Raw genomic sequence first — 115,343 nt, forward strand, 5'->3', positions numbered from 1 at the left:
CTCACCACAGCCGGCATCTACGCGATCACCGCCAGCGGACTGACGCTGACCTACGTGACAACGGGCGTGTTCAACGTCGCCCACGGCGCGACCGGCATGATCGCCGCGTTCGCCTACTGGCAGCTGCGCGTCGGCTGGGGCTGGCCCACGCCGGTCGCGCTGCTGCTGTGCGTCTGCGTGCTGGCCCCGGCGCTCGGCATCCTGATCGAGCGCCTCGTCATGCGGCGCCTGGACGGGACCTCACCGACGACGCGGCTGATGGCGACGGTCGCGCTGCTCGTCAGCCTGCTCAGCGCCGCGCAGTGGATCTGGGATCCGTCCGACTTCCGTGCCCTGAGCGAACTGTTCCCCGGCTCCGGCTTCACCGTGGCGGGTGTCGCGGTGCCCTACGACGACGTGCTCGTCCTCGGGCTCGCGGCGCTGGTCGCCGCCGGGCTGTGGGCGCTGCTGCACTTCACCCGGGTCGGGGTCGCGATGCGGGCGGTGGTGGACGACCGGACGCTCACCGTCCTCAACGGCGCCCGCCCGACGGCGACGTCCCGCCTCGCCTGGGCCGTCGGCACCTCGCTGGCGGCGCTGGCCGGGATCCTGGTCGCGCCGAAGCTGACGCTGTCCGCCATCCCGCTCACGCTGCTGATCGTCAACGCGTACGCGGCGGCGGTGATCGGCGGGCTGCGCAGCCTCCCGCTGACGTTCGTCGGGGCGCTCGTCGTCGGGCTGGCCAACGACTACGGCATCGGCTACCTACCGAAGATCCACACCGGCGCCCAGTACCTGACCGGCCTGGTCGCGATCATCCCGGTGGTGGTGCTGGCGCTGGCGCTGCTGGTGCTGCCGTCGTCCCGGCCGCGTGGCCGCCCGGCCGCCCGGATCCGGGAGATCACCCCGTCGCCGAGCTGGCCCGCGGCCGGGCTGCTGGTCGCCGGCACCCTGCTCGGGGCGGCCATCGCGGTCACCACCGTCACCGAGGCGGACCTGTTCTCCTCGACGCAGATGTGGGGGCTGGGCATCGTCGGGCTGTCGGTGGTGCCGCTGGTCGGCTACGCCGGTCAGACGTCGCTGTGCCAGCTCTCCTTCGCCGGGATCGGCGCGGTCGTCGTGGCGCACGCCGGCGCGGACGGCAACCCCCTCTCGCTGCTGCTCGCCGCGGCCGTGACGGCGCTGGTCGGCGCGCTGGTGTCGCTGCCCGCGCTGCGGCTGTCCGCCATCTTCCTGGCGCTGCTCACCGGCGCGTTCGCCGTCGCGCTCGACGGCTGGATCTTCCAGCTGCCGGCGTTCACCGTGTTCGGGCACCGGTTCGACCTGTTCGACGCCGGGTCGCTCACGTTCACCCGGTTCCACGCCTTCGGCGTCGACACCGCGGGCACCCGGCCCTACTTCGTCTTCGGCGCCGTCGTGTTCTGCCTGGTCATCCTCGGCCTGGTCGCGCTGCGCCGCAGCGATCTGGGGCAGCGCCTCATCGCGCGCAAGGAGAGCCCGACCGCCTGCGCGACCATCGGCGTCAACCTGCGCACGACGAACCTCGCCGTGTTCACGCTGTCCGCGGCCATCGCCGGGCTCGGCGGCGGCATCTACGCGGCCGGGCTGCAGTCGGCGACCCCGGAGACGTTCACGTTCGTCACCGGCCTGACCGTGCTGCTGATCGTGGTGGTGGCGGGGGTCAGCTCGCTCGGCAGTGGTCTCGCGGTGGCCCTGCTGCTGGGGACCTCCAGCCTGTCGAACGCCTTCGGTGGTGACGCGACGAGGATCACCGCGACCGCGGTCGGGCTGTCCGCGATCGCGCTGGCCGCGAACCCGAACGGGCTGATCCCGGGCTTCCTGCGGCCCGCGTTCGCCCCGGTCGCCCGGGCCCCGGGCGTCGCGGTCGCCGGGCTCGGGGTGCTGGTCCTGCTCTGGGCGGCCCGTCTGGTGGACCTCATCGACGGCTACTCACTCGTGCTCGGCGTCCTGCTGCTGGCGGCGGCGGTGCCGGTGCTCGCCGCGATGGTCGCCGGCAGCCGGCTCGCCGCCCGCCAGGACGGGCCGTCGTCCGGCACCGGCGGACTGCCGGACGGCGGCCTGTCCGAACCGCTGGAGTGGCTCGGCCTGCGGGGGCAGGTGGGGCGGGCGGACATCGCGGCCGTCGACCGGGCGCTCGGCCTGCCGGAGGTGGCCCATGCCCGCCCCTGAGACCAGCCCCACCCCTGAGACCAGCCCCACCTCCGACTCCAGCCCCGCCTCTGACGTCAGCCCCACCTCTGACGCCAGCCCCGGCCCCGCGGCTTCGTCCAGCCCCGCCCTTGAGGTGCTCTCCGTTCTCGAGGTCGACGGCATCACCGTCCGCTACGGGGCACACGTGATCCTGGGCGGGATCAGCCTGGCGGTGCCCGCCGGGCGGGTGACCGGCCTGATCGGTCCCAACGGGGCGGGCAAGACGACGTTGTTCAACGTCATCACCGGTCTCCTGACACCGACGGGCGGCAGCGTCCGGCTCGGCGGGCACCAGCTCGCCGGCCTCGCCCCGCACGAGCGGGCCCGCCTGGGCATGGCCCGCACCTTCCAGCAGCTGGAGCTGTTCGGGCAGCTCACCGTCCTGGAGAACGTGCTGATCGCGGTGCGCATGCGCGAACGATGGACCAGAAGCCGCAGGCACAGCGCCCGGCTCGGCGGCCGGCACAGCGCCGACGGCGCGGGCCGCCCCGCCGGCGCGCGCCCCGCCGGGGGGCGGGCCGAGGCGGCGGCGATCGTCGCCCGGGTCGGGCTCACCGCGGTCGCGGACGAACGTGCCGACTCCCTGCCCACCGGGCTGGGGCGGCTGGTCGAGCTGGCCCGGGCCCTCGCGATCCGTCCGTCGGTGCTGCTGCTGGACGAACCGGCGTCGGGGCAGGACGGCCAGGAGACCGCGAGGTTCGCGGCGCTGCTGCGGGAGCTGGCCGCCGACGGCATGGCCATCCTGCTCGTCGAGCACGACATGGACCTGGTGATGGATGTGTGCGAACACCTCTACGTCCTCGACTTCGGGGAGCTGATGGTGGCCGGCAGCCCGGCGCAGGTGCGGTCCGACCCACGGGTGCGCACCGCCTACCTCGGTGACACCGGATCGGACCAGCTCGTCCGGGAACCTCGGTGAGCGCCGCCCGGTCGCAGCCGCCGCTGCTGACGCTGCGCGGCGTCGAGGCCGGCTACGGCGCCATCACGGTGCTGCACGGCATCGATCTCGAGGTCGCGGCCGGCGAGGTGCTCGCCGTGCTCGGGCCCAACGGGGCGGGCAAGAGCACCACGCTGCGGGTGGCCGCCGGGCTGCATCGTCCGTCCGCGGGCGATCTGCTGCTCGACGGGCGGCCGGTGACCGGCGCGGACCCGGTCGCGCTCGCCCGCAGCGGCCTGTGCCTGATCCCGGAGGGGCGCGGGATCTTCCCCACGCTCACCGTCGGGGAGAACCTGCGGATGGTGACCTACCGGGGGGTTTCCCGGGCGGAGGTCGAGCACCGGGCGTTCACCGCGTTCCCCCGGCTCGCGCAGCGGCGGCGCCAGCGTGCCGGCACCATGTCCGGCGGCGAGCAGCAGATGCTCGCGATGGCCCGCGCGATCGCCGGCGACCCCGCCGTCCTGCTGCTGGACGAGCTGTCCATGGGGCTGGCGCCGCGCATCGTCGGGGAGCTCTACGACAAGGTCCGCGAGATCGCCGCGACCGGCGTGACCATCGTCGCCGTCGAGCAGTTCGCGGCGGCGGTGCTCGGGGTCGCGACCACCGCCGTGGTGTTGGCGGACGGACGGATCGTGCTCGCCGGCGCACCGGACGACATCCGAGGCGAGCTGCAGGGCGTGTACCTGGGCGGGCCAGACCACCGCGACGACGTGTTGACGGAGAGGGCATGAGCGCCGAGACGACCACGAGCACGAGCACCGCCGCGAACACCATGAACACCGCGGCCACCCCGACGAGCACCGCTTCTGCGACAGACCCGTCGGACCGGTCCGACCGGTCCGACCGGTTCCGCGCCGAGCTCACCCGGCTGCGCATCCGCGACCCGCGGACCCGCCTCGACGCCCAGCTGCTGCGCCTCGGCGTGGTCCTGATGGCGCTCGGGATCCTCCTCGCGATCTTCGGCTACACCATCTCGCACGCGACCACGAACCCGTTGCAGCAGCGGGACGCCCTCAACATCTCGCTGATCGGCGTCTGCGTGACGGTCACCGGGACGGCGCTCTTCCTGCGCTACTCGCTGACCGGCTTCCTGCGCTTCTGGCTGGCCCGCATCCTGTTCGAACAGCGGGAGCAGCACGAGCAGCGGGAGCTGCAGGCCGGTCTCGCCGAGCGGGGCGGGGCGGGCTGAGATGCACCTCGCGTACACACCCGAACAGGAGAAGCTGCGCGCCGAGCTGCGTGACTACTACGCCGAGCTGATCGACGCCGACACCCGGGCCGCCCTCGACGCCGACCTCACCGGGCCGGTGATGCGCCGGCTCGTCCGCCGGATGGGTGCCGACGGCTGGCTCGGTCTCGGCTGGCCCGCCCGCTACGGCGGGCGCGGGCTCGGCCATGTCGAGCAGTTCATCTTCTTCGACGAGTCGCTGCGGGCCCGGGCACCGGTGCCGATGCTGACGATCAACACCATCGGGCCGACGCTGATGCAGTTCGGCACGGACGCGCAGCGGGAACGGTTCCTGCCCGCGATCCTCGCCGGCACGGTCCATTTCTGCGTCGGCTACAGCGAGCCGGAGGCCGGCACCGACCTGGCGTCGCTGCGCACCACCGCCGTCCGCGACGGCGACAGCTACGTCATCAGCGGGTCGAAGCTGTGGACGAGCTACGCCCAGACCGCCGACTTCTGCTGGCTGGCGGTCCGGACGAACCCGCATGTGCGCAAGCACCGCGGGATCTCGATCCTGATCGTGCCGATGGACACCCCCGGCATCACCGTCAGCCCGCTGTCGCTGCTCGGCGAGCACGAGATCGCCGCCGTGCACTACGACCAGGTGCGGGTGCCGGCGGCGAACCTCGTCGGCGGCGAGGACAACGGCTGGACGGTCATCACCAACCAGCTCAACCACGAGCGGGTGACGCTCGCGAGCCCCGGCATGGTCGACAGCGCGCTGACGGACGTCCGGCGCTGGGCCGCGAGCACCCTGCTGCCCGACGGCCGCCGTGTCATCGACCAGGAGTGGGTGCGGGCGAACCTGGCCCACGCCTACGCCGGGTTCTCCGTGCTGCGCCTGCTCAACTGGAAGGTCGCCGCCGACGGCGAGCGCGGCGTGCTGGACGTCGCCGACGCCAGCGGCATCAAGGTCTTCGGCACCGAGCACTACCTCGACGCCCTCACGCTGCTCATGGAGATCGTCGGCGAGCCCGGCTACCTGCGGGCCTCGTCACCCGGCGCCGTGCTCGCCGGCCGGCTGGAGTCGCTCTACCGCGGCCTGGTGATCCTCACCTTCGGCGGTGGCGTGAACGAGCTGCAGCGGGACCTGATCGCCCAGTTCGGCCTCGGGCTTCCCGTCACCCGCTGACGCGTACCGACGCGCGTCGACTCCGCTGACACCGCTGACTCCGCTGACGCCGCTGACACCGCTGACTCCCGCCGACGTCCGGAAGGACCATGACCGTGGACTTCACCCTGAGCGAGCCGGAGCTGGCGGTCGACGAGCTCGCCGGCCGCCTGTTCGGCGACCACACCTCCCCGGAGCGGCTGCGGGCCGCCGAGGAGGGCGCCGATCCCCCCTTCGACCGCGACCTGTGGACCGCGCTCGCCGACGCCGGCCTGCTCGGAACCGCTGTTCCGGAGGAGGCGGGCGGTCTCGGCCTCGGTCTGGTCGCGCTCGCCCGGCTGCTGGAGCACGCCGGCCGGACGGCGGCGCCGGTCCCCGCCCTGGCCACCCTCGGATACGCCGTGCCCCCGATCGTCCGCTTCGGGACACCGGCCCTGCGGGACGCCCTGCTGCCCGGGGTGCTCGACGGCTCCACCGTGCTGACGGCGGCGCTGGCCGAGCCGCTCGGCGACCCACGCCGCCCGGCGACGACCGCCCGCACCGAGGCCAGCGGCGCGGGGGCCGAGGGCAGCGGCGGCCCGGGCGGCGGCGGCGCGGGGGCCGGCTCGGGCGGAGGCTGGGTGCTCTCCGGGACGAAGACCTGCGTCCCGGCCGGCATGATCGCCGACGCGATCCTGGTGTCGGCGACGACCGAGACCGGCGCCGGGCTGTTCCTCGTCGACCCGGCTGCCCCCGGCGTGACCCGGCGGGCACAGCGGACGATCGCCTGGGCCGTCGAGGCCGAGCTGGAGCTCACCGACGTCCGGGTGGCGCCCGCCGCGGCGGTCGGCCCACCCGACACCAGCGCGCTCGACTGGACCCTCGCCCGGGCGACGACCGCGAGCTGCGCGGTGATGGCCGGCGTCGTCGACGAGGCGCTGCGCCTCACCTCGCTGCACACCCGCACCCGCGAGCAGTTCGGACATCCGATCGCGGGCTTCCAGGCGGTGCGCCAGCGCCTCGCCGACGGGTTCATCGACGCCCGGGCCATCCGGTGGACGGCCGCGGAGGCGCTGTGGCGGCTCGACGAGGGACTGCCCGCGGCGAAGGAGGTCGCCGTCGCGAAGCTCGTCGCGGCGAGCGGCGGGCGGCGGGTCACCCGGGCCGCGCAGCATCTGCACGGCGCGACCGGCGTCGACCGCGCCTACCCGGTGCACCGCTGCTACGTGCTGGCCAAGCAGCTGGAGCTCGCCCTGGGCGGGGTCAGCCGCCAGGCCGCCGCGCTCGGCGCGCTGCTCGCCGACGAGCCCCTGCCAGCCTGACCGGCCCGGCGCACAGCCCGAGCGCACCCGCGCAGCCCCACCTCCGTCGATGTCGATTGGTGCGAAGACATGTTCCTGGACTACACGCCGGAACAGCTGGCGCTGCGCCGGCGGCTGCGGGCGTACTTCGCCGAGCTGCTCACCCCCGCCGACCGCGCCGACCTGGCGTCCCCGGCTCTGTCCCCGGCCCCGGCCACGGCCACGACCACGGCCACAGCCCTGGCCACGTCCCCGGCGACCGCGAGCGTGACGTTCCGCCGGATCGTCCGCCGGCTCGGCGCGGACGGCTGGCTGGGCCTCGGGTGGCCGGTCGAGTACGGCGGCCAGGGCCGGCCCGCGACCGACCAGTACGTCATGTTCGACGAGGTGCAGCGGGCCGGCGTCCCGTTCCCGTTCGTCACCGTGAACACGGTCGGGCCGACGCTGATGCGGTTCGGATCGGATCAGCAGAAGGAGCGGTACCTGCCCGCCATCCTGGCCGGTGAGTCCGTCTTCGCGATCGGCTACAGCGAACCGGAGGCGGGCACCGACCTCGCCTCGCTGCGGACGTCCGCCCGGCTGGAAGGCGACGAGTGGGTGGTGCGCGGCGGGAAGGTCTTCACCTCGGGTGCCAACCACGCCGACCACATCTGGCTGGCCGCCCGGACCGACCCGGACCTGCCCCGCCACCGGGGCATCTCCATCCTCCTCGTGCCGACCGCGCAACCGGGCTTCCGATGGACGCCGATCATGACCGTGGGCGGTGTGATGACGACGGCGACCTACTACGACGACGTGCGCGTCCCGGCGGCGAACCTGGTCGGTGAACGGGGCGGCGGCTGGCGCATGATCACCACCCAGCTCAACCACGAGCGGGTCGGCCTCGCCGCGCTCGGCGGCCACGCCTGGCGCATGTGGGGCGAGGTGCGCCGCTGGGCGCTGGCCACCCCCGACCCCACCCCCGCCGCCGGCGCGCCCGCGGGCGCGCGCATCGCCGACCGGCCGTGGGTGCGCGCCGACCTGGCGCGGTGCTTCGCCCGGCTCGAGGTGATGAAGCTGCTCAACTGGCAGATGGCCACCACGATCGCGACCGGTGAGCTGCGCCCCGCCGACTCAAGCACCGTGAAGTTCTACGGCACCGAGACGCACGTCGAGGTCTACCGGCTGCTGCTGGGAATCCTCGGCGCCGGCGCCTGGCTGCGCACCGGCTCCCCCGGCGCCCTGCTGGCCGGCGAGATCGAACGCGCCGCGCGGGCCGCGCAGATCAACACCTTCGGCGGAGGAGTGAACGAGGTGCAACGGGAGATCGTCGCGAGCGCCGGGCTCGGCATGGCCCGCCGGGCCAGGTGACGCCGCGATGGACCTGACCTTCGACGAAAGCCAGGACGCGCTGCGCGAGCTCGCGGCGGAACTGTTCGCCAAGCGGTCCCCGGTCGCCCGGGTGGCGGCGGTCGAGGCGACCGAGGAGCGCGTCGACCGTGACCTGTGGGCCGATCTCGGCGCCGCCGGCCTGCTCGGGGTGGCCCTGCCCGAGGAGCTGGGCGGCGCCGGCCTCGGCCTGGTCGAGGCCGCCATCGTCTGCGTCGAACAGGGCCGCGTCGTCGCCCCCGTCCCCCTGCTCTGGACGATCGCCGCTGCCCGCGTGCTCGCGCACGCAGCCCCGACCCCGGGCCCGGCTGCGGTCGCTGCGGCGTCCGGCCCGAACTCCACCCAGCCCCTCGGTTCCGCGGAACCGCAACGCCACTCCGGCTCCGCGGAACCGGCCCAGCCCGGCGGTTCCGCGGAACCGGAGCGCCCGGCCTGGGCGGAGGACATCCTGGCGCTGCTGCGCAGGGTGGTCGCCGGCGAGGTGATGCTGACCTGCGCACCGGAGCAGGTCGCCGCACCGCTGCGGGTGACCGCGACCGGCCCCGCCGCCGGTCGGGTGAGCGGACGGATCGCCGGGGTGCCGTACGCCCATGTCGCCGAACGCATCCTGCTGCCCATCGGCGCCGACGGGTGGCTTCTCGACCCGTCGAGCCCCGGCTGCGCTGTGCGATCGGGTCCGTCCACCAGCGGTGAGCTGCACGGTGAGTTGGAGCTCACCGACGTGCCCGCGCTGCGCCTGCCCGGCGCTGCCACCGACCTGCGGGCGCATCTGCTGGTGTTGCTCGCCGCCCTCGCCGCCGGGGTGACAGCGGCGGCGCTGCAAATGGCCGCGGAGCACACCTCGACCCGCACCCAGTTCGGCCGCCCGCTGTCGACGTTCCAGGGCGTGGCGCTCAAGGCCGCCGACGCCTACGTCGACACCGTCGGCATCTCCGCCACCGCCATGCAGGCCGCCTGGCGCCTCGACCAGGGCCTGGACGCCACCGCCGAGATCCTCACCGCGGCCTGGTGGGCCGCCGAGGCCGGCCAGCACTGCGTCCACCTCACCCAGCATCTGCACGGCGGCCTCGGCGCCGACATCTCCTACCCCGTCCACCGCTACTTCCTCTGGGGCAAACAGATCGAGCTGCTCACCGGCGGCGCCTCAGCCCTGCTGAGCGAACTCGGCGATGCCCTCGTACACCTGGAAAACCCCGGCGACGCCTGCTGAACCGACTTTCCCCCAGAGAGTGGTTGCCAGACGGCCCTGCTGTTCCCAGACCTGACGCTGATCAGGTCCACCTTGTCCGCCAACGCGACCAGCGCACCCCTGAGCGCTGGCCCAGGGCAGTGACGTGGGCCTTGCTGCCGGACACGGTCCGCGGCCAGCCCTAACGGCTCAGAGCACCGGCGTGGGCGGTGACAGCGGAAATCACCTGGTCGGGAGTCGCCCCGCGCAGCAGTTTCAAGTCGATAAGCATATCGCATTTCAGTGCCGGGTGGTACCAAATTCCAAAGTAGTAGCGCAACGAATAGGAGTCTCGTACAACCCATTTCAGAAGTCCGCGACGCACCCATCCCAGGTGCCGGTTCCGGAGCGCCCATCCTGCGGTCGGCCAGACCGCCAGCACCTCGCGCTTCCCCAGCCTGACGACGCTCACGCTCACCAGATCCTGCCACGCAATATCATAACGTCGTCCACCCGCCCTGACGTGCAGGCCGTCGGGTGCCATGGACAGTTCCAGCCGGGAACTACCATAACAAAATTGCCACAACCCGGACACAAGCGGAATAATTGTGAGAATTGCCCATAAGGTGCCGCCGACGATGTTGCCGACAACATCATCGGTGGCCATGGGCTCATGCCGAGCCACCGAAACCGCAACATTTACCAGCCCTATCACAAACAGGACTAACAGCGGTATGGCGATGCCGAGCAGCAGGGAGCCAGCCAGGAACATTTTTCGGCGATTTCCCGGAAAAACATAGGTTTCGACTTCGGCTTCCCGAGCGACTTCGGTATCGGGAGGCGCGATCCGAGGACGGTGGGTCGGTACCCGTGCGGCGACCTCGGTCTCACGTGCCGAGACCAGTCGGGTGATGTCCTCCGGCCAGACAACCGGCCCTGAGGGCAGGCGGTCCACGAACATCCGAAGCAGCGCATCGGGGGCTGGCCGCTCCGCCGGATTCTTCACCAGGCATTGGCGAAGAAGATCGCCGGGCGCTGTGGGCACCCCCGTCAGATCCGGCTCGCCGTGTACAACCCGGAACAGCAGCGCCGCCGGATCGCCCGAGCCGAACGGGCCACGCCGGGTCGCGGCGAAAACGAGTACCGCGGCGAAGGAGAAAACGTCGCTCTGGGGACCGGCGTGAGCGCCCGCCGCCTGCTCTGGGGACATGTACGCAGGAGTCCCAAGAACACCACCAACCCGAGTCAGTGACGTCTGCTCCATCGCCCGCGCGATGCCGAAATCAATGACACGCGGCCCGTCACTGGCGAGCAGAACATTACTCGGCTTCAGATCGCGGTGCACAATGCCGACCCGGTGGATGGCAATAATTGCCTCCAACATGCCGGCAGCCAGCCGGCAGAGCACGGCCTCCGGTAATGTTCCATACCTGACGATGGCCTCATGCAGGGAGGGACCGGGAACATACAAGGTGGCCAACCAGGGCATGACACCCGTGAGATCAAAGTCAACCACTGGAGCGGTGAACGCCCCGCTGACAAGACTGGCCGCCTCCACCTCCCGTTGGAAACGATGACGGAATTGGCCGTCGCTCGCCAGATCCGGTCGCACCACCTTGACCGCGATGAGTCGACCCGAAGGTGAACTGGCCAGGTAGACGCGCCCCATCCCGCCCTCACCGATACGGGCCCGCAGAGTGTACGGACCGATCGTCGAGGGGTCTCCGGACTCAAGTGGTTGCATATAGACAAAAGATGATCATCATGGTACTCCGATGTAGACAGGGACCCATCCCCTACGAGGTGGGTGGCTAGAAGTCGGCGTCAACTGGCCACATAGAATATCTCCCAAACCCGAGCCAGAAGCTCCTGGATCCGACCTGTACGTCGGGTTTCCTCACGGCATCAAGACACGCCTACGTCATCGGGCTCGCCGAGCGCCTCGACATCAGGCAACTGGCGACCACCGACCGCCGTCGCTTCCTGGCTGCGACCCGGCGTCACAGCCCCGGCTTCGAACTGCTACCCGTCTGACACCCACATTGCGGTGGCCTTCCCAGCGCGGTGTGCGCGGTGGGGCGGCGCTGGGCGACAAGCACGCGCGGCGGCTCGCCGGCGTAACGCACGACCTCGCGGGTGAGGTGGCTCTGGTCGGCATAGCCGTGCCGGGCCGCGACCTGGGCGAGCGGGAACCGCCTGAGGTCAGCCGCCGCGTGTTCGAACCGGACCACGGCCGCGGCGGCCTTGGGCGTCAGTCCGACCTGCTCGCGGAAGCGGGCGGCGGCGTGCCGCCCGCTCCAGCCGGTGCTCTCGATGAGCTGGCCGATCCGGGCCTGCCCTTCGGACGCCTGGATCCGCTCCCACATCCATGTCACGAACGGCTCCGGTTCGCGTTCGACCACGGCGAGCCGTAGCAGTGCGTCTTCGGCGAGGGCGAGCCGCTCGTCCCATGACCCCGCCACGGCGAGCCTCTCGGGCAGCGATCCCGCGAGTGTCGGCGAGGCGTCGCCCAACGGCAGGACGCGGCCGGCGAGGTCGCGTCCGGGCAGGCCGAGGAGCCGGTACGCGCCGAGCGGGGTCAGATAGACCTGCACACATCGCTGGCTGTTCTCGAAGCGAGTCGTCGCATGCCCCCGCATGAAGCCGGCCACGAAGGAGCCATGCCGGCCGACGCCCTCGCCGTCGGACAGGGCGACCACCTCGAGCGGGTCGCCGAAGGACAGCACCAGCGGCAGCAGGCTCCCGGCCGGCTGCCGGCGCTCGACCGGGCGGTCAGCGCGTTGCTGGTAGCCGACGATTCCCGCGACCAGCCCGGCGAGGGCGGGGTGCGCGGGACGCCGGACGAGCTCGGGCGCTGTTGCCGCCATAAGGCGAGTATCGGCGGTCAGTTTTCTTCAAGCCATCACCGGCCCTGCCACGGCAGCATCACCGCTGATGCGCCAACCCCAGGCACAGCACGGCTCCGGTGACCACAACGGCGGCGCGGCATGCCGACCTCGGCGGTCGCCGCATCGAGAGTGTGTGAACGATCGAGGATGGGAGAGATGACATGCGCGGGCTGGCAGCTGTCGAGTTCCTCAGCGTCGACGGTGTGATGCAGGGTCTCGGTTCTCCCGACGAGGACCGGGATGGTGGATTCGAGCACGGCGGCTGGGGTGTTCCGTATGGAGAGGTGCTGCACGAGGTGATCGATCCGGCTGGGCTCGGCGGGACCTCGGCGTACCTCTTCGGGCGCCGGACCTACGAGAAGATGGCCGCGTTCTGGCCTTTCCAGCCGAACGACAACCCCATGGCTGCGGCTCTGAACGCCACACCCAAGTACGTCGCGACCAGGACGCTGAGCGCTCCGCTTGGCTGGAAGGGGGCCGAGCCACTCGAAGATGATCTGGTCACCGCCGTGACCCGGCTGAAGAACACCGCGGACCGCGGGGACATCGTGGTACTTGGCAGTGGGGCCGTGGTTCGGCAGCTGATGGAGGCCGATCTCGTCGACGAACTGCGGCTGTTCGTGCACCCGCTGCTGCTCGGGACGGGGAAGCGGCTGTTCGGAGGCCTGCCGGCACCACGGCCACTCCGGCTCATCGGAAGCGGCATCACAAGCAGGGGAACGGCCGCTCTCACCTACACCGTCGAGGGCCGCCGCACCGCCACCACGAGTGCATAGGCCCTCCAGAGCGGTCGAGGCCGAGGCCGCCATCTGAAGAGCAAGCGCTTGGTGGGGCATAATCCCGGCATGGCTCGAAGTTCAGTGTCGTCGCCCGACCAGCCAGCTCGCCGCCCGCGCCAGAGTGCGGCGGTGCCGGCGGGCGACGCCGGGCCCGCGCCAGCGGAGGGCGGCCGGCGCAACGCTGCGGGTCGGCGAGCTGGCGGTGGCCGGGCCGCCGGGTCGGGCGAGTCGGAGCGCCGCGCGGCGATCGTCGGGCTGGCCGCCGACCTGTTCGCCGAGCGCGGCTACCGGGCCACCACGGTACGCGAGATCGCCGACGCGGCCGGGATGCTTTCCGGCAGCCTGTACCACCATTTCGACTCCAAGGAGTCGATCATCGACGAGCTGCTGTCCAGCTACCTGGACGATCTGCACCGCGAATACGAGGCCATCGTCGAGCGGGGCGGGACGGCCATCGACCAGATCGACGGTCTCGTGCGGGCCGCGTTCTCCTCGGTGGCCCGGCACCGCGCCGCGGTCACCGTCTTCCAGAACGAGCGGGTGCACCTCATCCAGCTTCCGCGCTTCGCCTATCTGACCGCCGCCGAGCAGTCGACCCAACGGCTGTGGATGAAGGTGCTGCGCGACGGCATCGCGGCCGGCCAGCTGCGCGCCGACCTGGACCCGAAGATCACCTACCGGCTCCTGCGCGACTCGGTCTGGGTGTCCGTCCGGTGGTACTCCCCCAGCGGGCGGCTGTCACCCGACCAGCTCGCCGACCACTTCCTGCGCATGCTCCTGGACGGAATCCGCCCGCACGGCCCGGCCACCGACGCAGACGACCTACCGCCCACCACTCCCTGACGCCCCCGGCGCCCAGCTCATCCCAAGAGTGGCGCATTCTCGTCGTTCCAGAGCCCGTAGCAGAATCCTGAGACGCGGCGGATCCGGGCCACCAGCCTGGGCGTGGCGGAGCCGCGCCGATGGAACGCCAACCCCACCCGCACGCCCACGCATCGAGGGTCCCGCACCGCCGCGCAGCGCCAGCAATTCGCCTTAATAGGGACGAAAGGGGCGTGGTCCCCGCCTGACAACTCGCAAGAGTGAAGGATTTTGGTCGTTGGAGAGCCTGTCGCAAATTGAGGTGTCACTACCCGGGTGATCATGTTTTGTCCGGGATGATCGGGTTTATGGCGCGTGGGTACCGGCCGGTCCGGCGGGATCAGTTGTTCCTGCTCCCGCCGGACATGACCGACTGGCTCCCGGACGATCATCTGGTGTGGTTCCTGCTGGATCTGGTCGCCGAGCTCGATACGTCGGGGTTGCACGCCCGGTACCGCACGGGTGGGGTCGGGCGGGCGGCGTACGACCCGGACATGCTCCTTGCTCTGGTCGTCTACGCCTGGTCGCAGCAGGTCCGCTCGTCCCGGCGGATCCAACGGCTGTGCGAGGTCGATGTCGCGTTCCGGCTGATCTGCGCCGGTGACCTCCCGCACCATGCCACGATCTCCCGGTTCGTCGCGGGCTGCCAGGACACGGTGGCCGGGCTGTTCACCCAGGTGTTGGCGTTGTGCGCACGAGCGGGACTGGTCCGCCTCGGCCTCGTCGCGCTGGACGGCACGAAGATCGAGGCGAACGCGTCGCTGGGAGCGAACCGGACCCGGACCGGGATCGACCGGGAACTCGCCCGCCTCGCGGAGAACATCGTGGCCGAACAGGTCGCCACCGACACCGCGGAGGACACCCTGTTCGCCGACCGGGTCGGGGACGAACTCCCCACCGAGCTCACCGACCGGACCAGCCGCCGGGCCCGGCTACGGGCCGCGCTCGACCACCTCGACCGGCGCGACGGACCCGACGACGAGGACGAACCCCCCGCACCCCGACCGGAGGTGATCGCCACCGGCCGCCGGGGCGCCGGGCGGCCCGGCGCCGGCGTCGACCGGGTCACCGAGGCGCGGGCGGTCCACGCTCGGGTCCTGGCCGAGGTCCGCGCCCACCACGACCAGGCCACCGCCCGGCGGGAAGCGAGAACCGCGGCAGGGCGGCGGGCCGGCCGCCGGCCGGTCCCACCCGAGGAACACCACCGGGTCCGCGCCGCCGCCGCCGTTCTCGCCGCCGCCGAGGCCGCCGCCGCACGTGCGGAGAAACCCCAGGCCGACCGGCCGGCCCGACACGTCAACGTCACCGATCCGGACAGCCGGGTCATGCCGACCCGGCGCGGGTGGATCCAGGGCTACAACGCCCAGCTCGTGGCCTGCTCCGGTCAGGTCATCCTCGCCGCCGACGTCACCGACCAGACCAACGACGTCGCCCAGTACCTCCCGATGGCCGACGCCGCCCAGACCGCCACCGCGGCCCTGCCCGTGAGCCTGACCCGCGGCCGGCCGAGGGGTATCGGGCTGATCGTCGCGGACAGTGGCTACTGGTCCCCGCGGGCCGCGACCCATCCCGGACCCGACCGGCTGATCGCGACCGCCAGCCGACGCACCCTGACCCGCCAGCCGATCCCGGACGGGCCACCCGACATCGACGCCACCACCCGGGAACAGATGACCCGCAGGCTCCTCACTCCCGACGGGCGTGAGAGCTACAAGCAGCGCGGCGCGACCATCGAACCCGTCAACGGACAGATCAAGGACGTCACCGGGCTCCGCCGGTTCCGTCGCCGCGGCATGGCCGCGGTCCGCGCGGAACTCGTCCTGACCTGCACCATCCACAACCTGCTCAAACTCCACCGCGCCACCGGCCCCCGCCCAGCCACCAGCTAAGCGGGGCCCGGCCTCGGCCGGCGGCAGGTCACCAGACCCGCACACCCAACGATCACCCGAATCCCCGCCACCAATTTGCTACAGGCTCTGGAACGACAGAAATCCTTCACTCTTGCGGCTCGCCAAACCGAGGCCTCAGGCCACCGGGTTCTCAGCGGTCCGGCCGCGTTGACGATGGAGCGCGAGCCCCCACTCACCAACTAACGATCTTGGCCGCGTCAATCCGGGACAGGCTCTCCCGTGACCAGAATCCTTCACGCTTCAGCTCGACCCCTCGACCGTCTGCACGCCCCGACAAGAAGCCGCAGGTCAGGGGCAGCCCGGCGGAATAATTCCACGACCAGCATTCGACTACACCGTGATCAAGATCACAAATCATTGCCCCCAAATGCTGGCGACGCAATCCTTGGCGCTGGTTCAGCCATCTCTGCACCGGAGCGGAAGTGAGAGCCGGATGAAACGCGCCATGCGCTATTTCGTCGTTGTCGTCGGAGCTATGGCGGTAGCGCTGTCGGCGGGGTGCGGCGGCGACGGCGCGACGGTCACCGCAGCCGGTGGGACGACTAGCGCAGCCAGTACCGCTGTGACGGCCACCGCGCCCAGCGCAGGGGTTACCGCAGCCAGTACGGTACCGCCGGCCGGAAACACCGACCCTTTGTGCACCAGGGTCGACGTGCCGGCTGAGCTGCTCAGAATTCGTGCGGGCAAGCGCGAGTTGGCGACGGCGCCGCCGCCGAAGCTTTCGGCCACATCCGAGCCACAGACGACGAACAGCGGCGACTACGCCTACGCCTCACTCCCCATAGACCTCAGCGGGCCGGGGCGGTACACGCTCAGGTTCGGCCCGGTCGACGACTTCTTTGATGTGCCAAGGATAATACCGATGGTCGCCTTCCAGCAGGCAGACGACTTCACCGGCCAAGTAAGTCATGCGGGCGGCCTTGCGATGGTCACCGATCCCGACGGTAAGCGTTACCTGAAAACCGACGTGGAGATCAAGGAAGTCCGGCCATGCACGTCATTTGTAATGTTCATTTCATAGTTGCCGGTAACGGATCTCCGGGACGCGGCTGGTCGGTTCGGTCATCCGTGTACTCGGGTTCAGCCAGCGGCGGCCGTGAGCGCGGGCAGGACCTTGTCGGTGTAGAGGTGCAGGCTCTCCCAGCCGTCGGCAGGTGGCAGGCCGCCGACGAGCGGATGCAGGACCATCGTGTCCATCGGCCCGGCCGCCTGTGCGCGTTCGACGCACTCAGCCGGGGTCAGCACCTCGTAGACGCCCTCGGCGCGCAGCTCGTCGACGGTGTCGGCGTGTGAGCGGACCGCCGAGGTCTGGCCGGGCTGCTGCCAGGAGGCGTAGGCGCGGGCCTCGTGCAGGAAATGGTGGCCGAGCCGCGCCCAGGCCCGGTCGGGGTCGTCGGCGAGGAACGTCAGCCGGGTCCTCTCCGGCGGCATGATGACGAAGCCGGACGTCCCGTGCGCGGCGAGCTGCTCGGTGTAGTAGGCGGCGAGCGCGGGGTCGTTCTTCGGCATGCAGAACGGCAGGCCGAGGCGGGCGGCCCGGCGTGCCGACACCGGCTTCCCGCCGCCGACCCACACCAGCGCGGAGGGGGCGCGCCGCGGCACCGGGGTAAGCCGCACCTGCCGGCCCTCATGCTCGAACGGCTCGCCCGACCAGACGGCGAGCAGGGTTTCCAGGGCTTCGTCGAGCGCCCGGCCGCGGGCCTTCCAGTCCCGGCCCAGCGCTGTGTACTCCTCCGGCCGGTATCCGAGACCGGCGACGATGGTGAGCCGCCCACCGCTGGCGAGGTCGAGCACCGCGAGCTCTTCGGCGAGCCGTGGCGGGTCGTACAGCGGCACCAGCAGCGCCTGGATGATCACCCGCAGCCGGGACGTCGCGCCCAGGATCATCGCCGCGTTCAGCAGCGGCGCGGGGCTCCAGCCGTCACCGGATGCATGATGTTCCTCCAGGCTCACCAGGTCGATGCCGTGCGCGTCGGCATGGCGGGCCATCTCGATGCCCGCGGAGTAGGCGGCGGAAAGGGCGGCCGGGTCCAGGCCGGGCACGGCGAAGTTGAAACGCAGCACGGTGAGCACGCCGACTCCTCTCGGATGATCCGTCTCGGGTCAGCGGCCGGTGTAGACGGGGGGACGGCGTTCGGAGAAGGCGCGGGTGCCCTCCTTGGCGTCCTCGGTGGCGAAGACGGGCAGGCCGATCTCCAGCTCGCGGGCCAGCGCCTCCGTCTCGGGCAGCCCCTCGGTCTCCCGCACCGAGCGCTTCACCGCCTGCACGGCCAGCGGGGCGTTGGCGGCGATGCGCTCGGCGACCCGCAGGGCTTCGTCGAGGGCCTTGCCATCCGGGACGACCCGGCTGATCAGGCCGATGTCGGCGGCCTCGGCGGCGGTGATCGTCTCGCCGGTGAGCAGCAGCTCCATCGCCCGCGCGTAGGGGATCTGCCGGCGCAGCCGGACCGTCGACCCGCCGAGCGGGAAAAGCCCGCGGGTGACCTCGACGACGCCGAACGTGGCGCTCTCGGCGGCGATCCGGACGTCCGTCGCCTGCAGGATCTCCGTGCCGCCGGCGACGGCGGGCCCCTCGACCGCGGCGATCAGCGGCTTGGCCAGCTGCTTCGAGCGCAGCAGGGCGCGCCAGGCGATGCCGGTGTCCTCCCGGAAGCGTTTCGCGGCTCCGTCGGCACTCACCGCGTTGTTCATCGCCTTCAGATCGGCGCCGGCGCAGAACACCCCGCCGGCTCCGGTGAGGACGGCGACGCGGACCGCCGGGTCGGCGTCGATCATCTCCCAGGCGTCGGCAAGACCCACGATCATGGATGGTGACAGGGCGTTGCGTGCCTCGGGCCGGTTCATCGTCACCACGACGACGGGGCCCGAGCGCTCGACCACAAGATGTTCGCTCATCATGTCCTCCACGGTTCGTCTGCCACGGTGGAGCGCGCTGCCGCCGACCGGCCCCACGGCGCGGCCCCAGGCTAGAACACGTACTAGTTTCTGTCGCCCACCATCACGAGAGTCCCTGGTGAGCAGGGTGTTGCGGGATCCGTCCCGGTTGCCCGGTTCGTCGTCCACGGTCGAAGGCGGCACGCTAACGTCGAAGATCTGACGGGTAGTCAGGTCCGTCGGAGTCGTGCAAGTGGAAGGGGAACAGGCGTGCCCGAGACAGTCACCCCGCTGGCCGGCGTCCGCATCATCGAGTGCTCGATGCTCGGGCCCGCCGCCGTCACCACCGCGCTGGCCGACCTCGGCGCCGAGGTCATCAAGGTCGAGCCGCCCCAGGGCGACTACGTGCGGTCGATGACCTGGCCGATCGTCGACGGGACGTCCCTCATGCACCTGCATGTGAACCGGGGGAAGCGCGGGATCGTGCTGGACCTGCGCACCCCCGGCGGGCACGCGGTGTTCCTCGACCTCGTCCGCGGGGCCGACGCGGTGGTGGAGGCGATGCGCCCGGGTGGGCTCGCCCGCCGCGGCCTCGGCTTCGACGCACTGCGGGCGGTGAACCCGGCGATCGTCCTGCTGACGATCTCCGGCTATGGCCTGACCGGCCCGTACAAGGACTACCCAAGCCACGGAGTCGCGTACGACACCTGGGCCGGAGTGGTAACCCCCGTCGTCGACGACGACGGTTTCACCGCCATTCCCGAGCACGTCTCGCTCGGTATCAACGCCGGCCCGCTCTACGGTTCGCTGGGCGTTCTCGCGGGCATTCTGGCCGCCCGGTCCACCGGTGTCGGGCGGTGGCTGGAGGTCGCCCAGTCCGACGCGGCGGCCGCCGTGGACTGGCTGCGCTCGGAAACCCACCGGGCCTACGAACGCCCGGCGGACGAGGTGACCGGAAACGCCTCCGACGGCGGGCGCCGCCGCCTTCCCGGCACCGCCGGAATGGCCGAGGGCGTCCGTTACAACATCTACGCGACCAGCGACGGCCACATTCTCTTCATGGCGTCGGAACGGGAGTTCTGGAAGAACTTCTGCGTCGGGGTGGGCCGCGCCGACCTGTTCGACCGCTATCCCGGGGAGCGTTACGCCGACCACGCCGCCGGGAACACCGCCCTGCGCCGGGAGCTGCGGGCCGTCTTCCTGACCCGCACCAGCGCGGAATGGATCGCCTTCGGCGGGCGGGTGAACACCCCGATCGCCCCGGTAAACACCCCCCGCACGCTCGCGGACGACCCCCAGTTCGCCGACCGGCTGCCCTGGATTCCCAAGGAAAGCCTCGGCGCCGACCAGCTGCCGATTCCCATCAGGATCGTCGACGGCGACCTTCCGCACCCGGCCCGCGCGCCGCGGGTCGGCGAGCACACGGCCGAGGTGCTGCGCGACGTCCTCGGCTACGACGACGCGCGGATCGACCGTCTGCGGGCCGAGGGCGCGCTCGGCCGTGGCGGCGCTCGGGACGACACCCCGAACCGCCAGCACACCCCGAACCCCGAGGGCGCACCGAACCCGTAGACCGCGCAGGACGGGCAGGCTCGCTCGCCCCGCTGAGCCGCGGCGGGGCGAGCGAGCCTGGCACGGCTCAGCCGGCGGCGGCGGTCGATGCGTCGTCACCCGGTTGCGTCGTCGCCGAGCTGCGCCGCCCGCTGACGGGTGGTGCTGTGCACCGGGTCCCGGTCGAAGATCGGCAGGACGTGCCGGCCGAACACCTCGACGGCCTCGCAGGCCACCTCGACCGGCATCGTCGTCGACAGCATGCCGAAGGTGAGCTGGTCGGCGCCGATGTCGGCGTAGGTGCGCACCGCCCGCTCACACTCTTCCGGGTCACCGATGACGATGTGGCCGGCCCCGATCGCGAGGTCGAGCAGCTCGACGGTCGGCTCGGGCAGCACCTGCGGCCAGTCGGGAATGTAGGCCGGCTTCGGGAAGGTGTCGAGGTACCGGTACACGAGGCTGTTCTGGTAGCTCATCGTGATGTCGGTGGCGATCTCCCGGGCCCGGGCGCCGTCCTCCAGGCAGAGCATCTGGCTGGTGACCATGACGTTGTTGTTGACGTACCCGCCGACCGGCTCGGCCTTCTCGATGTTCTTCTTGTAGATCTCGATGAGCGGGGCCAGCTGGTCGGGGGTTCCGTGCGCGAAACAGAGCACACCGAGCCCCATCCGCGCGGCCTTCTCGAACGTCCCGGGATTTCCCGCCGCCACCCACATCGGCGGATGCGGGCGGGTGTGCGGCTTCGGCAGGACGTTCCGTGCCGGCATCGAGAAGAACTCGCCGTCGTGTTCGTACTCGCCGTCCGCCCACATCTTCGGCAGCTCGGCGACGACCTCGTCGAACATCTTCTTGGTCAGGTCCGGGTCGGTGATCCCGAAACCGCGCTGCTCGGTGGTGGACGAGCCACGCCCCATACCAAGCTCGAAACGCCCGCCGGAGAGATGGTCGAGCATCGCGGCCCGCTCGGCGATGCGGGCCGGGTGGTTCACCGGCGGCGTGATGTTGAAGATGCCGCTGCCGATGTGGATGCGTTCGGTGACCCCGGCGAGGTAGGCCAGAAAGCTCTCGTTCGCCGACAGGTGCGAGTACTCGTCGAGGAAATGGTGCTCGGTGGCCCAGGTGTACTTGAATCCGGCCCGGTCCGCGGCCCTGGTCCAGGTGACCTCGTCCATCAGCCGGTTGTGCTCCGCGCCCAGCGGGTCGCGTTCCGACAGCCGGCGCGGCAGGTAGAGCGAGTTGAAGATCCCGAATTCCATGGCCGGACCACCTCTCACCGTTCGACTGACGGCCGCGGCGCGACGCGCGCGGCCCACCCGGCGCGGCCCAGCCCAAGCGGCCGACCCGAGCCCCGCCGATCTGACGCCCCGTCCGGAAATCGCGGCTCGGCAGCGACAATATCTAGAACGTGTTCTAGACTCTAGCGACTGGAACCGTGGGTGCAAGAGTCACCGGACGTCGCCCCCAGGCGAGTCATCCCTGACCTACCGTCAGGTACAGGCCGGGCGTCCGGATGCTTCTCACCGGGGGCGGAAGGATGGTCATGAGCGCTCTGGAGACGACCGCCGCGCGCACCGGGTCGCTGTTCATCGGCGGCGACCTCGTGCCGGGCGCGGCGGGGCGCTACCCGGTGATCGACCCGGCCAGTGAGGAGCTGGTCGGCGAGGCACCACAGGCCTCGCCCGAGCAGGCCCGCGAGGCCGCCGCCGCGGCCCGCGCCGCCTGGCGCTCCTGGTCGCAGACCACCCCCGAGCGGCGCGCGGAGCTGCTCGGGCGGATCGCGGACCTGCTGATCACGCACAACGACGAGCTGGTCGGGCTGGTCCAGGCGGAGACCGGCGCGACCGCACGGGTCGCACAGACCATGCAGGTGCCGGTGGCCGTCGACCGCTTCCGCCGCTACGCCAAGGAGGCTCTCGACCCGGTTACCGTGCCACTGCCCCCACAGCCGATGCCCGCCACCCCGCTCGCACCTGGCGGCCTGATCGGCGCGGTCGCCGTACGCCAGCCCGTCGGCGTCGTCGCCTGCATCACCCCGTACAACTTCCCGCTGGTCAGCCTGGCGGGGAAGGTCGCGCCCGCGCTCGCCATGGGCAACACCGTCGTGGTCAAGCCGGCGCCGCAGGATCCGCTGCAGATCCTGCTCTTCGCCGAGATCGTCGCGGAGGCCGGGGTGCCGCCCGGCGTGGTCAACGTCGTCACCGGGTCCGCCCCGTCGATCGGCGCGGCGCTGGTCGACTCCCCCGACGTCGACATGATCAGCTTCACCGGGAGCACCCAGGTCGGGCAGGCCATCGCCGCGGCCGCCGGGCGTGACATGAAGCGGGTGCTGATGGAGCTCGGCGGGAAGGGCGCCGCCATCGTCTTCGACGACGCCGACCTCGACGCGGCGGTCGGTGGCATCGGCTCGACCTGGAGCTTCCACTCCGGGCAGATCTGCACCGCGCCGACCCGCGTGCTGGTCCAGCGCGGCGTGCGCGACGCCCTCGTCGACCGGCTCACCGCCTACGCCGGCGCCTGCCGGGTCGGCGACCCGCGCGCCGCGGGCACCGTCGTCGGCCCGGTCATCTCCGCGGCCCACCGGGACCGGGTCGAGGCGATGATCGAGAAAGGTGTGGCCGAAGGCGCGACCCTGGCGGTCGGTGGCCACCGGCCGGCGTCCGACACCGGCTTCTACGTCGCGCCGACACTGTTCACCGACGTCACGCCCGGGATGTCGATCGCCCGCGAGGAGTTCTTCGCGCCGGTGGTCGTCCTCATGACGTTCACCGACGAGGACGAGGCCGTCGAGATCGCGAACGACAGCCCGTTCGGTCTGAGCGACTACGTCTGGACCGCGGACACCGGGCGCGGCTACCGCGTCGCCCGCCGGCTGCGCTCCGGCAGCGTCGGGATCAACACCGTGCAGCGCAACCACGAGACGCCGTTCGGTGGTTTCAGGCACAGCGGCGTCGGGCGCGACTGCGGCACCTTCGCGATGCACGCCTACAGCGAGTTACAGAGCATCGTCTGGTCAAGCTGAAGCTGAGGAGCGACGAGCATGGGTGATCTGCTGCGTGGCATCGTCTGGGACGGTTCCGCCTACCACGTGGTCGACGACCTCGAGGTGCGCCCACCCGGGCCCGGCGAGGTCGAGGTGCGGATGACCGCCGCCGGCCTGTGCCACAGCGACCTGGCGGTCGTGCGGGGGACGATCCCCTTCCCGACCCCGGTCGTTCTCGGCCACGAGGGCGCCGGCGTCGTCTCGGCACTGGGGCCCGGGGTGACGGGGGCGACGGGGCTTGCGGAGGGTGACGTGGTCGCGCTCACCACCCTCGGCAACTGCGGTGCCTGCGAGCACTGCGACGCCGGCCAGCCGACGATGTGCCGCTCCACCTTCGGCCGCCGGCCGCAGCCGTTCACCTGGCGCGGCGCGCCCACCTACAACTTCGCGAACACGTCCTGTTTCGCCGAGCGGGTCGTCGTCGCGGCGAACCAGTGCGTGCCGGTTCCCGACGACGTCCCCGCCGCGTCGGCGGCGCTGCTCGGCTGCGGGGTGCTGACCGGCGTCGGCGCCGTGCTCAACCGCGCCCAGGTGCGGCCCGGGTCGACGGTCGCCGTCATCGGTGTCGGCGGCATCGGCCTGAACGTGATCCAGGGCGCGGCGCTCGCCGGCGCGACCCGCGTCGTCGCCGTCGACACCAACCCGGCGAAGGCCGACCTGGCGTACCGGTTCGGGGCGACCGACTTCGTCGACCCGTCCGGCCGGGACACCGCCGGCGCCGTCCGCGACCTGCTGCCCGCCGACAGCACCGGGGTGGACTACTCCTTCGAATGCGTCGGGCACCCGGCGCTGGCCCGGGCCGCCGTCGACATGCTCGGCTGGCACGGCACCGCCGTTCTGCTCGGGGTGCCGGCGGAGGCCGCCGAGCTGTCCGTCCCCATCACCGACCTGTACCTCGACAAGTCGGTGCTGGGCTGCCGGTACGGCTCGTCCCGCCCGCAGCGGGACGTCCGCACCTACCTGGGCCTGTACCGCGGCGGTCGCCTCCTGCTCGACGAGCTGGTGACCCGCACCTACCCGCTCGACGCCGTCGGCCAGGCGATGGTCGACCTGGAAGCCGGCGACCTGGCCCGCGGCGTGCTCACCTTCTGACCTTCGGCGATGGAGCGAGGACGTCCCCCAGAGCAAGTAGCACGCTGTAGCACCGAGTGCTACCATAGGCGCCATGGGCAGTCTGGAGATCACCCAACGAGATCTGCGGTCGAGATCGCGGGAGATCATGGATGCCGTCGAGCACGGCGAGTCCTTTACCGTCACCCGGGATGGTCGTCAGATCGGCCAGCTGGTGCCCATTCGACGGAGGCGCAGGTTCATTTCCCGGCAGGAGTTCGCCGCAATGTCACGTAACGCCCCCGGCACGGATCTGGACGCCTTCCGCGCGGACCAGGACGCGGTGGTCGACCACGAGGCCGCCGGTGGCTACGAACACTGAGAACTTCCGGCAGGGCCTGCTCGACACCAACATTCTGATCCTGCGTCGCTGGATAGATCCCGCCGAGCTTCCCGACGAGATGGCGATCAGCGCCGTGACGCTTGCCGAGTTGTCCGCGGGGCCGCATCAGGTCCGGCGCAACGACGAACAGGACCTGTACGACGAGCACGAGGAACGCGCGCGGCGGATGGAAACCCTTCAGCGCGCCGAGAACGAGTTCGACCCGATACCGTTCGATGCCGAGGCCGCCCGTGTCTACGGCCGTCTGTCGGCAGCCGTCGTCGTTGCTGGACGCAAACCACGCCGCCGCGTCGCGGATCTCATGATCGCCGCTACGGCGATCACGGAGAGCCTGCCCCTGTTCACCACGAATCCGGGCGACTACGTCGGCCTGGAAAAACTCATGGACGTGGTCCCGGTCACGAGGCCGTCGGTGCTCCGTAACTAGCCTGCGGTTCCGAACGACCGGTAGGGCAGCGTTGGTTCGCCGTCGGAGTCGAGTGTCGTCAGCAGGGCGCCTCGGGAGCAGGCCGCCGGCACAAGCGGGTTGGCCGAGCCGTCGCACTGGAAGGTGAGTCCTGGTGCCGCCGGTAGCGGGAGCTTCGGCGCCGACTTGATCTTCTCTGTGATCCGGGCAGGGGTGATGTCGCCGCTGATCCCGTCGAGTGCCCGGCTCAGCGCGGTCATCGTGAAGTAGATGGTCGGCCCCATCGAGTTGCTCAGGTCGATGTCGGTCTCGTCGTAGGCAGCCACGATCGCTCGCCACTGGCTCATGTCGATGTTCTCGGTGTCGCCGACCGCGAACGGTGTGGAGGTGTAGACCCCGTCGAAGGCATCGCCGAGCGCCTTCCGCGAGCTGTCGGAGACGCACTGGCTGACGACGCCGATCGGGCCGGTGAAGCTCGCGGCGCGCAGCCCGTTGAACGCCGAGATGCAGAACGTGTCGCTGCCGATGATGTGCACCTCGGTCGGTTCGCCCGCCGCGATCCTCGCCATCTGCGGTGTCATGTCCGCCTGGTCGGGCGGGATCCTGACCACCTGCAGGTCAAGCCCGGCATCGCCGAAGACCTGGTCGCCGACGGCGTCGTAGAACCCGGTGACGACCGGGACATCGATCGCGACGACCGTGACCTTCCCGACCTTGTTCTCCTTGGCGACTGTGATCGGCAACGTGCCGAGCCCGGCGATCAGGTCTCCGAGGACGAACGTCGAGTCGGGGTCGAGGATGACGGACTGCTCGGTGGTTCCATACAGGAAGACTGGTATGCCGGCGTCATGCAGCGACTGCCACATGGTGCCGATGGCCGTCGTCTCGCCGGCCACCGTGATCACGACGTCCTGCTGGATGAACTCGGTCGCGCAGTCGGTCGCTTTCGCCGGGTCGGCCAGTGACTCGCAGGTGACGAGTTCGATCGGCCTGCCACCGATGCCGCCGGCGTGCACATTGAGGAACTTCGCCATCGCCTTGGCGGAGTCGATCTGGATCGTGTTGTCGAACGCGGGGGTCGCACCGAGCAGCCTCGAAAAGGTGCAGCACCGAGACAGTGAGGCATCGCCAGCGACAACCGATGAATAGCACGGTAATTCCGGTTTCCCGAAGATGGCCCGGCGTCGCCAGGGGTCGCCCGGATGTACTCGCCGACGGAACGGCGCGCACTTTGATGAGAAGATCGCCTGGTGTGGAACGAGCTTCCCCGGAACGCAACAGTGCCCTAAATCGTGACGATCCTCAGGAGGTCCTCCAGGCCGACGAGGTCGGCGGCGTTGCGGGTGTAGATGCTGGCTCCGTGGGCGTGGGCGGTGGCCGCGATCAGCAGGTCCATGGTGCGTGCGCGTGGCTGGCGCCCGACTTCGACGATGCGGGCGGCGAGACGCCCGTAGCTGTCGGCGACGGCATCGTCAACAGGCAGTGGGTCGAACCGTCGTTGGATCGCGCTGAGGCGGGCGAGCCGGGTCGCGCGGGCCTGGGGCGTCCTGGCGACGAGGATGCCGAACTGTAGTTCGGCAATGCTGACGACACTGACCGCCAACTCGCCGGGAATGGGGGTGACGTCCGTGGCGACCAGGACGCTGGTGTCGAGGATGCCTCGATTCATCGACCTTCCCAGGGATCCGTGAGGGAACCGTCGACGAGGTCGCGGTCCTGCGGCCAGTCAGTGTCCTCCGCCTGCGCGAAGAGATCCGCCAGATCGCCCCAGCGCCGCCACACACGCGGACTCACCGGGCCGAGGACGGCTGCTGGCCGGCCGGCCACGGTGATGGTGAGCCGTTCACCGGCCTGAGCACGGCGTACCAGATCGCTGGCGTTCTGCCGAACCTCTCGAAGCCCTATCTCGTCCACCCCCCGAGAGTAGCACTTGTGCTACCTGACCCTGGGCGGTTCAGCCGCGATCGGCACGGTCGCTGTGTCGCGGCCGGAGCGCAGCAGGGTCCCCGGGGTGGCGCCGGTGGTTGTCCCGTCCCGGACGATCTCGACGCCGTTGACCAGCACGTGGGCGACGCCGATCGAGCCGGCGGTGAGGCGGGCCGCGCCGCCGGGGAGGTCGTCGACCAGGGCGGCGTGCTCGGCGTCGACGGTGGCCGGGTCGAAGACGGTGATGTCGGCGTGGCAGCCCGGTGCGAGCCGGCCCCGGTCGCGCAGGCCGAACAGGGCCGCCGGCTCGCCGGTCATCATCGCGACGGCCGCCTCCAGGCCGACGAGGCGGCGCCCGCGCAGGCAGTCGCCGAGGAACCTGGTCGGGTAGGGCGCGCCGGCCATCCGGTCCAGGTGCGCACCGGCGTCCGAGCCGCCGAGCAGGACGTCCGGGTGTGCCCAGGTGTCGCGCCGCAGTGCCCACGAGTCGGGGTCGTTGTCGGTCGGCATCGGCCACAGGACCGTCCGCAGGTCGTCGGCGGCGGCGATCTCGACGAGGGCCGCGAAGGGGTCGAGGTCGCGTTCGGTGGCGATGTCGCCGACGACGCGGCCGGTCAGGCCGGCGTTGGCCCGTGAATAGGTGTCGCCGATGACGTAGCGGCGGAAGTCCGCGAGCCGGCGCAGGACACCGGCCTCCGGGGCGCGGGCCCGTTCCAGCAGGCGGGCGCGCACCGCCGGGTCGCGCAGCGCGGCGATCCGCTCGGGGATCGGCAGGCCGAGGACGTCCCCCCAGCCGGGGATGAGGTGCAGCGCGCAGAAGGTGCGCAGGCTCATGTTCATCGGCACCAGCGTCGGCATGGTCAGTGCGACGACCCGGCCGCCGAGCTCGCGGGCCCGCGCGGACGCGGCCAACTGGCGCGGGACCCGGTCGGGGGCGGCCGCGTCGATGGTCAGCACGTTCCAGTTGAGCGGCCGGCCGGCCGCCGCGCTCATCCGCGCGAGCAGGTCGATCTCGTCGTCGTCGAAGGTGTTCAGGCAGCCGGGGACGATCCCCTCCAGGAAGGTGCCCTCGTGCTCGCCGACGGCCGCGCACAGCGCGAGCGTCTCCTCGTGGGACGCCCAGCGGGAGGCGACCGGCCGGCCGTCGCCGTCGACATGCGTCGAGGAAAGCGTGGTGGACAGGCCCAGCGCTCCGGCGGCGAGCGCGTCGTGCAGCACCGCGGTCATCGCGGCGACCTCGCCCGCGGTCGCCGCCCGGCCGACCGCCTCGGCACCCAGCACGTAGGAGCGCAGCGCGCAGTGGCCGACGAGGAACCCGGCGTTGACGCCGATCCGCCCGTCGAGGGTGTCGAGGTACTCGGCGAACGTCTCCCAGCTCCAGTCGACGCCGGTCTCCAGCGCGGCCAGCGGCATCCCCTCGACGCGGGCCATCATCCGGCGCAGGTAGTCGGCGCCGCCGGGACGCAGCGGGGCGAGGGTGAACCCGCAGTTGCCGCCGATCACCGTGGTGACCCCGTGCACGTTCGACGGGGTGGCGTACGGATCCCAGAGCAGCTGCGCGTCATAGTGCGTGTGGACATCGACGAAGCCCGGCGCGACGACGAGCCCGTCAGCCTGGATTCGCACCCGGGCCTGGGTGGGCTCACCGGGTGGGGTGACGGCCGCGATCCGGCCGTCCTTGATCGCGACGTCGGCGTGCCGACCCGGCGCGCCGGTGCCGTCCACGACGAGACCACCGGTGATCAGCGTGTCGAACATGGCACTACCCCCGGGCGCCCGGCGCGTCGGCGCTCGGCAGGTCGGGGGCGGCGGCCCAGCGACCGTCCGGGGTGAGGCCGAGCATGCGGATCGCGTTGCCGCGGACGATCTTCTCGATGGTCTCCATCGGCAGGTGCTTCATCTGGCGTTCGGCGACGGCCCGGGTGTCGGGCCAGGTGCTGTCCGAATGCGGGTAGTCGCTTTCGTAGGTGACGGTGTCGGCGCCGATCTCGTCCAGGCTGAGCAGGCCGTGCGGGTCGTCGAAGAAACAGCCGTACACGTGCCGGCGGTACAGCTCGCTCGGAGGCACGGTCACGGTCTCCCCCAGCCCGCCCCAGCCGCGGTTCTCCCGCCAGACGACGTCGGCGCGGTGCAGGATGTACGGAATCCAGCCGATGGAGCCTTCCGAGTAGGCGATCGTGAGCTCCGGGAAGCGCTCGAACGTGCCCGACAGCAGCCAGTCGACGAGGGAATAGCACGAGTTCGCGAACGTCAGGGTGGAGCCGACCGCGGGCGGGGCGTCCGCCGAGGTCGAGGGCATCTTCGACGACGACCCGATGTGCATGTTGATGGTCGTCCCGGTCTCCGCGCAGGCGGCGAAGAACGGATCCCAGTAATGGTCGCGGTCGTGGATGGAGGGCAGGCCGAGAAACGGTGGGATCTCGCTGAAGCAGACGGCACGCACGCCCCGGGCGGCATTGCGGCGGACTTCGGCGGCGGCGAGCCCGGCGTCCCACAGCGGGACGATCGCGAGCGGGATCAGCCGGCCGGCCGCCGCGCCGCACCATTCCTCGACCATCCAGTCGTTGTAGGCGCGTACGCACAGCAGGGCCAGCTCCCGGTCGGCGGCCTCGGTGAAGGTCTGGCCGCAGAAACGCGGGAAGGTGGGGAAGCACAGTGACGACTCGATGTGGTTGACGTCCATGTCGGCGAGCCGGTCGGCGACCATGAAGGCACCCGGGCGCATCTGGTCGTAGCGCACCAGGCGCAGGTCGACCTCGTCGCGGTCGAAGCCGACCGCGGCGTCGAGGCGCATCAGCGGGCGGCACAGGTCCTCGTAGCGCCACCAGGCGACGTCCGGGCCGCTGCCCGGCGCGCCCATGGTCACCGTCAGCCGGCCGCCCACGAAGGTGACCTCGCCCTTCGGGGCGTGGACCACCCGGGGGCCGACGTCGCGGTACCGCGCCGGCAGCCGGCTGCTCCACACGTCGGGTGGCTCGACGACGTGATCGTCTACCGAGACAATCTTCGGGAAGTCGTGCATGGGGGCAGGGTAGCTCCGTTTCTGACGATCCGTCAGGTGTACGGGGCGACCCGCTCTCTCAGTACATGCAACCAGTGCCGGCATTTGCGCCACAGCCAGCGATCCGAGCCCTGAGATGGCGTCAGAAACCTCTCGGAAACCTCTATCGCCAGAAGAGAACGTGTTCTAGTCTGTCGGTCTGTCGGCGCGCCCGGTGCAACGAGCGCGTTTCGCCGCCTCACACGCCCCGCCGAGTCGCCGCGGCCTGCCTCCCCGCGGCCGCCGGCCGCCGGCTGACTGGCCGACGTGCGGGCGTCAAGGGAGAGGACATCCCCCGATGAGACCCCACCCCCGCCGTCGCAGAAGCCGCTTAGCATCCGCGCTGACGATCGCCATCGCCGTCAGCGTTGCCCTGACGGCGTGCACCCGGTCCGCCGACGAACGTGAGACGGGGGGATCCGAGCCCGCCGCGACGGCGGCTGGCGCATCGCCGGCAGCCGCCGCGGCCGGCGACTTCGGCGACCTGCGGGGCGTGTGCGGCCCCGGCCCCGCGAGCGGCGGCGGGGGCAGTAGCGGCGGCGGGGCCGCGGGCGGTGCGAGCGTTCGCGGGGTCACCGACTCGGAGATCACGATCGGCACCACCGCCGATGTGGGCAGCAACATCACCCCCGGCCTGGGCCAGGAGTTCTTCGACGTGGGCGACGCGTTCGTCGCCTGGTGCAACAAGGCCGGTGGCATCAACGGCCGGAAGCTCAGGCTCATCAAGCACGACGCGAAACTGTCCGAAGCCGCCGCGCAGATGATCCAGGCCTGTCAGACCGACTTCATGATTGTCGGCGGCGGCATGGTCGGTGACGCCGCCGCGGTCGGGCCGCGGGTCGACTGCGGGCTCGGTCAGATCTCCGGCTACACCGTCTCCCCGGAGGCCATCAGGGCTCCGCTTCAGGTCGTGCCGATTCCGGCGCCGTTCGACCAGTACCCGATCGGCGCCTACCGGCAGCTCGTGAAGCGCTATCCCGACGCGGCCGACCATCTCGGTGTGGCCGGAAACAACCTCGCGACGCTGCGCCCGCAGGGCCTGCGGCTGCAGGAGGCCCTCACCACCAACGGTTTCAAGGTGAGCTCCTACCAGGAATGGCCCCCGCTGGTGGCGAACTACCGGCCGTACATGGAGGAGATGCGGGCCAAGGGGACCCGGGGGCTGGAGGCGATCGCCCTGCAGGACCTCACCGCGCCGCTGACCGCGATCAACAACATCGGGTGGAAGCCGGACTTCGTCGTCATCGCGCACCAGCTGTACGACCCGGGCACGATCAAGGCGGTGACCACGGCGAACTTCTCCAACGTCTACCTCACGCTCGACCACGTTCCGTTCGAGCTCGCCGACACCGTGCCCGCGGTGAAGGAAGCCGTGACGATTCTGCGGGACACCCACCCGGAGGCGAAGCTCACCGACTTCACCGCCATCGGCTTCAACGCCTGGCTGCTGTGGGCGAAGGCGGCGACCGAATGCGGGGCGGACCTGACCAGCGCCTGCGTGCTGGAGAAGGCCGGCGCGACGAAGCAGTGGTCGGCCGGCGGCCTCTATCCCGCACACGACATCGCCCCCGGCGGGAAGGGTGATCTCAGCACCTGCGTCCTGCTCATGAAGGTCACCCCCGACGGTTTCGTCTACGACCGCGAGCTCACCCAGCCGAACAACGGCATCTTCAACTGCGATCCGTCCAATGTGGCAAGGCTGACGAACACCTTCGAATAGCGGTCCGAATCCGCTCCGCTCCGACCCTGATCCGATCCCGATCCGTCCCGACGATCCGCCACCCGAATCGAATTCCATCCGCCAGGAACGTCGAAAGGGATGCTGTGAGCACCGGGGTCAACTTCGCGGACATGATCGAGCTCATCGCGGACACGGTGCCGGGCCGGCCGGCCATCGTCGCCGGATCGTCCCGACTGACCTACGCCGAGCTGGACGCCCGTGCCGACCGCGCCGCGCGGCTGCTGCGGGACGCCGGGGTCCAGCCCGGCGAGCACGTCGGCATCTACGCGGTGAACCGGATCGAATGGGTCGAGGCGATGATCGGCTGCCTCAAGCTGCGGGCCACCCCGGTGAACATCAACTACCGGTATGTCGCGGCGGAGCTGCGGTATCTGATCGACAACGCCGACCTGCGCACGATCGTCGTCGAACGGCGCTACCTGCCCACCCTCGCCACGGCACTGGCGGACGCCTCACCGGTCCGCGCCGTCGTCGTCCTCGAGGACGGGTCCCCGCTCCCGGCCGACGTCCAGGTCGACGCCCAGGTCGACGGCGGGAGCGGTGCCGAGGCCCGGACCGGCGGCGCGGCCGGGAGTCAGGCGACGTCGTGGCGAACGGTCGGGTTCGAGGATCCGACAGCCGATCCGGCGACCGATCCGCGACCGGTTCGGATCCCCCGCGACGGCGATGATCACTACATCATCTACACGGGCGGTACGACGGGACTACCCAAGGGGGTGGTGTGGCGGTCCGCCGACCTGTTCCGGGCGGCGATCGCCCGCCCCCTGCCGGACGGCCGGATCCCGACCGGCATCACCGACTTCGTCGAGCACGCGGCGAACCCGCCGCTGAACTACTTCACCCTGGCACCGCTCATGCACGGGGCCGCCCAGCTCGGCGTGCTCATCGCGATCGCCACCGCGGGCACCACCGTGCTGTGGACGGGCCGCAGCTTCGACGCGCCCGCGATCTGGGATCTCGCCGCCGCCGAGCGGGCGACGTCGATGACCGTGGTCGGCGACGCGATGGCGCTCCCGCTGGTCGACGCGCTGGAGGCACGGCCCGGCGGTTGGGATCTCTCCGGGCTGTTCGCGCTGGCCAACAGTGGTGCGCCGCTGTCCAGCGGGATCCGGGCCCGGCTGGCGCGGCTGCTGCCGAACGTCCTCATCATCGACTCGTACGGCGCCACCGAGCTCGGGCACAGCGGCGCCGAGGAGGGTGGGCCGGCACGGTTCCGGCTCAGCGGTGACACCGCCGTCCTCGACGAGCGCCTCGTCCCGATCAGCCCTGGGGCGGGCACGGTCGGCCGGATCGCGCGGCGCGGGGCGATCCCGCTCGGCTACTACCAGGACCCGGAGAAGACCGCCGCCGTGTTCCAGACCGACGCCGACGGGGTGCGCTGGGCGGTGCCGGGCGACCTCGCCACCGTCGACGCGGACGGCACGGTCCGATTACTCGGCCGCGGCAGCACCGTGGTGAACTCCGGCGGCGAGAAGATCTTCCCCGAGGAGGTCGAGGACGCGCTGAAGACGCATCCCGACCTCGTCGACGCGGTGGTGGTCGGGGTCCCGGACGCCCGCTTCGGCGAGCGGGTCGTCGCCCTCGCCGTCCTGCGCGCCGGTCGGGCGCCCGACTCCGCGGCGCTCATCGCGCACTGCCGAGGCCTCGTCGCCGGTTTCAAGGTGCCGCGGGAGATTCACACCGTGACCGCCATCAGGCGTAGCCCGGCCGGAAAGGTCGACATCCCCTGGGCCCGCGCCCGCGCCGCCGACCTGTCCGGCTCCGCGGAACCACCCGGTACCACCGACTTCGCCGGCTCCGCGGAAGCGCCCGACGTCACCGACCCATCCGGTTCCGCGGAACCGCCCCGCGTCATCGACCTGCCCGGCGCCCCGGAACCACCCGACGCCACCGAACCTTCCGGTTCCGCGGAACCGCCTGGTTCCGCGGAACCGCCTGGCGTCGTCCCTGCTGCCGGCCGGAGCCCGGCGGGCGTGACTGGCGATGCGGCGGCCAAGGGGTCCGCGGACGCGGGGTCCGCGGCCGACGCGGCGGGGCGGGAACGGGCGTCGTTCCTGCCCGATCTGCTCATCGCGGCGCTCGAACGCGGCCGCGACCTTCCGGCGGTGCATCTCGACGGCCGGGTGCTGACCGGGGCCGAGGTGCGCGACGAGACGAGCCGGTACGCGCAGGCGTACGCGAAGCTCGGCCTGGGCATCGGCAGCCCGACCGCGATGATCTCGGCGAACCGCCCCGAGGTGCTCTTCACCATGGGCGCGAACATGCTGACCGGATGCCGGTCGTCCGCCCTGCATCCACTCGGCTCCGTGGATGATCACGCCTACATCCTCGCCGACGCCGAGATCGAGACGCTCGTGTTCGACCCGGCCTTCGCCCGCCGTGCGACGGAGCTGGCGCGGCGGGTGCCGTCCCTGGTGAACCTGCTGTCACTCGGCCCGGCGGAGGTGGGCACGGACCTGACCGCGCTGGCCGCCGGGTTCGCCCCGCGCCCGCTGGTCGCGCCCCGGGTGGGGCCCGAGGACGTCTCCGGCATCACCTACACGGGCGGTACGACGGGACGTCCCAAAGGGGTGATGTCGACGTACCGTGGCGCGGCCACGATGACCCAGATCCAGCTCGCCGAATGGGAGTGGCCGGCCGAGACCCGCTTCCTCGTCTGCACACCGCTGTCGCACGCGGGCGCCGCGTTCTTCGTGCCGGTGCTGCTGCGGGGCGGGTCGCTGGTCGTGCTCCCCCGGTTCGACCCCGCCGCGGTGCTCGACGCGATCGAGAAGTACCGCATCACCGCGACGATGCTCGTGCCGACGATGCTCTACCACCTGCTCGACCACCCGAAGCTGGCGGCGGCGGACACATCGAGCCTGCAGACCGTCTTCTACGGGGCCTCGGCGATGAGCCCGACCCGGCTGGCGGAGGCCATCGAGCGGTTCGGGCCGGTCTTCTTCCAGTTCTACGGGCAGAGCGAATGCCCGATGACGATCAGCGTGCTGCGCCGCGGGGAGCACGACGTCAACCGCCCCGACCGGCTGGCCAGCTGCGGGCGTCCGGTGCCGTGGGTGCGGGTGGCGCTGCTCGACGACGACGGCGCCGAGGTGGCCGACGGTGAGCCCGGGGAGGTCTGCGTCCGCGGGCCGCTGCTGTCCGCCGGCTACTGGCGCCGCCCGGACCAGACGGCGGAGCTGTTCGAGCACGGCTGGCTGCACACCGGGGACATCGCGCGCCGCGACGCCGACGGCTTCCTGACCATCGTGGACCGCAAGAAGGACATGGTCGTCACCGGCGGGTTCAACATCTTCCCGAAGGAGGTCGAGGACGTCCTGTGCTCGCACCCGGCGATCGCGGCGGCGGCCGTCATCGGCGTCCCGGACGACACCTGGGGGGAGGCGGTGAAGGCGGTGGTGACCCTGCGCCCCGGCGCCGAGGTCTCCGCCGCCGAACTGACCGCGCTCGTCCGGGAACGAAAGGGCCCGCATCACGCCCCGAAGAGCGTGGACGTCGTCGACCAGCTGCCGATGAGCCCGGTCGGCAAACCGGACAAGAAGGCCCTGCGCGCCCGCTACTGGTCCGACGGCGAACGCCGGGTCCACTGAAGGCCGCTTCCCCAAAAGATCATCTGGCGTGGAAGGGCAGCGGGCGGATCCGCATCCGATCACGCAGAAGCGTGACGACCGCGCCCGCCGCGAGATCGTCCTCCACATGCGGAAGATTGGCGAGCAACAGATCCGCCTGCTGGTCAGGCGTCAGATCGCTGCCGCGCTGTCGCTGAGCAAGAAGTGAGGATCTTGGCTGCTGGAACAGCCGAAATCCTCACTTCTTGCGGATCGCCAGCGCCCGTTTGCGCCTATTGGCGGGAATTTCTGGCGCTGTGCGGGCGTGCGGGATCCCCGGGTGAGCAGCCGCGCCGTGAACGGGGTCCGGTCGCGTCGAGGCCTGGGAAGGGTGATCCGCCGCGGGACCATTCGCGGCGGATCACCGTATTTTTTACGATTTTCCGGCGCGGCGGTGGCGGGCGGCGCCGGTTTGGAAGTGGGGGTAGGACGCGGAGGGTCAGGAGGCGGAGGGTCAGGAGGCGGACGGAGTCAGGAGGCAGGGGTGTCGGCGAGGGCGGCGGTGACCTCCCGCGCGGTGGCGAGCAGCTGGCGGGCCTGCGCCCGCGGCCCGGTGTGCCAGCCCGAGTCACGGCCGATCACGCTCAGCACCAGCACCACGCTCCCGTCCGCGTCGAAGACCGGAGCCGACAGCGTCTCCACCGCCTCGCGCGGCCCGGCGGCGCGTCCGGCGCCCTCGCCCCGGGACGAGCCGTTCGACGTCTCCCCCGCGGACCCCTCCCACGCGGACCCCTCCCATGCGGACGCCTCCGCGGCGGGTTCCTCCCAGTCGGGTGCCTCCCAGCCGGGTGGCAGGGCCCGGATCAGGTCCCGGGCCTCGGTCTGCGCCCGGTCGGTGAAATCGGTGCGCATCAGCGCGCGCAGCAGCGAGACGTGCCAGCCCGGCCCGCGCCCGACCGCGTAGCCGTGCCGGCGCACCGACGCGAGGGTCGCATTCAGCGCCTCGGACGCACCGGGCCGCGCCCCGCTGCCGATCTGCGCACACCAGGCACGCTGGACGTTCTCCGGAGCCCAGGCGACGAAGGCGGTGCCCAGCGGCGGCAGGAACGGAATCCGCTGACCGACCCGGGTCGGCAGCGCGTGGGAACGCGTGCCGCCCGCGTTGGCGACGAGGACCAGCTCCTGGCCGACCGCCGCGCTGGCGACGCATTCGGCGCCGAGGGCGTCGGCGAGCGCTTCCATGTGCGGGCGGGCGATGTCCGCGCAGCGCAGCTGTACCGCGAGGTCGCCTTCCCAGGCCGCCAGCGACGGCGACGCGAAACGGCCGTAGCCGCCCTGGAAGAAGACCAGCGGAGCGATCTCACGGCCCACGTCGAGATGACGCACCCGGCCGATCACGATCCAGTGGTCGCCGGCCGAGTGCACCGCTTCGATCTCGCAGTCGATGAACGCGACGACCCCGTCGAGCAGCGGCGAGCCCGAAGGTGCCCGCTGCCAGGAGAGATTCGCGAACTTGTCGCCGCCGCGGGCCGCGAACGCCCGGCACACCGCCTCCTGATCGCTGCCGAGGACGTTCACGCAGAACCGGCCCGAGGCCTGGATCCGCGGCCAGGACGTCGAGGACCTGTCCGGGAAGAACGCCACCAGCGGTGGATCGAGGGACGCGGAGGTGAAGGAGCCGACGGCCATCCCCACCGGCTGCCCGTCCGCGGCCATCCCGGTGACGACGGCGACCCCGGTGGGGAAGGTGCCGAGCACCCGCCGGAACCAGGCCGCGTCCGCCGCCGGGTTCGGGGTACCGGGTCGGGGGTTCGGGGTGGTGCTCATGCGGTCACCAGCCGCCGGCCGAGCTGGAAGGTGGCGCGCAGGCCCTCGCCCCACACGCAGCTGTCGGGCGCCACCGGCAGGCCGAGGCCGCGCAGCTCGTCCGCGAGCGGGCCCTCCCCCAGTTCGAGGGACACCTCGGACGGATCTACGGCGTCCGAGCCGATCTCCATCTCGGCCGCTGTCGCGTACGGGTGGCCGTCGAGGTACGAGTAGCTCTCCACGGCGAGCACCACCGGTGGACCGAGCGGTGCGGGGCGCCGGGCAAACCCGAGTGTGAGGGCCGGCAGGCCGGCCGGGCTGCTCACCCGGAAGGTGAACCCGCCGTCGTCGTATCCGGCGGATATCGTCTCGACCGTCTTCGGGAATCCCATCACCCGGTTGCCGGCCTCGCAGGTGAAGGGCTGGTTGACCGGCATCCGGTAGATGAACGATCCGACCGTTTCGTCGCCGGCGCCGGCCGGCCGGCTCAGAAAGCCGACGTTGAGCTCGTTGTAGTCGCCCCATGGATTGCGCCGGAAATCGCACGCGGCGATGACAAGGCAGCCCACACCGGGCGCCGTCTCCACCAGTTCGAAAGAACTTCCCGGCAAAAGGGCCGCGGCCTGCCGCGCCGGGACCGAATACGTCAGCGTGGCGGCGTTGAACTCCTCCACCCGCATCGGGAAGGTGATCTCAGCCCCGTCAATCGTGCCCCAGAGATGTGTCGCCGCCATCGCACCGGTTCCCCTTTCGTGCCGTGTGCCAGGACGTCATGCAGCCTGCGGAACGGGTGGGATCGGTCAGCTGCCGGCCCATTCCGCCGGCATGTTCACGGTCTGGTACTCGATGTAGGCCGCGAGGCCTTCCGGCCCGAGCTCACGGCCCAGCCCCGAATCCTTGAAGCCGCCGAACGGCGCGCAGTTCTCGAGCATGAAGGTGTTGACGTTGAAGGTCCCCGTCCGCACCTGGCGGGCGACGCCGAGGCCGGTGTCGTGATCCGCCGTCCAGACGGATCCGGACAGCCCGTAGTTCGAGTCGTTCGCGAGGCGCACCGCGTCGTCCACGCCGTCGTACTCGATCACGGAGAGCACCGGGCCGAAGATCTCCTCCTGGGCGATCCGCATCCCGTTGTCGACGCCGACGAAGAGGGTCGGCTCCACGTACCATCCGCGGTCGAGGCCGGCCGGGCGCCCGCCGCCCACCGCGACCTTGGCGCCCTCGGCGACCCCGGCGGCCAGGTACTCCTCGACGCGCCCGCGCTGCCGGGCGCTCACCAGCGGCCCGACCTGCGTCTCCTCGTCGAGTGGCGCGCCGACCTTCACTCCCTCGACGCCGGCGACCAGTGCTTCCACCACCTCGTCGTAGCGGTCGCGCGGGGCGAGGACGCGGGTCTGCGCGACGCACGCCTGGCCGCTGTTCATCAGGCCCGCGCCGAGCAGGGCCGGAACGGCCGCCGCCAGGTCCACGTCGGGCAGCAGGATCGCGGCCGACTTGCCCCCGAGCTCAAGGGTCACCCGGCGCAGCCGCTGCCCGCACAGGGATGCGATGTGCCGGCCCACCGCCGTACTGCCGGTGAAGCTGACCTTGTCGACACCGGGATGGGTGACGAGATACTCGCCGGCCACACGGTCGGCCGGCACGATGTTCACCACGCCCGGGGGAAGGCCGACCTCCTCCAGCACCTCGCCGAGAAGTCGGGCCGACAGCGCGGCCTCCTGAGCGGGTTTCAGCACGACGGTGCAGCCGGCGACGATCGCGGGCGCGAGCTTGAGCATGGTGGCGTAGACGGGGACGTTCCAGGGAACGATGGCGGCGATCACACCGACCGGAGTTCGACGCACCACGGACGGCCCGAGCAGCCCGGCCCGGGTCTCCTCCCAGGCGGTGTTTCTGCCGAGTTCCGCGTAGTAGTCGGCGACCATGGTGGCGGCCAGTACCTGGCCCAGGCGCGAGAAGGTGATGGGCGCGCCTATCTCGTTGCTGATCGTGCGGGCGAACTCCTCGGAGCGGGCGCTGATCTCCGCCGAGATCCGGGCGAGGAAATCGGCCCGGGCCGCACCGTCGGTGTTCTTCCAGGGGCCGCTGTCGAATGCCGTGCGGGCGGCGGCCACGGCCGCGTCGATATCGGCGCGGGCGACCGACGGAATCCGGCCTATCACGTCTTCCGACGCGGGGCTGATGACGTCGACGAAGCCCTCCCCCGCCGACGGGACCCACTTTCCCGCGATGAACAGGCGGTTGTCGGAACCAATGTCGGAACCCATGAGACCGGCCTCCTCGCTCAGTCCTGCGACGCGCGCCCGCCCGTCTGGTCGGCCGGCGGACACCCCGACAGACTAGAACAGGTTCTCATTCGCGTACAGGGCACCCGAACCGTTTCCTCACACCCCTTCAGGAAACGGTTCGGGCGACTGAGGCGCCCACGGCCGCGACCGTGGCCGTGGGCGTGGGCGTGAGCGACCGGCTACGAGCTACGGGAGGAGGGCCGGCCAGTCGTCACCGGTGGGCAGCGGGTGGCGGAACAGCCTGGCGGCGTTGCCACCGGCGATCAGCACGGCCTCGTGCCGCGGCAGGTCCGCGAAGCGCTTGCGCAGCAGGTCCTGCGAGTTCGGCCAGGTCGAGTCGGCGTGCGGGAAGTCCGTCTCGAACAGGATGTGGTCGATCCCGATCATGTGCCGCTGGTCGAGGGTGCCGGGGTCGTCCAGCATGCAGAAGTAGAAGTTGCGGCGCAGTACCTCACTCGGCGTCAGGTCATACGTCCACGGTGTGCCGCCACCGCCGGAGTGCTCCACCACGTAGTCGAGGCGGTTGATGGCCATCGGCACCCACCCGATGCCGCCCTCGCTCAATGCGATCTTGAGGTTCGGGTACAGCGCCGGGATACCCGCCCACACCCAGTCGATGGCCGCGCAGTACGCGCCGGCCGGGAACAGCGACGTCTGCACGTTCAGCCCGCCACCGGGCGAGCCCTGCAGGACGAAGCCGCTCGCCCCGCAGTGCAGCGAGATGACCGTGTCGGTCTCCTCGCACGCCTTGAAGAACGGCTCCCAGTGCGCGTGGTTCGTGATCGGCGGCAGCTTGAGCAGGTGCGGGGACTCCAGGAACGACACCGACGTGAAGCCGAGCTCGGCGTTGCGCCGGATCTCCTCGGCGGCGATCTTCGGATCCTTCAGCCAGGGCAGCTGCATCGGGATGAAGCGCTCCGGGTACGCGCCGTGCCACTCCTCGATCATCCAGCTGTTCCAGGCCCGGATCGCGGCGAGCCCGACCTCGGTGTCGTTGTTCATCGACAGCACCCGGCCGGTGAAACCCCACGCCCCGGACGGGAAGCACAGCGACGCCCAGATGCCGTCGAGATCCATGTCCTTGACCCGGGCATGGACGTCCCACGCCGACCGGCGCATCTCGTCGAAGTTCAGCGGGTCGAGAGTCCACTGCGACTTCGGGCGCCCGGCGACGACGCTCATCCCGTTGTCGCGGTAGAGCCGGTCGCGGTAGAGCCAGGCCTCCGAGCCGTCGGGGGTCGTGATCACCTGGGGTGCCCACTCACGCAGCTTCGCCGGGAACCGCCCGACGAAGACGTCGGCCGGCTCGGTGAGGTGATCATCGACGGAGACGATCGAGTAGCTGCGCTCCTGCGGTTCGGGGTCCCCAAGCAGCTGCCAGTTCGGCCTCGGCATCGTGAGCTCCTGGTTCTCGCCGTCGTCACGTCAGCGGTGCAGCGGCGTCAGCAGTAGTACGTAAACGCTCACTTTTGATCCTAGCCGCTCCATCACGTCCCGGACGACCGGTTCCGCCTTCGCCACACCCGAGCCGCCCACCAGCGGCAGCCAGCGCCGACGGTTCGCGCGCTCGCCACACCCCGCCTGATCCGTCAGATCGCGGCACTCGCGCCGAAGCGGCTCCAGTGCCGCAGACACTCCACCACCACCGCACGAGGGCTACCGACCGTGGAGATCCGCCAGTCGCAGTCCGCCAACGTCCGCGCGAGCCCCCAGTTCTCCTCGATCTCGTCCCGGACCGCCTGCGCGGCGGGATCGAAGGCGCTGGACCGGCGCGCGATCCTGGCCCACCTCTGCGCGGTCGGAAGCAACAGACCGATCGCGAGCACCGGTGGAAGCTCCCTGCGCAGGTAGGCCAGCTCCGCAGGCAGGCGCGGCCCCACGATCACGCTGGGCCCGCGCCTGCGTACCTCGTCGATGGCACGACGTACGAAATGGGTCTCGTCCCCCGAGCCGATCACCTGCCGGGCGTGGTCCAGAGGGCTGCGGCCGGCCTGGACCGCGCCGCTGCGCACGACGTCCCCCACCTCAACCAGGGCTCGCCCGGTGAGCTCCGCGAGCACGTTGGCCGTGGTCGACTTGCCCACGCCGGATCGGCCGACCAGCACGACCGTCACTCGAGCCGGAACAGCGCCGTCCGCCAACGCACCTGGCCGTTGGCTCTCATCGGCGCGTTCAGCTCTCGTAGTCATCCACACCGTCGCCTTCACAGGCCCGGACCCGCGCACCATGCGCCGCGAACGAGGAGACGGACGCCTCCACGTTGTCCAGGGTTCGCAGGGAGTCAGCCAGGCGGTGCGGGTCATCGGCGAAGACGACCAGGGTCGGGCCGAGGCTGGACAGAGCGACGGCGGTGGCTCCGTGGCTGGTCGCTGCCGCGCGCAGCGCCAGCACGGGATCCGGCTGCAGCTCCCACTCGGCCTGCTTGAAACCAACGCCCTGCAGGTGCGTAAGCCCGTCGGCGAACGCACGTGCGTCCTGTCTCGTGAGCGCGGGAACGAGTTCGTAGAGCGCCACCGCGGCGACCTCCCGGACCTCCGCCTCGGGTAACGGCAACCGCTCGCGGAAGAAGGCGTGCTCAGCCGGCCCGTGCAGACCTTGCAGCCCGCTCGGGCGGGCCACGACCACCGGGGGCAGGAAGCCCACGTCCCAGCGAGCGACGACTGGCGGAGGCGTCTCTCCCGGTCGGGCACTGCTGGGCAGCAGCGTGTCCCCCGGCCGCAGGATGTGACCGGCGTCGAGGATCATGCCGCCGCTCACCGCGCTGTGAATGCCGATGCCGCTGGCCCCACCACGCCCCAGGACGTGCCGATACCGCGGCCAGCCTCCGGGGAGCGCGAGAAACTCCACCAGGCCCGCCAGGAGAGCGCAGCCGAAGCTGGTCTTCGCTCCAAGGCCGACGTGCGGCGGCACGGTTTTCCGGGCCCGGACGCTGACCGGCGGAAAATCTGTCAGTGCGCGCAGCGCCCGACACACTCTGCGGGCATAGTCGACGAGTTCCACCGGAAGATCGTCGAACCGGTCACCCGCGCTGGACGCCGCGATACGGAGTGACCACGACGGTTCGCTCAGCGCGCCACCGAGGCCCATATAGGCCGTGGCATACGTCCGGGACATCTGGAGAAGGCCGAAGTGAATACGCGTCGGCGCCTCGACCGTGACCACCATGCCCGGAATAACCGCGCTCGGGAGCAAGGGCCCGCACCCTCCGACGCCGCGTCCGTGCGCGAGCTCGGCCCACCCGCACCCTGACCAACACCGACCATGCTAGTCGGAGCTACCTGAAGAACGGGAGCAGACGAATAAATTTCCTCGGCCGCACCGCAGCCAGGTCGACCACCCGGCCGCGCACAACATTCATGGCGGCGCTTTCGCCCAGGCTGACCAGCGATGAGATGCTTTCGTGATGGAAGGCGAGAGCCAGGGCTCACCTACAGGCCCTCTGGAGGAATCGGAGCTCCGCGCGCTGGCGGGCTGCTTCGCCGATCCAAGACCTGCCCGCCACCTTCTGGAAGAGGCAGGTCTGCCTGCTCAGCGGCAGCCCCCGTGGCATGGCTCCGCCCAGGAGTTCTGGTGGGAGGTGAACGGCCTGCTGCGGGCCGGCGTGATCGCGGATGGACGTGAGCGGCTACTCGCCGTCGCGCGGGCGCGGTACCCGGCGAATCCCGCTTTCGCCGGCGGAGCCACCACCGAGAACCGGCCCTGGCTTGCAGCGAGCGGAATCCGCCCGGACGCAGGACTTCTGCCTACCTTGCCGGCACGCTTCGTGGCCAGAGACGACGCAGTCACCGCGGTGCGTGATCTGTTGGCCGACCCGTCAGCCGGAGCGGTCGTCGGCCTGGTGGGCATGGGTGGCTCGGGCAAGTCGACTCTTGCACGGGCGGTGGTCCACGACCCGGCTGTGCGGGCAACGTTCCCAGACGGAATTGTCTGGGTCGACGTAAGCGCGCTGCCGGATACGGCGGCCGTCGTGGCCGCGGTCCTGGCCGCCTTCGGCGATATGGCACCACTACTCACCGTTCCGGAGGGATCTGAACGGCTACGCCGGCTGTTGGCCGGAAGAGCCTGCCTGGTCGTCGCCGACAACGTCTGGCGGGTCGACGTCCTTCGCGCGCTGCCGCTCTCCGGCGCCTCGAGGCTGTTGGTAACCAGCCGGAACCGGGACGCGCTGTTCACCGACAGCACGGTGTTCGAGGTGGGACCGGTGGCCCCGGACACCGCCTGGCGGGTGCTCACCGCCTACGCCGACTACCCGGAGAGTGAGCTACCCGCCGAGGCGGCGGACATCCTGGCCCACTGTGGGGGTCTGGTGCTGGCCTTGGCGCTGGTCGGTGGCATGGTCGCCGAGGGCCGGCCCTGGGCGAACGTCGCCGAACGACTGCGGCGTGCGGACCTCGGCCGCCTGGCAGGGCGTTTCGCCGACTATCCGCATCCTGACCTACTCGCCGCGTTGGACGCCGGCATCACCGCGCTACCCAGGGAGACAGCCGAGAGATTCCGCGAGCTGGCGGTCTTCGCCGGCCGCGGGCCGGTGCCCGCAGCCGTGGTCGTCCAGCTCTGGCAGGTCACCGGCAGGATGGATGACCTGGACGCCGATGACCTACTACGCATGTTCGCCCGCCGTTGTCTGGTGCAGATCGATCCGCGTGCGGATACGGTCGGGGTACACGATCTGCTTTTCGACTACGCACGCTCGGGCCTGTCCGGGTCTCGGCTCGCCGAACTGCACGGCGTGATGGCGGACATTCTTGTCAACCGTTGGGGCGGCCTGGCGCAGGCGCTCCCCGGGTTGCGGGATTTCGCCCGGCTCGACCTGGTGGACCAGTACGGCGTCGGAGCCCTGGTAATTCATCTTCTCGGTACCGGCCGCCGCGACCTGGTAGAACAGCTGTTGACAATCCAGTGGGACACCGGCACCGGCGGCGTGGAGAATGCCTGGTACGCCACCCACGAGAGCCTCGGGCGAACCGGCGACTATCTCGGCGACATCCGCGCCGCCTGGGCAGACGTGGAAAGCGAGACCGACGCGGCGTTTACTGCGGGCCGAGGCGGCGGCGGAATCGCAGGCGAGATCACCTACGCATTGATCACCGGCTCCATCGCGAGCATCGCGGCGAACATCCCACCGACGCTGCTGGTGCGCCTGGTCGCGGACGGGCTCTGGCCGGTGTCACGTGCCCTGGCGTACGCGCTGACAAACCCCGACGCCGCATCCATGGCCGAGACGTTGGGCGGTCTGGTCGTAGAGGTGCCCTTCGACGAGCGCCGGGCGCTGGTACAGCAGGCCCTCGGCGCGGCGGCCTCGATCGAGGACCCGTATGCCCGGGCAGACGCGCTCGGTGCCCTGTCAGTCCGCCTGCCGGCCGAGTTCCTCCTGCACATGGTCGACGCCGCGATCACCATCGAGGATCCAAGACGCCGAGTCCAGGTACTCGCCGACGTGGCCGTGCGCCTCACGGCGGACGAACGCGCCCTGGTGGTCCGACGCGCCGTGCGGTCCGCCGCCGGCATCGACCCGGTTCCCCGTACCCGCGCTCTCGCGTACCTGGCGCGGTGCCTGCCCGCCGCCGAGGCCAGGCCGATCTATTCCCAGGCAATCGACAGTGCGCTGACAATCGACGACCAACATGCACAGACTCGGGTACTGGCAGGCCTCGCCGAGCATCTAACTCTGGATCTTGTGCGACAGACCGCCAGCCGGGCCGCCTCGCTGGACCCCCCGGCGAAGGCCGCGGCGCTCGCCGAGGTGGCCTCGCGGTTCCCGTCCGACGAACGCCTGCTGCTGCTCGAACAGGCAGTCGACGCCGCCAGCGCCATCGACGACCCCTACTCCCGCACCCGCGCCCTCACCGTCATCACCCCGCACCTACCCACCAACCTCCTCACCCGCGCCGCCACCGCCGCCACCACCATCGACGACCCGGCGTCTCGCGCTCGGGCACTGGCGGACCTGGCCGAATGCCTGCCCTCGACCGGGACGGCGCCGACATCCGAGGTTCCGTTTCCCCCGGTTACGCGCCTGGACGGCGACCAGATACCCAGCAGGATGAACGCCGCACCGGACAGCGAAAACGAGCTGCGGCGAGCTGTCGAGGCGGCCGAGACTGCCGCATCAGCGATCAAGGCCCCGTACTTCCGTGCGGAGATGTTGGGGGAACTTGCCGCGCAGCTGACCGCGGACGAGCGCCGACCACTGCTGGCAAGGGCGGTTGATGCCGCGGCCGCTGTCGATGATCCGTACTCGCGCGCACGTGCGCTCGGGGCGATTGCGCCTTATCTGACCGGCGATCTGCTGGCGCGGGCGGTGGCGGCCGCCGCGGCGATCGACGACCCGTTCTCCCGCGTTCACGCGCTCACCGCGATCGCGTTGGCGGCGTGCCGAAGCGGCGCCTCACCGGCCCCCGCCCTCTGGCGAACGGCATTGCGCAGTGCCGCGCAGGTGGATCGGCGCAGTGTCACGGCGGTTCTGCCTGCCGTCCTCGCGCACGACCCACAGACACTCGTCCGTCGGGCGCGCGAGTCGCTTCACCAGGTTCAGAGGTGGTGGCCTTGACATGTTTCCCGTGCCAGCAGACCAAACCCTCGGTGGCTGGCGAGGCTGGCGAGGCTGGCGAGGCTGGCGAGGCTGGCGAGGCCGTTTACCAGACCGGGATCTCCTGACCGGGGTAGGCAACCTCACCCAACCGGCCAAGATGCGGGACCCGCAGCTGCGGATCGTCCAGTTCCACCAGCCGGCGCAGTTCCAGGTCTCGCAGAATCCGCTGCGCCGCCGGACGGCTCATTCCGCTCAGCTCGGCGAGGTCGGCCACGACGAACGGCGGCGGAAGGACGCATCCGCGGCCGTCACGGATTCCGTAGGTGACGGCCAGCTCCGCGAGCACTCGCGCGAACCTGGTTGGCTCGGCCTCCTTGCTGTCCAGCGCCCGCCTGCCGTGATAGCGGTTCCGGTGGCCGTCGGTGGCGTCCAGCGCCGTCATGAAATCGACGTCCCGACGCAGGCCGAAATAGGCCTCGCGCGAGAACTGCCGGGCCCAGACGCGCTCCGCAGCGGTGACGGTCGCCGACCGCGGAAGTCCGTCCTTGGCCGCCAGTTCGCCGATCGTGTCCCCGGCGCCGCGCATGTCGATCAGAGACGAACGCCCTTCGAACCCGCGTTTCGTGACTCGCACGAAGCCGCCGAGCAGAAGAATCATGTGTGTTGTGCGTTCGCCCTCGGCGAGCAGCACCTCGTCCGGCTGGTAGGTCCGGGGAACGCCGAGCTGAACCACACGGGCCCGCGCCACCGGCGACAACTGCGCGAGCAGTGTGCCGGACGACCATTCGGCGCTGTCGAGGTCAGCCATTCCGGTACCTGCGCACCGTCTTGCTGGTATCGCGCAGGGTTGGCACCGCGCCGGGCCACGGGCAGCTCCTACTCACGGTAGATGACCGTATCGCCCTTTCCTCCACGGGTCCGCCGGCGGTGCGCCGGACCCGCCGCACCTGCCTCACGTACCGGGATAGCCGGACGGGAACACACCGTGCAGACGACGAGTGGCCTCCGCCGTCCGCGCGGCCAGCTCCGCGCCGATGGTGTTGATCAGTGCGCCGGTGAGTGCCTCGCCGCCCAGATGCAGGAAGACGATGAACCGGGTCCGCGCCGAGCTGTCGAACACCGGCGCGCCGATCAGGCCGACGACATACGACTGATCCTCGGCGATCGCCCCGTAGCCGTACTGGATGTCCTCCAAGCCGCCAGCAGCGGGCTCGCTGCCGGTGGGGTCGCTGCCGGTGGGGTCGGGCCCGGGCTCGGTGAAACGCTCGGACACGCGACCCGGTTGGGTTGCGACGTCGCCATCCAGATCGGCGATCATCGAGAGGATCGCGCTCGGCGTGAGCAGGCCGATCCCTTCGACGCCGAAGCCGCGACGCCGAGTGTGGGCCAGCAGCTCGGGCAGGTCCAGGTGCCGCGCGGCCCGCGGTGTGCGGGCCTGCCAGGCCGCGAGGTCCTCGTCCGACGCCCAAGCGGTGATCAGCAGGCCGAACGGAGGCGCGAAGGGGTACCGGACGCCGATCACCGCTTCGACGAAGCGCTCCGACGGGCCGAAACGGTGCGCCATGACGAGCTCGTCATGGTCGCGCATGTGGATCGAGCACCCGTAGCCGAGTGACCAGCTGAGCGGTTCGAGCTGGTGGGCGAGCGCGCGCAGGGCCGGGAACCTGGCGTCCGCGGCCTTGCCGAGGGCGAGGAGCGCGGGGCCCGGGGTGTAGCTCTTGTCGGATTCGTCCCGGACCACCAGCGCCGAGTGACGCAGCTCATTGAGGATCGCCAGCGCCGTGCTCGGGACGAGGCCGAGCTCCCGGGCAACCTCCGCGAGGGTCCACGAGCGGTCCGGGTGGGCGCCGAGAAGCTCCAGGATGCGGATCACCCGTCGCGTCGGTGGTGACACCCGATCACTACGGGTGTCGGCGGGGAGAGCTGTGTTGCGCGCCGTCATCGCTCCTCACTCAGGGCCATGGCGTGGTCGACACCCGACAGTCTGCCCGAGTCGCCTCGGTCGCCTACCGGCTCACTACCAGCGTTGGCGGACAGCCTTGACAGACGAGGAAGCGAGTTGCGATATTGCAACACGCTACTTCACCAATCCGATCGAAATTATCCGGCGAATCGACGGACCCCGCGGAGGGCTGACGTGACCACGATCGAGGCTCCCACCACCCTGCTCCGAGTCGAGCCCATCCACCCCACGATCGGCGCGGTCGTGCACGGCGTCGACGCCAGCCGACCGCTCGACCCCGCGACCGTCGCGTTCGTCCGCCAGGCCCTGCTCGACCACAAGGCGATCTTCCTGCGTGGCCAGCACCTCGACCTGGAGCAGCAGGGCCGGTTCGCGGAGCACTTCGGCGACCTGACGCCGCACCCCATCCAGGAGCTCGCCGGCGGCTACCCCGACTTCGAGTGGCTGATGCAGCAGAGCATCCGCACCCGCGCCGAGGGCTGGCACTCCGACATGGCCTTCCTGCCGGAGCCGCCGTTCGCGACGCTGCTGACCCTCCCGGTGATCCCGCCGGTGGGCGGCGACACGCTGTTCCTCGACCTCGAGGCCGCCTACAACGACCTCTCCGAGCCGGTTCGCACGCTCGTGGACGACCTCACGGTGATCCACTACGCCGACAACTTCCAGGACTGGGCGTGGGGCCCGAACGTCGACGAGGCAACGCGCAACCAGATCCTCTCCTGGGCGGCCCGCCCGGTCGAGCATCCGCTGGTGCGGGTGCACCCGGAGACGGGGCGCCGGACGCTGTTCGCCGTGACCGGCTTCGCCCGGCGGATCAAGGGCCTGACCGAGACGGAGAGCAAGGGCATCCTCGACCTGCTCGCCGCGCACGTCTCGCGCACCGAGTACGTCGCGCGGTTCAGGTGGAGCCCCGGCGACATCGCCTTCTGGGACAACCGCACGGTGCTGCACCGGGCCTCGATCGACTTCGGCGACGCCCCCCGGCCACTCCAGCGCGTGACCATCAACGAGTTCGCCGTCAACAGCTGACGGACAACCATCCACACATTCACCGAAAGAACTGCTGTGACTACTGAGTTTCCCGGCGGACGCCGGTCCCTCCGCGCCCGCCGCGCCCGACTCCCGCTGCTCGCCATGCTGGTCGCCCTGGTGGCACTGTTCGCGGCCGCCTGCGGGAGCGACGACGAAACCGAGGCGACGTCCGACGCGACGGCACCAGCCGCCTCCGCCGGTGCCAGTGCCGCCGCCGTCGACCTCACCGGTGTCACGCTGCACGTCGGCGACCAGTACAACATCCTCAAGTCGCAGCTCGAGGCAGCCGGCGTGCTCGACGACGCCCCGTACAAGGTCGAGTGGAGCCAGTTCCAGGGCGGCCCCGCGGTCATCGCGGCGGAGACCGGCGGCGACGTCGACCTGGGCATGATGGGCGAGACGCCGGTCGTCTTCGCCCAGGCGGCGAACAGCCCGGTGAAGGTCGTCGGGGTCTCGAAGATCAGCGATCCGGCGAAGTACAACTTCGCCCTGATCGTCAAGAACGACTCCCCGATCCGCACCATCGCCGACCTCAGGGGCAAGAAGATCCTGAACTCGCAGGGCACGGTGTCGCAGTACCTCATCGGCAGGGTGCTGGAGAAGGCCGGCCTGACGACGAAGGACGTAGAGCTGGTCAACATCCAGCAGGGTGCGCAGGCCGCCTACGACCGGGGCGACGTCGACGTCTCCGGCAGCGGCGGGGCGCCGCTGGTCACCACCCTGGCCAAGGGCCAGGACCGGGTCCTCATCTCCGGCGCGGGTCTGCTGCCCGGGTTCAACTATCTCGTCGCCCGCGACGGAGCGCTGTCCGACCCGAAGACCAGCGCCGCCCTCGGCGACTTCCTCGGCCGGGTCGCCAGGTCCCAGGACTGGTACAACGCCAACCCGGACAAGGCCGCCGAGATCGTCAAGCCGATCTACAAGGTCGACGACGCGATCGCCAGGAAGATCGTCACCCTCGCGCCGTTCAGGTACGTGCCGATCGACAGCGCCATCATCGACGCCCACCAGTCCGAGGCCGACTTCTTCACCGAGCAGGGCGTGCTGAAGTCGACCGTCGACGCCGCGAAGGTCTTCGACGACCGCTACAACCCAGTCATCACAGAAGCCACCTCAGGCAAGTCATGACCGATCTGCCCGTCGCGGGGGTGGCCTCTGCCACCCCCGCACCACCACCGGCCCCCGCCACAATCACAAAGCCCTCCCCCGCCACAAAGCTCTCCGACACACACGCCCCAGCGTCGGACGCCGCTCCGGCTCCCGGGCTCGTCCAGCCGCGCGCGGCCAGGAGGCGCGGGCATGGCCGGGGCCTCACGCTCGTCCTGCGGGCGCTGCTGCCACTGGCGCTGTTCGGCCTGTGGTGGTGGGGAACGGAGACGGGCTGGATCTCCGCCAACGTCCTCGTCTCCCCGCCGGAGGTCGTCAGGACGTTCGGCGACCTGGTCAGCGAGGACCACCTGTTCCACCAGCTGTGGGTCTCGCTGAGCCTGTCGCTGCGCGGCGCGCTCATCGGCGGCAGCCTCGGCCTGCTGTTCGGCGCGGTCGCCGGCCTGTGGCGCATCGGCGAGGAGCTGCTCGACGCGACCATGCAGATGCTGCGCACCATCCCGTTCCTCGCGGTGGTGCCGCTGTTCATCGTCTGGCTCGGCATCGGTGACACGCCGAAGGTGCTGCTGATCTCGCTGGCCACGCTGTTCCCGATGTACCTGAACACCTACAACGGCGTCCGCAACGTCGACCGGCGCGTCATCGAGGCGATGGACGTCTTCGGCCTGCGCGGTGCCCGCCTGGTCGCCAAGGTGATCATCCCGCTGGCGCTGCCGTCCATCCTCACCGGCCTGCGGTTCTGCCTGGGTGTCTCCGTGCTCGCCCTGATCGCCGCCGAACAGATCAACTCCAGCGCCGGCCTCGGCTACCTCATGTACCAGGCGCAGTCGCTGCAGCAGGTGGACATCCTGGTCGTGGTGCTGGCGATCTACGCGATCCTCGGCCTGCTGTCCGACCTCATCGTCCGCGTCCTGGAGAAGGTCCTCATGCCCTGGCACCGAGGAGTGGCCGCCAGATGACCGTCACCTCAGACCCGACCTCGGCCTCAGACCGGGCCTCGGCCTCAGACCGGGCCTCGGCCTCGGCCTCGGCTTCGGCTTCGGCTTCGGTGGCACCGTCGGCCGCGGCCTCGGCTGCGGCCGAGGAACAGCTGACCGTGCGGGTCCGGGACGTGCGCAAGACGTTCGCCCGCCCCGTCCTCGACGGGATCGGCCTCGACATCCACGCCGGCGAGTTCGTCGCGCTGCTCGGCGCCAGCGGGAGCGGAAAGACCACACTGCTGCGCATCCTCGCCGGCCTCGAAGCCGCCGACAGCGGCAGCGTCTGGGTTCCCCCGACCCGCACCGTGGTCTTCCAGGAACCCCGGCTGGTGCCGTCGCAGCGGGTCTGGCGCAACGTCGTCGTCGGGCGCCGCGGCGGGCGAAGCGGTCGGGCCGCCGCCCGGGCCGCACTCGCCGAGGTCGGTCTGGAGGACTGGGAGAACGCCTGGCCGGCCACTCTCTCCGGCGGCCAGGCCCAGCGGGTGGCACTGGCCCGCGCGCTCGTCCGGGAACCGCAGCTGCTGCTGCTCGACGAGCCGTTCGCCGCCCTCGACGCCCTGACCCGCATCAGGATGCGCCAGCTCATCGGCGATCTGTGCGCCCGGCACCGCCCGGCCGTCCTGCTGGTCACCCATGACGTCGACGAGGCCATCGTGCTCGCCGACCGCGTTGTCGTCCTCACCGACGGGCAGATCTCCCTCGACCGCCGCATCGACCTGCCCCGGCCCCGCTCCGTGGGCGACCCCGGCTTCGCCGAGTTCCACCGGCTGCTACTCGCCGAGCTCGGCGTCCACGAGCACTGATCCCTTTTCAGCCCCACACCCGACCAAGCCGCGTGCCGGCCCACCTGACTCGACCCGCCAGCGCGTGGGCCGGCGGGAAGGGGCGCGCAGGTCTGGACACACCATCGACGGCCGCGTCGTCCCGCGCTCCGCGGCGTAGGCCGCGCTCAGGCCGGCCTGGCAGCGCCGACGTGGCCGGTGAGGTCGGTACCCAGAGCCCGGACCAGTTCGTCGACGTTGCGGCGGCCCCGGCCATAGTCGACGAGTGTCCCCCGCAGACGCGGGACGCTGCGGATCGTCACCTCGGTGTCGTCCGCGCTCGGATGGACGTCCACCGTGATTCGCTCGCCCCAGGACTGCATGTTCGCCCGCGTACGCGCCACCACATGCACGCCGTCGTCGGCGACGACCCGCGCCGACAGAACAGGAAGGATTTCCAGCACCCGCCGGTGCACCACCGCGGGGTCCGCGGGGACGCGGACAACCGACGTGACCCGCGGTGAGAAATCTCTACCCAGCCCCCGATACCTGTACAGAGTGATACTGCCGAACACAACCGACATGAACACCCCGAAGAACAGCCCTGCCAGCAGCCCGACCTGCACCTCGCCGGATTCCAGACCGGCCAACAGACCGAATGGCAGACCCATCCCGAGAAGCAGCTTCAGGTAGAGACGAACGACGTGCACCAGGCCCCCTGTCGATAGCGTGTCGAACGCCCCGGTCGGGCGTCAACGCGAAAGCCGTTCTGCCGCAGACGGTCCCTCGCCGCGTCGAGCTCGTCATCGTAGAAGAGACAGGAGAATCGCGGATCCAGCACGGCGGCCGCCACGGTCAGGTCGAGCCTGCCTCGCTCCCAGAGCACGGTGAACCCCTCAGCGGGCCGAGCATTCCCAATCGGCCTGCTGGCCGCCGCCAGGCCACCGACGCCCTCGACCATCTGAAGGAAATAGCCGGCCCGGTAACCGGCTTCCTTCCAGGCTCGACGACAGATGTCGAGCCGCACGCCGTGAAAGGCGCCCTCCCTCTCGTTCACCAGCCGATTCCCCCCGCTTCCGCGCAGCCGCGATTCTAGCGCCCAATGCCCCATCCGTCCGCCGTGCGGCCTTTCCCCTCGCCATCCACCCACCCGTTCACGACATCTGTCCGCCACCTGCCCGCCGGTTCGCCGTCCATCCTCCGTCCGCCGTCCATCCGTCACTGTCTTCCGTCATCCGTCCGCCGGGGCGGGGTCCACCTTCCCCACCGCCCCACCATCCCCACCGCCCCCGCCGTGCGGCCACCGCGCGCGACCGCCCACTGCTGTCACCCACCGGTCAGGGCCGCGTCGACAGCTCCTTTCTCGCGCACACAGGCACCTCGCGACCTGCCGACCACGACCCTGCCCAACAAAGTGACATGAGCGTCTGAAACCTGAATCAGATCTATCCATTGGACGGATCAAAGGCGTATCGCGAACCCGCAAGTCGGACCGCACCCTGCCACAGACGCCCCATCCGCCCCGGTCACCGGTCCCGCAGCGGCACGTCAATGGCCGACGAAACCACCGCACCGCCACTACCAGCACCTTCAGAGCTGCCCGCGAGGCCTACAGGCCGTGGAACGGGCGAAAATCCGCGTCCGACAGACCAAGAACGCGACACGAAACCGTTACCTCAGCTCGCTATATCTTCCCGAAAAACTGCCACTCGAAGACTTGCGGAACCTGAACCGACATGGATGTCGAGATTCCACGGGGAAGAGACCACAAGGGGCCGTTTAGGCGCGGGAACGCGACGAACGCGCGGACACCGAGAGCTGGCCGGTACTGTCAGATCCCTCCGAAAGATCGGCCATGCAGGCTGCCGTCAGGCGAGGAGCCCTCGCCTGACGCGGGCACTGAAGCCGGGCCGGACCGGGCGGGGCCTGCGCCGGGCGGGGCCTGCGCCGGGCGGGGGGCGACCCGGGGCGAACCCAGCTCCGGCATCGAGGACCGGCCGGAGGACCGGACGCTAGGTAACGCCAGCCGGACGTGGCACGATTTCGGGGGTGACGAGCAGACCCACCGCAGCGCAGCAGATGCGCGAGATGGAGCGGCTCCGTGACCTTGCGCGACTGCGGCGCGTACGCGACCGGATCGACCGGGAGTACGCGCAGCCGCTGGACGTCGAGGCGCTCGCCCGCGGCGTGCACATGTCGGCCGGGCACCTCAGCCGCCAGTTCCGCCTTGCCTACGGGGAGGCTCCGTACGCCTACCTGATGACCCGGCGCATCGAACGCGCCATGGCACTGCTGCGCCGTGGTGATCTCAGCGTCACCGACGTCTGCTTCGCGGTCGGGTGCTCGTCACTGGGCACTTTCAGCACCAGGTTCACCGAGCTGGTCGGGGTGCCGCCGAGCGTCTACCGGCGTCAGGCCGCCGAGGCGGAGGCGAGGTCACGGATCGAAGCCGCAGGCGCGGCGGCCACGAGCACACCGGTCACAGGCACACCGGTCGCGGACACACCGACCGCGGAGATCGCGGGCCTGCTGCCGTGCGTCGCGAAGCAGGTGAGCAGGCCCGTCCGGAGCAGACCGGTCAGGAATCGAGAAGCGCAGGTCACGGAGCCGCGCCTAGCGTGACGGCCATGGACATCAGCATTCACTCCACCTTCCTTCCGCACACCGACCCGGAGGCCTCGCTCGCGTTCTACCGTGACGTCCTCGGCTTCGAGGTCCGCAACGACGTCGGCGGTGGCACGATGCGCTGGATCACCGTCGGCCCCGCGGGCCAGCCGGGCACCTCGATCGTGCTGCACCCGCCGGTCGTCGACCCGGGGGTCACCGACGACGAGCGCCGCGTCGTCCACGAGATGATGGCGAAGGGCACCTACGCCATGATCGTTCTGGCCACCAAGGATCTGGACGGCGCCTTCGAGCGGCTGCAGTCCGGCGATGTCGAGATCGTCCAGGAGCCGACCGAGCAGCCGTACGGGGTGCGCGACTTCGCCGTGCGCGACCCCGCGGGCAACATGGTCCGCGTCAACGAGGTCCGCTGACAGACGAAGCTGACCGACGAGAAGTCCCGCGACGCACGCCCTGCACGCCCAGCTCTGTTTGGAGGCACGTTGACCACGGCCGCGAGATCAGAAACGTCCTCGCCCGCACCTGAACCCGCGCCGCACGCCGCCGACAGCCATGATCTGATCCGCGTGCAGGGCGCGCGGGTGAACAACCTCAAGGATGTCAGCGTCGAGATCCCGAAACGCAGGCTCACGGTGTTCACCGGGGTCTCCGGCTCGGGCAAGAGCTCGCTGGTGTTCGGCACGATCGCCGCCGAGTCACAGCGGATGATCAACGAGACGTACAGCGCCTTCGTCCAGGGTTTCATGCCGACGGTGGCCCGTCCCGAGGTGGACGTCCTCGAAGGCCTGACGACCGCGATCATCGTCGACCAGCAGCGGATGGGCGCCGACCCCCGTTCCACCGTCGGCACCGCCACCGACACGGGCGCCATGCTGCGCATCCTGTTCAGCCGGCTCGGGCAGCCACATGCCGGGCCGCCGAACGCGTACTCGTTCAACGTGCCGTCCGTCCGGGCGAGCGGTGCGATGACGGTCGAGCGCGGTAACAGCAGGACGGTGACGAAGACATTCACCCGCGCCGGCGGCATGTGCCCAAGGTGTGAGGGGCGGGGCGCGGTCACCGACATCGACCTCACCCAGCTCTTCGACGAAACGAAGACGCTGGCCGAGGGGGCGATCACCGTCCCGGGCTTCAGCGCCGACGGCTGGTACGGGCGCATCTTCGCCGCGGTGGTTCCCGCGGACGTCCCGATCGCCAGGTTCACCAAGAGGCAACGCGAGGAGTTCCTGTACGGCGAGGCCCGCCGCATCAAGGTCGACAACATCAACCTGACCTACGAGGGGCTGGTCCCCCGCATCCAGAAGTCGTTCCTCGCCAAGGACGTCGACTCCCTGCAGCCGCACGTCCGCGCGTTCGTGGAACGGGCCGTCACCTTCACCACCTGCCCCGAGTGCGACGGCACCCGCCTGGGCGAGGCAGCCCGGTCGTCCCGGATCGGCAGGTCCGGTGGCGCGGACGGGTCCGGCGGGATCAGCATCGCCGACGCCTGCGCGATGCAGATCAGCGACCTGGCCGACTGGGTCCGCGGCCTCGACGAGCCGTCGGTGGCGCCGCTGCTCGCGGCGCTGGCGCACGCCCTCGACGCGTTCGTGGAGATCGGGCTGGGCTACCTCTCCCTCGACCGGCCATCGGGCACGCTGTCCGGCGGTGAGGCGCAGCGGGTCAAGATGATCCGCCATCTCGGCTCCTCACTCACCGACGTCACCTACGTCTTCGACGAGCCGACCATCGGCCTGCACCCGCATGACATCGAGCGGATGAACCAGCTGCTGCTGCGGCTGCGCGACAAGGGCAACACGGTGCTTGTCGTCGAGCACAAGCCGGAGACGATCGCCATCGCCGACCACGTCGTCGACCTCGGCCCCGGCGCGGGTTCGGCGGGCGGCAGCGTCTGCTTCGAGGGCACCCTCGACGAGCTGCGCGCCAGCGACACCGTCACCGGCCGCCACCTCGACGACCGCACCGTGCTCAAGGACTCGGTGCGCACACCCACCGGCCAGCTGCCGATCCGCGGCGCGGCGACGCACAACCTGCGTGACGTGGACGTCGACATCCCGCTCGGCGTGCTGGTCGTCGTCACCGGCGTCGCCGGTTCCGGCAAGAGCTCACTCGTGCACGGGTCGATCCCGCCCGGAGCGGGGGTGGTGTCGATCGACCAGAGCGCGATCCGCGGCTCCCGCCGCAGCAACCCGGCGACGTACACCGGGCTGCTCGACCCGATCCGCAAGGCGTTCGCCAAGGCCAACGGGGTGAAGCCGGCGCTGTTCAGCGCCAACTCCGAGGGTGCCTGCCCCACCTGCAACGGCGTCGGCGTCGTTTACACCGACCTGGGGATGATGGCCGGCGTCGCCAGCCTCTGCGAGGAGTGCGAGGGGCGGCGCTACCAGGCGTCCGTGCTGGAGCACCATCTCGGCGGCCGCGACATCAGCGAGGTGCTCGCGATGCCGGTGGCGGAGGCCACCGAGTTCTTCGGCGCCGGCGAGGCACGGACCCCGGCCGCGCACCGGATCCTGACGCGGCTCGGCGACGTCGGCCTGGGCTACCTGAGCCTCGGCCAGCCGCTCACCACCCTGTCCGGCGGTGAGCGGCAACGGTTGCGGCTGGCCACCCAGATGGCCACCGACGGCGGCGTCTACGTCCTCGACGAGCCGACCACCGGCCTGCACCTGGCCGACGTCGAGCAGCTGCTGGGCCTGCTCGACCGGCTCGTCGACGCGGGCCGGTCGGTCATCGTCATCGAGCATCACCAGGCTGTCATGGCGCACGCGGACTGGATCATCGATCTCGGCCCCGGCGCCGGCCACGACGGCGGCCGCGTCGTCTTCGAGGGCACCCCGGCCGACCTCGTCGCCGCCCGCTCCACCCTCACCGGCGAACACCTCGCGGCCTACATCAGCACCTGATCTGTGCCTGCTGGACCAGGCCTTGGCCGCGCCTGGTCCAGCAGGCAAAGCACAGCACAGCCAAGGCCGGGTCCGGCCGGATCCGTCAGGGTTTGTCAGGGTCCGTCAGGGCGAAGTGATCGCGAAGCCCGCTCCCGGAGCGAACGTCGTCACGTTCGGCGGGATGGCCTTGAGCTCGTCGATGGCCGCGCACGCCGGGCAGGCCGCGTAACCGGACTGATGGATCTTGTTCGCCTCGGCGTCGGCGCGGGCCTGGGCGACGCGGGCCTGGGCCTCGCTCACACCGGCGAACGCCGCCTGCGCCTTGTTCACCGCCTCCTGCACCTGGGCCGGCAGGGTGATCCGAACAAGATTGAACTTCAGGTCGACCAGGAACGCCTCACCCAGGGTCGACTCCAGATCGCGGGCGAGCGACTCGTTGATCGCCTTCTGCACCGCGGCAATGTTCCCGTTGGACGATTCCACCGGCCCGGTGGGCGTGGTTCCGGTGACGGAGTCCGGGTTCACGGCCTGGTTCGCTCCGAGCTGCACCAACGCGCACGAGGAGACCAGCTGGGCGCAGTCGAAGGTGTTTATCTGCTCACGCAGGTCGTTGTCGATGACCGGCCGGATGATCGTGTCCAGGAAGGCGGACCAGCCGTTGTCACCATCATAGGGCGCGTACTGCTTGCCGTCGGAGAGCAGCCGGAACTTACGGGTCCCGAACTTGTCGTCGAACGTCCGCAGGACGTCCGGGTCGGTGTTGAGGGAGAAATACAGCGTCCCCTCGATACCCATTTCGACGCCGTCCTTCGACGGCACCCGGACGACCTCGTGGTCAGGCCGGTCACCCTGCCCCTCGTTCGCAGTGATCGTGTAGAAGCGCTGCTGGGCAGGGTACTTGTGCACGTCGGAGTAGAGGCCGACCCAGACCCGTCCGGATGCCGGCGCAATGACCTGCCGGATCCGGTGGTTGTCGAGTGGGCCTCCGTTGCGCACGACGGCCACCTCGCCACCGTTCGTACGGTCGAAGGAGCCCAGCGCGCTGAACCCGAGGACCAGCAGATAGATGCCGAGCAGGGCGAGGACGGCGATTCCCGCGCGGGATCGCCAGGACCGGAAGCGCATTCAGGCTCCTCGAGCCGGACGCGAATCGACGGACCGTCGAATCGCAAAGCAAATGGTGCAACATGAATATCAGTTCGCACCACCCGCCAGAAGCGCGTTCCATTGTCAGGCACCCGACTCCGTTTCGACGCCAGAAGCCCGCCTCCACGGAGGCCGTTCCCGCCTGCCTGCCGAGCCTCAGAAGGTTTCCCGCGCATCCGCTGGCGGCGTCCGGGCGGCCCGCGACGTCCGCCCGGACGCTGAGCGTGGCGCTGCCGCGGCTGTGTACCACCCGCGGCGCCACGCTGGAGTGCGGCGCGCCGGCACGCCGAACGCACCGGCGCGCTCGCCTCAGTCCTCGATCGGGGTGACGCCGACCGGCTTGTAGGTGGTGGGCTTGCCCTTGGCGTCCAGCGTCGTGAGCAGGCCACCGCGGGAACATTCGGCCGGGCTGGTCGGGTAGGCCTTGCCGTTGCACCGGAACCGCAGCCCGGTCGCACCCGGCAGGTCCTTCTCCGGCATGCCCTTGAGAGCGGCGGTGACGGTAGCCGGCGTGATGTCGCCGGTCAGGCCCTCAAGCCCGGCGTGGAAGGCCGACAGGGTGATGAACATCGCGGCCGCGCCGGCCTCGGTGACATCGATGCTCTTGCCCTTGCCGTAGGTGTCGACCACGGCGTTGAAGACGGCGATCGCCGGGTCGTCCGAGCCGATCGGGGCGGTCGCGGTGATCGTCATGCCCTTGAGGAAGTCGCCGGGCACAGCGGCACGAGTCGCGTCCGTGATGCAGTGCGCGATGGCCGCGAGGGGGCCGTCGTACCCGACGGCACGCAGCCCGTTGAACGCGCTGATGCAGAACGCGTCGCTGCCGACGACCTGCACGATCCCGGGGTCGCCGTCGACGATGCGCTGCATCTGCGGCGTCATGTCGGCGGTGCCGGCCGGGATCTGGACGACGTCGAGCGCGATGCCCTGCTTCTCGAACGCGGGCCTGGTCACCTGGTAGAGGCCGGTGGTGACCGGCAGGTCGATCGCGACGACGGTGACCTTCTTGGCACCCGCGTCCTTGGCGACCTGGACCGGCAGCGTGACCAACGGGAAGAACTGGTCGCTCAGGATGAAGGTCGAATCCTTGTCACCCAGCGAGCCGGCGCCGTTCGCGGTGTAGAACATCACCGGCACCTTCGCCGCGTGCAGCGGCTCCCAGATCTGCTCCCCGGCGCCGGACGAACCGACGACGACGGCGACGACGTCCTTCTCGATCATCTGGTTGGCGCAGTCGGTGGCCTTGGCCGGGTCGGCCTGTGCCTCGCACTGCACGACCTCGATGGGCCGGCCCGCGATGCCGGAGCGGTGCTCGTTGAGGTACTGGACGGTCGCGTCGGCGACCTTGAACTCGTAGGACAGGTCCGCGGCGGGGCTCTGACCGTCCGAGATCACGCCGATCTTGACCGGTTCGCCCTTGGCCTGGGCCACCGGCCCAAGCGCCTGCGCGGCAGCGGCGGTGCCGGCCGGCGCCGGGCTGTCAGAGTCCTCGTCGCCGCCGCAGGCCCCGAGCAGGAGGCTCGCGGACAGGGCGCCCAACGCTCCTAACGCCGCTAAGCGCACTCCCGCGCTCCGTCGCGGTGACCGCCGCTGCCTCGCTCCCCCTGCTCCGCCGCCGGGCTCGCGCCTGATCGCCAGCTCCTGCATGTAGGTGTCCCCCATCTCACGGTCGGACGGCCGAATCGCCTGGCCAGGCGGTCGATCCGTCGAAACGGATCTCCCGGCCTGGATGCACGGCTACGGTACGGACCAGCGGTCCGCTTCACAAGCGAAACTTAAGGAACGGCCCTGGCCGGAGCCGGGCCAGCGAGGCCCGGCCGAAAACCGGTTTCCGCGGCCCGGCGAGGCGGGCTATGGTGTCCGGGCAGACTCCCCAGCTCGATGGAGGCGACATGGAGGGCGACGACGACATCTCCGGCTGATCCCGGTGATGTTCGGCCTGCCGGCCGGTGCGCGACAGCGGCACCGCCCGGGCCGATGAGTCGTCCTGCCCTCTGCCGCTGAGCAGCCGCGCCACGCGCGCAGGCGTGCCATGCGGGCAGCCACGTCACGCCATGAGCCGAGGTCTTCTTCCGCATGTCCGTCGTAGCCGACACCGCCGTCGTCTGTTCCAACCTGTCCTTCTCCTGGCCGGACGACACCCCCGTCTTCCAGGGCCTCTCCCTCACCGCCGGTGCCGGCCGTACCGGGCTCGTCGCCCCGAACGGGGCCGGCAAGAGCACGCTGCTCCGCCTGGTCGCCGGCGAGCTGCGGCCGACCGGCGGCAGCGTGACCGTCACCGGCCTGCTCGGCTACCTGCCGCAGTTCCTTCCGCTGGCAGACCACCGGACGGACACCCTGACGGTGGCCGAGGTCCTCGGGGTCGCCCCGGCGATCCGTGCGCTACGCGCCGTCGAGGCCGGTGACGCCAGCGAGGAGAACTTCACCACGATCGGTAACGACTGGGACGTCGAGGAGCGCACCCACGCCGAACTCGACCGACTGGGCCTCGGCGCGCTGACCTTCGACCAGTCGCTGCGCACGCTCAGCGGTGGCCAGATCGTGTCTGTCGGCCTGGTCGCGCAGCTGCTGAGGCGTCCGGACGTACTGCTGCTCGACGAGCCCACCAACAACCTGGACCTCGCCGCGCGGCGCCGGCTGTACGACGTCGTCGACGCCTGGGCCGGCTGCCTGCTGCTGGTCAGCCACGACCGTGCCCTGCTGGACCGGATGGATCGCATCGTCGAGCTCGACCACGGCGACGTCCGGTCGTACGGCGGAAACTTCACCGCCTACGAAGAGGCCGTCCAGCTGCGTCAGGCCGCTGCCGAACGTGAGGTCCGCGGTGCCGAGCAGGAACTGCGGCGGGAGAAGCGGGACAGGCAGCAGGCCCGGGAACGGGCGGCGCGCCGGGCTGGCAACGCCGCGCGGAAACTGCCCGACGCCGGTATCCCGAAGATCGTCGCCGGGGGCTTGAAACGGCGGGCGCAGGAGTCGGCGGGACGGGCCCAGGAAGCCCACACCGAGCGGGTCGGACAGGCGCAGGCCAGGTTGGACCGTGCCGAGGAGGCGCTGCGCGACGACCGGCCGATCGTGCTCGACCTGCCCGCCACCCGGGTGCCCGCCGGGCGGACGGTGTTCGCCGGCGAAGGCCTGCAGGTCCGGTACGGCGAGACGGCCGTCTTCGGCGACGTCGGCGGCGAGGGCGGGAGCGGCGTTCACGGCGGCGGTGTTGATCTGACGATCCGGGGTCCGGAACGCATCGCGTTGACCGGCCCGAACGGGTCAGGAAAGTCCACGCTTCTGCGGTTGGTCGGCGGGCAGGCCAAGCCTTCCGGCGGCCGGATCAGGGCGGCTGACGGCCGGGTCGCGTACCTCTCCCAGCGGCTCGACCTGCTCGACCTCGACCGCACCGTCGCGCAGAACCTGGCCGCGTCCGCCCCGGAGATGCCGCCGTCGGAGCGCATGCATCTGCTGGCACGCTTCCGGTTCCGCGCCGGCGGTGCCGACCGGCCGGTAGGGGCGCTGTCCGGCGGGGAACGCCTGCGGGCCACGCTGGCCTGCGTCCTGTTCGGCGAGCCGGCTCCACACCTGCTGCTGCTCGACGAGCCGACCAACAACCTCGACCTGGTCAGCATCGGCCAGCTCGAGGCCGCGCTGAACGCCTACCAGGGCGCGTTCGTGGTGGTCAGCCATGACGAACGGTTCCTGGCCCGGATCGGCGTGAACCGCTGGCTGCATCTCGAGCAGGGCGTGCTGTCGGAGCCCGGGGGCGCTTGACAGGCCACTTGTCTACCAAGATAGTGGTAAACGTGATCGGGGTGACGTCGTCCGCGCGGTGCATGGTGGAGCATGTTCACGTCACCAGCTGTCTGTGTCGCCACTGACACCGGCTTGATCAGTGCGCGCTGATATTTCAGCGATACCAATCCGCCCAGCGCGGATCTTCTTTCTCAGCTAAGTAGGCGTTTTCCTGCGCGGGCGGGCACCTCACGTCACGCGGAGATCTGACGCGCGCCATTTTCCGCACCGCACCGAAAACTGCGTACGCGACGAAACGAGGAACATCGGTATGACCGATCAGGCCCCGGGAGAGAACGCCAGGCCGGGCGCGCAGTCCACGAATGCGGAAGCGGGCACGGACGCGGGCCTGCAGCCCGCGGACACGGGCACGGGCGCGCCTGCGGCAACGCCGGTCGGCACGCCGCGGCGCCGCGATCCGTATGCCAGCTTCCCGGGCCGGATCGGACGCACAATGGGCCAGTCGGAGCCGGCCTGGGCACCGCGGGAGACACCCGCGCCCGGCGCACCCAACATCGTCGTGGTGCTCGTCGACGATCTGGGCTACAGCGACATCGGCCCGTTCGGCTCGGAGATTCCCACACCCGTGCTGGACCGGCTCGCCGAGCGCGGGGTGCGGCTGACGAACTACCACACCATGCCGCTGTGCTCGCCGGCCCGAGCCGCCCTGCTCACCGGCCTGAATCCGCACCGTGTGGGTTATTCGCTGGTTGCCAACGCCGACCCCGGCTTCCCGGGCTACGGCATGGAGATCGCCGACGACATCCCCACCCTGGCGGAGATTCTCCACGACGGCGGGTATGCCACCTACGCAGTCGGCAAGTGGCACCTGACGAGGGATTCCGCGTCGAACGCCGCCGACGACCGGCGCAACTGGCCGCTGCAGAAGGGCTTCGAACGCTACTACGGCGTCCTCGAAGGGCTGACCAGCCTGTTCCACCCGCATCAGCTCGTCCGGGACAACAGCCCGCTCGACATCGACGAGCTGCCGGAGGACTACTACTACACCGACGCGATCACCGACGAGGCGATCTCGATGGTGAAGTCGCTGCGGGCGCACGACCCGGACAAGCCTTTCTTCCTCTACCTCGCGCACAACGCGGTGCACGGCCCGTTGCAGGCGAAGGCGGAGGATCTCGAACGGCACCGCGGCCGGTACGCCGACGGCTGGGACGAACTACGGGAGAGCCGGTTCGGCCGGCAGCTCGACGCCGGACTGTTCCCGCCGGGCACCCGGCTGCCCCGCCGCAACTTCGAGGCCGGATTCGAGGTCGGCGCGTGGGCTGACCTCTCGCCGGAAGAACAGCGCCTGTACGCCCGGTACATGGAGGTGTACGCCGCGATGGTCGACAATGTCGACCAGAACCTCGGCCGCCTGGTGGACACCCTGGAAGCCCTCGGGGAGCTGGACAACACCATCATCCTGTTCACCTCGGACAACGGCGGGACCGGCGAAGGTGGCCCGGAAGGCACCCGCAGCTACTTCAGCCGTTTCGTGCACTACCCGCTGCTTCCCGCCGACTGGAATCCCGACGTCGAGCGCGAGATCGACCTCATCGGCGGGCCGCAGAGCCTGGTGCACTATCCCCGCGGCTGGGGAATGGCGTCGAACACCCCGTTCCGGCTTTACAAGGGCCAGACCCACGCCGGCGGGGTGCGGGTTCCCTTCGTGCTTTCCTGGCCGGCCGGCCTGCGCCGGACCGGGGCGGACGACGGCATCCGGGCGCAGTACCAGTACGTCACCGACATCGCGCCCACGCTGCTCGAGCTGGCCGGGGTGAAACGGCCCGAACAGCGCCACGGGCAGGTCGTCCAGGAACTCGACGGGGTCAGTTTCGCGCCTGTCCTGACAGACCAGAACACGACCAGCACCCACAGTGAACAGTACTGTGAGATGACCGGTAACCGCAGTTATTACCGGGATGGCTGGAAGCTGGTCACCCTGCACCGGTTCGGCACACCGTACGACGACGGTGAATGGGCGTTGTACAACCTGGCCGAGGATCCGACCGAGATCGACGACATCTCCGCCGAGTACCCCGACGTCGTCGGGGCGCTGGCAGCCGCCTGGGAGGACGCCGCCTGGCGCAACGGCGTCTTCCCGCTCACCGACGCGAGCGGCGGCCTGGCCATCCGCAACCCGGCCGAGGAGCGCCTGCGCCGCCCGGTCACCCTGCTGGCCGGTACGCCGGAGCTCGAGCGGTACCGGTCCGCCAAACTGATCACGTTCCGGTCCTTCGACATCGACATCGACCTGACCTGGCACGCCGCGGACGACGCGGGTGTCCTCGTCTCGCACGGTGACCAGGGCGGCGGTTACAGCGTCTACGTGGAGAACGGCCGGCTCCACCTCGCCTACAACGAGTACGGCACGCTGCACGAGGTGGACGCCGGGCCGCTGGACGAAGGCGTGCATGCCGTTCGCATCGCGGTGGTGGCGCAGGCGGGCCTGCGCTGGGAGTGGCGGGTCCTCGTCGACGGAGTCGAGACGGGGCGGCTCGCCAGCGTCCACCAGCTGATCGGCATGGCGCCGTTCCAGGGGATCAGCGTCGGCGTGGACCGCCGCTCCCCGGTCTCCTGGCCCGTCCACGAGCGGCACCGGACGTTCCGCTACACCGGCCAGCTGCGCAGCGTGACCTACACCTCCGGCGAGCCGGGCCCGGACGATCTCGAGACGCTGGTCCGGGTGATGCGGGAGGCCGCGGCCGCGTTCGAGTAGGCACAGGTAAGCGCGGGAGGCAGCGGTGCCGGCACCCGCGCCCGGGATGCTTCCGATCTCAGGTCCGGCACCGGAACTGGTGGAACACGGGCATCGTCGCAATAGGTTGTGCAGTTCAGATGCTGGCCGACCAGGGGTGACGGTGCGCTGTGAGCAATGTGGAAACGGTTTCCGCCGAGATCCGGTGCCGGGCCGACGAGCGCTCGGGGCAGGTCGTCGAGATCATCTCCCCGCACGACGTCCCGCTTGGCGGAGCCGACGCGATGACGGTGCGGCGCACCCTGCCCCGCCACAGCCGCTCGATGATCGGCGCCTGGTGCTTCGTCGACCACTATGGTCCGCATGACGTCTCGGCGGGCGGCGGCATGGATGTGCCGCCGCATCCGCACACCGGGCTGCAGACGGTGAGCTGGCTGTTCGCCGGAGTCCTGGAGCACCGCGACAGCCTGGGAACACATGCGTTCGTCCGCCCCGGCGAGGTGAACCTGATGACGGGCGGGCACGGCATCTGCCACTCCGAGGTGACCGCCCCGGGGACGACGATCCTGCACGGGGTGCAGCTCTGGGTCGCGCTGCCCGACGCGCACCGCGACGCCCCCCGCGACTTCCAGCACCACGTTCCGCCGGTCGTGGACCTCGACGGCGCGACGGCACGGGTCTTCCTGGGCGAGCTCGCCGGCGAGCGGTCACCGGTACGCACGTTCTCGCCGCTGCTCGGCGCCGAGATCGTGCTCGCACCGGGAACCCGGCTGACGCTGCCCGTCGACCCCGGCTACGAGCACGGCGTTCTGGTGGACACCGGTGACGTCGAGGTGACCGCGTGCGCCGACGCGGGCGCGGGTCCGGACGCGGCTGGGCAGCGGGTCGCGGCCGGCGAGCTGGGTTACCTCGCAGCGGGTGCGGCGAGCCTGGCACTGGGCAACCCCGGCAGCGACCCGGCACGGGTCGTACTGATCGGTGGGGAACCCTTCGAAGAAAACATCGTTATGTGGTGGAATTTTATTGGGCGCAGCCACGAGGAGATCGCCGTCTACCGCGAGGCCTGGCAGAATCAGTCCGACCGGTTCGGCCAGGTCGAGGGGTACATCGGCGGCACCGCCTGGCTGCCCGCACCGCCGCTGCCGGAGACCAGAATCAAGCCACGCGCCAGGCCGTGATCCCTGGCGCTGTGAGCCAACAGCCACCAGCCGTACGGCCGTTCATGCCAACAGGTGCACGGGACGATTCCGACGGCAAAGATGGCTTCGAACCTGTCGGTGGGCGGCACAGGACGTCCACCACGGAGCGGAGGAGGAACCGTGGCACGACGTCTCAGCTGCCCGTGTGGCGAATTCATCGAGGGTGAGGACGACGACGACCTCGTGGAGAAGACCCAGGCCCATCTCGCCGAGAAGCACCCGGGCCACGAGTACTCCCGGGAGCAGATCCTGTTCCTCGCGTTCTGATCGAACCGCCGGCCGGCGGCTTCGAGGGTGAGTTCGAGCGCCGGAGACTTCGAGCGCCGGAGTCGGAGCCGGAGCCGGAGCCGAGGCCGGCGGCGTCGAGGTCGAGGGCGGCGGGGTCAGACAGCGTCGAGTACCCCGCCCGCCCGGCCGCGGGTTCGGCTGCGGGTCACCAGATCCCGCGCGGCGGCCTGCCACTGCGGGTGGGCGAAGACGAAGCCCGCGTCGAGCAGCCGGCCTGGCACGACCCGGCGACTTTTCAGGAGAAGCTCGGTGTCGCTGCGCAGCAGGAACGCACCGAGCTCGGCCATCCAGGCCGTGGCTGGCAGGCCGACAGGCACCCCGGCCGCGGCCCGCAGCTGCGCCATGAAGTCGCGGTAGGGCAGCGGTTCGGGCGAGGCCAGGTTGACCGGCCCGGTGAGATCCTCCCGGGCGAGAAGCAGCGCGACCGCCCGCGCGAAGTCGTCGCCGTGGATCCAGGACATGTACTGCCTGCCACCGGCGACCGGACCGCCGAGGCCCAGCCGGGCCATGCGCCAGAGCATGTCGAAGGCACCGCCCCGGCCGGGAGCCATCACCATGCTTGCCCGCAGCGCGACCTTGCGGGTCCGCGGGGTCGGAGCGTCGGCCTGCGCGCTCTCCCACGCCCGGGCGATGTCGACGCTGAAGGCCCAGTACGCCGGCACCCCAGGCTCGGCCCCCCCGACGACCCCCGTCGCCTCGTCGTTGGCCTGATCGTGACTGTGCGCGTAGATCGTGGCGGTGCTCATCTGCAGCCACACCCGCGGGGGCGCCGCCGCCCGGGCGATCGCCGCACCCACCACGGTGGCGGAGTCGATCCGCGAGGCCATCATCTCCTGCAGGTTGCGTTGGGTGTAGCGGCAGTTCACGCTGCGGCCGGCAAGATTGATCACCGCATCCGCCCCATCGACCTCGGCCGCCCACGGGCCGAGGGTGCGCCCGTCCCAGCAGACCACGCGACCATCCCCCGGACGGGCGTCCGCCCTGCCGGCGGCTCCAGCCGGGGCGGGCTCACGCCGGCTGAGGACGACGACCTCGTGCCCGGCGTCCAGAAAGGCTACGGCCAACAGACGCCCCAGATGCCCGGTACCACCCGGAATGATGATCTTCATCGCTGCCCCGTCTCCTCCCAGACCGAGCCGGGCTGACCCGGTCCCGTCATCCCGACATTTCGTTGGCCAGCCGTTCAGCGACGCGCTGTCGTCGACCATCCGAACCCCGGCGGTGAACGCAGATCCGTCAGCAGGCGGTGGACGTCGTCCGTGACGGAGCGCAGTACCGGAAGCCTCGCGAGCGGCACGGTCCTGCCGATCAGCCGTGCCGAGGAGTCCACCAGGCGGCGCGTCCGTACCTGGCCCGGTGATCCGTCGTAGACCCAGAACAGCGTGATGCCGAGGTAGGACAGCCAGAGCAGCTCGGGCAGCGCCGGCGGCGCCGGCGGCGCGGGCGGCGCGGGCGGCGCGGGCGGCGCGGGCGGCGCGGGCGGCGCGGGCGGGCGAGGAACACCGAGCCGGCCCGCAGCCCCCTCCACGGGACCATCGACGGGACCGCGGGCAGGGCCGCGGGCGGGGCCGTCGACGACCTCGCGGAACAGGCCGATGGCGGCTTCCCGGGCAGCCGCCGAATCGGCGCTGAACGGGCTGGACGTCGAGTCCGGCGAGATCGCGACCCTGATGAACGAACCGGCGAAGGCGTGGTACGGCGTCATCTCGTCGATACCGGCATGCAGCACGCCCCGGAGACGGCCCGAGAGGTCGCGGGCCTGCAGCGCCTCGGCCGCCCGCTGCCGGTGCCCCGCCTGGATCACGGCATAGAGCTCCTGGACGAGCTGCTCCTTCGAGCCGAAGTAGTAGTAGGCGTTCCCGAGCGAGACCCCGGCGGCCTGCGCGATACCGCGCATCGTGGTCTGGTCGTAGCCGCGTTCCCGAAACGAGGCCAGCGCCTTTTCGAGAATCAACGCACGTGTCGCGGCCCCCCGCCCGGCGCCTTCCCCGCGGTAACCGACTTCGCCGCCACCGCTGGCCCGGCTGCCGCCACCGCTGACGTCGTCGCCGCTGCCGCTGACGTCGTCGCCGCCGACTCCCTGCGTTCCCATCGACGAGGGCTCCATCCAGAGTTGAACATGTTCAAGTTCGGATGGAATACTAACGCGACAGCAGCCTCCGACGCGGCTTCCCGCGCGCAGCACCCGCCCACCACCCGCGGCGGCAGTCCGCTCGCCCGGCCTTCCCACGTGCGGTTTTGCGTAATACGTGCGGTTGGGGTGTAGAAATACGCCGTTCAGGTCGGATCGCCCGGTGCGGGGAACTCCCACGGAACTGGTAGGGGCCACCGGGCGCCGAGGAGACTGGAAGCGGGGGCATGCCGGACTCATCGGCTCTTGACGTGCTGGTCGGGCTGGCGCTGATCTTCGCCGCGTTCAGCCTGGCGGTCTCGCGGATCAACGAAACCGTCCTCGCCCTGTTCCGCTACCGGGGGCTGCGGCTCGAAGCCGAGCTCCGTCGGCTCCTCGGCGGAATCCGCCAGGCCGGCGGCCCGGCGGATGGACCCGATGTCACCGCCGAGCTCCTCGACGGGCCGCTGCGGGTCCTGCGAGCCACCGGCAGGGACGTGCTACCGGTGAACGTCGCCGACCATCCCCCGGTCAGCGGGTTCTGGGCGTCGATCCGCCGGGCCCGGCGGCTGCGGCTGCCGTCCTACCTGCCCTCGACCGCGTTCGCGCAGGCCCTGCTCGATCTCGTGGACCCACCCGCACGGGTCATGCTGCACCAGCTCCGGCCGGAGAACCTGCCCGCGGAGATCCCGGCCGAGATCCGGACGGCCTACCAGCGCGCGTATGACGCCGCGCGCCGGGTACTCGACGAGCAGACCGCCACGGCCCTGCACCAGGCCATGCCCGCGGAGCACCCGACCGGGCGGGTGGTGGCCGCCGCCCTCGTCGCCGCCGTCCGGACCGGCGCCGTCGCCTCACTGGAGGAAAGCCTCGCCGCGCTGCCGCCCTCCCCCGCCCGGACGGCGTTGACCGCCGCGATCGTCAAGGCCGGCGGCGACCGCGAGAAGATCATCGCCGATCTGGCGCGCTGGTACGACGACGCGATGGACCGCCTCTCGGGCTGGTACAAGCGGCACATCACCGCGTTCCTGCTCGGTTACGCGATCCTGCTGTCGGCCGCGTTCAATCTGGACGCCATCGCGATCACCCGGGCGCTGTGGCAGGACGGGACCGTACGGCAGGCCGCGGTGGCCGCCGCCGTCGCCGAGGTGGGCACGGCGGGCGACGACGCGGCCACCAGCAGCGGAACCACCACGGGCACCGACGCGACCGCGGATGGTGACGCGACGGTGGGTGAGGCCGCGGAGCGCAGCATCGAGGCGGTGCGTGACGCGTCCGGGCTGTCCATCCCGGTCGGTTGGGTCGATGCGTCCGACCGGCGCGACGACCCGCGGGAGGTGCCGACCTCGGTCGGCGGGTGGCTGCTGAAGATCGCCGGTATCGCGATCGCCTGCTTCGCGCTGACGGCCGGCGCGCCCTTCTGGTTCGACCTGCTGGGCAGGCTGGTGAACATGCGGGCCACCGGCCCGAAACCACGCGCCGCGAACAACTAGCCACAGCAGGAAGGCACTCCGGGGCAGAAAGAAGGCCTCGCGGGCGGTAACTGATCATCGCGATACCCGGCGCATCGGCGGGGCAGACTGGCAGGGTGGGGCAGGTCTGGCGCGACGTCGAACGGTCGGAGCGGACAGCCCGGAGCATGTCGCCGGGCCGGGATCCGCCCAGGTCGCCGACACCTTCGCCGGTCCGTTCGGTGGTGCTCGCGGAGTCCGAGCGCACCCGGGTGACCCGGATGCCGGGTTCCTCCGGTCCGCTGATCCGCAAGGAGGTGTTGGGCCGGGGCGCGAACCGGCGGCTGCGGCATGAGACGGAGATTCTCAGAAGGCTGACCGGCGTGGAGGGCGTCGTCCAGCTTGCCGCCGCGGCGGATGCCGAGCACGAGGCGGGCATCGAGCCGGACGCCCGCGCCGAGCCCGCGGCCGCGTCCGTGTCCGGAGCGGCGGGTGAGCTCGGGCTGGGAGGCAAGAAGAGCCCGGGATCGATCCTGCTGAAGGACGTCGGCGGCACCGCACTCTCCACCTGGCGCACGCCGCTCGAACCGGACCTGCTGCTTGTCGTCGCCGAGTCGCTGGCCCGGGCGGTCGCGGCGATGCACCACCGCGGCATCGTGCACCGTGACATCAGCCCGGCGAACATCGTGGCCACCCCGGACGGCGAGGTGTGGCTGATCGACTTCACGCTCGCCACCACGCTCACGTCGACGCGCAGCGAGTTCACCCACCACTGCGCGATCGTCGGCACGGTCCCCTACCTCGCGCCGGAACAGACCGGCCGGACCAGCCGTCCCGTCGACGAGCGCGCCGATCTGTACGCCGTCGGCGCGACCCTGTACGAGCTGGCGACCGGAGCGCCGCCGTTCGGCGCGGACGACCCGCTGCGCATCATCCACGACCATCTGGCCCGGGTGCCGGTCCCGGCGTCGGAGCGAAACCCGACTGTGCCCCGGGCGCTGGCGAAGGTCATCGCGCACCTGCTCGAGAAGGAACCCGATGATCGCTATCAGAGCGCCGAGGGGCTTGCGCACGACCTCGCCCTGGTCCGCCGCGGAACGCCGCCGGCCCGCCCCGGAGCCCACGATCGGTGGACTCGTCAGCTGAGGTCCTCCAGGCTCATCGGCCGCGACCAGGAGATCGACGAGCTTCGTGGCGCCTTCCTGGCGGTCATGGCGGGTCACCCGCGTTCCGTCCTCGTCGACGGCGAGGCCGGGGTCGGGAAGACCGCCCTGGTCGACGAACTGAGGCTGATCGCGGCCGGTCACGGCGGCTGGTTCGTGGCCGGGAAGTTCGACCAGCACCGACTCGACCAGGCGTACAACGGCTTCCTCCAGGCGGTTCGGGCGCTCGGCCGGCTCCTGCTGGCCGAGCCCGAGGAGCGCCTGGCCGAGTATCGGGAACGGCTACGCCATGGCCTGGGCCGCAACGCGGGCCTGGCCGCCGCCGCGGTGCCGGAGCTGGGGGTGCTGCTGGACGTCCAGGCCGCGCCGGGTGATGTGATGACGAGGCGAGCCCGCGCGGCGCACACCGGCCTCGAGATCCTGCGCGCCGTCGCCTCGACCGAGCGCCCGGTGGTCTGCTTCGTGGACGACCTGCAGTGGGCCAGCCGCACCCCGATGGGCATCCTCGACCCGATCTTCAGTGGAAGCGCGGCTGTCGACGGGCTGCTGTTGATCGGCGCGTACCGCGACAGCGAGATCGGCGCCACCACCCCGCTGGCGGAACAGCTAGGTCGCTGGCTGCTCCAGCCGCGCGGACCGCGCAAGCTGCGGCTGGAGAACCTCCCACCGACGGCCCAGGCGGCGCTGGTGGCGGACATCCTGCACGTCGCGCCGGGGCCGGCGGCCGAACTGGCACGCATACTCGCACCGGCGGCCGGGGGAAATCCGCGTGACACCGTCGAGCTCCTCAACACCCTGCGCGACGAGGAGCTCCTGCACTTCGCCGCGGGCGGCTGGCGGTGGGATCGGGAAGCACTGCGCCACCGCCTGCATCGGATCAACTTCACCGAACTTCTGACGGCCCGGGTCGCCGGGCTGCCGGGTGTCGCCGTGGATCTGCTCGCGTCGGTGGCCTGCCTGGGCGCCCATGCCGATCTGGATCTTCTGGCCGCCGCGGCCGCGCTGCCGATCGACAAGGTGGAACAGCGGCTCGCCATGGCGATCGAGGCCGGGGTGCTGGTTTCCGAGACCGCGGCCGGCGGACGGCAGTCGGTGCGGTTCCAGGACGACCGGACCCGCCAGACGGCACTGGCCAGCCTCAGCGAGCAGTCACGGGACGCGACGCACCTGAGGCTGGCCCGGAACCTGGCCGGCGATCCAGAAGACCCGAACAACTCGGAAGCGGAGTATCTCTCCGTGGCGGCAGAGCAGTATCTGCCCGTCCTCGGCGCGGTCCACGACCCGGCCGAGCGGCGCCGGGTGTCGGCGCTTCTGCGAAGGGCAGCGGGCGAGGCGAAGGTGCTGTCCAACCATGCCCAGGTCGAGAGGTACACGGCCGCCGCCGCGACGCTTCTCGATCCGTCCGACGTCGACGAGCTGCTGGCCATCCACATCGAACGGCACGCCGCCCTGTGCGACCTCGGTCGGCTCGAGGAGGCCGACGAGGTCTACGAGATCATCGACCGGTTGTGCACCGATCCGCTCCGGCGCACGGCCCCGACCGTCGTCCAGATCAGCAGCCTCACCAATCGCCGGCGTGCGGCCGAGGCGGTCGACCTCGGTGTCGAGCAGCTGCGGCGCCTCGGGTTGACCGTCCCGGGCCGAGAGCAGCTGGACGCGGAGATCGACAGCGGCCTCGACGCCGCCTATCGGTGGATCGACACCACGAGCGACGCCGATGACCTGCGGCGCGCGGAGCTGGTCGACCGGGTGCGACTGAGCATCATGAATATGATCAATGCCCTCTCGCCGGCGGCGTTCTTCAGCGACCACACGATGCTGGCCTGGCTGAACGTACGGACACTGCAGATGTGGGCAGAGGACGGCCCGGACCGCGCCCTGCTGGGCCCGGCGAGCCATGCCGCGATAGTGACGGTCAGGCACCGAGCCGACTACCGCACCGGCCACCGTATCCTGCGTCGCCTGCTCGCGGTGGGCCACGCGCGGGGCTACGAGCCCGAGGTCTGGCTGGCCGAGTTCCACTACCTGATCACATCCGGCCACTGGTTCGAGCCTCTCGAGCAGAATCTGGCCGCCACCCGCCGGGCGCTGGACGAGCTCCTTCGCAGCGGCGACTACCAGGCCGCCTGCTGGGCCCACCAGTGCCTGCTGTTCAACCTCCTGGACTGCGCGACCTCACTCGACCTCGTCGCGACCGAGGCCGAGGTGGCGATGACGCTGGCCACCCGGACCGGCAACCACCGGGCCGAGGAGTCCGTGAGCACCTTCCGCCGGCTCGCGGCGGCTCTGCGCGGTGAGCTCGAGGAGCGCGGCATCGACGAGACGGCCATGCTCTCCCTCATCGCCGGCAACTCGGTCGCCGTCGTGCACTTCCACCTCAACAGTGCGATCGCCGCCGCTGTCTTCGACCGCCCGGACGAGCTGACCGAGCACCTCGCCGCCGTGGAACCGCTGCTCGCCCCGTTCGAGGCAAGCTACGTGATCGTCGCTGGCCGTCTGCTGCGGGTGCTGACGCTGGCGCGGGGCATCCGCTCGGGGCACCGGCGGCCGGGAACCGAGCACCCGCCGGCCGGGAGACCACCGGCCCGTGACCCGCTGGCCGGGGTGCCGGCCGGCGATCTACTGAAGGAACTGGACGAGACGATCGCCTGGCTGGCCGCCCGCGCCGCCGACGCGCCCTTCAACTTCCTGCACCTGCTTTACCTGGCACAGGCAGAACGGGCCTGGGCCACCGACGACTTCCAGCGAGCCTCCTACTTCTTCGACGCGGCACACCGGGAGGCCATCTCGCGGTCTCGGCCGTGGCACCTCGCGCTGATCCTGGAGGAGGCCGCCCACTTCTACCTGAGCCACGGCCTGGAGGTGGCGGGGCGGCTGCTCCTGGTCGGAACCCGTCGGGTCTACGCGGCCTGGGGCGCCACCGCGAAGGTCAACCAGCTCGACTGGGGAACCCCGGGCCTGCGGACCGGGCCACCGGCCGAGGAGCTGCTCATCGGGGACCCGAGGAGGCGTGCGGACGGACGCTCGGTGGTCACGACGGGCACCATCGACCTGCGAGGCATCGTCGCCGCGTCGCGGGCGCTCAGCTCGGAGACAAGCGTGGCGGGCCTGCGGGCCACGGTCGTGGGGATCCTCTCCGAGATGACCGGGGCGACCGACGTCCACCTGCTGCTGCGTGACGACGAGAGCAAGGCCTGGACGGTCACGACCGACACCGGTCCCGCCATCACCCTGCGGGAGGCCGGCCAGCGCCATCTCCTGCCACCGTCCGTCGTCTGGTACACGGAACGGACCCGCGAGCCGGTTGTCGTCACCGATGTCGCCACCGACGAGCGGTTCCACCGCGACCCGTGCTTCTGCCCGCATGAACGTTGTTCGCTGCTCGCCGTGCCCATCTCGATCCGCGGCCGTCTCCGGGCGATGCTGCTGCTGGAGAACCGCATGATCAGCCACGCGTTCTCGGTGGACCGCCTCGAAGGGATCATGCTTGTTGCCAGCCAGCTGGCGGTCTCGCTCGACAACGCCCTGATGTACGCGTCGCTCGAACGCAAGGTGGATCAGCGCACCCAGCAGCTCGCGGCCGCGAACAGGCAGCTCAAGCAGCTTGCGGTGACCGACCCGTTGACGGGGCTCGCCAACCGCCGGCGGCTGGACGAGATCCTCGACCACGAATGGCATCAGGCCCGGCGGCGGGGATCACCCCTCGCCCTCGCGATGGTCGACATCGATCATTTCAAGCTTTACAACGATCACTTCGGCCACGCCGCCGGCGACCACTGCCTGCGGCTGGTCGCCCAGTGCCTCGCCCGCAGCCTGCGCGAGCCACTGATCGCCGCGCGTTACGGCGGCGAGGAGTTCGCCGTCGTCATGCCCGACACCAATGCCGCCGGTGCCGCCCGGCTGGCACGGCGTTGTTGTGCGGCCGTCGAGGCGCTGGCCGAGCCACACCCGAGGGCCGCCACGCGGGTCGTGACGGTGAGCATCGGCACGACAGCGCTCGTTCCCACCCTGCGGGACGACCTCACAAGCTTCGTCGAATGCGCCGACGCGGCGCTCTACCGCGCGAAGCGAGGCGGGCGCAACCGGGCCGAGGTCGTACTCGCCCGCCCGCATCCGGCGGCGCTCAGTACATCATCCGCGGGTCCCGGTAGTGCTTGAACTCCAGGAGGTTGTCCGCCGGGTCGCGCAGCACGAACGTGCGATGCTCCTCCGCGAGGCCTTCGAAGCGGGTACCGAGCGGCTGGAACACCGGGATCTTGCGGAGCTCGACCAGGCGCAGGAGCCGGTCGAAGTCCGCGGACCGGCGGAACGTCACCCCGAAATGGCGCGGGTAAAGCCCGAGCGGCGCCGCCACGGCCGGCCGTTCGGACAGATGGCAGACAAGCTGGTCGCCGAAGAAGTCCAGGGTGATCCGGTCGGGGTAACGCCGGGCCAGCTTGCAGCCGAGCCGGCCGACGTAGAACTCGACGGCCTCGTCCAGGTCGAAGGCCGGAATGGCGAGGTGGAAGGTGTCGCCGCGGTCACGCATGCGGTCCGGCCTCCACCCCGATGTCGAGCATCGTGTCGGAGCGCAGCCCCAGCCGCAGCGTCTCCAGGGCGATCACCTCGGCCGGCGCGATGTTGCCGAGGTTCACCTCCGTCCCGACCCGGCGCACGAAGTAGGTCTGCAGGGTCCTGGTCGGCGCCTCGAAGAGGAGGCGGTCGACCGGAAGGCCCGCGTCAAGAATGTCCTCGATCAACCCGAAGCGCAGCCGGCCGTCCGGCCGGCAGATGCCACTGCTCCCGCTTTCCCGGGCCTCGGCGATGACGAGCTCGGCACCGGCCTCCAGATCCGCGCGAATACAGTCGATCCAGCGTGACGGGGAGAGCCGTTCGGAGCGCTCACCATCCTTGAAACCGACCTCGCTCAGCACGGTGAAATCGTCGGCCAGCTTCCCGATGAACGCACACTTCTCCTGGTTGGAGAGGTCGATCGTCCCGTTCGAGACTTCTACATGGCTACATGAGTGACCGTGACAGAATTCACGGAAATCGTCAAAACGATTTTGCAGGATATGCTTCTCGAACAGCGTGCCACCGAAGAAGTAGCCTATTCCGAGCGCCCGCAGAGTCTCGATCTTGCGGTCGAGGTCGGCGGTGACAACGGACGTCCCCCAGCCGAATTTGACGAGGTCGACCAGGTCCGCCGCACTGGTCACCGCGTCCTGGAAGTAGCCGGTCGGGAGACCGTTGTCGATCACCATGGTGATACCTCGGGTACGGGGTCGCACCTGCCGTGATGGAAGCTGCAGCGCGGTCCGAGACATGTTCCTCCTTCGCCGGTCCGTCGAGGCAGACCTTCGCCCCGGGAGATGAAGAAATCCTGAGGGGAGAGTTCAGGATGGCTGCATGCAGTGCACGACACCAGCCTCCGGCAGTGATGACACAGAGTCTGACAGGTTTAACGAGAACCTCATAAGCTGCACACAGAAGGAGCACAGAAGATTCACAGAATAAATGCATATCAGACCACTTCCCGGATGCGGTATTCAGTAGACGTTCAGACTTCCCAAACGCGGCCTTCAGGATGCACGTGAATTGTCTCAGCAATGACGAGGCGCACGGACGGGCCAGCCGATGAAGATCCCGGTGCGGCGGGTGACCAGGTCGGCCTCGAGTCCCTGATCAGCTGGATCGACGAACGTGCGCGGACCAGCGCCGACCAGGTCTACCTTCGCGCCGCGCGCACCGGCGGCCAGATCACCTACCGGCAGCTGGCCGACGCCGTCCGCCGCTGGTGGGGCGTGTTCGATCTGCACGGCGCCGGCCCGGGCAGCCGAATCGCCCTGGCGGTCGCGGACCCGCTCGACTTCGCCATCGCCTACCTGGCCACCGTCGCCGGCGACCGCTGCGCCGCTCCGGTGCCGGCCGGAGCCCCGGATCTGACCGAACGACTGGCCGGTCTCGAACCCGACCTCGTCGTCACGGCGAACGGCGTCATGGCGAACGACAACACCGCGAACGGGAGTATGGAGTTCCCCCGCGCGGGCGGTGTCCTGCTGGCCAGCTCCGGGACCACCGGCACTCCCAAGCAGGTGTTCCTCGGCGCCAGGCAGCTTCTCCACGTCGCGACCGAGATCGCCCGTCATCACCGGCTGACGCCTGCCGACATCGGTTACAACCCGCTCCCCCTGGTTCATGTGAACGCGGAGGTCGTCGGCCTGCTCGCCACCCTGGTCGCCGGCGGCGAACTGGTGCTCGACGCACGCTTCCACCGGCAGGGCTTCTGGAATCTGGTCCAGAACCACGCCGTCACCTGGATCAACGCGGTCCCGGCGATTCTGGCCATTCTGGCGCGGCAGCCGGCCCCGAGCGCCGCGCAGACCCGGACGGTGCGGTTCGTCCGGTCCGCTTCGGCCCCGTTGCCGGTCGCCGTGCTGGAGGCGTTCGAGACCGCCACCGGGCTGCCCGTGATCGAGACCTACGGCATGACCGAGGCGGCGAGCCAGATCGCGGCGAACCCGCTCGACGGCCGGCGACGTCCAGGGTCGGTCGGCCGCGCCGTCGGGACGCAGATCCGGATCGTCGACCGGCAGGGGCGCCACTGCCCGTGCGGGACGACCGGTCAGGTACAGATCCGCGGCGGCGGGGTGATCTCCGCCTACGCGACCGAGGCCGGCAACGACCGGTTCCGCGCGGGCGGCTGGCTCGACACCGGCGATCTCGGCCGGCTCGACGAGGACGGCTACCTCTACCTGGTCGGCCGCCGCGACGACGTCATCAACCGGGGCGGGGAGAAGATCTTCCCCCGTGAGGTGGAGGAGGTGCTGCTCGCGGACCCCCGGGTCACCTCGGCCGTGGTCTTCGGGCTGCCGCACGCCGTCCTGGGCCGGATACCCGTCGCCCAGGTCGTGCTCGCCGACCGCACCGCCGCCCCCGACCACACCGCCGACAGCGCCTCGGGGCGGGCCACGGGACGGACCGTGGCGCCGACGCGGAACGGCGCCGGCGAGGCCGCATCGACCCGCGAGCTGCTGGCCGACCTGTCCAGCCGGTGCGCCACGCGGCTGGAACGACACAAGCGCCCCGTCCGGATCGAGGTCGTCGACGACCTGCCGGTCGGGCCTACCGGCAAGGTACTGCGCCGCCTGCTGGACCTCCCCGAGCCGGACCGCGGCCACGCGGCCGGTGACGGCCGCGGCGCGGCGTGACACTCGCGCCCGGCGCCGCGGAGCACGCTCCAGGTGACGCCCCGAACAGCACCTCCAGCGGCACGGCAGGCGGCACGGCAGGCAGCACGGCAGGCAGCACGGCAGGCAGCACGGCAGGCAGCAGGTCGGACAGTGCTCCGGCCGGCGGCGGCCGGCACGTCCACGAGGCCGATGTCGTCCGCGTGCTGACGTTCATCGCGGTGATCGGCGTGCACGCGACCGGCGGGACCGTCGACAACGGCAGCTATTCGGGCAACGCGGCCCTGATGCTGCTGCATTTCACCCGGGAGGCGTTCTTCGTTCTCACCGGCTTCGTACTCGTCCACAGCTACGCGTCGCGGCCGCCGCGCGGCGCGGGCCTTCGCCGTTTCTGGTTGCGGCGGCTGCTGCTGGTCGGCGTGCCCTATGCCGTGTGGACGGCGGTGTACGGCGCGTCGGCGGTGGTCGGCCGGGCGGAGACGGACGGCTTCCGCGCCGGCCTCGCCGAGCTCAGCCAGCTGCTGATCAGCGGCGACGCGCACTACCACCTCTACTTCCTGCTGGTCTCCCTGCAGGTCTACCTGGTTCTGCCGCTGTTGCTCACGCTCGTCCGCCGCGCCCGCCGCGCGCTGGGCCGGGTGCTGGCCGCCAGTGCCGTGCTGCAGTTCGGCATCCTGCAGGAGATCCAGTACGGCCCGCCGCGGCACGGGGTTCTCGGCTGGTTGCGGGAGAACTGTCACGCGCTGCTGCCGACGTACCAGTTCTGGGTCGTGCTGGGTGCGGTGGCGGCGATGCGGCTGGACGCCGTGCGGGCCTGGACGGGCCGGCACCGGCGGCTCGTCCCGCTGATCGTGCTGGGCGGCGCCGGAGCGGCCACCGGGTGGTACGCCGCCGTCGTGCGCAGCGGCCGCCCGCCCGCGTTCGCCTCGTCGGTGTTCCAGCCGGTGATGATCGTGTGGGGCACGGCGATCGTGGTCGGTCTCTTCACGGCCGGCCAGCTGTGGGCTGCCCGGCGCATCGCGGCCTCACCGCCGGACCGGCTGCTGCGGATCGGCTCCGAGTTGTCCTTCGGTGTCTACCTCGTTCATCCGATCTTCGTCGACACGCTCGTCGACTCGCTCCGCGGCAGGCTTCCCGCGCCCCTGTCCACGTTGATCATCATGGTGGTCGCGCTGGCCGCGTCGACAGCGCTGGTCGCCCTCGCCCGCCGCACCCCGTTGAGTCTGGTGGTGTCCGGCCGTCCGATGCGCCGCCAACCGCCCCAGAACGGCGATCCGGCGGCTCGCGCGACCCCTGCCCGCGTAGCCTCGACAGTCCCGGCACCCAACGTAACGATCAGGCCACGGTTGATCGGTGACGCGAAGGAGGTCCGCGAGGGATGAGCATCCTCGAAGGTTCGGACGGAGCCCTGCCACCACTCGGGCCACGACATCCCACTGACTTCGACGTCTTCTATCAGGGCACCCCACCGTGGGACATCGGCCGCCCCCAGGCCGCCTTCCAGGCGCTCGCGGACGCCGGCCAACTGCGCGGGCGGGTCCTCGACGTCGGATGTGGCACCGGTGAGCACGCCCTGCTCGCCGCCGGCCTCGGGCTCGATGTGGTCGGCGTCGACACCTCCGCGCTCGCGATCGAGCGAGCCAAGGCCAAGGCCGCCGAACGGGGCCTGCACGCCCGGTTCCGGGTCGAGAACGCACTGCGGCTCGCCGAACTGAAGGAGCGGTTCGACACGGTGCTCGACTGCGGGCTGTTCCATGTGCTGACGGACGAGGACCGCGAGGCCTTCGTCCGGGCCCTGCACTCCGTCCTCCACCCAGGTGGCCATTACTACATGCTGTGCTTCAGCGACCAGGTTCCCGGTGACATCGGCCCCCGCCGGATCAGCCAGGACGAGATCCGGAGCAGCTTCGCCGACGGCTGGCAGGTCGACGCGGTGGAACCGGCAACCCTGGAGATCACGTTCGACACGATGGGCGTCTCCGCCTGGCTGGCCTCGATCACCCGAAGCTGAAGCACCCGCAGTTGGAGCACCCGCAGTTGGAGCACCCGGAGCCGAGCACGCGGAATCCCACCGCCGAGAGCCCTGCGGATGCCGCCGGCATCCCCACCGGGCCGACACCGTTCCCCACCAGAAGCGAAACGCTCCGGAAAGAAAAGGGGAACATCTAGGACGATCGCGGCAGTTCGCCTAAAACCGCACTTCCACCAGGTCACGAAGCCCACCATGCTCCTGGGGAGAATCTTCCCTGAGGAGCAGAACACCTGTGGCAAAACTCAGCGCACGCCGCCTGATCACGGCGGCGAGCCTGCCGGCTATGGTCGCGGCCACCCTGACGGCCCTACCCAGTCCCGCGAACGCGCTCTCGGCCGACGTCGTCGTCTCCGCCGTCTACGGCGGAGGCGGCAACTCGGGCGCGACCATCAAGAACGACTTCATCGAACTGGCGAACCTCACGGCGAGCCCGATCAGCGTCGAGGGCTGGTCCATCCAGTACGCCTCGGCGGCGGGTGCCGTCTTCCAGCTGACCGCCCTGCACGGCTCGATCCCGGCCGGCGGCCGGTATCTGGTCCAGCAGGCCGCCGGCGCCGCCGGCACGCTCAGCCTGCCGACCCCCGACGCGACGGGCAGCATCCCGATGTCCGCGACCTCGGGCGTCGTCGCCCTGGTCACGAACACCATCCCGCTGGTCGGCTGCGGCATCTCCTGCTCCACCGCTCCGAACGTCAAGGACCTCGTCGGCTACGGCGCCACCGCCAACGTCGAGACCCTCGCCGCGCCCGGCCTGACCAACACCACCGCGGGCGCCCGCAGTGGCTCCCTGGCCGACACCGACAACAACTCGGTCGACTTCACCGCGGGCGTGCCGAAGGCCACCAACTCGGCCGGCACCACCGTGACCGCCACCGACGACCCGGGCGGCGGCCCGACCGGCCCGACCCCCGGCAGCACCCGGATCCACGACATCCAGGGCAGCGGCCGGATCTCCCCGATCGTCGGCCAGAGCGTCACCAACGTGCCCGGCATCGTGACCGCCGTCCGCACCACGGGCAGCTCCCGCGGCTACTGGATGCAGGATCTGACGGCCGACGCCGACCCGCTGACCAGCGAAGGCATCTTCGTCTTCACCGGCAGCACCTCACCCGCCGTCGCCATCGGCGACTCGGTGCTGACCACCGGCCGGGTCACCGAGTACCGCCCGGCCGCCGGCGCGCAGTCGCTCACCGAGCTCGGCGGACCGATCGCCACCAGCAAGCTGAGCAGCGGCAACGCGCTTCCCGCGCCGATCCCCGTCAGCTTCCCCGACGCCTTCACCAAGACGGGCTCCCTCGAGGCCCAGCCGCTTGAGCCGAGCTCCTACGTGCTCGACTGGCTGGAGATCCACGAGGGCATGCGGGTCACCGTCGCCCAGGACACCCGCCTCATCAGCCCGGTGAACACCGAGTTCGGCGAGCTGTGGGTCACCCTGAAGCCGACCCAGAACCAGACCCCGCGCGGCGGTTCGGCGTACGTCTCCTACGACGACCCCAACAGCGGCCGGCTGATGCTGCAGGCCCTGGACGGCGCCCCCGCCGCGAACGTCGGCTCCACCCTCGCGGCCGGTTCGGTCGGCGTCGTCGACTACCAGTCGTTCGGCGGGTACGTCATCCAGGCCACCACCCTCGGCACCATCACCGACGGCGGCCTCAAGCGGCAGAAGGTCACCCCGCCGAAGAAGACCGGCGACCTGTCGATCGCCACCTACAACGTCGAGAACCTCACCGCCGGTGACTCCGACGCCAAGTTCGCGCGGCTGGCCGAGGCCGTCGTCGTGAACCTCGGCAAGCCCGACATCCTCGCCCTGGAGGAGATCCAGGACAACAACGGCACGGTCAACGACGGCGTCGTCGCCGCCGACCAGACCGTCGCCAAGTTCATCGCGGCGATCGTGGCCGCCGGCGGCCCGACCTACGCCTGGCGTTCGATCGACCCGAACGACGGCACGGACGGCGGCGCCCCCGGTGGCAACATCCGCCAGGTGTTCCTGTTCAACCCGGCCCGGACGACCTTCGTCGACCGCGCCGGCGGCGACGCGAACACGGCCGTGAGCGTGCTCAAGGTGCGCCCGACCAGCAACCAGATCTACCTGTCGGCGTCGCCGGGCCGCATCAACCCGACGAGCTCCGCGTGGAGCACCAGCCGCAAGCCGCTGGTCGGCGAGTTCCTGTACGACGGGGACAAGCAGCTGTTCGTCGTCGCCAACCACTTCAACAGCAAGGGCGGCGACTACCCGCTCACCGCCGCGGTGCAGCCGCCGGCCCGCAGCTCCGAGACCCAGCGGACCAGCCAGGCGACCGAGGTCCGCAACTTCGTCGCCGACCTGGCCGCCAAGAGCGGCAACACCGCTCGCGTGGTCGTGCTCGGTGACATCAACGACTACCAGTTCAGCCCGACCCTGGCGACGCTGACCGACAACGGTGCGCTGCTCAAGCCGCTGATCAACGACCTGCCCGTGAACGAGCGGTACAGCTACGTGTTCGACGGCAACTCGCAGACGCTGGACCACATCCTGATCAGCCCGACCATCAAGGGCTACTCCTACGGTGTGGTGCACATCAACGCCGAGTTCTCCGACCAGGCCAGCGACCACGACCCGCAGATCATCCGGATCCTCACCGGGTGTGGCTCCGAGCCGCTTCCCGACCGCTGCCGCCCCGGCAGCCCCGTGGTGGACGTCCCGTAACCCTGATGGACGTCGAGTAACACCCATTCGCAGCAGGGCAGTGCGAAAGCGCCCGTCCCCTCACCGGGGGCGGGCGCCTTCGCGTCTCACGGGCGAACGGCCACGGGCGCCTGGCCCACCCGGCCGCGGCGGCGGTCCCGCACCAGCAGCAACGCGGAGACGACCGCGACCAGCGCGACGGCGGCCAGGACCCGGCCCGTGCCGTACTCCGCGTGGCGGGTCGACCCACCGTCGCCCACGGCGGTGAGGAACACCGTGCCGACGCCGGCCACGCCGACGACCTGCCCGAGCTGCATCAGGGTCAGCAGCAGCCCGCTCGCGTCGGCCGCGTCGGAGAGTGCCACCCCCTCGAGCGCCACCGACATGATGATCGACATGACTCCCAGCCCGAACCCGATCAGCGCGGTCAGCAGCTCGTAACCCACGCCGCCACCGGCGAGCGGGCCGACGAACAGGTAGGCCACGGCGGCGACGGCGAACCCGGCCGGAATCAGGTTCGCGTGCCACCGCGCCGGGACCCGCTGCCAGCTGAGCCCGACCGCCCCGAACGCCACGACGCACGGGACGAACGCCAGACCCGACTTCAGCGCGCTCATCCCGAGGTCGCCCTGCAGGTGCAGCGTGGTCGTGAACAGGAAGCCGGCCCACGTCGCGGGCGCCAGCAGCAGCATGACCGCGGCGGGGCGAAGCCCGGGAGCGCGCAGCATGCGCACCGACAGCAGCGGACGCCGGCCGCGGGCGGCAAGGCCACGCTCCACCCACACGAAGAGCGCGAACACCACGACGCTCGCGGCCAGGCAGGCCCAGGTCCAGGCCGGCCAGCCCAGCTCGTGCCCCAGGATCAGCGGCATCACGAAGAGCAGGACGGCCGCGCCGAGTATGACGAGGCCGAGCAGGTCGAGGTCGACGTCGCCCTCCGGCTCATCCGGCGGGATGACTCGCGGGCCGGCGACCATCAGCGCCAGGCCGACGGGCACGTTCACCAGGAAGACCGTCCGCCAGCCGGCGCCGAACAGATCCAGGCTGACCAGCAGGCCTCCCGCCACCTGCCCGGCGACGACACCGCCGGCGATCATCGCGGAGAAGAAGCCCAGCGCGCGCAGCCGTGCCTCACCGGTGAAGTTCCGCTGGATCAGGCTCATGGTCTGCGGCGTCATCAGGGCCGCGCTGGCACCCTGCAGGAAGCGGAAGACGATCAGTGACGTCGTGCCCGGTGCGAGACCGCACGCCAACGACGTCAGGGTGAAACTGACCAGGCCCAGGTGGAAGGCCCGGCGATGGCCGAGCACTCCACCGAGCCGGGCACCGGTGATCAGCAGCACCGAGTAGGCCACAGCGTAGCCCGCGACCACCAGCTGCAGCCCGGCTCCGGAGACGTCCAGGTCCGCCCGCAACGTCGGCAGGGCGACGTTCACGATGCTGTTGTCGAGCACGGACATGAACTGGCCGAGGAGAAGGACGGCGAGCAGCGCGCCCGCGGCGCGCTGCGGTGTGGGCGGCGTCCGCCGTTCCTCGGTGGCGGGACTGCGCAGTGCATTGACCATGAGGAACATCCTGGGCGTGCGTCGGTACTGGTAACGAGAGCCCCGTGATACTGGTACTGGCAGCACCTGGCACGCCGGGCCGAAGCCCGGCACGCTGAGAACGTGACGACGCAGCCCAGCCCCACGCCGGCTGCCGTGCCTCAGGTGGATCAGGTGGCACAGGTGGCTCCCGTGCTCCCGATCAGGCCGCGGGCCGAGCGGCGGCGATCGGATCTCGCCCTCTTCCTGCGCAGTCGGCGCGAGCGCATCACCCCCGACGACGTCGGCATGCCGCCGGGGCCCCGCCGCCGCACACCGGGGCTGCGCCGCGAGGAGGTCGCGCAGCTCGCGGGGGTCGGCGTCACCTGGTACACCTGGCTGGAGCAGGGGCGGCCCATCAACGCGAGCCCGCAGGTCCTCGACGCCGTCGCCCGCACCCTGCGCCTCGGCCCGGCCGAGCGCGAGCACCTTTACCGACTGGCCGACACGCCTCAGCCGCATCCCGCGGCGGACGAGGAGACCACCGGCATCCCAGCGGACATCCGCACGATCCTCGACGGGCTGGACCCGCTGCCGGCGGCGCTGGTGAACGCACGGTCCGACGTACTCAGTTTCAACGCCACCTTCGCGGCGCTGGTCCCCTGCCTGGCGAACGCGCCCGTCAGCGAGCGCAACTCCATCTGGTTCACCTTCACCGCCCCGCCAGCCTGCAACCCCATCGTGAACAGCGAGGAGCTGGCCGCCGAGCACGCGGGGATCTTCCGCTATCGCTACACCCAGCACCTCGGCGAACCGGAATGGCAGGAGTTCGTCCACCGCCTGTGCGCGGCGAGCCCCGAGTTCGCCCGGTTGTGGGCCAGCCATGACGTGGTCCCGCCACGGCCGTGCAACAAGATCTTCCGCTACTCAGGGATCGCCGACATCGCGACCCGCTCCACGAACCTCGAGCTGTCGTACCAGCCCGGCACCCGAGTGATCGTCTACACCCCGATCAATGACGAGAGCCGGGCGGGCATCGCCTGGCTCCGCGAACATCCCGAGGCGGCCACCACACGCCACGAGCACTGAAGCCTTCTCCGGCCGGCACCCACCCGGCGAGCGCCGCGGCCGTCGCGGGCCCGAGTTCGGATCCGAGATCGGATCCGGGCCCGCAGGCCACGGTGGCGAGGCCTGGGCATGTGCTGTGCGCAATGTCAGGCGACCGCCTGCAACGCCGCCGCGCGGCGCAGGGTGTCGCCGGTGGCGGCGTCGAACAGGTGCAGCCGGTCGACGGCGGCGTAGAGCCTGAGCTTGCCGCCGCTGGTGACGGGCGTCCGAGGGTCCAGCGCGGCGGTGAAACGGCAGGTCTCCGGGCTGGTCGGCGGGCCCGACGGCACCGCCCCGTGGGCGAGGGTCTCGGTGCCGAGGCGTTCGATCAGGTCGACCTCGACGTCGAAGATCAGCGCGGGGCCGGCCGGGGGCTCGGTCTGGACGTCGTGCGGCCGCACGCCGATGGTCACCTCGGTACCCGTCGGCGCGGCCAGGCCCGCACGGATGGCGGCCGGAACCTCCACAGTCTGGTCGCCGACCCGCAGCTCGAGCGAGCCGGTGCCGGGCGACTCCGAGAGCAGCCCCGGGACGAGGTTCGTCGGCGGGCTGCCGATGAACGTGGCGACGAAGACGTTCGCCGGGTGGCTGAACAGCTCGTCCGGTGTGCCGAGCTGCTGCAGGCGCCCGTCGTGCAGCACGGCGATGCGGTCCGCCATCGTCATCGCCTCGGTCTGGTCGTGGGTGACGTAGAGCGTCGTCGTGCCCAGCGAGCGCTGCAGGCGGGCGATCTCGCCGCGGACGCGCACCCGCAGCTTGGCGTCGAGGTTCGACAGCGGTTCGTCCATCAGGAACGCGCGGGGCTGGCGGACGATCGCGCGCCCCATCGCGACGCGCTGGCGCTGGCCGCCGGACAGTGCCTTCGGACGCCGGTCGAGCAGGTCGGTGAGCCCGAGGATCTCGGCCGCAGCGGTGACCCGCCGGTCGCGTTCGGCGCGGTCGACCTTGGCCAGCCGCAGGGCGAACTCCATGTTCCGCCGCACGGTCATGTTCGGGTAGAGGGCGTAGTTCTGGAAGACCATCGCGAGATCACGGTCCGCCGGCGGGACGTCGGTGACGTCCCTGCCGCCGACGAGGACCTGACCGGCGGTCGGCGCGAGCAGACCGGCGACGATCCGCAACGCGGTCGTCTTCCCGCTGCCGGACGGACCGATGAGGACCAGGAACTCCCCGTCCTCGACAACGAGGTTGAGCGATTCCAGGGTCGGCCGGTCGTCGTAGGTCAGGGTGACGTCACGCAACTCGATCGTGGACATGGGGCTCCCTCTTCCCTTGGACGCTGACGCTCAGCGCAGCCCGCACAGGACACAGACCCACGCGCTGGACACAGCCCGCGCAGGGCACGGCCGACGCAGGACGCAGCGCGGCCACGGCGCGCGACCGGCCGTGGTGGACGTTCGGAGAGGGAGGTTCCGACGCCCTTGTCGACGCACCGAGGCCCCAGATTCGCACGAGCGGCCTGGCCCGTCCAGAGCTTCGGCGGCACTCGGCGCCAACTCCTTCAGGTAGTCACACCGACACAGAAAGTTTTATGTACATCCACCAGTGACCAATACTTGACAGCGACGTAACCGGGGCCCACAGTTTCGAAGCCATGAGAGCGCTCACACGCGATCAGTGCGGTGAGTGTGAAGCCAGAGGGAGGGCTTCATGAGGGCACGGCAGGGCCGCCTTATGGCCATGGCCGGGACGGCCGTCCTGGCCATGGTCTTATCCACCACCAGCGCCTGCGGAGGCGACGACGGAGGGAAGACCAAGCTCACCATCAACACGTTCGGCGTCTTCGGGTACACGGACCTGTACAAGGAGTTCGAGGCCAGCCACCCCGACGTCGAGATCGTCGAGACCGTCAGCGAGTACAACGACCATCACAACAACCTGGTGAACCACCTGGCGGCCGGCTCCGGCGCCGCCGACGTCGAGGCGGTCGACGAGGGGTTCATCGCGCAGCTGAAGGCGACGCCGGAGCAGTTCGTCAACCTGAACGACCTGGGCGCGAGTGATCGGGAGGCCGACTACCCCGCGTTCAAGTGGTCGGCGTCGCTGTCCGCGGACGGCAAGACCCAGATCGGTCTCGGCACCGACGTCGGTGGGCTCGCGATGTGCTATCGCACCGACCTGCTCGAGGCCGCCGGCCTGCCCAGCGACCCGGCGGCGGTCAGCGCGCTCTGGCCGACCTGGGACGCCTACTTCAAGACCGGCCGTGACTTCGCGGCGAAGAACACCGGGGTGAAGTTCTTCGACGCCGGCACCAACATCTACAACGCGCAGATCTTCCAGCTCGACGAGAGCTACTACGCCACCGGGACATCCGATGTGATCGTCGGGTCGAACCCCAAGGTCAAGACCGCTTTCGACGCGACCGCGAAGGCCATCTCGGACGGTCTGTCCGCGGGGCTGGTCGCCTTCGAGGACGAGTGGGTCACGGCGATGAAGGAAGGCACCTTCGCGACGATCACCTGCCCGGCCTGGATGCAGGGCTACATCAAGGAGAACGCGCCGGAGACGGCCGGGAAGTGGAACATCGCCTCGATTCCCGGGGGTAGCGGCAACTGGGGCGGCTCCTGGCTGACGATTCCGGCGCAGAGCGACCACAAGGACCTGGCCTACGAGCTGGTCTCCTTCCTGACCGCGCCGGAGCAGCAGACCCGGATCTTCAAGGAGACGGGCAACTTCCCGTCCAGCGTCACCTCGATCAAGGACTCGGCGGTGCAGTCCTTCACCAACCCGTTCTTCGATGACGCGCCCACCGGGAAGATCTTCGGCGAGTCCGCGATCAGCCTGGAGCCGCAGTACCAGGGTTCGAAGCACGGGGCCATCCGGCAGGCGATGGAACACGGAATCCAGCGCATCGAGCAGGAGAACCAGGCCGCCGACAAGGCCTTCTCCGAGTCGGTCGAAGAGGCGGAACGCGCCGCCCGCTGAGGCCTGAGACCCGAACAACACCGCGGCACCACCCGAACAGCACCGTTCCGAACGGCACCGTCCCAGCCGGTGTCGTTCGGGACGGCGAACAGCCCGTGGGCCCTGTCAGCGGAAAGGAGGGAGCTGCCGATGACGATCGCGACCCCCGCGCACCCGACGGAGAGCGCGGCCGAATCCGCGCCAGCCGCGCGGGAGGCGCCCCAGCGGCAACCCAGGCCGCACAGCACGTTCCGGCGCGTCGGGCGCGCGACGGTCCCCTACTGGCTCATCGCCCCGTTCTTCGTCATCTTCACGGCCTTCGGGCTTTTCCCGATGGTCTACACCGCCTGGATCTCGCTCACCGACCGGGACATGCTCCGCCCCGGTGCCGCGAAGTTCATCGGCCTGGGGAACTACGCCGACCTGTTCTCGGACGAGTTCTTCTGGAACGCGGTCGGCAACACCTTCCTGCTGATGGCGATGTCGTCGGTTCCCCAGCTGGCGTTCGCGCTGATCCTCGCGCACATCCTGAACACCCGGCTGCGGGCGCGCACGCTGTTCCGGATGGGCGTCCTGCTGCCGAACATCACCTCGATCGTCGCGGTGACCATCGTGTTCAGCCAGATCTTCGGCCGCCAGTTCGGCCTCATCAGCTGGCTGCTGGACACGGTCGGCCTGGACCCGATCAACTGGCAGGCCGGCGAGTGGACATCCAAGATCGCCATTGCGTCGATGGTCATCTGGCGATGGACCGGCTACAACGCGCTGATCTACCTCGGCGCGATGCAGGCGATCCCCAAGGAGCATTTCGAGGCCGCCGCCATGGACGGTGCCAGCACCTGGCGCCAGCTGTGGCACATCACCCTGCCGGCGCTGCGCCCGACCATCGCCTTCACCGCGCTCATCTCCGTGATCGGGCAGATACAGCTGTTCACCGAGCCGCTGTTGTTCGACAACTCGCCGGGCAGCGTCTCCGGCGGCAACAGCCACCAGTTCCAGACGCTGGCGCTGCTGCTCTACGAGGAGAGCTTCCGGCTGCACAACTTCGGTTACGGCTCCGCCATCGCCTGGGTGATGTTCCTGGTGACCATGGCACTGGCCGCGGGCGCCTACTTCGTGACCCGTGGCACATCCCGACTGACAGGGGGATCCCGGTGACCGGCTTCACCCGCGGCTCCACCCGCCGTTCCACCCGCGGCTCCGGCGAGGGTTCCGGCCCGCTGCGCTATCCGCTCCTGTTCGCGGTCGTCATCATCTCCGCGTTCCCGGTGTACTGGACCTTCATGATCCCGTCCCGGACCAACGACGTGGTCGGCCAGCTGCCACCGCCGTTCCTGCCCGGCGGGCACTTCTTCGAAAACGCCGCCCGGGTCTTCGACACGGTCAACTTCGGCAAGGCTCTGATGAACTCGGTCATCGTCGCCGGGTCCATCACCCTGAGCACTCTTCTGTTCTGTTCGCTGGCGGGTTTCGCGTTTGCCAAGCTGAACTTCCGCGGCCGAAACGCTCTGCTGCTCGTGGTGGTCTCCACCATGATGGTGCCGGTCCAGCTCGGCATCATCCCGCTCTATATCGAGATGCAGGAGCTGGGCTGGGGGAACCGGCTGATCTCCGTCGTGCTGCCCACCGCGGTGACCGCTTTCGGGGTCGTCTTCATGCGGCAGAGCGTCATCCAGGCGGTGCCGGACGAACTGCTGGAAGCCGGCCGCATGGACGGCTGCGGAACGCTGCGGCTCTACTGGCATGTGGCGCTGCCCGCGCTGCGCCCGGCGATGGCCGTCCTCGGCCTGCTCACGTTCATGCAGGCGTGGAACGACTTCATGTGGCCGCTGATCGTGCTCAACGCCGAGAACCCGACGGTGCAGGTCGCGCTGAGCACGCTGGCGTCCGGCCACTACCGGGACAACACTCTGGTCCTGGCCGGCACCGCCCTCGGCACGATTCCCGTTCTGGTCATATTCGCCCTGTTCGGCCGCCAGATCATCGGCGGAATCATGGAAGGCGCGGTGAAAGGTTGACGTCCTCCCCCGCCTGAAGGCGGGGGATTCCAACTCCTACACACCCACCAGGGAAGGGGGTGCGAGTTGTTGAGGTTCGCGGTTCACGGGCACGCCCAACGGCGTGCCTCCCCGCGCAGCCACCGCGCGTCCCGCGGCGATATTCACTGCTGCGTTCACATCAGCGTTCGCCGTATGCCCGCAGGCGACACAGCGGAACCGCGCTTGGCTCTCACGCGATTCCGCCGCCACATGCCCGCAGGCCGAGCAACGCTGACTGGTATAAGCGGCCGGAACGCGTTCGACTCGGCCGGGGGCTTTCTGTTCCAGACGCTGCACGAGCAGGCCCCAGCCGTTGGCAAGGATGCCTCGGTTCAACCCGGCTTTCTGTCGCACGTTCCGGCCAGGCTGGTCGACCGAGCCCCGGGCCGACCGGGTCATGTTCCCGATCCGCAGGTCCTCGACGCGGATCAGGTCGAAGCGTCGGGCGAGATCGGTGGAGGTTTCCTCGGCCCAGTTTTTCCGTCGGTCGGTTTCCCGGGCTTTCAGCCGGGCTATCCTGGCCTTGAGACGGCGGCGCCGGTTCGAGCCCCGTTTCGCCTTGGCGAGGCGGCGTTGCAGCCGCGCCAGCCGCGCGGCCTCTGCTGGCCGCAGCCCGGGGCAGGACAGCAGCTCACCGGTACTGAGCGCCGCGGACACCGTTACGCCCCGGTCGACCCCGACCGCCTCACCAGTGCCCGGCGCCGGGATCGACTCCGGGACCACAGTGAACGCGACATGCCAGCGGCCAGCCCGGTCACGGGTGATCCGGTACGACTTGAAGTCGGGAACAGGCCGGGACAGCCGAAACTTCACCCAGCCGACTTTCGGTATCCAGCATCGGGACCAGCGCCGGTTCAGCTTTTCGACCCGGGCGTTCTTCCCCACGATCTGGAAACCTTCGGACTGGCCGCGTTTCCGAAAGGTCGGCCGCTGATGGGAGCCACCGAAAAAGTTCCGCAGAGCTTGATCGTAGTCCCGCAGGGCCTGCTGTTGGACGGTTTGCGATCCGGCGCGGAGCCAGTCGAACGCGGCGCGCGCGTCGGTCAATTGCCGGCACCGTTCCAGATGGGATGGCGCCTTACCCCGGTAGCGGGTCCACCACGACTGCTGTTCCACGCACAGATTCCACACGACCCGTGCATGCCCGCAGTGCTCTTCGAGTCCGGCGACCTGTTCGGGTGCCGGAACAAGCCGATAGCGGGACATGATCCTATTCTACAGAAGGGATTCGCTCATGCGTTCCAGCGTGGGGCACCGTTTCCTCTCCGGCCTGAGGGCCGGAGTATCCACGGCGCAAATCCGATGACCCACACCCCTGTTCGGACGGCAGACCCGGCGACGGCGAACCAACTGGCGACCGCAGACCAGCTGGCGACGCGGATCGCCGCCGGCCTGCCGGCGGATTTCGTCTGGGGCGCCGCCACGGCCTCCTACCAGATCGAGGGCGCCTACGACGTGGACGGGCGGGGGCCGTCGATCTGGGACGTCTTCGCCCGCACCCCCGGCAAGGTCCAGGGCGGCGAGAACGGGGACGTCGCCACCGACCACTTCCACCGGTATCCCGAGGATGTCGCGCTGATGGCCCGGCTGGGCCTGAGCGCCTACCGGTTCTCCGTCGCGTGGCCGCGGGTCGTCCCGACCGGTTCGGGCCCGGTCAACCCGCGTGGGCTGGCCTTCTACGACCGGCTCGTCGACGAGCTGCTCGGTGCCGGCATCGACCCATGGGTGACGCTCTACCACTGGGATCTGCCGCAGCCGTTGCAGGACGCCGGCGGCTGGCCGAACCGGGACACGGCCCTGCGCTTCGTCGACTACGCCGAGCATGTCGTCGGCGCGCTCGGGGACCGGGTCCGGCACTGGTCGACGCTCAACGAGCCGTGGTGCTCGGCGTTCGAGGGCCATCTGACCGGCCGGCACGCGCCCGGCGTCCAGGACGCCACCGCCGCCGTCCGCTCGGTGCACCATCTGCTGCTCGCCCACGGGCTGGGTGCGGCCGTGGTGCGCGAGCGCGGTGCCGGTGACGTCGGCGTGACCCTCAACCTGATCCCGGCCGAGCCGCCGCCCGGCCTCGAGGACATCCCCGGCGCGGACGACCCCGTCCGGCTGGTGGACGGGCAGCAGATCCGCCTCTGGCTCGACCCGATCCTGCACGGCACCTACCCCACCGACGTGATCGAGGACTTCGCCCGCGACGGCGCGGAGCTGCCCATCCAGGACGGCGACCTGGACCGCATCTCCACGCCGGTGGACTGGATCGGCGTCAACTACTACGCGCCGCACATCGTGACGCCGGGACCGGATCCGTCGCCGAAGCCGACACCGTTCGCCGGTGCCGACAACGTGACCAGGGTCGTCACCACGGACGACGTGACCGAGCTGGGCTGGCCGGTCCGTCCGGGCAGCTTCCTGGCGCTGCTGCACCGGCTCGGCGGGGACTATCCCGGGGTTCCGTTCTACATCCACGAGAACGGCGCCGCGTACGCCGACACCGTGGCGGCGGACGGCACCGTGCACGACCCGGAACGCCTGCGGTACATCGCGAGTCATCTCGATGTGGTCCGGCAGGCGACCCAGGACGGTGTTGATGTTCGGGGATACTTCGTCTGGTCACTGCTCGACAACTACGAATGGGCGGAGGGGTACCGGATGCGGTTCGGCGTCGTGCACGTCGACTTCGAAACGCTGACCCGTACGCCGAAGTCCAGCGGCCTGTGGTACTCGCGGCTCATCCGGGAGCACCGCGGGATGAACGCTTCCGCCGACGAAAAGACGAACGGGAATCCGTGACGCCTGAACACGCCGCCCCGGACGCGCCCGCCGCCGCCGTACAGCAGCAGCGGCGGGCGCCGACCCTGGAGGCGGTCGCCGAGCTCGCCGGGGTGTCCCGGGCGACGGTGTCGCGGGTGGTGAACGATTCGGAGCGGGTCTCCCCCGAGGCCCGCGACGCCGTCAACGCCGCCATCGCCGAGCTCGGCTACGTGCCCAACCGGGCCGCCCGCAGCCTCGTCACCCGCCGGACGGACACCATCGCGCTGATCATGCATGAACGGTCGGACACCGTCTTCGCCGACCCGTTCTTCGCCAGCATGCTGCGGGGGGTGAACCACGCGCTGACCAGCACCGATCTTCAGCTGGTGCTGATTCAGATCCAGGGCGACCCGCAGCGTGACCGGGCCCTGCGCTACGTCGGCAACGGGCATGTCGACGGGGTGCTGCTGATCTCGCTGCACGGCGACGACGAGCTGGCCACCTCGGTCTCGAAAGCCGGCGTGCCGCTGGTCATGGCCGGCCGGTTGCTGACCGACGACCGGGTCGACTCGGTCGACGCCGACAACGTCGGCGGCGCACGGCTGGCGGTGCGCTACCTGGTCACGGCCGGGCGGCGCCGGATCGCGACCATCGCCGGCCCGCAGGACATGAGCGTCGGTGTCGACCGCCTGCGCGGCTACACCGAGGAGATGCAGGCGGCCGGCCTGCCCGGGGCGGCCGACTGGATCGCGACCGGCGACTTCACCGAGGCCGGTGGCCGGGCCGCCATGGAACGGCTGCTCACCGAGCATCCGACGCTGGACGCCGTGTTCGCGGCCTCCGACCTGATGGCGTTAGGCGCGCTGCAGGCGCTGCGGGCCGCCGGGCGACGGATTCCCACCGACGTCGCCGTGGTCGGCTTCGACGACACCGCCCTCGCGCCGTACGCCGACCCGCCGCTGACGACCATCCGCCAGCCGGTGGAGCGGCTCGGCGAGGAGATGGTGCGCCTGCTGCTGCGGCGCATCAACGACAGCGCCGGGGCCGGTTCCGGTTCCGGGGCCGACGCGGATCCGTCCGCGGTCGTGCTCCCGACAGAACTGGTCATCCGTTCCTCGGCCTGACCTCCGCGGCCTGGCCTTCTCGGCCTGGCCCTGCGACCGCCCCCCGCGCTTCGTCGCGAAGAGTAACGAAACGCACGTCACCGTTCCGGAGAGCAGAACAACCGAAACGCCACCTCAGTCGCGTGATTGCATGGTCAGCGGCATTCCGTACCGCGCAGGAGGTGGATCGGTTCCCACGGTTCGGTCTGACGGCGCCTGACCGCTGACCACGGGGAGTCACCCACCGCACATCCAGCTGTTCGTGCTGAAGGGTTCCCTGTGGTGCAGAGCTCGGTCTCGGGCCGTGTCCTGATCGTCCTCGGCGCGCTGTCGGCGTTCGGCCCGCTGGCCACGGACCTGTATCTGCCGGCGCTGCCCGAGCTCGCCGACGACCTCGGCGCGACCGACTCGGCGGCCCAGCTCACGGTGACGGCCTGCCTGGTGGGGCTGGCCCTCGGCCAGCTCGTCGTGGGACCGGTCAGCGACCGGTTCGGACGGCGCCAGCCCCTGATCATCGGCGTGGGAGCCTTCGCCGTGATGTCCGCGCTGTGCGCGCTGGCACCGGGAATGGGCACGCTGACCGGCTTTCGGCTGCTCCAGGGCTTCGCCGGCGGCGCCGGCGTCGTGATCGCTCGTCGTGCGGCGTCTGCCGAGGCAGTACGACTTCCGAAGTCCCTCAGCCCGCGGAAAGGACATCGATGAGATGGGCGAACGCCCTGTGGCCGTGACCAGCCGAGCCCCGTACTGCGGTTGCACTGCAACCCGGGCACACGGCCATGGACGTGGGTGGACATCACCGAGCCTGCTGCCTGCACAGATGGACGTCGGTGGACGCCCGTAAACAGTGCGCCGAGGCTACGGCTCAATAGGTTGAGCCGCGCCCTTGCGCATGTCGAGGACCATCGGCAGCTGCCAGCGGGGCGGGGTTGGCCCGGCCACTCCTGGCGGATGCCCTTCCCCCGCTGGGCGCCAAATGATCTGGCAGACACCGCCCGCGTCAAGGGCACCCGTTGGGCGGTTCTTCGGACTGGCCGCGCCACCCTTGCCTGAAAGCGAAAATCGCAGGTCAGACGGCTCGCCGACCGAATAGGTGCAGGTCGGAGGACCAGGTCGTGGCACGAAGCGGATGAAGGCGACACCGACCCGACGAGGCCGGCCGGACAACACGGCGCCTGGGGGCATAGTCAGGGCAAGCCGAGTGTGAGGAGGCAGCGATGACCGTCAGGGTCACTCCGGAGGAGGCCGTCATTCTGCGGGCGGTGGCCGCGCGCCGAGTGGTGTACCGCTGGCGGCGCGGGCCCTACTCGGATCGCTACACCCTCGGTGAGGAGAATGTCACGGTGGCCGCCCGGCCGCTGGCCCGCCGCGGGCTGATCTGGCACCCGCCCGGCAGCAGCCGCCCCGAGCTCTCCCCCGCGGCCGCGGCCTGGCTGGACGCCCATCCGGAACCAGCGTCCTGACAGCGCTCCGGAGCCGTCCCCCGCACTCGCTGTGACCGTTCGTCGGAGCTGGCGTGCCTGCGGAGGGGGCACGGCCGGACCCCTGAACGAGCCAGGCTCGGCGGGCGCGCCGCCGGGATCCGGCTGACACTGGCGGTCCGGGCCGCTCGGCGGGCAGCCGTAAGAGGCCCGGGCCAGACCGCACGGTCTGAGCCAGGCCGGGCTGATTCGGCGACGTCGTCGGGCGGGAGGACGGGTGTCCATTCACGAGAGCCGTCCGACCAGCCCGCGTGGCCGGGCCAGTGCACCCGGCACGCCAGCCGGCGGCACCGTGCCGACCAACACCGCATCCGGCAGCACGGGACCGTCCGCGCTGCGCCCGCACATGGGTCTGAGCGCGCTGACCTTCGTCTCGCTCGGATCGATCATCGGCTCCGGCTGGCTGCTCGGCGCGCTCACGGCCGCCCAGGCCGCCGGCCCCGCGGCGATCGTCGCGTGGATGATGGCCGGCGTCCTGGTGATGATCCTGGCGCTGGTGCACGCGGAGCTGGGGGCGACCTACCCGGTGGCCGGCGGCAGCGCCCGTTACACCCATCTCGCCCTCGGCCCGCTCGCCGGGTTCACCGCCGGCTGGCTGGCCTGGATCCAGGCGGTGGCGCTCGCTCCGATCGAGGTCGAGGCCGCCCTGTCGTACCTGAACAACGAGTTTCCCGGCCTGATCAGGCAGGACGGCACCCTTACCGGAACCGGGCTCGCGATCGGCGCCGCATCCATGCTGGTGTTCACCACGATCAACGTCCTGGGGGTGCGACGCCTCGCCGCGACGAACGCGGTCACCGTGGTCTGGAAGTTCCTGGTTCCGCTGCTCACCGTGGTGACCCTGTGCGTGGTCTCGTTCCAGCCGGGAAACTTCCACGCCGGCGGGGGCTTCGCGCCGTTCGGGGCGCACGGGATCTTCGCGGCGCTGCCCGCCGGTGTCGTGTTCGCGTTGCAGGGCTTCGAGCAGGCCGTGCAGATGGGCGGCGAGGCCCGCAACCCCGCCCGGGACATCCCGCGGGCCATCATCATCGCTACCCTGCTCGGCACCGGCCTGTACCTGGCACTGCAGATCGCGTTCCTCGGGGCGCTCGACCCGGCGCAGCTCCTCCACGGCTGGTCCCATCCGGTCGGTTCCGGGGACTACGGGCCGTACGCGACCCTCGCGCAGGGGCTCACCCTGACCTGGCTGGCCGCGCTCCTCTACATCGACGCGGTGGTCTCCCCGGGCGGCACGGCGCTCATCTACGTCGGCACGTCGTCCCGGCTGGCCTATTCGCTCGGCGAGACCGGCTCACTGCCCAGCGCCCTGCGCCGGCTGAACCGCCACGGGACGCCCGTCGTCGCCATCGCGATCGCCTGTGTCGTGGGCCTGTTGATGTTCCTGCCGTTCCCGAGCTGGCAGCAGCTGGTCAGGCTGATCAGTTCGGCCACGTTCGTCATGTACGGATTCGTGCCCATCGCGCTGATCGTGCTACGCCGGACCGACCCGGACCGGCCGCGGCCGTACCGGCTGCCGGCCGCGAACGTGCTGGCCCGTGCGGCGTTCGTCGCCTCCAACATGATCGTCTACTGGTCGGGGTGGGAGAACGACCGGAAGCTCGCGGCGGCGATCGTCGTCGGTTTCGTGGTCTTCGCCCTGTACCGCGCGACCCAGCCGGCCGACCGGTGGCCCGCGCTGGAGTGGCGGGCCGCGCTGTGGATCGCGCCCTGGCTCGGCGGAGTGGTCCTGATCTCCTGGCTCGGTCAGTTCGGCGGCCGGGGCGTGATCCCGTTCTGGGTCGACCTGGTGGTGCTCTCGGTCTTCTGCCTGGGCGTCTTCGAGCTGGCCGTACGAGGTGCGCCGCCGGCCGCCCGCACCCGCCACCTCATCGACGCGGTCTGCCCGCCGCGGCGCGCCAGCGCGGATCCCGTGCCGGACGGAACCGTGCCCGGCGCGCGCATCCCCTGACTGCCCCGCCTGACCTGCTGGGCCGACCGGTGCGGCGACCAGGGCGACCAGACCGTTTCACGTTGTCCACAGACGCCCCGCCCGTCATCGCCGCCGCGGGCGCCCCTTCTACAGTGGCCCGGTGACCCTGCCATCCGTTCGGACCCCGCGTGACGCCACCGATGTGCTGCGCCGGGTCTTCGGCTACGAGTCCTTCCGCGACGGTCAGCGCCAGATCATCGAGCATGTCGTCGGCGGTGGTGACGCGCTGGTGCTGATGCCGACGGGGGGCGGCAAGTCACTGTGCTACCAGATTCCGGCGCTGGTGCGCCCGGGCACCGGCGTGGTCGTCTCACCGCTGATCGCACTCATGCAGGACCAGGTGGACGCGTTGCGCGCGCTGGGCGTCCAGGCGGGCTTCCTCAACTCCACCCAGGACGACGCCGCACGCCGCGAGGTGGAGGCCGCGTTCGTCGCCGGGGAGCTCGACCTGCTCTACCTGGCCCCCGAGCGGCTACGGCTGCGTTCCACCGCGGAGCTGCTCGACCGGGGCGAGATCGCGTTGTTCGCGATCGACGAGGCGCACTGCGTCGCGCAGTGGGGGCACGACTTCCGTCCCGACTACCTGCTGCTGTCCGAGCTGCGCCAGCACTGGCCCGAGGTGCCGCGCATCGCGCTGACCGCCACCGCCACGCCGGCGACTCACAAGGAGATCACCACCCGGCTCGGGCTGGAGAACGCCCAGCACTTCGTCGCGGACTTCGACCGCCCCAACATCCAGTACCGCATGGTGGCGAAGCGGGAGCCGAAGGCGCAGCTGCTGGAGTTCCTGCGCACCGAGCACGCGGCGGACGCGGGCATCGTCTACTGCCTGTCCCGCTCCTCGGTCGAGAAGACGGCGGACTATCTGGTCGCCAACGGCATCACGGCACTGCCCTACCACGCCGGTCTCGACGCGCGGATCCGTGCCGAGCACCAGGCCCGGTTCCTGCGCGAGGACGGCCTGGTGATGGTCGCGACCATCGCCTTCGGGATGGGAATCGACAAGCCGGACGTGCGGTTCGTCGCCCATCTCGACCTGCCCAAGTCGATCGAGGGCTACTACCAGGAGACCGGCCGCGCGGGTCGGGACGGTCAGCGCGCCACCGCGTGGCTCGCCTACGGCCTGCAGGACGTCGTCCAGCTCCGGCGGCTCATCGAGTCCTCGGAGGGTGACGCCGCGCACCGCCGACGCCTCAGCCACCACCTCGACGCGATGCTCGCGCTGTGCGAGACGGTCGAATGCCGCCGCATCGGGCTGCTGTCGTACTTCGGGCAGCAGCTGTCGGCCCCGTGCGGAAACTGTGACACCTGCCTGCACCCGCAGCAGTCCTGGGACGCGACCGTGCCCGCGCAGAAGCTGCTCTCGGCGGTACTGCGGCTGCAGCGGGAACGCCGGCAGAAGTTCGGCGCCGGCCACCTCATCGACATCCTGCTGGGCCGGCGTACCCCCAAGGTCAGCCAGCACAGTCACGACACACTCACCGTGTTCGGTATCGGCACCGAACTCAGCGAGGCCGCCTGGCGCGGAGTCGTCCGCCAGCTGTTGGCGCAGGGGCTGCTGGCGGTGGAGGGCGAGCACGGCACGCTGCTGCTCACCGACACGAGCGCGGAGGTCCTGCGCAAGGAGCGGGTCGTGTCGATGCGGCGCGAACCCGAGCGTGCGCCCCGTACGGCCGGCGGAGGCGGCGCGGCGCCCAAGGCCCGTCGCGCCGAGCCGGTCGAGCTTTCCGCGCAGGCGCAGCCGGTGTTCGAACGGCTGCGGTCCTGGCGGGGGGCGACCGCCAAGGAAGTGGGCATCCCCGCCTACATGATCTTCCATGACGCCACCCTGCGCGAGATCGCCACCCGAACACCGACGTCGCTCCCGGAGCTCGCGGCCATCAGCGGTGTCGGCGAGAACAAGCTCGCCAAGTTCGGGCAGCAGATCCTCGACACCCTCACCGAGGCCGAGAAGCCCAGCGGGACGGACCCTGCCGAACCGGAACCGACCGAACCGGAGGTGACCGAGCCGGAGCCGGCCTGACCTCGCCGCCGGGCGCGGCTCAGATCAACTCAGATCGGCTCGTGTCGGCGGATCTTCTCCTGCAGGCGGATCGTCGCCGGGCCCGGGGCCACCCGCAGTTCGCGGGCCAGCACCTCGGCGCAGGTACGGAACTGCAGCAGCGCCAGATGGGGCTGGCCCTGCCGGCTGTGGCAGCGCATCAGGCGGCGGTGCGCGTCCTCCCGGCACGGGTCGCGGTCGAGGATCTGCCGGCACAGCAACGCGCACATCGCGTAACGCCGGGTGCCGAAGTACAGCGAGCTGAGCTGGTCGAGGGCCTCAAGATGGGTCAGGCGGAACTGCTCCCGCGGCAGCACCATCCAGTCGTCGGTTCGCGTGCCGGCCAGGAAGTCGCCGCGGTAGAGCGCGACCGCCGCCTCCCACTCGGCCACCGCGTCGTCGTGGCGTCCCAGGTCGGTGAGCCGCCGTCCCGCCCGCACATGATGTTCGAACACGTCCGCGTCGACGGAGACCGCCACGTCGGGGGCAAGGCGGTAGATGCCGCGTTCGAACACCACGACCGGGCCTCGGGTCGTCTCCCGCAGCACCCGGCGCAGGCCGGAGACCGCGACCTGGAGGCTGTTACGCGCCGCGGCGGGATCCACGCCCGGCCAGAACGCCTCCATGACGACCTCGCGCACAGGCGTGTCCGCACGGTGCAACACCAGGTAGGCCAGCAGCGCACGCTGCCGTGAGCCCCAGCCCGCCACCGGCCGCCCGTTCACCGCGACCGACAGCGGGCCCAGGACATGGACGACCATCTCCGGCCGGGCGCAGCCGTCCATCGCGGCGTCGGCCGGACGGCGCTGCGTGACGACACTCAGGTCCACCGACAACCCGGTCGCTGTCCGACCGCCCGCACCGGCCGGATCGCCACCTGCCTCGCCAGCCGCGGCGGCACCGGCCGCCGGGCCCGGTTCCTCCGCGAACCTCGGCGCGCTGAACGCCGTGGACAGGTGGGCGCGCAGCAACGCCATGGTCGCCTCCTCCGAACGGGCGAGCTCCGCCGCGGCCGCGGCATGCTCACGCCTGTCCCGGCGGAGGTCGACGACCCGCCGAACCAGCCGGTCCGCCTCGGCCACCATGGGCGATCCGCTGGCCGGTCCCGTCGGCACCGCCTTCACAGCGGCCTGGAAGAAACCCGCCGCGGTCTCCGGATCGCCGCCCAGCACATGGAGCCCGCCCAGATGCCAGGCCGCGGCGGCCTCCACCGTCGCGTCGCCGGACACCCGGGCGAGCGCCTCGGCCTGTTCGGCCCGGCTGGTCGCGCCAGCCAGATCACCGGTGATCGCGGTGAGCCGGCTGGCGGCGAGGAGCCGCCGGGAGGCCGCCTCGGGCGGCCCGTGCTCCCCGCGATGGCCGTGACGACCATGCTGCCCCGACGCTCCGGGCAGCCCGGGCAGCCCGGGTATCCCCTCCTGCCGGCGCGGTGCATCCTGCCGGCGCTGCCCGGCCGTTGCCGTCATGTCGAGCCAGCATCGGGCGAGATCTGTCCGGCCTCGGGAGAACGCGACGTGGGCGGCCGCGTCCAGCAGGACCGGTTCGGCCTCCAGGGCATCGGCGGAAAGCCCGTCCAGCCAACGCCCGAGGGTGCCCCACTGACCACTGGCGATCATGTCGTCAGCCACCTGGCGCAGTGCCCACACCAGGGTCGGTTGATCGTCAAGGCCGGCAAGCAGCGGAATCGCGCGTTCGACGGCACCGCGCCGCAGCAGGCCGAGCGCGATCCCGCGCTCCGTGTCACGGTCCAGGTGGACATCGCCGGCGAGGGCGGCGGCCAGCGGCGCCTGCCAGACGGTCCGGATGCGCGACCAGCCGCCGACGAGTGGCTGGAACCAGGGCCCCTGGATCTTTCCGTACACGCGGTCGTGTTCGTGATCGTGGTCGTCCACCGCCGCATAGCCCACCCGCAGGATCCGGGCCAGGGCGCGGCGCGAGCCCGCGTCAACGCGGGACAGGGCTGTCTGAGCCACCGCTGTCAGTACCTCGGGCAGCGAGGAGGCACGGAAGACGCGGACGATCTCGCTGTCCGTGAGCGACGATCGGGCGAAGGCGAGCACGGCGCGGACGGCGGCGGACCGGCGCAGCAGAGTGGCGGCACGCCACCGCCACCGGCCGAGACCGGCAGGCAGGGCGACCGCGGGATCAGGCGCTTCCAACTGCGCAGCGGTGGGCACCCGGTCGGCTTTCAGCACACCGACGCCCGGCAGCGTCGCGTGCCCGATCACGACCCGCGGCGTCGCCGCCGGCAGTGCCGGGAGGACATGTCTGCAGGCCAGCTCCAGGGACGGACCGTGCGGGTCCACGCGGTCCGCGTTCTCCAGGACCAGCGCCGCGTCCGACGGGAGCTGGTCGGCCAGCGCCGCTCCGAGGGCCTGGTAGAGCCCGTCCCAGCCGAAGATCGACCCCGGCCACGCACCGGACCGTGCCAGCAGCGCGGCGCCGAAGCCGGGTAGCTGGCGCCGCACCGCGGCCACCATCGTCATGAGCAGGGTCGCGGGGTCGCGGTCCTCGACACCGAGGCGCAGCCAGACCGGCCGCCGCCCCACTTCCGTCAGGGCTGTCGCCAAACCCTCGGTAAGCAGGCTTCCCGGTGCGGCCACAAGGACGGTAACTCCGCCGCGTGCCGCCTCCGTGAATACCGAATGCGTGGCCACGGCCTGGCCCGCGACGGGCTCCAGCATCTTGCCCGCAAGCATACGTCCCCCAGCTGCCCATCCCCCGGAAGCGCTGTCGAGCAGCAGGCAACATCTTTATCACCCGCGGATCAGAAATACTCCGTCTTTCCGCCGGCCTGGCGACGAGAGCAACCGTCCAGACGCCTGTGCCGGCCATGGTGCGCCACGGGGATGACCGTTTGTTTCCTGCGGCGACCAGGCTGCCGGGTTCCTGGCGCACCTCGCCATCGGCGACGACGAAGAACTCGCCACCCAGTAGCACGGGTGATTCCAGCTCACTGACCAGCGGTGATCGACCGACGGCACCCCCGACCCGGCCCCTTAACCAGAACGCGCCGAGCCTTAAGCCCGACCAGCAAGATCATTAATCGGGTCCGTTTAGACAGAGTGCATACCCGGCTCGCCCGGCGGCGAGCGACAACACCGACATGAGGGGACACCGAGCGGTGCCACGATCCGGAGAACCACAGGGAAAGATCGAGATCAGCGATGTCGTCCAGATCGCCGATGGCAGTGGAATCAACCCGCCCAGCATCATCGAGCTGGGGGACCCGTTCAAGCTGTGGGTCGAGTTCTCGTTGTTGACCCCCGACCTCCATCTGCTCGAGGATTTCCTCAGCTACGAGGTCCGATACTGGGCGAACGCAGTCGACGCACCGCGCCCGCCGTATGTGATCGCGCCCCGTAAGGAGTCCACGGTCTTCGGGAGGCACGTCTATTCGCAGGCGGAGACCGAGCGGGAGATACCCGCCGGCAGCCTGCCGCCCGGCATCTACCAGATCGGCGCGTTCGTCAAGTTCACCCTGGTCAGCCCGGTCGCCGCCGAGCGTCGATTCCCGCTGGCGGCTGACACCGAGCCGCGCTACCTCCACATCTACGAGCCGTAGCCGACCCGTAGCGACGGTGACCTGCCTGGAGACCACGCGTCCCGGCCGCCGCCGCACCTTGGCGGCCGGGACGCGCCACAGCACGCCCCTGCGCGGCCGGCCTCCCGGCAGCCCCCGCCGGCGCGAACACCGGAACAAGGGACGAAGTGCCGCACGAACGCAGGCGTGAACCCGCGAGGGCCCGATGGCGCGAAATCATGGGCCTAACGGTGAGAACGCCGGGCACCTGCCGGCCCCGGCGATATCCGATATCACCACAGGGCCCGCCTGAATGCGCGTCGATCCTTTACCCACAACCGCCACCGAACACGTCAGCGAGAATGACATGAGATATTCCGGTGAACAGCGCGATCCGACGGGGACCCGGACAGGCAAGATCCCCCTTCAGACCGGGTTTCCCGCAACGGACGACCCGGCAGGAGAACAGCACGCCGAGGGTCCGCAGACGTCCCCCCCGCAGGTCGAAAGCGGCGGGGAGCCGACCGGGGAGGGACAGCGTGAGGAAAGTTTCGTGCTTCGACTCCTGGTCGATGCGGACGGAGTCCGCAGCACCAGCATCCGCGCGGTGCGGGGGCAGACCGAAGCACGCTGGCCGTCCTGGCGGCCCGCTGAGCTGGTTACCTTTGTCGAATCCCAGCTGACAGGTCTCATCCGTCCGCCCAGGAGCGAAGATCGGACGATCGCCGCGGTCGATATCCCCCAGATCGCACCGACCCACCTGGATCTCCTTGCCGAGGTCAGGCCGAGCTCGCCGACGGCTGGATCTCCCTTTGATGTCCGGCTCTTTCTACACGTTGGAGAAAGGCCGTCGCCACACCGGTCAGACCAGCTCGAATTCCGGGCCGTCGCCCGGGTGAGCCCGCTGACCAGATCCATGCCGCATTCTGGTGCGGCGGCGTGTTCCAGCGCCCAGATCAGCGTCGGCCAGGAGATGCCGTCGCCGCTTCGCGCCCGCGGCACCGTGTCCGGAGCCGCGACGTCGATCCACCTGGCGGACTCGGGGCGCCCGGCCGGCCGATACCAGGTTGACGCGGTGGTCACAGTTCATATCCCTGGGGTCCGCCGCCCGGTCGGACTCGCCGGCATCGTCCCGTTGCATTTCGACGTCTTCGAGGGTTGATATAGCGAAGATGGTCAGCCTGCCTGATCCGCACCCGGAGTATCCAGGAGGCCGTCGGACCTGACACCCACACCACCCAACGACGGTGACGGGCGCGGACGCGGTGCCGCGACGTGCGGGCCACGCGGCGGGCCGGACACCTCGGGAGGCGAGATGTCGGATGCGAGGCCGTCGGATGCAGCCACTACCTGGCCGTCTACCGGTTCGCCTGCTCGTTCGCCTGCCCGTTCGTTCGGACCCCACCATCCTGGGCGGCTTTTGCACGTGCACCTGCACACACGGGTCGGCGGAGTCCGTCTTTACGCACCGCGACCCTTCGGAGTACCCGGACGAATCAAACCGAAAACATCGGAAACACACCGGAGCATCAGGGAGATGATCGCCAAAAGTCGCAGTTGAACATAAACGAGACTTTCTGGTTGCATAGCCTCCCAACGGGGCCACCGGAGGCGGCTGGTTCCCAGACCCGACGAGAGTTGTGGGACGCGATGACGACGCGGGCACGAGATCTGCTCAACCGATCACGCGCGCTCCTGGGAGCATCCCGCGACAGCACCACCGATCGGCCCGCCCTCGAGGACGCGCCGAGCCCGCCCACGCGCGAGGCGGCTCGCAGCGAGCCCACCATCGTCTCAGCGGTGGCCCCGACCCGGCCCGGCATCCGGGCTGTCGGGCTCGAGCGGCGCGCGCTCCCGAGTACAACGGTCTCCCCCGGACTCGCCGCGACGGCGCCCGAGCCACCCGCGACATCCCAGCCGCCCGCAGCGTCCGAGCCGTCCACCACCGCCGAGGTGCTCTCCGCGATCTGCGCGGACATCGCGCTTCGTGACCTCAACCTCGTCGATCTTCTGCTCTCCCAGCTCGAGGAGATGGAGAGTGCAGAGGAGGACGCCGACCGGCTGGCGGAGCTGTACCGACTCGACCACCTCGCCGCCCGGCTGCGCCGCAATGCCGAGAACCTGCGCGTGCTCGCCGGCCACGATGCCAGCGAGGACGCCGCCGACAGCACCGCTTTCGTCGATGTCGTGCGCGCGGCGATGTCCTCCATCGACCATTTCTCCAGGGTCACGATCGGCAAGGTGGTCTCGCTCGGCATCATCGGGTTCGCCGCTGAGGACCTTGGGCGGGTCCTCGCCGAACTGTTGGACAACGCGACCAAATCGTCCCCGCCCACCACGCCGGTGCGCGTCGGGGTCCATCTCACCGAGACCGGCAGCGCCCTGCTGCGGGTCGAGGACGAAGGCATCGGCCTGCCCCCGGAACGGCTCGAACAGTTCAACACGCGGCTGGCCGAGGAGCCCGTCCTGGATGACGACGCCGTGCGGCACATGGGTCTGGCCGTGGTCCACCGACTGGCGATTCGGCACGGCCTGCGGATCTGGCTGGACTCCCGCCAGCCCCACGGTACGACCGCCTCGGTACTGATTCCGTCCGGGCTGGTCTGTGAGCTCCCCGAGGGCAACTGGTCAGGCACTCAGACGGTGCGCAGCAGTGAGGAGGCCGATTCCGATCGCGGGCGCCCCGAACCTCCCGGCGCCACGCTGCCCGCACCGCACAGCAACGCGTTCCGACTGTCGGCCCTGCGCCGCGCAGCCGGGATGGGAAACACAAGTCAGGGCACGGAGCAACGGCAACCGCCCTCGACGCTGTTCGGTGGGGCGGCGAAACCGACGTCTTCGGACGCCACCACGGCTACCGGGCCCGTCCCGAGCGCGGGTGACGGCGCAGGCCTGCCCGCCGGCCCGCCACCCCCGCATGCTCTGACGGACGGGACGACCGCGACCGGTCTGCCTCGCCGCGTATCCCGCAGCCTGCGAAACCCGGCGAGCCCCCCGGCCGGTGCCGCGGCGCACCCTGCCGCGGCCGACGTGCCGGCAGCGGACGCACCAGCACCGCAGACGGCGGCGAAGTCCACAGCGGCCGAGCCCACTGCTGCCGAGCCCACGGATGCGGATGCGGGCACAGCGAGGACAGACCTGACAACGACCGACCCGACAACGACCGGATTACCGATCGGCACAGACGCACCTGGCGTGCACGAGCACGGTTCGAACGAACCCGATCCGGACAGGAACAAGCTGGACGGCAACGAACCCGGCGACACCCGCGTCAACGGCACCAGGCTCAACAGCTCCAAGCTCAACGGCACCAAGCTCGATGGAACGAAGCTCAACGGCAGCGGACCCCGTGGCCACGAGCCCAACGCTTCCGACTCTGACTCACCGGCGGCTCGCACCGAACGCAGAGCCGCCGACCACGCGAGACTGCTCGCGGATCTCGACGCCTTCACCGAAGGCGAACGGACTGCGCACAAGCACCAGCGAGGGGAAAAGGACCTGTGACGGATCAGATCCACCGCCCGGCGGACTTTGATTTCCGCTGGTTGATCAACGACTTCGTGGGCAAGGTCCATGGCGTCACCCATGCCCTGATCCTCTCCGCGGACGGGCTGTCCCTCACCGCCTCCGACGGCGTCTCGTCGGCGGAGCGCGACCAGCTCGCGGCGATCGCCAGCGCCATGATCAGCCTTGCCCGCAACAGCGCCCAGCTGTTCTCGAAGGGCACCTGCGAACAGATCATCGTCCGCCTGACCGGTGGCTACTTCCTGTTCATGGCCATCAACGACGGGGCCGGCCTCGCGGTGCTGACCGGACCGGACTGCGACATGAAGGTGGTCGCCTACGAGATGACCCAGTTCGTGCTGCACGCCGGCCACGCGCTCACCCCGGAGCGGCGCGCGGATCTGCGTCGGGTGCTGGTGGCGCCCCAGATGCCGAGCCTGAGCTGAGCCGGGCGGGTCACGAGCCGGGAACGCCCGACATGACGACCAGTTCCGCTGGCGGCGCGCGGAACGCACCGGGACCGGAGAAGAAGCAGGGCTCGCGGAGCCGACGGATCCGCCCGTACGCCCTCACCGGCGGCCGTACCCGGACGCAGCACCCGTTGCTGATGGAGACGATGGTCTCCGTTCCGCAGTACAACCCGGCGCTCAGCGAATCCCTCATGCCCGAGTCCCGGGTGCTCTACGAGCGGGCGCGGGGTCGGCTCTCGATCGCCGAGCTGTCCGCGCTGCTCTCGATCCCCCTCGGGGTCGTGCGCGTCCTGGTCGGTGATCTCGCCGCGCAGGGAGCGGTCCTCCTCCATCCCACCGCCGACACCTTCGACCATGATCACACCGTGTTGGAGAGGATCCTCAGTGGCCTGCGCGAGCTCCCCGCCTGACCCACCGCCGGCCGTAGGCCGGTTAGGCACCGCAGGTCCACCGGCTCCCGCGACCACACCGACGGCTGCGGCCCAGGAGGCGTCGACCACCAGGCCGCCTGCACCGGAGGACATGTCCCAACCGCCGGCCATCTCAGCCAAGATCGTGATTGCCGGTGGATTCGGAGCCGGCAAGACCACGCTCGTCCGCTCGGTCTCCCAGATTCCGCCGCTGAGCACGGAAGCGTGGTTGACCGAGGCCAGCGAGGACATCGACGACCTGTCGTGGAGCGAGGCCAAGAGCACCACGACCGTGACCATGGACTTCGGCCGCATCTCGCTGTACCCGGATCTGATTCTCTATCTCTTCGGCACGCCGGGGCAGCCACGCTTCTGGTTCCTGTGGGACGACCTGTCCCGCGGCGCGCTGGGCGCCATCGTCCTCGTCGACAGCCGCCGCCTGGACGAGTCCTTCACCGCGCTGAACTACTTCGAGAACGACTCCGAGCTGCCGTTCATCGTCGCGATCAACCGCTTCGACGGCAAACTGTGGCACGAGGTTCCCGACGTCCGGGAGGCACTGGGCCTGCGGCCGGAGGTCCCGCTCGTCACCTGTGACGCCAGGGACTCCGGCTCGACCGCGCAGGTTCTGCGCGATCTCGTCGAACACACGATGTCGCTCACGACGGAGTAGTCCACCGCGGCGGAACACCGAATCCGGCCCCGGCACCGCCGTCGCCAGCACCGGGCGCCGAGCACCGACGGCAGACGATCGCTGGCAGGCCTGCCGGCCTGCCAGCGGTTCAACCCGCGACCGTCAGAGGTTGATCATGTGGCCGGCGAGGCCGTGGATCGCCTCCTGCAGGGCCTCGCTGAGGGTCGGGTGGGTGTGCACGTTGCGCGCGAGCTCGAACGCGGTGAGGTCCCACTTCTGTGCGAGCGTGAGCTCCGGCAGCAGTTCGGAGACATCCGGGCCGATCAGATGGCCGCCGAGCAGCTCCCCGTACTTCGTGTCGGAGATGAGCTTGACGAATCCGCTGGCGTCGCCGAGACCGTGCGCCTTCCCGTTCGCGGTGAAGGGGAACTTCGCGACCTTGATGTCGTGCCCCTCCTCCCGCGCCTGCGCCTCGGTCAGGCCGAAGCTCGCGACCTGGGGCTGGCAGAACGTGGCGCGCGGCATCATCCGGTAGTCGCCGAGCGTCTTGGTCTCGGCGCCACCGATGGCCTCCGCGGCGACGACACCCTGCGCCTCGGCCACATGGGCCAGCATCAGCTTCGCCGTCACGTCACCGATCGCGTAGATGTGCTCGACGTTGGTGCGCATGTAGTCGTCGATCGCGATCGCGCCGCGGTCCGTCAGGGCGACGCCGGTGTTCTCCAGGCCGAAGCCCTCGACGTTCGGCGCGAACCCGATGGACATGAGGACCTTGTCGACCTCGATCGAGCCCCGGGCACCGTCCTTGCCGGTGTACTCCACCGTCACCGACGAGCCGTTGTCCTTGACCGTCTCGACCTTGGTCGACGTCAGGATCGGCACGCCCAGCTTCTTGTACTGACGCAGGATCTCCTTGGAGACGTCGGCGTCCTCGTTGGGCAGGGGGCGGTCGAGGAACTCGATGATGGTGACGTCGACACCGTAGTTGCGCAGGACGTAGGCGAACTCCATACCGATCGCCCCAGCACCGACGATCGCCATCGAACGCGGGAGTTCGCGGGTGAGAATCTGCGTCTCGTAGGTCACGACGTTGTCGGACAGCTCCACGCCGGGCAGCAGGCGCACCCGCGAGCCGGTCGCGATGATCACGCTGTCGAAGGTCACCTGGTCGCTGCCACCACCGGAGAGCGCCACGTCAAGGGTGTTCGGGTCACGGAAGGTGCCACGGCCGGTGTACTCCGTGATCTTGTTCTTCTTCATCAGGAAGTGCACGCCCTTGACCCGGCCATCCGCCACCTGGCGGCTGCGGTCGAACGCGGCGCCGAAGTCGAAGCTCACCTCCCCGGAGATACCGAAGGTCTTGGCCTCGTGGGCGAAGAGGTGGGCCAGCTCGGCGTTGCGCAGCAGCGCCTTGGAGGGGATGCAGCCGACGTTGAGGCACACGCCGCCCCAGTACTTCTCCTCGACAACGGCGACCGACATCCCGAGCTGCGCCGCCCGGATCGCGGCGACGTAGCCGCCGGGCCCGCCACCGAGGACAACCAGATCAAAGTGCGCTGCCATAGGTCCACCCTACGATCACATCGGACGCCGGTTCGTCGCGCGGCGCGGAGATTTCAACCACGCATGCTGCCAGCGCCATTCCAGTCACCCACAGATGGGCCGGCTGACGCACGAGGCATCACCGCGTATCCTCGTGTGATCGTTCCGGTCAGGCCGGACGGACTTTTCGTGCCGCACCGCCCGATATCACTCGCAACGGCTCGTGTCGCCCGTCCAGCGCGGCGGCCGTGACGGCGTCCGCCGGCAGGCCGACGAGGATGCGCAGGTCGTCGTCGGCGGGCAGCTCCAGCGTCTCGACGGCGAGGTTCAGCGGACCGGCCGTGGGATGCGACAGGCGGACGACACCGCTGGCCGTGGGAAGGCCGGTCAGCGCGGTGATCCGGGCACCGAACGCCGTGCCGGCGGTGAGGGTGAGCTCGTCGGCGAGCGCCGCCACGTACCTGTCCGCGCGGAACGGACCCTGTTTGAGCGCCGCCACCATCTCGTCGGCGGCACGGCTCCAGTCGGGCAGCACGGAACGGGCCCGGCTGTCGGTGAAGACGAAGCGCGCCACGTTCGGCACCTCACCCACCTCACCCACGCCGCTGACCGCGACCGCACCGCTGGCCGCACCCGCACCCGCACCCGCACCGTCGCGGTCGCCAGGGCTGCGCCAGCCGTCCAGCAGACCGGTCGGGCGGGCCAGCCGCTCGAACGCCACAGTGCAGGCCACAACGTCGGTCACCCGGTTCAGCACCACGGCGACGGTGGGGTCCAGGCGTTCCAGCAACGCCCGCAGGGCCGGCCGGAGCGCGGAGGTCGGTGCCGCGCCGCCCCGGCAGGTGAAGCCCGCCGTGGTGCCCTTGCTCAGCCGGTAGAGATGGACGCGCTCGCGCGGGGTGAGCCCGAGGACATCAGCCAGCGTGGACAGCACCGCCGGGGACGGATGCCGGTCGCGCCCCTGCTCGAGCCGGGTCACGTATTCGACGCTGACCCCGGCGAGGGTGGCCACCTCGGAACGACGCAGCCCCGGGGTACGGCGCCGCGGGCCGACCGGCAGCCCGAGCTCGGCCGGGGACACCGCCTCCCGCCGGGCGCGCAGGAACGTGCCCAGCTCGTTTCCGTCCACGATCCGAACGGTAACCCGGAGACGGTGAGCTGATCGTGGCTCTGCCACTACCAGTCTCGGCCAACCTCGGGCACTACCAGTCTCGGGCACTACCAGTCTCGGGCACTACCAGTCTCGGGCACTACCAGCCTCGGGCACTACCAGCCTCGGCGCGGCCTTCCGGCGCTGGCGGGCCGCTGGCAGCGTGACCGGCGTCCGATCAACAGGCCTTCGTCGAAGGAGCCGGGCAGATGTCCGAAGAGACCCTGGATCTTGCCGTGATCATCGGAAGCGTGCGGGAGGGGCGGTTCGGCCCCGTCGTGGCGCGGTGGTTCGTGGAGCAGGTGGAGCGGCATGGCAGCTACAACGTCGATCTGATCGACCTCGCCGACTTCCCGCTTCCACTCGCGCTGCCCGCGACGCCGCCGGCTCTTCAACCGGACCTCACCCGCCCGCCGGCCATGGCGGAGCTGACCCGCCGCCTCGACGCGGCCGACGCCTACGTCATCGTGACGCCGGACTACAACCGCAGCTACCCCGCGTCGATCAAGGCGGCGATCGACTGGTACTACGAGCAGTGGCAGGCCAAGGCGGTCGGATTCGTCGGCTACAGCGGTGCCAGCGGCGGGCTGCTGGCGATCGAGCATCTGCGGCAGGTGCTCGGCGAACTGCACGCGCACACGCTGCGCGACCACGTCTCGTTTCCCCGGTACTACGAGCTCTTCGACAGTTCGGGCACACTGATCAACCCGCGGGAGCCGGAAGCCGCCGCGAAGGTCCTGCTCGACGAGCTCAGCTGGTGGGGCACCGCCCTGCGTGATGCCCGCCGCACCCGCGCGCGGATCTGATCAATCCGGGTGGTGCCGGCACCGGAGGATCGACGGCCGGTTCCGATCAGACGGGCGGTTCCGATCAGACGACCAGCGCTGACCGGAGGACCAGTGCCGATCGGAGGACCAGTGCCGATCGCCTGACCCGGCCGGGCCGTTGCTCCCCGCCCCACCCTTCCGGGCGACCTGTCGGGGTGGCGGACGTCGCGATGCCCACCCGCTGACCAGGCCGAGGCCGGTCGCCCCGGCCCCCGCTGTCCGCTGCCCGACACCTGCACTCCCCGCAGGTCGTGGGCCTGTGGCTGGCCAACCGGGCCCGCCGTCACCAGCTCTGTTCGGCGCCCCGACGGGGGGTGGGTGCAGGTGGAACCGGAGCTACGCCACCCGCACGAACAGGCGGTTGGCCCGGTAGGCGCCCATAAGATGCGGATGACTGCTTTAAACCCATTTCTGATGACATGCCGTTGTCGATGACCGGATGACCTGGTCGTTCCCGACGACGATGTGATGTATCGATTTGGGCGCGGCCCCGGAAGGGGGACGATGAACAACACACCGCCAAGCGCGATCGGGATCGGTCCAGGCGAGCCGGCAGGGCACGCCAGTCGGATCGAACCCGTGCGCGATGCGGTGTTTACCCCGCTGACACCGCATGATCCGCACAGCGTGAGCCGATATCTGCTGCGGGCAAGGATCGGCGAGGGCGGCATGGGCGCGGTGTACCTGTCGTACACCCCGGGGGGGCGCCCGATCGCGCTCAAGGTCGCGCGCCCGGAGCTGGCGGCCGATCCCGACTTCCGCAGCCGGTTCGCGAAAGAGGTCGCGATCGCGCGCCGGGTGCAGGGCCCCTACACGGTTCCCGTCATCGACGCCGACCCCGAGGCCCTGCGCCCGTGGATCGCCACCGCCTACGTCGCCGCGCCGTCGCTGGCGGTCGCCGTCGTCCGGCAGGGCGCGCTGCCCTCGGCGACCGTGCTCATGCTGATCGCCGGCGTGGCCGAGGCGCTGCAGTCCATCCACCGGTCCGGTGTGATCCACCGTGACCTGAAACCCGGCAACGTCATCCTCGCCGACGACGGCCCACGGGTTATTGATTTTGGTGTCGCGCGGGCCATCGAAACCTCGACCGCCGCTATGACCCAAACGGGTGTACGCATAGGAACACCCGCATTCATGTCACCGGAACAGGTTCGCGGAAAGCAGATCGATGCCGCCGGCGACGTGTTCGCGCTTGGTTCGACCGCCTATTACGCGCTGACGGGACGTCCGCCGTTCGGATCCGACGCCGCGGTTTTTCACCGCATCGAGCACCAGCAGCCCGACTGGGAGCACTGCCCGGACAACGTGCGCGAGGTCCTCTCCCGCTGCCTGGCCAAGGATCCCGCGGAGCGGCCGACGTCCACCCAGGTCATCGAGCTGTGCCGGTCGGCGATCACCGACGACCTGTACCTCCAGACCGGGGGCGGCTGGCTGCCGCCGACGGTGGCGGCCGAGGTCACCCGCTACCGGATCTCCACGGTGCCGTCGCCGTCGACGACCATGCTCGCGACGCCTCCGTCGATGTTCCAGTCGGCGCCGACCGGTGCTCCGGATGCCATGGACGCCCTGGGCACGCCGTTCCCCAGTGAGCCCTCCCCCACCGATCTGATCGCGGGACCGCACCCCGCCTCCGCGCCGGCGGCTCCGGTGCCAGCAACCGCGCGGCCCCATCACTCGCCACGCGCCCTCGGCTCGGCCGGCGCGCCGCGGGCGCTCAACGCGGCGCCGGTGCCGCGGGCCCTGTGCGCGCCTCGGGTGCCCAGGGCGCTGGAGGCCGCGAGCGCCCCCGCGGCTCTCACCGCGGGCTCCCCGGCTCCGCCGGACGTCTTCAGCTCCCGGGACCCCGACAGTGCCACCAGCGTGGCCGCGGCGACCGCACGGGTTCCCGCCCACCTGCCAGGGCCAGCGGCAGCCGCGAGTACGGCGGCTGCGTTCGGCGCGGGAGCAGAGGCAGGGGCGGGAGCGGGGCCGAGTGGATCCGCGGCCCCGCCGCCATCGGCGGCGTCGACCGCATCGGCCCGGTCGGTACGTCCGGCCAGCAGCACCGGCGACTCGGACAGCTCGGGCCGCTCGGACCGCTCGGACGACGGCGGCTCGGGCAGTTCAGGCAACTCCGGAGGCTCGGGCAGCTCCGGAGGCTCAGGGCACGTCTCGAGCCACGGAACCGGAGGAAGCGGGGGCGAAGCCGAGGCCGAGGCCGACGCAGGGGCGTCCCGGCGGCTCCGGCGACGGCGTCGGCGCCGGCTCATCACCTTCCTGATGGCCGTGCTCGTCATCGTCAGCGCGGTGTTCGTCTGGGTGCTGTCGAAGCCCATGGGCGGCGGTGAGCCCGTGGCGCTGGTGGTCACACCGTCACGGGAGAACGCGGCGGCCGACGGCACCCGGGTATCCCCGGCGAGCTCCGCAGCCGCCCGGGACGCCGAGGAGCCATCGGACCCCGAGGGATCGTCAGACCCGGAGGAGACACCGGACCCGCGGACCTCGGCCGACGCTGCCGCTGGCGCCGGTCCGGTCCGGGCGGTGCGGACGTCGCCGCCCGCCGTCCAGCCACTCGGATGCCCCGCCAAGCCCGTCACCAGGGTGAACAGTGACGGATTCGGCGTCCTGACCAAGGTCGGCGACCTTCGCGAGGGCCCGGCCGGGAGCTGCGACAGCCTCGGCACCTTCGTCCGCGGCCGGAAGTTCTGGCTGTGGTGCAACGTCGTGACGAAGTCCAACGAGGTCTGGTGGTGGGCACGGCTCGACGGGACCGAGACCTCGGGCTGGATCCGTGCGGACACGATGAAGATCACCTACGCCGACGACAACGACGACGCGAAGGTCGTCGTCTACAGCTGCGACGGCAAGCCCACCACACGCTAGCCCGGCGTGCCCGCCCCGGGCTGCAGCCCTTGCTGTCGGACAGGAGCTGAGGATCGTGGTCGCCGGAACGACCGAAATCCTCACGTCCTGCCCGCAGCAAGCAGGCGGGCCCAGGAGAGCAAGCAGGCAGGCCGAAGAGGCAGCCCGGAGCCACGGCTCAGGCCGCGGTCGACTGGTCCGCCCGGGACCGGCCCGCGGCGGCCGGCAGCTCCACCGCGAGCAGCGCGACGTCGTCGCTGAGGGTGGAGCGCGTCCAGTTCTGGACCTGCCGAACCAGGTCGTCGAGGCAGGCCTCGAGCGGACGGTGCTGGCCCAGTGTCTGCCCCACCGCCGACGGCAGCGGGAAGAACTCCCGCGACTCGGCGCTGCGGGCCTCGGCGATCCCGTCGGTGTAGAGCAGCAGGCGGTCACCTGCTTCCAGCGCGAAGGACGTCAGCGCGACGTCGCCGGCCAGCAGCCCCAGCGGTGATCGCCGGCCGACCGGGGTCAGCGTCGTCGTGGTCTCACCGCGCACCAGGAACGGGTCGGGA

Annotated in this window: 89 protein-coding genes and 2 pseudogenes (2 of these 91 running past the window's edge); 58 read left to right on the forward strand and 33 right to left on the reverse strand. The window is 70.6% G+C overall.

Going from position 1 to position 115,343, the window contains the following annotated elements:
* The 9 genes and pseudogenes from ACG83_RS01145 to ACG83_RS01180 all read left to right on the forward strand — a co-directional run.
* Positions 1 to 2,169: the 3' portion of an ABC transporter permease gene (locus tag ACG83_RS01145; protein WP_054564298.1), read on the forward strand. It extends 33 nt beyond the left edge of the window; only the last 2,169 of its 2,202 coding nucleotides appear in the window; its start codon lies beyond the left edge, outside the window; its stop codon occupies positions 2,167 to 2,169.
* Positions 2,170 to 2,338: 169 nt separating this feature from the next.
* A pseudogene (locus tag ACG83_RS47840) lies at positions 2,339 to 2,845 on the forward strand (ATP-binding cassette domain-containing protein); the annotation flags it as partial.
* A 162-nt stretch (positions 2,846 to 3,007) separates the two neighbouring features.
* Positions 3,008 to 3,109, forward strand: coding sequence for a hypothetical protein (locus ACG83_RS47845; RefSeq protein WP_369812861.1), 102 nt, complete (start codon positions 3,008 to 3,010; stop codon positions 3,107 to 3,109).
* Complete coding sequence (locus ACG83_RS01155) at positions 3,106 to 3,858, forward strand: ABC transporter ATP-binding protein (RefSeq protein WP_054564299.1); 753 nt, start codon at positions 3,106 to 3,108, stop codon at positions 3,856 to 3,858. Before ACG83_RS47845 ends, ACG83_RS01155 begins: the two co-directional genes overlap by 4 nt.
* Positions 3,855 to 4,316 (forward strand): hypothetical protein, encoded by a 462-nt coding sequence (locus tag ACG83_RS01160; protein ID WP_054564300.1) that lies wholly within the window; start codon positions 3,855 to 3,857, stop codon positions 4,314 to 4,316. Before ACG83_RS01155 ends, ACG83_RS01160 begins: the two co-directional genes overlap by 4 nt.
* A 1-nt stretch (position 4,317) precedes the next feature.
* Positions 4,318 to 5,487, forward strand: a complete 1,170-nt coding sequence (locus ACG83_RS01165; RefSeq protein ID WP_054564301.1) for an acyl-CoA dehydrogenase family protein — start codon at positions 4,318 to 4,320, stop codon at positions 5,485 to 5,487.
* 89 nt (positions 5,488 to 5,576) lie between these two features.
* On the forward strand, positions 5,577 to 6,767 hold the full coding sequence (locus ACG83_RS01170) for an acyl-CoA dehydrogenase family protein (RefSeq protein WP_054564302.1): 1,191 nt from the start codon (positions 5,577 to 5,579) through the stop codon (positions 6,765 to 6,767).
* Between the two features lie 69 nt (positions 6,768 to 6,836).
* Positions 6,837 to 8,096, forward strand: a complete 1,260-nt coding sequence (locus ACG83_RS01175; protein WP_054564303.1) for an acyl-CoA dehydrogenase family protein — start codon at positions 6,837 to 6,839, stop codon at positions 8,094 to 8,096.
* 7 nt (positions 8,097 to 8,103) lie between these two features.
* Entirely contained in the window at positions 8,104 to 9,324 is a 1,221-nt protein-coding gene (locus ACG83_RS01180; RefSeq protein WP_054564304.1) for an acyl-CoA dehydrogenase family protein, read from the forward strand.
* Positions 9,325 to 9,484: 160 nt separating this feature from the next.
* On the opposite strand, the gene ACG83_RS01185 is transcribed toward ACG83_RS01180, so the two are convergent.
* Together ACG83_RS01185 and ACG83_RS01190 are read right to left on the reverse strand one after the other, a co-directional pair.
* Positions 9,485 to 11,026 (reverse strand): serine/threonine-protein kinase, encoded by a 1,542-nt coding sequence (locus ACG83_RS01185; protein ID WP_054564305.1) that lies wholly within the window; start codon positions 11,024 to 11,026, stop codon positions 9,485 to 9,487.
* Positions 11,027 to 11,282: 256 nt separating this feature from the next.
* Positions 11,283 to 12,149 (reverse strand): helix-turn-helix domain-containing protein, encoded by an 867-nt coding sequence (locus ACG83_RS01190; protein ID WP_054564306.1) that lies wholly within the window; start codon positions 12,147 to 12,149, stop codon positions 11,283 to 11,285.
* 182 nt (positions 12,150 to 12,331) lie between these two features.
* Between ACG83_RS01190 and ACG83_RS01195 the strand changes: the two genes are divergently transcribed.
* From ACG83_RS01195 to ACG83_RS43765, 4 genes are all read left to right on the forward strand, one after another.
* Positions 12,332 to 12,946 carry a dihydrofolate reductase family protein gene (locus tag ACG83_RS01195; RefSeq protein ID WP_054564307.1) on the forward strand — a complete coding sequence of 205 codons (615 nt, stop codon included), beginning with the start codon at positions 12,332 to 12,334 and terminating at the stop codon, positions 12,944 to 12,946.
* 69 nt (positions 12,947 to 13,015) lie between these two features.
* Positions 13,016 to 13,792 carry a TetR/AcrR family transcriptional regulator gene (locus ACG83_RS01200; protein WP_083472955.1) on the forward strand — a complete coding sequence of 259 codons (777 nt, stop codon included), beginning with the start codon at positions 13,016 to 13,018 and terminating at the stop codon, positions 13,790 to 13,792.
* A 326-nt stretch (positions 13,793 to 14,118) separates the two neighbouring features.
* Entirely contained in the window at positions 14,119 to 15,699 is a 1,581-nt protein-coding gene (locus ACG83_RS01205; RefSeq protein ID WP_054564590.1) for a transposase, read from the forward strand.
* Positions 15,700 to 16,057: 358 nt separating this feature from the next.
* Positions 16,058 to 16,741: a hypothetical protein gene (locus ACG83_RS43765; RefSeq protein ID WP_131830962.1), complete on the forward strand. Its 684-nt coding sequence runs from the start codon at positions 16,058 to 16,060 to the stop codon at positions 16,739 to 16,741.
* Positions 16,742 to 16,800: 59 nt separating this feature from the next.
* Here ACG83_RS43765 and ACG83_RS01215 read toward each other — a convergent pair whose 3' ends face one another.
* Both ACG83_RS01215 and ACG83_RS01220 read right to left on the reverse strand, forming a co-directional pair.
* Positions 16,801 to 17,793: an LLM class flavin-dependent oxidoreductase gene (locus ACG83_RS01215; protein WP_054564310.1), complete on the reverse strand. Its 993-nt coding sequence runs from the start codon at positions 17,791 to 17,793 to the stop codon at positions 16,801 to 16,803.
* 30 nt (positions 17,794 to 17,823) lie between these two features.
* Complete coding sequence (locus ACG83_RS01220; protein WP_054565330.1) at positions 17,824 to 18,615, reverse strand: crotonase/enoyl-CoA hydratase family protein; 792 nt, start codon at positions 18,613 to 18,615, stop codon at positions 17,824 to 17,826.
* Positions 18,616 to 18,864: 249 nt separating this feature from the next.
* On the opposite strand from ACG83_RS01220, the gene ACG83_RS01225 reads away from it, so the two are divergent.
* On the forward strand, positions 18,865 to 20,166 hold the full coding sequence (locus ACG83_RS01225; RefSeq protein WP_054564311.1) for a CaiB/BaiF CoA-transferase family protein: 1,302 nt from the start codon (positions 18,865 to 18,867) through the stop codon (positions 20,164 to 20,166).
* Between the two features lie 95 nt (positions 20,167 to 20,261).
* On the opposite strand, the gene ACG83_RS01230 is transcribed toward ACG83_RS01225, so the two are convergent.
* Positions 20,262 to 21,401 (reverse strand): LLM class flavin-dependent oxidoreductase, encoded by a 1,140-nt coding sequence (locus tag ACG83_RS01230; RefSeq protein WP_054564312.1) that lies wholly within the window; start codon positions 21,399 to 21,401, stop codon positions 20,262 to 20,264.
* Positions 21,402 to 21,685: 284 nt separating this feature from the next.
* Between ACG83_RS01230 and ACG83_RS01235 the strand changes: the two genes are divergently transcribed.
* The 4 genes from ACG83_RS01235 (at position 21,686) to ACG83_RS01250 (ending at position 25,065) form a co-directional block, all read left to right on the forward strand.
* On the forward strand, positions 21,686 to 23,164 hold the full coding sequence (locus ACG83_RS01235) for an aldehyde dehydrogenase (protein ID WP_054564313.1): 1,479 nt from the start codon (positions 21,686 to 21,688) through the stop codon (positions 23,162 to 23,164).
* A gap of 30 nt (positions 23,165 to 23,194) precedes the next feature.
* Entirely contained in the window at positions 23,195 to 24,277 is a 1,083-nt protein-coding gene (locus tag ACG83_RS01240; protein ID WP_054565331.1) for a Zn-dependent alcohol dehydrogenase, read from the forward strand.
* 73 nt (positions 24,278 to 24,350) lie between these two features.
* The gene (locus ACG83_RS01245) at positions 24,351 to 24,617 is read left to right on the forward strand and encodes a type II toxin-antitoxin system Phd/YefM family antitoxin (protein ID WP_054564314.1); all 267 of its coding nucleotides are present in this window, start codon (positions 24,351 to 24,353) and stop codon (positions 24,615 to 24,617) included.
* Positions 24,601 to 25,065 (forward strand): type II toxin-antitoxin system VapC family toxin, encoded by a 465-nt coding sequence (locus ACG83_RS01250; protein WP_054564315.1) that lies wholly within the window; start codon positions 24,601 to 24,603, stop codon positions 25,063 to 25,065. The genes ACG83_RS01245 and ACG83_RS01250 overlap by 17 nt, the downstream gene beginning before the upstream one ends.
* Here the strand turns inward: ACG83_RS01250 and ACG83_RS01255 are convergent.
* From ACG83_RS01255 to ACG83_RS01275, 5 genes are all read right to left on the reverse strand, one after another.
* A complete protein-coding gene (locus ACG83_RS01255; RefSeq protein WP_083472956.1) occupies positions 25,062 to 26,078 on the reverse strand; it encodes an ABC transporter substrate-binding protein in 1,017 nt (338 codons plus the stop codon). The genes ACG83_RS01250 and ACG83_RS01255 overlap by 4 nt on opposite strands.
* A 251-nt stretch (positions 26,079 to 26,329) precedes the next feature.
* Complete coding sequence (locus ACG83_RS01260; RefSeq protein ID WP_054564316.1) at positions 26,330 to 26,713, reverse strand: type II toxin-antitoxin system VapC family toxin; 384 nt, start codon at positions 26,711 to 26,713, stop codon at positions 26,330 to 26,332.
* Positions 26,710 to 26,958 (reverse strand): type II toxin-antitoxin system Phd/YefM family antitoxin, encoded by a 249-nt coding sequence (locus ACG83_RS01265; protein WP_054564317.1) that lies wholly within the window; start codon positions 26,956 to 26,958, stop codon positions 26,710 to 26,712. Before ACG83_RS01265 ends, ACG83_RS01260 begins: the two co-directional genes overlap by 4 nt.
* A gap of 21 nt (positions 26,959 to 26,979) precedes the next feature.
* Complete coding sequence (locus ACG83_RS01270; RefSeq protein ID WP_054564318.1) at positions 26,980 to 28,728, reverse strand: amidohydrolase family protein; 1,749 nt, start codon at positions 28,726 to 28,728, stop codon at positions 26,980 to 26,982.
* 4 nt (positions 28,729 to 28,732) lie between these two features.
* Positions 28,733 to 29,992, reverse strand: coding sequence for an amidohydrolase family protein (locus ACG83_RS01275; protein ID WP_054564319.1), 1,260 nt, complete (start codon positions 29,990 to 29,992; stop codon positions 28,733 to 28,735).
* Between the two features lie 316 nt (positions 29,993 to 30,308).
* Here ACG83_RS01275 and ACG83_RS01280 point away from each other — a divergent pair, with 316 nt between their 5' ends.
* The 4 genes and pseudogenes from ACG83_RS01280 to ACG83_RS45205 all read left to right on the forward strand — a co-directional run bounded on the left by ACG83_RS01280 (position 30,309) and on the right by ACG83_RS45205 (position 35,528).
* A complete protein-coding gene (locus tag ACG83_RS01280) occupies positions 30,309 to 31,730 on the forward strand; it encodes an ABC transporter substrate-binding protein (protein ID WP_054564320.1) in 1,422 nt (473 codons plus the stop codon).
* Between the two features lie 131 nt (positions 31,731 to 31,861).
* Positions 31,862 to 33,454, forward strand: a pseudogene (locus tag ACG83_RS47850) (AMP-binding protein); the annotation flags it as partial.
* Positions 33,455 to 33,724: 270 nt separating this feature from the next.
* Positions 33,725 to 35,341 carry an AMP-binding protein gene (locus ACG83_RS47855; RefSeq protein ID WP_083473054.1) on the forward strand — a complete coding sequence of 539 codons (1,617 nt, stop codon included), beginning with the start codon at positions 33,725 to 33,727 and terminating at the stop codon, positions 35,339 to 35,341.
* Between the two features lie 28 nt (positions 35,342 to 35,369).
* Entirely contained in the window at positions 35,370 to 35,528 is a 159-nt protein-coding gene (locus tag ACG83_RS45205) for a hypothetical protein (RefSeq protein WP_158230681.1), read from the forward strand.
* Between the two features lie 302 nt (positions 35,529 to 35,830).
* Here ACG83_RS45205 and ACG83_RS01290 read toward each other — a convergent pair whose 3' ends face one another.
* The 6 genes from ACG83_RS01290 to ACG83_RS01315 all read right to left on the reverse strand — a co-directional run bounded on the left by ACG83_RS01290 (position 35,831) and on the right by ACG83_RS01315 (position 42,555).
* Entirely contained in the window at positions 35,831 to 37,126 is a 1,296-nt protein-coding gene (locus ACG83_RS01290) for a flavin reductase (RefSeq protein WP_054564321.1), read from the reverse strand.
* Positions 37,123 to 37,839 (reverse strand): acetoacetate decarboxylase family protein, encoded by a 717-nt coding sequence (locus tag ACG83_RS01295; RefSeq protein ID WP_054564322.1) that lies wholly within the window; start codon positions 37,837 to 37,839, stop codon positions 37,123 to 37,125. The genes ACG83_RS01290 and ACG83_RS01295 overlap by 4 nt, the downstream gene beginning before the upstream one ends.
* Positions 37,840 to 37,905: 66 nt before the next feature.
* Positions 37,906 to 39,369: an aldehyde dehydrogenase gene (locus tag ACG83_RS01300; RefSeq protein WP_054564323.1), complete on the reverse strand. Its 1,464-nt coding sequence runs from the start codon at positions 39,367 to 39,369 to the stop codon at positions 37,906 to 37,908.
* Positions 39,370 to 39,576: 207 nt separating this feature from the next.
* The gene (locus tag ACG83_RS01305) at positions 39,577 to 40,785 is read right to left on the reverse strand and encodes an amidohydrolase family protein (protein ID WP_054564324.1); all 1,209 of its coding nucleotides are present in this window, start codon (positions 40,783 to 40,785) and stop codon (positions 39,577 to 39,579) included.
* 194 nt (positions 40,786 to 40,979) lie between these two features.
* A complete protein-coding gene (locus ACG83_RS01310; protein WP_131830961.1) occupies positions 40,980 to 41,579 on the reverse strand; it encodes a hypothetical protein in 600 nt (199 codons plus the stop codon).
* Positions 41,563 to 42,555 (reverse strand): beta-ribofuranosylaminobenzene 5'-phosphate synthase family protein, encoded by a 993-nt coding sequence (locus ACG83_RS01315; RefSeq protein WP_054564326.1) that lies wholly within the window; start codon positions 42,553 to 42,555, stop codon positions 41,563 to 41,565. Before ACG83_RS01315 ends, ACG83_RS01310 begins: the two co-directional genes overlap by 17 nt.
* A gap of 238 nt (positions 42,556 to 42,793) precedes the next feature.
* Here ACG83_RS01315 and ACG83_RS01320 point away from each other — a divergent pair, with 238 nt between their 5' ends.
* Positions 42,794 to 45,940: an NB-ARC domain-containing protein gene (locus ACG83_RS01320; protein ID WP_083472957.1), complete on the forward strand. Its 3,147-nt coding sequence runs from the start codon at positions 42,794 to 42,796 to the stop codon at positions 45,938 to 45,940.
* Between the two features lie 85 nt (positions 45,941 to 46,025).
* Here ACG83_RS01320 and ACG83_RS01325 read toward each other — a convergent pair whose 3' ends face one another.
* Both ACG83_RS01325 and ACG83_RS01330 read right to left on the reverse strand, forming a co-directional pair.
* Positions 46,026 to 46,730 (reverse strand): Crp/Fnr family transcriptional regulator, encoded by a 705-nt coding sequence (locus ACG83_RS01325; protein WP_054564328.1) that lies wholly within the window; start codon positions 46,728 to 46,730, stop codon positions 46,026 to 46,028.
* A gap of 144 nt (positions 46,731 to 46,874) precedes the next feature.
* The gene (locus ACG83_RS01330) at positions 46,875 to 47,864 is read right to left on the reverse strand and encodes a helix-turn-helix domain-containing protein (protein ID WP_054564329.1); all 990 of its coding nucleotides are present in this window, start codon (positions 47,862 to 47,864) and stop codon (positions 46,875 to 46,877) included.
* Between the two features lie 195 nt (positions 47,865 to 48,059).
* Between ACG83_RS01330 and ACG83_RS01335 the strand changes: the two genes are divergently transcribed.
* Genes ACG83_RS01335 through ACG83_RS01350 form a run of 4 tightly spaced genes read left to right on the forward strand, consistent with a single transcriptional unit; the run spans position 48,060 to position 51,807 of the window.
* On the forward strand, positions 48,060 to 48,914 hold the full coding sequence (locus ACG83_RS01335; protein ID WP_054564330.1) for a TauD/TfdA family dioxygenase: 855 nt from the start codon (positions 48,060 to 48,062) through the stop codon (positions 48,912 to 48,914).
* A 36-nt stretch (positions 48,915 to 48,950) separates the two neighbouring features.
* The gene (locus ACG83_RS01340) at positions 48,951 to 50,045 is read left to right on the forward strand and encodes an ABC transporter substrate-binding protein (protein ID WP_235497500.1); all 1,095 of its coding nucleotides are present in this window, start codon (positions 48,951 to 48,953) and stop codon (positions 50,043 to 50,045) included.
* Positions 50,042 to 50,983 carry an ABC transporter permease gene (locus ACG83_RS01345; RefSeq protein WP_083472959.1) on the forward strand — a complete coding sequence of 314 codons (942 nt, stop codon included), beginning with the start codon at positions 50,042 to 50,044 and terminating at the stop codon, positions 50,981 to 50,983. Before ACG83_RS01340 ends, ACG83_RS01345 begins: the two co-directional genes overlap by 4 nt.
* Positions 50,980 to 51,807 (forward strand): ABC transporter ATP-binding protein, encoded by an 828-nt coding sequence (locus ACG83_RS01350; RefSeq protein ID WP_235497502.1) that lies wholly within the window; start codon positions 50,980 to 50,982, stop codon positions 51,805 to 51,807. Before ACG83_RS01345 ends, ACG83_RS01350 begins: the two co-directional genes overlap by 4 nt.
* A gap of 146 nt (positions 51,808 to 51,953) precedes the next feature.
* Here ACG83_RS01350 and ACG83_RS01355 read toward each other — a convergent pair whose 3' ends face one another.
* Together ACG83_RS01355 and ACG83_RS01360 are read right to left on the reverse strand one after the other, a co-directional pair.
* Entirely contained in the window at positions 51,954 to 52,475 is a 522-nt protein-coding gene (locus tag ACG83_RS01355) for a hypothetical protein (RefSeq protein ID WP_063792962.1), read from the reverse strand.
* The gene (locus tag ACG83_RS01360) at positions 52,451 to 52,822 is read right to left on the reverse strand and encodes a hypothetical protein (RefSeq protein ID WP_198955425.1); all 372 of its coding nucleotides are present in this window, start codon (positions 52,820 to 52,822) and stop codon (positions 52,451 to 52,453) included. Before ACG83_RS01360 ends, ACG83_RS01355 begins: the two co-directional genes overlap by 25 nt.
* Before the next feature lie 1,022 nt (positions 52,823 to 53,844).
* Between ACG83_RS01360 and ACG83_RS01365 the strand changes: the two genes are divergently transcribed.
* From ACG83_RS01365 to ACG83_RS01375, 3 genes are all read left to right on the forward strand, one after another.
* Entirely contained in the window at positions 53,845 to 54,387 is a 543-nt protein-coding gene (locus ACG83_RS01365) for a helix-turn-helix transcriptional regulator (RefSeq protein ID WP_054564333.1), read from the forward strand.
* A gap of 5 nt (positions 54,388 to 54,392) precedes the next feature.
* Positions 54,393 to 54,803: a VOC family protein gene (locus tag ACG83_RS01370; RefSeq protein ID WP_054565335.1), complete on the forward strand. Its 411-nt coding sequence runs from the start codon at positions 54,393 to 54,395 to the stop codon at positions 54,801 to 54,803.
* 69 nt (positions 54,804 to 54,872) lie between these two features.
* Positions 54,873 to 57,293 (forward strand): excinuclease ABC subunit UvrA, encoded by a 2,421-nt coding sequence (locus ACG83_RS01375; protein ID WP_054564334.1) that lies wholly within the window; start codon positions 54,873 to 54,875, stop codon positions 57,291 to 57,293.
* A 105-nt stretch (positions 57,294 to 57,398) separates the two neighbouring features.
* Here ACG83_RS01375 and ACG83_RS01380 read toward each other — a convergent pair whose 3' ends face one another.
* Complete coding sequence (locus ACG83_RS01380; protein ID WP_054564335.1) at positions 57,399 to 58,400, reverse strand: SPFH domain-containing protein; 1,002 nt, start codon at positions 58,398 to 58,400, stop codon at positions 57,399 to 57,401.
* 330 nt (positions 58,401 to 58,730) lie between these two features.
* On the reverse strand, positions 58,731 to 59,984 hold the full coding sequence (locus tag ACG83_RS01385) for an ABC transporter substrate-binding protein (protein ID WP_054564336.1): 1,254 nt from the start codon (positions 59,982 to 59,984) through the stop codon (positions 58,731 to 58,733).
* Between the two features lie 513 nt (positions 59,985 to 60,497).
* On the opposite strand from ACG83_RS01385, the gene ACG83_RS01390 reads away from it, so the two are divergent.
* The 4 genes from ACG83_RS01390 to ACG83_RS41535 all read left to right on the forward strand — a co-directional run bounded on the left by ACG83_RS01390 (position 60,498) and on the right by ACG83_RS41535 (position 66,365).
* Positions 60,498 to 62,180 carry an ABC-F family ATP-binding cassette domain-containing protein gene (locus tag ACG83_RS01390; protein WP_054564337.1) on the forward strand — a complete coding sequence of 561 codons (1,683 nt, stop codon included), beginning with the start codon at positions 60,498 to 60,500 and terminating at the stop codon, positions 62,178 to 62,180.
* A 475-nt stretch (positions 62,181 to 62,655) separates the two neighbouring features.
* Positions 62,656 to 64,920 carry an arylsulfatase gene (locus tag ACG83_RS01395; protein ID WP_054565336.1) on the forward strand — a complete coding sequence of 755 codons (2,265 nt, stop codon included), beginning with the start codon at positions 62,656 to 62,658 and terminating at the stop codon, positions 64,918 to 64,920.
* Between the two features lie 149 nt (positions 64,921 to 65,069).
* Positions 65,070 to 66,077, forward strand: coding sequence for a pirin family protein (locus tag ACG83_RS01400; protein WP_054564338.1), 1,008 nt, complete (start codon positions 65,070 to 65,072; stop codon positions 66,075 to 66,077).
* Between the two features lie 141 nt (positions 66,078 to 66,218).
* Complete coding sequence (locus tag ACG83_RS41535) at positions 66,219 to 66,365, forward strand: hypothetical protein (RefSeq protein WP_006538181.1); 147 nt, start codon at positions 66,219 to 66,221, stop codon at positions 66,363 to 66,365.
* 116 nt (positions 66,366 to 66,481) lie between these two features.
* Here the strand turns inward: ACG83_RS41535 and ACG83_RS01405 are convergent, their stop codons facing one another.
* Both ACG83_RS01405 and ACG83_RS41850 read right to left on the reverse strand, forming a co-directional pair.
* Positions 66,482 to 67,495: an epimerase gene (locus ACG83_RS01405; RefSeq protein WP_054564339.1), complete on the reverse strand. Its 1,014-nt coding sequence runs from the start codon at positions 67,493 to 67,495 to the stop codon at positions 66,482 to 66,484.
* A gap of 74 nt (positions 67,496 to 67,569) precedes the next feature.
* The gene (locus ACG83_RS41850) at positions 67,570 to 68,478 is read right to left on the reverse strand and encodes a TetR/AcrR family transcriptional regulator (RefSeq protein WP_083472960.1); all 909 of its coding nucleotides are present in this window, start codon (positions 68,476 to 68,478) and stop codon (positions 67,570 to 67,572) included.
* Positions 68,479 to 68,744: 266 nt separating this feature from the next.
* Between ACG83_RS41850 and ACG83_RS01415 the strand changes: the two genes are divergently transcribed.
* Both ACG83_RS01415 and ACG83_RS01420 read left to right on the forward strand, forming a co-directional pair.
* The gene (locus ACG83_RS01415; protein ID WP_054564340.1) at positions 68,745 to 69,989 is read left to right on the forward strand and encodes a hypothetical protein; all 1,245 of its coding nucleotides are present in this window, start codon (positions 68,745 to 68,747) and stop codon (positions 69,987 to 69,989) included.
* 146 nt (positions 69,990 to 70,135) lie between these two features.
* Positions 70,136 to 75,268, forward strand: a complete 5,133-nt coding sequence (locus ACG83_RS01420; protein ID WP_054564341.1) for a diguanylate cyclase — start codon at positions 70,136 to 70,138, stop codon at positions 75,266 to 75,268.
* Here ACG83_RS01420 and ACG83_RS01425 read toward each other — a convergent pair.
* Positions 75,234 to 75,638, reverse strand: coding sequence for a VOC family protein (locus tag ACG83_RS01425; RefSeq protein ID WP_054564342.1), 405 nt, complete (start codon positions 75,636 to 75,638; stop codon positions 75,234 to 75,236). The two genes, ACG83_RS01420 and ACG83_RS01425, sit on opposite strands and share 35 nt — an antisense overlap.
* Positions 75,631 to 76,416 carry a phosphosulfolactate synthase gene (locus ACG83_RS01430; RefSeq protein WP_054564343.1) on the reverse strand — a complete coding sequence of 262 codons (786 nt, stop codon included), beginning with the start codon at positions 76,414 to 76,416 and terminating at the stop codon, positions 75,631 to 75,633. The genes ACG83_RS01425 and ACG83_RS01430 overlap by 8 nt, the downstream gene beginning before the upstream one ends.
* Before the next feature lie 282 nt (positions 76,417 to 76,698).
* Between ACG83_RS01430 and ACG83_RS01435 the strand changes: the two genes are divergently transcribed.
* From ACG83_RS01435 to ACG83_RS01450, 4 genes are all read left to right on the forward strand, one after another.
* The gene (locus ACG83_RS01435; protein WP_054564344.1) at positions 76,699 to 78,300 is read left to right on the forward strand and encodes an AMP-binding protein; all 1,602 of its coding nucleotides are present in this window, start codon (positions 76,699 to 76,701) and stop codon (positions 78,298 to 78,300) included.
* Positions 78,297 to 79,661: an acyltransferase gene (locus ACG83_RS01440; protein ID WP_054564345.1), complete on the forward strand. Its 1,365-nt coding sequence runs from the start codon at positions 78,297 to 78,299 to the stop codon at positions 79,659 to 79,661. Before ACG83_RS01435 ends, ACG83_RS01440 begins: the two co-directional genes overlap by 4 nt.
* Positions 79,658 to 80,290, forward strand: coding sequence for a class I SAM-dependent methyltransferase (locus ACG83_RS01445; RefSeq protein WP_054564346.1), 633 nt, complete (start codon positions 79,658 to 79,660; stop codon positions 80,288 to 80,290). Before ACG83_RS01440 ends, ACG83_RS01445 begins: the two co-directional genes overlap by 4 nt.
* A gap of 253 nt (positions 80,291 to 80,543) precedes the next feature.
* Positions 80,544 to 83,000 (forward strand): endonuclease/exonuclease/phosphatase family protein, encoded by a 2,457-nt coding sequence (locus ACG83_RS01450; protein WP_235497507.1) that lies wholly within the window; start codon positions 80,544 to 80,546, stop codon positions 82,998 to 83,000.
* 86 nt (positions 83,001 to 83,086) lie between these two features.
* On the opposite strand, the gene ACG83_RS01455 is transcribed toward ACG83_RS01450, so the two are convergent.
* On the reverse strand, positions 83,087 to 84,544 hold the full coding sequence (locus tag ACG83_RS01455) for an MFS transporter (RefSeq protein WP_076823619.1): 1,458 nt from the start codon (positions 84,542 to 84,544) through the stop codon (positions 83,087 to 83,089).
* Positions 84,545 to 84,706: 162 nt separating this feature from the next.
* Here ACG83_RS01455 and ACG83_RS01460 point away from each other — a divergent pair, with 162 nt between their 5' ends.
* Positions 84,707 to 85,591, forward strand: a complete 885-nt coding sequence (locus ACG83_RS01460) for a helix-turn-helix transcriptional regulator (RefSeq protein ID WP_235497509.1) — start codon at positions 84,707 to 84,709, stop codon at positions 85,589 to 85,591.
* 125 nt (positions 85,592 to 85,716) lie between these two features.
* On the opposite strand, the gene ACG83_RS01465 is transcribed toward ACG83_RS01460, so the two are convergent.
* Positions 85,717 to 86,865: an ABC transporter ATP-binding protein gene (locus ACG83_RS01465; protein ID WP_054564347.1), complete on the reverse strand. Its 1,149-nt coding sequence runs from the start codon at positions 86,863 to 86,865 to the stop codon at positions 85,717 to 85,719.
* A gap of 394 nt (positions 86,866 to 87,259) precedes the next feature.
* On the opposite strand from ACG83_RS01465, the gene ACG83_RS01470 reads away from it, so the two are divergent.
* The 3 genes from ACG83_RS01470 (at position 87,260) to ACG83_RS01480 (ending at position 90,531) form a co-directional block, all read left to right on the forward strand.
* The gene (locus ACG83_RS01470; RefSeq protein WP_200931257.1) at positions 87,260 to 88,534 is read left to right on the forward strand and encodes an ABC transporter substrate-binding protein; all 1,275 of its coding nucleotides are present in this window, start codon (positions 87,260 to 87,262) and stop codon (positions 88,532 to 88,534) included.
* 129 nt (positions 88,535 to 88,663) lie between these two features.
* A complete protein-coding gene (locus ACG83_RS01475) occupies positions 88,664 to 89,671 on the forward strand; it encodes a carbohydrate ABC transporter permease (RefSeq protein WP_054564348.1) in 1,008 nt (335 codons plus the stop codon).
* Entirely contained in the window at positions 89,668 to 90,531 is an 864-nt protein-coding gene (locus tag ACG83_RS01480; RefSeq protein ID WP_054564349.1) for a carbohydrate ABC transporter permease, read from the forward strand. The genes ACG83_RS01475 and ACG83_RS01480 overlap by 4 nt, the downstream gene beginning before the upstream one ends.
* Positions 90,532 to 90,567: 36 nt before the next feature.
* Here the strand turns inward: ACG83_RS01480 and ACG83_RS01485 are convergent, their stop codons facing one another.
* Positions 90,568 to 91,758, reverse strand: a complete 1,191-nt coding sequence (locus ACG83_RS01485) for an RNA-guided endonuclease TnpB family protein (RefSeq protein WP_054564350.1) — start codon at positions 91,756 to 91,758, stop codon at positions 90,568 to 90,570.
* Between the two features lie 96 nt (positions 91,759 to 91,854).
* On the opposite strand from ACG83_RS01485, the gene ACG83_RS01490 reads away from it, so the two are divergent.
* The 6 genes from ACG83_RS01490 to recQ all read left to right on the forward strand — a co-directional run bounded on the left by ACG83_RS01490 (position 91,855) and on the right by recQ (position 99,873).
* Positions 91,855 to 93,339, forward strand: coding sequence for a GH1 family beta-glucosidase (locus tag ACG83_RS01490; protein ID WP_083472961.1), 1,485 nt, complete (start codon positions 91,855 to 91,857; stop codon positions 93,337 to 93,339).
* A gap of 65 nt (positions 93,340 to 93,404) precedes the next feature.
* On the forward strand, positions 93,405 to 94,424 hold the full coding sequence (locus ACG83_RS01495) for a LacI family DNA-binding transcriptional regulator (protein WP_369812862.1): 1,020 nt from the start codon (positions 93,405 to 93,407) through the stop codon (positions 94,422 to 94,424).
* A 258-nt stretch (positions 94,425 to 94,682) separates the two neighbouring features.
* The gene (locus ACG83_RS01500; RefSeq protein ID WP_054564352.1) at positions 94,683 to 95,105 is read left to right on the forward strand and encodes an MFS transporter; all 423 of its coding nucleotides are present in this window, start codon (positions 94,683 to 94,685) and stop codon (positions 95,103 to 95,105) included.
* A gap of 512 nt (positions 95,106 to 95,617) precedes the next feature.
* On the forward strand, positions 95,618 to 95,863 hold the full coding sequence (locus ACG83_RS01505) for a hypothetical protein (RefSeq protein WP_054564353.1): 246 nt from the start codon (positions 95,618 to 95,620) through the stop codon (positions 95,861 to 95,863).
* Between the two features lie 235 nt (positions 95,864 to 96,098).
* Complete coding sequence (locus ACG83_RS01510) at positions 96,099 to 97,829, forward strand: APC family permease (RefSeq protein ID WP_054564354.1); 1,731 nt, start codon at positions 96,099 to 96,101, stop codon at positions 97,827 to 97,829.
* Positions 97,830 to 97,950: 121 nt separating this feature from the next.
* Positions 97,951 to 99,873 carry a DNA helicase RecQ gene (gene recQ, locus ACG83_RS01515; protein ID WP_235497511.1) on the forward strand — a complete coding sequence of 641 codons (1,923 nt, stop codon included), beginning with the start codon at positions 97,951 to 97,953 and terminating at the stop codon, positions 99,871 to 99,873.
* Between the two features lie 29 nt (positions 99,874 to 99,902).
* On the opposite strand, the gene ACG83_RS01520 is transcribed toward recQ, so the two are convergent.
* Positions 99,903 to 102,590, reverse strand: coding sequence for a BTAD domain-containing putative transcriptional regulator (locus tag ACG83_RS01520; RefSeq protein ID WP_054564355.1), 2,688 nt, complete (start codon positions 102,588 to 102,590; stop codon positions 99,903 to 99,905).
* Between the two features lie 425 nt (positions 102,591 to 103,015).
* Between ACG83_RS01520 and ACG83_RS01525 the strand changes: the two genes are divergently transcribed.
* The 6 genes from ACG83_RS01525 to ACG83_RS01550 all read left to right on the forward strand — a co-directional run bounded on the left by ACG83_RS01525 (position 103,016) and on the right by ACG83_RS01550 (position 108,471).
* Positions 103,016 to 103,456 (forward strand): hypothetical protein, encoded by a 441-nt coding sequence (locus ACG83_RS01525; protein ID WP_054564356.1) that lies wholly within the window; start codon positions 103,016 to 103,018, stop codon positions 103,454 to 103,456.
* A gap of 874 nt (positions 103,457 to 104,330) precedes the next feature.
* Entirely contained in the window at positions 104,331 to 104,576 is a 246-nt protein-coding gene (locus ACG83_RS43770) for a hypothetical protein (RefSeq protein ID WP_152991223.1), read from the forward strand.
* A 488-nt stretch (positions 104,577 to 105,064) separates the two neighbouring features.
* The gene (locus tag ACG83_RS01535; RefSeq protein ID WP_054564358.1) at positions 105,065 to 106,918 is read left to right on the forward strand and encodes a sensor histidine kinase KdpD; all 1,854 of its coding nucleotides are present in this window, start codon (positions 105,065 to 105,067) and stop codon (positions 106,916 to 106,918) included.
* A complete protein-coding gene (locus ACG83_RS01540; RefSeq protein WP_006544034.1) occupies positions 106,915 to 107,364 on the forward strand; it encodes a roadblock/LC7 domain-containing protein in 450 nt (149 codons plus the stop codon). Before ACG83_RS01535 ends, ACG83_RS01540 begins: the two co-directional genes overlap by 4 nt.
* Before the next feature lie 32 nt (positions 107,365 to 107,396).
* Positions 107,397 to 107,798 (forward strand): DUF742 domain-containing protein, encoded by a 402-nt coding sequence (locus tag ACG83_RS01545; protein WP_054564359.1) that lies wholly within the window; start codon positions 107,397 to 107,399, stop codon positions 107,796 to 107,798.
* 112 nt (positions 107,799 to 107,910) lie between these two features.
* Entirely contained in the window at positions 107,911 to 108,471 is a 561-nt protein-coding gene (locus tag ACG83_RS01550) for an ATP/GTP-binding protein (protein ID WP_054564360.1), read from the forward strand.
* Between the two features lie 123 nt (positions 108,472 to 108,594).
* Here the strand turns inward: ACG83_RS01550 and lpdA are convergent, their stop codons facing one another.
* Entirely contained in the window at positions 108,595 to 109,995 is a 1,401-nt protein-coding gene (gene lpdA / locus ACG83_RS01555; protein WP_054564361.1) for a dihydrolipoyl dehydrogenase, read from the reverse strand.
* Positions 109,996 to 110,143: 148 nt separating this feature from the next.
* Entirely contained in the window at positions 110,144 to 111,103 is a 960-nt protein-coding gene (locus tag ACG83_RS01560; RefSeq protein WP_054564362.1) for a helix-turn-helix domain-containing protein, read from the reverse strand.
* Positions 111,104 to 111,333: 230 nt separating this feature from the next.
* Between ACG83_RS01560 and ACG83_RS01565 the strand changes: the two genes are divergently transcribed.
* Complete coding sequence (locus ACG83_RS01565) at positions 111,334 to 111,930, forward strand: NADPH-dependent FMN reductase (RefSeq protein ID WP_054564363.1); 597 nt, start codon at positions 111,334 to 111,336, stop codon at positions 111,928 to 111,930.
* 525 nt (positions 111,931 to 112,455) lie between these two features.
* Positions 112,456 to 114,813, forward strand: a complete 2,358-nt coding sequence (locus ACG83_RS01570; protein WP_054564364.1) for a serine/threonine-protein kinase — start codon at positions 112,456 to 112,458, stop codon at positions 114,811 to 114,813.
* Between the two features lie 157 nt (positions 114,814 to 114,970).
* Here the strand turns inward: ACG83_RS01570 and ACG83_RS01575 are convergent, their stop codons facing one another.
* Positions 114,971 to 115,343: the final stretch of a PP2C family protein-serine/threonine phosphatase gene (locus ACG83_RS01575; RefSeq protein ID WP_054564365.1), read on the reverse strand. The gene runs 695 nt beyond the window's last position; the window shows 373 of its 1,068 coding nt (coding positions 696-1,068); its start codon lies beyond the right edge, outside the window; its stop codon occupies positions 114,971 to 114,973.

The organism is Frankia sp. R43, from assembly GCF_001306465.1.
GTDB classification, from domain to species: domain Bacteria; phylum Actinomycetota; class Actinomycetes; order Frankiales; family Frankiaceae; genus Parafrankia; species Parafrankia irregularis.

Bases quoted from the DNA above. Each gene is read 5' to 3' on its own strand.
- ACG83_RS01205 (WP_054564590.1), top strand. From the start codon at position 14,119: ATGGCGCGTGGGTACCGGCCGGTCCGGCGGGATCAGTTGTTCCTGCTC.
- ACG83_RS01370 (WP_054565335.1), top strand. From the start codon at position 54,393: ATGGACATCAGCATTCACTCCACCTTCCTTCCGCACACCGACCCGGAG.
- ACG83_RS01420 (WP_054564341.1), top strand. From the start codon at position 70,136: ATGTCGCCGGGCCGGGATCCGCCCAGGTCGCCGACACCTTCGCCGGTC.
- ACG83_RS01430 (WP_054564343.1), bottom strand. From the start codon at position 76,416: ATGTCTCGGACCGCGCTGCAGCTTCCATCACGGCAGGTGCGACCCCGT.
- ACG83_RS01390 (WP_054564337.1), top strand. From the start codon at position 60,498: ATGTCCGTCGTAGCCGACACCGCCGTCGTCTGTTCCAACCTGTCCTTC.
- ACG83_RS01445 (WP_054564346.1), top strand. From the start codon at position 79,658: ATGAGCATCCTCGAAGGTTCGGACGGAGCCCTGCCACCACTCGGGCCA.
- ACG83_RS01260 (WP_054564316.1), bottom strand. From the start codon at position 26,713: ATGAATCGAGGCATCCTCGACACCAGCGTCCTGGTCGCCACGGACGTC.
- ACG83_RS01520 (WP_054564355.1), bottom strand. From the start codon at position 102,590: ATGCTTGCGGGCAAGATGCTGGAGCCCGTCGCGGGCCAGGCCGTGGCC.
- ACG83_RS01300 (WP_054564323.1), bottom strand. From the start codon at position 39,369: ATGGGTTCCGACATTGGTTCCGACAACCGCCTGTTCATCGCGGGAAAG.
- ACG83_RS01505 (WP_054564353.1), top strand. From the start codon at position 95,618: ATGACCGTCAGGGTCACTCCGGAGGAGGCCGTCATTCTGCGGGCGGTG.
- ACG83_RS01570 (WP_054564364.1), top strand. From the start codon at position 112,456: ATGAACAACACACCGCCAAGCGCGATCGGGATCGGTCCAGGCGAGCCG.
- ACG83_RS01405 (WP_054564339.1), bottom strand. From the start codon at position 67,495: ATGAAGATCATCATTCCGGGTGGTACCGGGCATCTGGGGCGTCTGTTG.
- ACG83_RS01190 (WP_054564306.1), bottom strand. From the start codon at position 12,149: ATGGCGGCAACAGCGCCCGAGCTCGTCCGGCGTCCCGCGCACCCCGCC.
- ACG83_RS01380 (WP_054564335.1), bottom strand. From the start codon at position 58,400: ATGCGCTTCCGGTCCTGGCGATCCCGCGCGGGAATCGCCGTCCTCGCC.
- ACG83_RS01320 (WP_083472957.1), top strand. From the start codon at position 42,794: ATGGAAGGCGAGAGCCAGGGCTCACCTACAGGCCCTCTGGAGGAATCG.
- ACG83_RS01475 (WP_054564348.1), top strand. From the start codon at position 88,664: ATGACGATCGCGACCCCCGCGCACCCGACGGAGAGCGCGGCCGAATCC.
- ACG83_RS01305 (WP_054564324.1), bottom strand. From the start codon at position 40,785: ATGCCGAGGCCGAACTGGCAGCTGCTTGGGGACCCCGAACCGCAGGAG.
- ACG83_RS01315 (WP_054564326.1), bottom strand. From the start codon at position 42,555: ATGGTGGTCACGGTCGAGGCGCCGACGCGTATTCACTTCGGCCTTCTC.
- ACG83_RS43770 (WP_152991223.1), top strand. From the start codon at position 104,331: ATGCCGCATTCTGGTGCGGCGGCGTGTTCCAGCGCCCAGATCAGCGTC.
- ACG83_RS01180 (WP_054564304.1), top strand. From the start codon at position 8,104: ATGGACCTGACCTTCGACGAAAGCCAGGACGCGCTGCGCGAGCTCGCG.
- ACG83_RS01230 (WP_054564312.1), bottom strand. From the start codon at position 21,401: ATGGAATTCGGGATCTTCAACTCGCTCTACCTGCCGCGCCGGCTGTCG.
- ACG83_RS01455 (WP_076823619.1), bottom strand. From the start codon at position 84,544: ATGGTCAATGCACTGCGCAGTCCCGCCACCGAGGAACGGCGGACGCCG.
- ACG83_RS01220 (WP_054565330.1), bottom strand. From the start codon at position 18,615: ATGAGCGAACATCTTGTGGTCGAGCGCTCGGGCCCCGTCGTCGTGGTG.
- ACG83_RS01565 (WP_054564363.1), top strand. From the start codon at position 111,334: ATGTCCGAAGAGACCCTGGATCTTGCCGTGATCATCGGAAGCGTGCGG.
- ACG83_RS01330 (WP_054564329.1), bottom strand. From the start codon at position 47,864: ATGACGGCGCGCAACACAGCTCTCCCCGCCGACACCCGTAGTGATCGG.
- ACG83_RS01195 (WP_054564307.1), top strand. From the start codon at position 12,332: ATGCGCGGGCTGGCAGCTGTCGAGTTCCTCAGCGTCGACGGTGTGATG.
- ACG83_RS01310 (WP_131830961.1), bottom strand. From the start codon at position 41,579: ATGACTACGAGAGCTGAACGCGCCGATGAGAGCCAACGGCCAGGTGCG.
- ACG83_RS01325 (WP_054564328.1), bottom strand. From the start codon at position 46,730: ATGGCTGACCTCGACAGCGCCGAATGGTCGTCCGGCACACTGCTCGCG.
- ACG83_RS01465 (WP_054564347.1), bottom strand. From the start codon at position 86,865: ATGTCCACGATCGAGTTGCGTGACGTCACCCTGACCTACGACGACCGG.
- ACG83_RS01535 (WP_054564358.1), top strand. From the start codon at position 105,065: ATGACGACGCGGGCACGAGATCTGCTCAACCGATCACGCGCGCTCCTG.
- ACG83_RS01490 (WP_083472961.1), top strand. From the start codon at position 91,855: ATGACCCACACCCCTGTTCGGACGGCAGACCCGGCGACGGCGAACCAA.
- ACG83_RS01290 (WP_054564321.1), bottom strand. From the start codon at position 37,126: ATGAGCACCACCCCGAACCCCCGACCCGGTACCCCGAACCCGGCGGCG.
- ACG83_RS01415 (WP_054564340.1), top strand. From the start codon at position 68,745: ATGCCGGACTCATCGGCTCTTGACGTGCTGGTCGGGCTGGCGCTGATC.
- ACG83_RS01185 (WP_054564305.1), bottom strand. From the start codon at position 11,026: ATGCAACCACTTGAGTCCGGAGACCCCTCGACGATCGGTCCGTACACT.
- ACG83_RS01165 (WP_054564301.1), top strand. From the start codon at position 4,318: ATGCACCTCGCGTACACACCCGAACAGGAGAAGCTGCGCGCCGAGCTG.
- ACG83_RS01255 (WP_083472956.1), bottom strand. From the start codon at position 26,078: ATGGCGAAGTTCCTCAATGTGCACGCCGGCGGCATCGGTGGCAGGCCG.
- ACG83_RS01160 (WP_054564300.1), top strand. From the start codon at position 3,855: ATGAGCGCCGAGACGACCACGAGCACGAGCACCGCCGCGAACACCATG.
- ACG83_RS01295 (WP_054564322.1), bottom strand. From the start codon at position 37,839: ATGGCGGCGACACATCTCTGGGGCACGATTGACGGGGCTGAGATCACC.
- ACG83_RS41850 (WP_083472960.1), bottom strand. From the start codon at position 68,478: ATGGGAACGCAGGGAGTCGGCGGCGACGACGTCAGCGGCAGCGGCGAC.
- ACG83_RS01275 (WP_054564319.1), bottom strand. From the start codon at position 29,992: ATGCACGACTTCCCGAAGATTGTCTCGGTAGACGATCACGTCGTCGAG.
- ACG83_RS01280 (WP_054564320.1), top strand. From the start codon at position 30,309: ATGAGACCCCACCCCCGCCGTCGCAGAAGCCGCTTAGCATCCGCGCTG.
- lpdA (WP_054564361.1), bottom strand. From the start codon at position 109,995: ATGGCAGCGCACTTTGATCTGGTTGTCCTCGGTGGCGGGCCCGGCGGC.
- ACG83_RS01425 (WP_054564342.1), bottom strand. From the start codon at position 75,638: ATGCGTGACCGCGGCGACACCTTCCACCTCGCCATTCCGGCCTTCGAC.
- ACG83_RS01170 (WP_054564302.1), top strand. From the start codon at position 5,577: ATGACCGTGGACTTCACCCTGAGCGAGCCGGAGCTGGCGGTCGACGAG.
- ACG83_RS01245 (WP_054564314.1), top strand. From the start codon at position 24,351: ATGGGCAGTCTGGAGATCACCCAACGAGATCTGCGGTCGAGATCGCGG.
- ACG83_RS01395 (WP_054565336.1), top strand. From the start codon at position 62,656: ATGGGCCAGTCGGAGCCGGCCTGGGCACCGCGGGAGACACCCGCGCCC.
- ACG83_RS01485 (WP_054564350.1), bottom strand. From the start codon at position 91,758: ATGTCCCGCTATCGGCTTGTTCCGGCACCCGAACAGGTCGCCGGACTC.
- ACG83_RS01350 (WP_235497502.1), top strand. From the start codon at position 50,980: ATGACCGTCACCTCAGACCCGACCTCGGCCTCAGACCGGGCCTCGGCC.
- ACG83_RS01345 (WP_083472959.1), top strand. From the start codon at position 50,042: ATGACCGATCTGCCCGTCGCGGGGGTGGCCTCTGCCACCCCCGCACCA.
- ACG83_RS01365 (WP_054564333.1), top strand. From the start codon at position 53,845: ATGCGCGAGATGGAGCGGCTCCGTGACCTTGCGCGACTGCGGCGCGTA.
- ACG83_RS01235 (WP_054564313.1), top strand. From the start codon at position 21,686: ATGAGCGCTCTGGAGACGACCGCCGCGCGCACCGGGTCGCTGTTCATC.
- ACG83_RS01550 (WP_054564360.1), top strand. From the start codon at position 107,911: ATGTCCCAACCGCCGGCCATCTCAGCCAAGATCGTGATTGCCGGTGGA.
- ACG83_RS01435 (WP_054564344.1), top strand. From the start codon at position 76,699: ATGACGAGGCGCACGGACGGGCCAGCCGATGAAGATCCCGGTGCGGCG.
- ACG83_RS01200 (WP_083472955.1), top strand. From the start codon at position 13,016: ATGGCTCGAAGTTCAGTGTCGTCGCCCGACCAGCCAGCTCGCCGCCCG.
- ACG83_RS47845 (WP_369812861.1), top strand. From the start codon at position 3,008: ATGGTGGCCGGCAGCCCGGCGCAGGTGCGGTCCGACCCACGGGTGCGC.
- ACG83_RS01270 (WP_054564318.1), bottom strand. From the start codon at position 28,728: ATGTTCGACACGCTGATCACCGGTGGTCTCGTCGTGGACGGCACCGGC.
- ACG83_RS01175 (WP_054564303.1), top strand. From the start codon at position 6,837: ATGTTCCTGGACTACACGCCGGAACAGCTGGCGCTGCGCCGGCGGCTG.
- ACG83_RS01545 (WP_054564359.1), top strand. From the start codon at position 107,397: ATGACGACCAGTTCCGCTGGCGGCGCGCGGAACGCACCGGGACCGGAG.
- ACG83_RS01470 (WP_200931257.1), top strand. From the start codon at position 87,260: ATGAGGGCACGGCAGGGCCGCCTTATGGCCATGGCCGGGACGGCCGTC.